Annotated in this window: 99 protein-coding genes and 1 pseudogene (1 of these 100 only partly in view); 24 read left to right on the top strand and 76 right to left on the bottom strand. The window is 42.7% G+C overall.

From position 1 onward, the window contains the following. The 8 genes from A5868_RS14905 to A5868_RS14870 form a co-directional block, all read right to left on the bottom strand. Positions 1-12, bottom strand: the beginning of a protein-coding gene (locus A5868_RS14905; protein ID WP_086304504.1) for a PTS sugar transporter subunit IIA. It extends 456 nt beyond the left edge of the window; 12 of the gene's 468 nt are visible here — the first part of the coding sequence; the start codon lies at positions 10-12; the stop codon falls past the left edge of the window. Between the two features lie 151 nt (positions 13-163). Then, complete coding sequence (locus tag A5868_RS14900) at positions 164-1,273, bottom strand: ABC transporter ATP-binding protein (protein ID WP_086304503.1); 1,110 nt, start codon at positions 1,271-1,273, stop codon at positions 164-166. Between the two features lie 24 nt (positions 1,274-1,297). Then, a complete protein-coding gene (locus A5868_RS14895) occupies positions 1,298-2,167 on the bottom strand; it encodes an ROK family protein (protein WP_086304502.1) in 870 nt (289 codons plus the stop codon). A gap of 7 nt (positions 2,168-2,174) precedes the next feature. Further along, positions 2,175-3,623: a glycoside hydrolase family 32 protein gene (locus A5868_RS14890; RefSeq protein WP_086304501.1), complete on the bottom strand. Its 1,449-nt coding sequence runs from the start codon at positions 3,621-3,623 to the stop codon at positions 2,175-2,177. A 3-nt stretch (positions 3,624-3,626) separates the two neighbouring features. Continuing rightward, positions 3,627-4,454, bottom strand: a complete 828-nt coding sequence (locus tag A5868_RS14885) for a carbohydrate ABC transporter permease (protein ID WP_010778665.1) — start codon at positions 4,452-4,454, stop codon at positions 3,627-3,629. Then, positions 4,454-5,404: a carbohydrate ABC transporter permease gene (locus A5868_RS14880; RefSeq protein WP_010778666.1), complete on the bottom strand. Its 951-nt coding sequence runs from the start codon at positions 5,402-5,404 to the stop codon at positions 4,454-4,456. The genes A5868_RS14885 and A5868_RS14880 overlap by 1 nt, the downstream gene beginning before the upstream one ends. Positions 5,405-5,417: 13 nt before the next feature. Next, positions 5,418-6,698, bottom strand: a complete 1,281-nt coding sequence (locus A5868_RS14875) for an ABC transporter substrate-binding protein (RefSeq protein ID WP_086304500.1) — start codon at positions 6,696-6,698, stop codon at positions 5,418-5,420. 14 nt (positions 6,699-6,712) lie between these two features. Further along, a complete protein-coding gene (locus A5868_RS14870; protein WP_086304499.1) occupies positions 6,713-8,149 on the bottom strand; it encodes a glycoside hydrolase family 32 protein in 1,437 nt (478 codons plus the stop codon). Positions 8,150-8,308: 159 nt separating this feature from the next. Between A5868_RS14870 and A5868_RS14865 the strand changes: the two genes are divergently transcribed. Then, a complete protein-coding gene (locus A5868_RS14865; protein ID WP_010778669.1) occupies positions 8,309-9,334 on the top strand; it encodes a LacI family DNA-binding transcriptional regulator in 1,026 nt (341 codons plus the stop codon). Positions 9,335-9,459: 125 nt separating this feature from the next. On the opposite strand, the gene A5868_RS14860 is transcribed toward A5868_RS14865, so the two are convergent. Then, the gene (locus A5868_RS14860; protein ID WP_086304498.1) at positions 9,460-12,474 is read right to left on the bottom strand and encodes a YhgE/Pip domain-containing protein; all 3,015 of its coding nucleotides are present in this window, start codon (positions 12,472-12,474) and stop codon (positions 9,460-9,462) included. A 126-nt stretch (positions 12,475-12,600) separates the two neighbouring features. Here A5868_RS14860 and A5868_RS14855 point away from each other — a divergent pair, with 126 nt between their 5' ends. Then, positions 12,601-13,218 carry a TetR/AcrR family transcriptional regulator gene (locus tag A5868_RS14855; RefSeq protein ID WP_086304497.1) on the top strand — a complete coding sequence of 206 codons (618 nt, stop codon included), beginning with the start codon at positions 12,601-12,603 and terminating at the stop codon, positions 13,216-13,218. A 123-nt stretch (positions 13,219-13,341) separates the two neighbouring features. Here the strand turns inward: A5868_RS14855 and A5868_RS14850 are convergent, their stop codons facing one another. The 5 genes from A5868_RS14850 to A5868_RS14830 are packed head-to-tail and all read right to left on the bottom strand — an operon-like array spanning position 13,342 to position 18,480. After that, a complete protein-coding gene (locus A5868_RS14850; protein WP_010778672.1) occupies positions 13,342-13,704 on the bottom strand; it encodes a cupin domain-containing protein in 363 nt (120 codons plus the stop codon). A 16-nt stretch (positions 13,705-13,720) separates the two neighbouring features. Continuing rightward, positions 13,721-14,875, bottom strand: a complete 1,155-nt coding sequence (locus A5868_RS14845; protein WP_086304496.1) for a glycerate kinase family protein — start codon at positions 14,873-14,875, stop codon at positions 13,721-13,723. Between the two features lie 23 nt (positions 14,876-14,898). Continuing rightward, entirely contained in the window at positions 14,899-15,852 is a 954-nt protein-coding gene (locus A5868_RS14840) for a D-2-hydroxyacid dehydrogenase (protein WP_086304495.1), read from the bottom strand. 18 nt (positions 15,853-15,870) lie between these two features. After that, the gene (locus A5868_RS14835; protein WP_086304494.1) at positions 15,871-16,773 is read right to left on the bottom strand and encodes a sugar phosphate isomerase/epimerase family protein; all 903 of its coding nucleotides are present in this window, start codon (positions 16,771-16,773) and stop codon (positions 15,871-15,873) included. 30 nt (positions 16,774-16,803) lie between these two features. Then, complete coding sequence (locus A5868_RS14830; protein ID WP_254908327.1) at positions 16,804-18,480, bottom strand: thiamine pyrophosphate-dependent enzyme; 1,677 nt, start codon at positions 18,478-18,480, stop codon at positions 16,804-16,806. A gap of 169 nt (positions 18,481-18,649) precedes the next feature. Between A5868_RS14830 and A5868_RS14825 the strand changes: the two genes are divergently transcribed. Next, positions 18,650-19,408, top strand: a complete 759-nt coding sequence (locus tag A5868_RS14825) for an IclR family transcriptional regulator (protein ID WP_086304492.1) — start codon at positions 18,650-18,652, stop codon at positions 19,406-19,408. Between the two features lie 40 nt (positions 19,409-19,448). After that, positions 19,449-21,068 carry a PucR family transcriptional regulator gene (locus A5868_RS14820; RefSeq protein WP_086304491.1) on the top strand — a complete coding sequence of 540 codons (1,620 nt, stop codon included), beginning with the start codon at positions 19,449-19,451 and terminating at the stop codon, positions 21,066-21,068. Between the two features lie 75 nt (positions 21,069-21,143). Here A5868_RS14820 and A5868_RS14815 read toward each other — a convergent pair whose 3' ends face one another. From A5868_RS14815 to A5868_RS14790, 6 genes are all read right to left on the bottom strand, one after another. Continuing rightward, the gene (locus tag A5868_RS14815; RefSeq protein WP_086304490.1) at positions 21,144-22,397 is read right to left on the bottom strand and encodes an MFS transporter; all 1,254 of its coding nucleotides are present in this window, start codon (positions 22,395-22,397) and stop codon (positions 21,144-21,146) included. 73 nt (positions 22,398-22,470) lie between these two features. Further along, positions 22,471-23,835 carry an allantoinase AllB gene (gene allB / locus A5868_RS14810; protein ID WP_086304489.1) on the bottom strand — a complete coding sequence of 455 codons (1,365 nt, stop codon included), beginning with the start codon at positions 23,833-23,835 and terminating at the stop codon, positions 22,471-22,473. A gap of 32 nt (positions 23,836-23,867) precedes the next feature. Further along, positions 23,868-25,349, bottom strand: coding sequence for an allantoin permease (gene allW / locus A5868_RS14805; protein WP_086304488.1), 1,482 nt, complete (start codon positions 25,347-25,349; stop codon positions 23,868-23,870). Between the two features lie 239 nt (positions 25,350-25,588). Beyond that, a complete protein-coding gene (locus A5868_RS14800; RefSeq protein ID WP_086304487.1) occupies positions 25,589-26,845 on the bottom strand; it encodes a dicarboxylate/amino acid:cation symporter in 1,257 nt (418 codons plus the stop codon). A 40-nt stretch (positions 26,846-26,885) separates the two neighbouring features. Then, positions 26,886-28,121: an MFS transporter gene (locus A5868_RS14795; protein ID WP_010778683.1), complete on the bottom strand. Its 1,236-nt coding sequence runs from the start codon at positions 28,119-28,121 to the stop codon at positions 26,886-26,888. 181 nt (positions 28,122-28,302) lie between these two features. Next, positions 28,303-29,514 (bottom strand): pyridoxal-phosphate-dependent aminotransferase family protein, encoded by a 1,212-nt coding sequence (locus A5868_RS14790; protein WP_086304486.1) that lies wholly within the window; start codon positions 29,512-29,514, stop codon positions 28,303-28,305. Positions 29,515-29,654: 140 nt separating this feature from the next. Here A5868_RS14790 and A5868_RS14785 point away from each other — a divergent pair, with 140 nt between their 5' ends. Beyond that, positions 29,655-31,289: a PucR family transcriptional regulator gene (locus tag A5868_RS14785; RefSeq protein ID WP_086304485.1), complete on the top strand. Its 1,635-nt coding sequence runs from the start codon at positions 29,655-29,657 to the stop codon at positions 31,287-31,289. A gap of 31 nt (positions 31,290-31,320) precedes the next feature. Here the strand turns inward: A5868_RS14785 and arcC are convergent, their stop codons facing one another. From arcC to allC, 7 genes are read right to left on the bottom strand one after another with little or no spacing between them, the layout of a single operon-like run. Next, on the bottom strand, positions 31,321-32,259 hold the full coding sequence (gene arcC / locus A5868_RS14780; protein ID WP_010778686.1) for a carbamate kinase: 939 nt from the start codon (positions 32,257-32,259) through the stop codon (positions 31,321-31,323). After that, complete coding sequence (locus tag A5868_RS14775; protein WP_086304484.1) at positions 32,244-33,173, bottom strand: DUF2877 domain-containing protein; 930 nt, start codon at positions 33,171-33,173, stop codon at positions 32,244-32,246. Before A5868_RS14775 ends, arcC begins: the two co-directional genes overlap by 16 nt. A 14-nt stretch (positions 33,174-33,187) precedes the next feature. Continuing rightward, positions 33,188-34,450 (bottom strand): DUF1116 domain-containing protein, encoded by a 1,263-nt coding sequence (locus A5868_RS14770; protein WP_010778688.1) that lies wholly within the window; start codon positions 34,448-34,450, stop codon positions 33,188-33,190. Positions 34,451-34,464: 14 nt separating this feature from the next. Beyond that, positions 34,465-36,222 carry an acyl-CoA synthetase FdrA gene (fdrA, locus tag A5868_RS14765; RefSeq protein ID WP_086304483.1) on the bottom strand — a complete coding sequence of 586 codons (1,758 nt, stop codon included), beginning with the start codon at positions 36,220-36,222 and terminating at the stop codon, positions 34,465-34,467. 19 nt (positions 36,223-36,241) lie between these two features. Continuing rightward, entirely contained in the window at positions 36,242-37,306 is a 1,065-nt protein-coding gene (allD, locus tag A5868_RS14760; RefSeq protein ID WP_086304482.1) for an ureidoglycolate dehydrogenase, read from the bottom strand. A gap of 21 nt (positions 37,307-37,327) precedes the next feature. Further along, complete coding sequence (allE, locus tag A5868_RS14755) at positions 37,328-38,113, bottom strand: (S)-ureidoglycine aminohydrolase (protein WP_086304481.1); 786 nt, start codon at positions 38,111-38,113, stop codon at positions 37,328-37,330. Between the two features lie 15 nt (positions 38,114-38,128). Continuing rightward, positions 38,129-39,358: an allantoate deiminase gene (gene allC, locus A5868_RS14750; RefSeq protein WP_086304480.1), complete on the bottom strand. Its 1,230-nt coding sequence runs from the start codon at positions 39,356-39,358 to the stop codon at positions 38,129-38,131. 154 nt (positions 39,359-39,512) lie between these two features. On the opposite strand from allC, the gene A5868_RS14745 reads away from it, so the two are divergent. Beyond that, entirely contained in the window at positions 39,513-40,352 is an 840-nt protein-coding gene (locus tag A5868_RS14745; RefSeq protein ID WP_176281325.1) for an alpha/beta hydrolase, read from the top strand. Between the two features lie 127 nt (positions 40,353-40,479). Here A5868_RS14745 and allD (A5868_RS14740) read toward each other — a convergent pair whose 3' ends face one another. From allD (A5868_RS14740) to A5868_RS14685, 13 genes and pseudogenes are all read right to left on the bottom strand, one after another. Next, a complete protein-coding gene (allD, locus tag A5868_RS14740) occupies positions 40,480-41,529 on the bottom strand; it encodes an ureidoglycolate dehydrogenase (RefSeq protein WP_086305393.1) in 1,050 nt (349 codons plus the stop codon). 288 nt (positions 41,530-41,817) lie between these two features. Then, positions 41,818-43,725, bottom strand: a complete 1,908-nt coding sequence (gene thrS, locus A5868_RS14735; RefSeq protein ID WP_086304478.1) for a threonine--tRNA ligase — start codon at positions 43,723-43,725, stop codon at positions 41,818-41,820. 414 nt (positions 43,726-44,139) lie between these two features. After that, a complete protein-coding gene (locus A5868_RS14730) occupies positions 44,140-45,174 on the bottom strand; it encodes an amidase family protein (RefSeq protein WP_087654174.1) in 1,035 nt (344 codons plus the stop codon). Between the two features lie 61 nt (positions 45,175-45,235). Continuing rightward, positions 45,236-46,450 carry a phosphopentomutase gene (locus tag A5868_RS14725; protein ID WP_086305391.1) on the bottom strand — a complete coding sequence of 405 codons (1,215 nt, stop codon included), beginning with the start codon at positions 46,448-46,450 and terminating at the stop codon, positions 45,236-45,238. Between the two features lie 4 nt (positions 46,451-46,454). Next, positions 46,455-47,609 carry a YhfX family PLP-dependent enzyme gene (locus A5868_RS14720; RefSeq protein ID WP_086305390.1) on the bottom strand — a complete coding sequence of 385 codons (1,155 nt, stop codon included), beginning with the start codon at positions 47,607-47,609 and terminating at the stop codon, positions 46,455-46,457. 1 nt (position 47,610) lies between these two features. After that, entirely contained in the window at positions 47,611-47,964 is a 354-nt protein-coding gene (locus A5868_RS14715; protein ID WP_086305389.1) for a hypothetical protein, read from the bottom strand. 113 nt (positions 47,965-48,077) lie between these two features. Next, positions 48,078-49,001: a GntR family transcriptional regulator YhfZ gene (gene yhfZ / locus A5868_RS14710; RefSeq protein ID WP_086304477.1), complete on the bottom strand. Its 924-nt coding sequence runs from the start codon at positions 48,999-49,001 to the stop codon at positions 48,078-48,080. 16 nt (positions 49,002-49,017) lie between these two features. Beyond that, positions 49,018-50,109 (bottom strand): aminotransferase class V-fold PLP-dependent enzyme, encoded by a 1,092-nt coding sequence (locus tag A5868_RS14705; RefSeq protein WP_086304476.1) that lies wholly within the window; start codon positions 50,107-50,109, stop codon positions 49,018-49,020. Between the two features lie 10 nt (positions 50,110-50,119). After that, a complete protein-coding gene (locus A5868_RS14700; protein WP_086304475.1) occupies positions 50,120-50,992 on the bottom strand; it encodes a phosphotriesterase family protein in 873 nt (290 codons plus the stop codon). Positions 50,993-51,007: 15 nt separating this feature from the next. Then, positions 51,008-52,323: pseudogene (locus A5868_RS14695) on the bottom strand (YhfT family protein). Positions 52,324-52,344: 21 nt separating this feature from the next. After that, the gene (locus A5868_RS14690) at positions 52,345-52,707 is read right to left on the bottom strand and encodes a DUF2620 domain-containing protein (protein ID WP_086304474.1); all 363 of its coding nucleotides are present in this window, start codon (positions 52,705-52,707) and stop codon (positions 52,345-52,347) included. 236 nt (positions 52,708-52,943) lie between these two features. After that, on the bottom strand, positions 52,944-53,108 hold the full coding sequence (locus A5868_RS19105) for a hypothetical protein (protein WP_176281357.1): 165 nt from the start codon (positions 53,106-53,108) through the stop codon (positions 52,944-52,946). A 280-nt stretch (positions 53,109-53,388) separates the two neighbouring features. After that, positions 53,389-55,968 carry a cation-translocating P-type ATPase gene (locus A5868_RS14685; protein ID WP_086305388.1) on the bottom strand — a complete coding sequence of 860 codons (2,580 nt, stop codon included), beginning with the start codon at positions 55,966-55,968 and terminating at the stop codon, positions 53,389-53,391. Positions 55,969-56,262: 294 nt separating this feature from the next. Here A5868_RS14685 and A5868_RS14680 point away from each other — a divergent pair, with 294 nt between their 5' ends. Then, the gene (locus A5868_RS14680; protein ID WP_086305387.1) at positions 56,263-57,006 is read left to right on the top strand and encodes a hypothetical protein; all 744 of its coding nucleotides are present in this window, start codon (positions 56,263-56,265) and stop codon (positions 57,004-57,006) included. A 72-nt stretch (positions 57,007-57,078) separates the two neighbouring features. On the opposite strand, the gene A5868_RS14675 is transcribed toward A5868_RS14680, so the two are convergent. The 10 genes from A5868_RS14675 to A5868_RS14630 all read right to left on the bottom strand — a co-directional run bounded on the left by A5868_RS14675 (position 57,079) and on the right by A5868_RS14630 (position 69,809). Continuing rightward, positions 57,079-57,321, bottom strand: coding sequence for a hypothetical protein (locus A5868_RS14675; RefSeq protein ID WP_086305386.1), 243 nt, complete (start codon positions 57,319-57,321; stop codon positions 57,079-57,081). Between the two features lie 10 nt (positions 57,322-57,331). Next, a complete protein-coding gene (locus A5868_RS14670; RefSeq protein WP_086305385.1) occupies positions 57,332-59,002 on the bottom strand; it encodes a hypothetical protein in 1,671 nt (556 codons plus the stop codon). Positions 59,003-59,058: 56 nt separating this feature from the next. Continuing rightward, positions 59,059-61,248 carry an adhesive domain-containing protein gene (locus tag A5868_RS14665; protein WP_176281356.1) on the bottom strand — a complete coding sequence of 730 codons (2,190 nt, stop codon included), beginning with the start codon at positions 61,246-61,248 and terminating at the stop codon, positions 59,059-59,061. A gap of 233 nt (positions 61,249-61,481) precedes the next feature. Continuing rightward, positions 61,482-62,207 carry a D-proline reductase (dithiol) protein PrdB gene (gene prdB / locus A5868_RS14660; protein WP_086305384.1) on the bottom strand — a complete coding sequence of 242 codons (726 nt, stop codon included), beginning with the start codon at positions 62,205-62,207 and terminating at the stop codon, positions 61,482-61,484. A gap of 13 nt (positions 62,208-62,220) precedes the next feature. Continuing rightward, positions 62,221-62,637, bottom strand: coding sequence for a CBO2463/CBO2479 domain-containing protein (locus tag A5868_RS14655; RefSeq protein ID WP_254908354.1), 417 nt, complete (start codon positions 62,635-62,637; stop codon positions 62,221-62,223). A gap of 22 nt (positions 62,638-62,659) precedes the next feature. After that, positions 62,660-64,417 carry a D-proline reductase (dithiol) proprotein PrdA gene (prdA, locus tag A5868_RS14650; RefSeq protein ID WP_086305382.1) on the bottom strand — a complete coding sequence of 586 codons (1,758 nt, stop codon included), beginning with the start codon at positions 64,415-64,417 and terminating at the stop codon, positions 62,660-62,662. A gap of 44 nt (positions 64,418-64,461) precedes the next feature. After that, entirely contained in the window at positions 64,462-65,760 is a 1,299-nt protein-coding gene (prdC, locus tag A5868_RS14645; RefSeq protein WP_086305381.1) for a proline reductase-associated electron transfer protein PrdC, read from the bottom strand. A 50-nt stretch (positions 65,761-65,810) separates the two neighbouring features. Next, the gene (locus tag A5868_RS14640) at positions 65,811-67,046 is read right to left on the bottom strand and encodes a glycine/sarcosine/betaine reductase component B subunit (protein ID WP_086305380.1); all 1,236 of its coding nucleotides are present in this window, start codon (positions 67,044-67,046) and stop codon (positions 65,811-65,813) included. A gap of 838 nt (positions 67,047-67,884) precedes the next feature. After that, positions 67,885-68,349: a PTS sugar transporter subunit IIA gene (locus A5868_RS14635; RefSeq protein ID WP_086305379.1), complete on the bottom strand. Its 465-nt coding sequence runs from the start codon at positions 68,347-68,349 to the stop codon at positions 67,885-67,887. Beyond that, positions 68,349-69,809, bottom strand: a complete 1,461-nt coding sequence (locus A5868_RS14630) for a sialate O-acetylesterase (protein ID WP_086305378.1) — start codon at positions 69,807-69,809, stop codon at positions 68,349-68,351. Before A5868_RS14630 ends, A5868_RS14635 begins: the two co-directional genes overlap by 1 nt. Before the next feature lie 259 nt (positions 69,810-70,068). On the opposite strand from A5868_RS14630, the gene A5868_RS14625 reads away from it, so the two are divergent. After that, complete coding sequence (locus A5868_RS14625; protein ID WP_086305377.1) at positions 70,069-70,869, top strand: MurR/RpiR family transcriptional regulator; 801 nt, start codon at positions 70,069-70,071, stop codon at positions 70,867-70,869. 93 nt (positions 70,870-70,962) lie between these two features. Here the strand turns inward: A5868_RS14625 and A5868_RS14620 are convergent, their stop codons facing one another. The 4 genes from A5868_RS14620 to A5868_RS14605 form a co-directional block, all read right to left on the bottom strand. Beyond that, complete coding sequence (locus A5868_RS14620) at positions 70,963-71,808, bottom strand: histidine phosphatase family protein (protein ID WP_086305376.1); 846 nt, start codon at positions 71,806-71,808, stop codon at positions 70,963-70,965. Between the two features lie 45 nt (positions 71,809-71,853). Next, positions 71,854-73,281 (bottom strand): glycoside hydrolase family 1 protein, encoded by a 1,428-nt coding sequence (locus A5868_RS14615; protein ID WP_086305375.1) that lies wholly within the window; start codon positions 73,279-73,281, stop codon positions 71,854-71,856. Positions 73,282-73,328: 47 nt separating this feature from the next. Continuing rightward, positions 73,329-74,738, bottom strand: coding sequence for a PTS transporter subunit EIIC (locus A5868_RS14610; RefSeq protein ID WP_086305374.1), 1,410 nt, complete (start codon positions 74,736-74,738; stop codon positions 73,329-73,331). A 325-nt stretch (positions 74,739-75,063) separates the two neighbouring features. Further along, a complete protein-coding gene (locus A5868_RS14605; protein ID WP_086305373.1) occupies positions 75,064-76,128 on the bottom strand; it encodes a saccharopine dehydrogenase NADP-binding domain-containing protein in 1,065 nt (354 codons plus the stop codon). A 216-nt stretch (positions 76,129-76,344) separates the two neighbouring features. Here A5868_RS14605 and A5868_RS14600 point away from each other — a divergent pair, with 216 nt between their 5' ends. After that, complete coding sequence (locus A5868_RS14600; RefSeq protein ID WP_139843623.1) at positions 76,345-76,908, top strand: TetR/AcrR family transcriptional regulator; 564 nt, start codon at positions 76,345-76,347, stop codon at positions 76,906-76,908. A 100-nt stretch (positions 76,909-77,008) separates the two neighbouring features. Here the strand turns inward: A5868_RS14600 and A5868_RS14595 are convergent, their stop codons facing one another. Further along, complete coding sequence (locus A5868_RS14595; protein WP_086305371.1) at positions 77,009-77,857, bottom strand: SDR family oxidoreductase; 849 nt, start codon at positions 77,855-77,857, stop codon at positions 77,009-77,011. 116 nt (positions 77,858-77,973) lie between these two features. On the opposite strand from A5868_RS14595, the gene A5868_RS14590 reads away from it, so the two are divergent. Further along, entirely contained in the window at positions 77,974-78,441 is a 468-nt protein-coding gene (locus A5868_RS14590) for an Rrf2 family transcriptional regulator (protein WP_086305370.1), read from the top strand. 278 nt (positions 78,442-78,719) lie between these two features. On the opposite strand, the gene A5868_RS14585 is transcribed toward A5868_RS14590, so the two are convergent. The 6 genes from A5868_RS14585 to A5868_RS14560 all read right to left on the bottom strand — a co-directional run bounded on the left by A5868_RS14585 (position 78,720) and on the right by A5868_RS14560 (position 86,527). Further along, entirely contained in the window at positions 78,720-79,961 is a 1,242-nt protein-coding gene (locus tag A5868_RS14585; protein WP_086305369.1) for a dihydrolipoamide acetyltransferase family protein, read from the bottom strand. 16 nt (positions 79,962-79,977) lie between these two features. Continuing rightward, the gene (locus tag A5868_RS14580) at positions 79,978-81,009 is read right to left on the bottom strand and encodes an alpha-ketoacid dehydrogenase subunit beta (RefSeq protein ID WP_010778720.1); all 1,032 of its coding nucleotides are present in this window, start codon (positions 81,007-81,009) and stop codon (positions 79,978-79,980) included. A gap of 22 nt (positions 81,010-81,031) precedes the next feature. Then, positions 81,032-82,003 (bottom strand): thiamine pyrophosphate-dependent dehydrogenase E1 component subunit alpha, encoded by a 972-nt coding sequence (locus tag A5868_RS14575; RefSeq protein WP_010778721.1) that lies wholly within the window; start codon positions 82,001-82,003, stop codon positions 81,032-81,034. 18 nt (positions 82,004-82,021) lie between these two features. Further along, positions 82,022-83,371, bottom strand: a complete 1,350-nt coding sequence (gene lpdA, locus A5868_RS14570) for a dihydrolipoyl dehydrogenase (RefSeq protein ID WP_086305368.1) — start codon at positions 83,369-83,371, stop codon at positions 82,022-82,024. 417 nt (positions 83,372-83,788) lie between these two features. After that, entirely contained in the window at positions 83,789-85,549 is a 1,761-nt protein-coding gene (locus A5868_RS14565; protein WP_086305367.1) for a sigma-54-dependent Fis family transcriptional regulator, read from the bottom strand. Between the two features lie 315 nt (positions 85,550-85,864). Next, on the bottom strand, positions 85,865-86,527 hold the full coding sequence (locus A5868_RS14560; RefSeq protein WP_049944366.1) for a helix-turn-helix domain-containing protein: 663 nt from the start codon (positions 86,525-86,527) through the stop codon (positions 85,865-85,867). Between the two features lie 404 nt (positions 86,528-86,931). On the opposite strand from A5868_RS14560, the gene A5868_RS14555 reads away from it, so the two are divergent. After that, positions 86,932-88,488, top strand: coding sequence for a helix-turn-helix domain-containing protein (locus A5868_RS14555; protein WP_086305366.1), 1,557 nt, complete (start codon positions 86,932-86,934; stop codon positions 88,486-88,488). A gap of 193 nt (positions 88,489-88,681) precedes the next feature. On the opposite strand, the gene A5868_RS14550 is transcribed toward A5868_RS14555, so the two are convergent. From A5868_RS14550 to A5868_RS14540, 3 genes are all read right to left on the bottom strand, one after another. After that, positions 88,682-88,966 carry a Txe/YoeB family addiction module toxin gene (locus tag A5868_RS14550; protein WP_086305365.1) on the bottom strand — a complete coding sequence of 95 codons (285 nt, stop codon included), beginning with the start codon at positions 88,964-88,966 and terminating at the stop codon, positions 88,682-88,684. Beyond that, positions 88,967-89,215 (bottom strand): type II toxin-antitoxin system Phd/YefM family antitoxin, encoded by a 249-nt coding sequence (locus A5868_RS14545; RefSeq protein ID WP_086305364.1) that lies wholly within the window; start codon positions 89,213-89,215, stop codon positions 88,967-88,969. Between the two features lie 285 nt (positions 89,216-89,500). Continuing rightward, complete coding sequence (locus tag A5868_RS14540; protein ID WP_254908353.1) at positions 89,501-90,175, bottom strand: winged helix-turn-helix domain-containing protein; 675 nt, start codon at positions 90,173-90,175, stop codon at positions 89,501-89,503. Positions 90,176-90,863: 688 nt separating this feature from the next. Between A5868_RS14540 and A5868_RS14535 the strand changes: the two genes are divergently transcribed. Then, complete coding sequence (locus A5868_RS14535; protein ID WP_086305362.1) at positions 90,864-91,124, top strand: DUF5316 family protein; 261 nt, start codon at positions 90,864-90,866, stop codon at positions 91,122-91,124. A 79-nt stretch (positions 91,125-91,203) separates the two neighbouring features. Then, positions 91,204-91,614 carry a YybH family protein gene (locus tag A5868_RS14530; protein ID WP_086305361.1) on the top strand — a complete coding sequence of 137 codons (411 nt, stop codon included), beginning with the start codon at positions 91,204-91,206 and terminating at the stop codon, positions 91,612-91,614. Positions 91,615-91,960: 346 nt separating this feature from the next. Here A5868_RS14530 and A5868_RS14525 read toward each other — a convergent pair whose 3' ends face one another. Further along, complete coding sequence (locus A5868_RS14525; protein ID WP_086305360.1) at positions 91,961-92,251, bottom strand: hypothetical protein; 291 nt, start codon at positions 92,249-92,251, stop codon at positions 91,961-91,963. Continuing rightward, the gene (locus A5868_RS14520) at positions 92,248-92,820 is read right to left on the bottom strand and encodes an NADPH-dependent FMN reductase (RefSeq protein ID WP_086305359.1); all 573 of its coding nucleotides are present in this window, start codon (positions 92,818-92,820) and stop codon (positions 92,248-92,250) included. The genes A5868_RS14525 and A5868_RS14520 overlap by 4 nt, the downstream gene beginning before the upstream one ends. 146 nt (positions 92,821-92,966) lie before the next feature. Here A5868_RS14520 and A5868_RS14515 point away from each other — a divergent pair, with 146 nt between their 5' ends. The 5 genes from A5868_RS14515 (at position 92,967) to A5868_RS14505 (ending at position 96,026) form a co-directional block, all read left to right on the top strand. Then, complete coding sequence (locus tag A5868_RS14515; protein ID WP_254908352.1) at positions 92,967-93,341, top strand: MarR family winged helix-turn-helix transcriptional regulator; 375 nt, start codon at positions 92,967-92,969, stop codon at positions 93,339-93,341. A 387-nt stretch (positions 93,342-93,728) separates the two neighbouring features. Then, entirely contained in the window at positions 93,729-93,881 is a 153-nt protein-coding gene (locus A5868_RS19100) for a hypothetical protein (protein ID WP_176281354.1), read from the top strand. 771 nt (positions 93,882-94,652) lie between these two features. Then, positions 94,653-94,805, top strand: a complete 153-nt coding sequence (locus tag A5868_RS19095; protein ID WP_010778737.1) for a hypothetical protein — start codon at positions 94,653-94,655, stop codon at positions 94,803-94,805. Between the two features lie 777 nt (positions 94,806-95,582). Next, positions 95,583-95,717 carry a hypothetical protein gene (locus A5868_RS19400; RefSeq protein WP_254908351.1) on the top strand — a complete coding sequence of 45 codons (135 nt, stop codon included), beginning with the start codon at positions 95,583-95,585 and terminating at the stop codon, positions 95,715-95,717. 93 nt (positions 95,718-95,810) lie between these two features. After that, positions 95,811-96,026, top strand: a complete 216-nt coding sequence (locus A5868_RS14505) for a hypothetical protein (RefSeq protein ID WP_086305356.1) — start codon at positions 95,811-95,813, stop codon at positions 96,024-96,026. A gap of 73 nt (positions 96,027-96,099) precedes the next feature. Here A5868_RS14505 and A5868_RS14500 read toward each other — a convergent pair whose 3' ends face one another. Further along, positions 96,100-96,717, bottom strand: a complete 618-nt coding sequence (locus A5868_RS14500; RefSeq protein ID WP_176281353.1) for a CPBP family glutamic-type intramembrane protease — start codon at positions 96,715-96,717, stop codon at positions 96,100-96,102. 240 nt (positions 96,718-96,957) lie between these two features. Further along, positions 96,958-97,335, bottom strand: coding sequence for a nuclear transport factor 2 family protein (locus A5868_RS14495; RefSeq protein WP_010778742.1), 378 nt, complete (start codon positions 97,333-97,335; stop codon positions 96,958-96,960). A gap of 223 nt (positions 97,336-97,558) precedes the next feature. Here A5868_RS14495 and A5868_RS14490 point away from each other — a divergent pair, with 223 nt between their 5' ends. From A5868_RS14490 to A5868_RS14480, 3 genes are all read left to right on the top strand, one after another. After that, positions 97,559-98,101, top strand: coding sequence for a hypothetical protein (locus A5868_RS14490; protein ID WP_010778743.1), 543 nt, complete (start codon positions 97,559-97,561; stop codon positions 98,099-98,101). 301 nt (positions 98,102-98,402) lie between these two features. Continuing rightward, complete coding sequence (locus A5868_RS14485) at positions 98,403-99,317, top strand: hypothetical protein (protein WP_086305354.1); 915 nt, start codon at positions 98,403-98,405, stop codon at positions 99,315-99,317. Between the two features lie 588 nt (positions 99,318-99,905). Beyond that, complete coding sequence (locus A5868_RS14480; RefSeq protein ID WP_086305353.1) at positions 99,906-100,490, top strand: LysM peptidoglycan-binding domain-containing protein; 585 nt, start codon at positions 99,906-99,908, stop codon at positions 100,488-100,490. A gap of 319 nt (positions 100,491-100,809) precedes the next feature. Here A5868_RS14480 and A5868_RS14475 read toward each other — a convergent pair whose 3' ends face one another. Further along, on the bottom strand, positions 100,810-101,211 hold the full coding sequence (locus A5868_RS14475; RefSeq protein ID WP_086305352.1) for a transcriptional regulator: 402 nt from the start codon (positions 101,209-101,211) through the stop codon (positions 100,810-100,812). 95 nt (positions 101,212-101,306) lie between these two features. On the opposite strand from A5868_RS14475, the gene A5868_RS14470 reads away from it, so the two are divergent. Continuing rightward, on the top strand, positions 101,307-102,212 hold the full coding sequence (locus A5868_RS14470; RefSeq protein WP_086305351.1) for a helix-turn-helix transcriptional regulator: 906 nt from the start codon (positions 101,307-101,309) through the stop codon (positions 102,210-102,212). Between the two features lie 514 nt (positions 102,213-102,726). Then, the gene (locus A5868_RS14465) at positions 102,727-103,209 is read left to right on the top strand and encodes a hypothetical protein (protein WP_086305350.1); all 483 of its coding nucleotides are present in this window, start codon (positions 102,727-102,729) and stop codon (positions 103,207-103,209) included. A 185-nt stretch (positions 103,210-103,394) separates the two neighbouring features. Here A5868_RS14465 and A5868_RS14460 read toward each other — a convergent pair whose 3' ends face one another. From A5868_RS14460 to A5868_RS19390, 3 genes are all read right to left on the bottom strand, one after another. Continuing rightward, on the bottom strand, positions 103,395-104,162 hold the full coding sequence (locus tag A5868_RS14460; protein ID WP_086305349.1) for a helix-turn-helix domain-containing protein: 768 nt from the start codon (positions 104,160-104,162) through the stop codon (positions 103,395-103,397). A gap of 271 nt (positions 104,163-104,433) precedes the next feature. Next, positions 104,434-105,342, bottom strand: a complete 909-nt coding sequence (locus A5868_RS19395) for a DUF2142 domain-containing protein (protein WP_254908361.1) — start codon at positions 105,340-105,342, stop codon at positions 104,434-104,436. A gap of 2 nt (positions 105,343-105,344) precedes the next feature. Continuing rightward, on the bottom strand, positions 105,345-105,878 hold the full coding sequence (locus A5868_RS19390; RefSeq protein WP_254908349.1) for a DUF2142 domain-containing protein: 534 nt from the start codon (positions 105,876-105,878) through the stop codon (positions 105,345-105,347). A gap of 333 nt (positions 105,879-106,211) precedes the next feature. On the opposite strand from A5868_RS19390, the gene A5868_RS14450 reads away from it, so the two are divergent. Beyond that, positions 106,212-106,991, top strand: a complete 780-nt coding sequence (locus A5868_RS14450; protein WP_176281352.1) for a C39 family peptidase — start codon at positions 106,212-106,214, stop codon at positions 106,989-106,991. Between the two features lie 167 nt (positions 106,992-107,158). Here A5868_RS14450 and A5868_RS14445 read toward each other — a convergent pair whose 3' ends face one another. From A5868_RS14445 to A5868_RS14430, 4 genes are all read right to left on the bottom strand, one after another. Then, positions 107,159-108,085, bottom strand: a complete 927-nt coding sequence (locus A5868_RS14445; protein WP_086305347.1) for a carbon-nitrogen hydrolase family protein — start codon at positions 108,083-108,085, stop codon at positions 107,159-107,161. Between the two features lie 338 nt (positions 108,086-108,423). Beyond that, positions 108,424-108,894 (bottom strand): IS200/IS605 family transposase, encoded by a 471-nt coding sequence (gene tnpA, locus A5868_RS14440; RefSeq protein WP_086305346.1) that lies wholly within the window; start codon positions 108,892-108,894, stop codon positions 108,424-108,426. A 67-nt stretch (positions 108,895-108,961) separates the two neighbouring features. Next, positions 108,962-109,636 (bottom strand): helix-turn-helix domain-containing protein, encoded by a 675-nt coding sequence (locus A5868_RS14435; RefSeq protein ID WP_086305345.1) that lies wholly within the window; start codon positions 109,634-109,636, stop codon positions 108,962-108,964. Between the two features lie 152 nt (positions 109,637-109,788). Further along, the gene (locus A5868_RS14430; RefSeq protein WP_176281351.1) at positions 109,789-115,260 is read right to left on the bottom strand and encodes a Cna B-type domain-containing protein; all 5,472 of its coding nucleotides are present in this window, start codon (positions 115,258-115,260) and stop codon (positions 109,789-109,791) included. Positions 115,261-115,343 lie beyond the last annotated feature (83 nt).

The following is a 115,343-nucleotide window of genomic DNA, read 5'->3' as shown; positions in this document are numbered from 1 at the left end:
TTTCCAAAACATGAACTTCCTCCTTTCAGTCTTTGTTCTAACTGTAATAGGTTACTACGAACGATTCAATAGTAGCCACTCCTTATGGACCTAAGTCCAGAATCAGGGACAAAAAAACAGCGTTTCCTCTCATTTTTCAGAGATAAAACGCTGGATTTCATTATTATGGCAGTTTGATGACTGCTTCGGTTTCTTTATCGAAGAAATTTCCTTTGTTTAGATCAAAGGCTAAATCGACAGAGGTTCCCGGTTCATGGAAATTTCTCGCATCCACTTTTGCCACAAACTCGGTGTCACCGATGACGGAGTAAAGCATCGTTTCTGCCCCTAGCAGCTCTGAAACGACCACTTGCGCACGGACGGTTGATTGAGGGGCAGTATCAAGAGCGATTTGTTCGCCATGGATGTCTTCTGGACGAATCCCAAATATCACTTCTTTTCCTTCATAGCCTTTTTCTTTTAATACTTTATTCTTCCCTTCAGGTATCCGCAGCTTTAAGCCATGATGATTCGTCAGCACCCCATCTTTCAATGTTACATGAAAGAAATTCATTGCTGGCGAACCAATAAATCCTGCCACGAAAACATTCACGGGCGTGTTATAGACTTCTTGCGGCGAGCCGACTTGCTGAATCACGCCGTCTTTCATGATGACGATTCGGTCGGCCATGGTCATTGCTTCGGTCTGGTCATGGGTCACGTAAATCGTTGTCGTCTCTAACCGTTGATGCAATTTGGCGATCTCAGCACGCATCGATACTCTCAACTTAGCATCCAAATTCGATAATGGCTCATCCATCAAAAAGACTCGTGCGTCACGGACGATCGCTCTTCCAAGAGCAACACGCTGTCTTTGTCCACCAGATAGCGCCGCTGGTTTTCGATACAAATAGTCTGAAAGCCCTAATATTTCGGCGGCGTTTTCGACTCGTTTCGCGATTTCACTTTTATCGTATTTACGAAGCTTTAAGCCAAACGCCATGTTATCAAAAACAGTCATATGAGGGTACAGCGCATAATTCTGAAAGACCATGGCGATGTCTCGGTCTTTGGGAGCTACATCATTCATCCGCTGACCATCAATCGTAAAATCTCCCTCAGAGATATCTTCTAACCCGGCGATCATGCGCAAGGTCGTGGATTTCCCGCAGCCTGATGGCCCAACAAACACAATAAATTCTTTGTCCTTGATCTCTAAATCAAAATCAGTCACTGAATACGTTTCTGCATTGTCGTATTTCTTATGAATATGTTTTAAACTTAGTTCTGTCATATGTGTTCACCCTTTTCTTTCCTATTAAGAATGCAGCTGCTGTTCTTTTGCTAATGCCAGACACCCGTACGTTCCCGCGTTATCTCCTAATTTCGGAAGCACAAGGTATTGATTGAGTTCTGGTACCTCCACATAATCCTTCAACAATTCTTTGAAGGCTGCCTTCATTTTCTCTAACACTTGGCGTTGCTTCATGACACCTCCACCAAAAATAATGACATCAGGTGAAAGCATTAGTGTCGTATTGTAGGCACATTGAGCAAGGTAATAGGCTTCCAGCTCCCATTGCGCATCTTCTTCACTCAAGTCTTGCCCCTTTTTCCCAGCTCTTTTTTCGATCGCTGGACCGGAAGCCATACCCTCTAAGCAATTTTTATGGAACGGACAATTTCCCTCGTATGTGTCCGCTGGATGTCGATTCACCAGCATATGCCCCATTTCTGGATGGCTAAATCCTTCGATAAAGCGTCCGTATTGCAGTGCGCCGCCCCCGATGCCGGTTCCGATCGTATAATAAACGATGCTCGACCGTCCCTTGCCATTCCCAAAAACAGATTCTCCATAGGCGGCTGCATTCACGTCCGTGGTCCAAGCAACTGGTATAGGAAAAGCCTTCTTCACTTTTCCCACAAAGTCAAACTGCTGCCAGTCCAATTTTGGTGTAGAAGTGATGTAGCCATAGGTTGGCGATTCGTGCTGAATATCAATGGGACCGAATGAACCGATGCCTATTCCTTTCAGCGTTTCTCTATATGGCGAAAAAAATTCGAGGACAGCTTTCATGGTTTCTTCAGGCTTCGTGGTGGGGAAGCTGTCCCGCTTCACGATCTCTAAGTCATCCGTTGCTACCGCACAGACAAATTTCGTTCCTCCTGCTTCGATACTTCCAAACATCTTTCATCTACCCCTTCACAGATCTCTTGATCATTTGTTTTCCATTCAGTTCTGTTACTACCACCTGTTTGAGCCGCCCTTTTTCGCTGCAGCTGAAGGAAAAATCGCGAGCGAGCGTGCCTTTGAAAAAGCTATTCACGCTTAATACCGTTCCTTCGTCCTCATCAAAGACTTCTATAGCATATAGATCCAGCAGAATCTTGAGGGTCTTACTTCTACTGGAAAGCGGCAGCGTGATATCCTTTCTTCCCAAAGGATTACCCTCAGAATGGTAACCTAGGTGTTTCTTAATGGTGAACGTGTCTGTCTGTCCTGTTCGTTTATCCTTAAACATCAGCGTGATCGGTGTTTCTCCTGTTTCCAGCGACAATTCGATGAGCGTAGGCTTTTGAATCATGGGAACGGACTTTTGGTATCCATCGGTTTGTGTATCATAAATGACCGTCTCTGCCGCTTTCAATTGCGCGATTTCCTTTGGTAATAAAGCGTGCAGCCGATCGTCTTTTCGTATGACTTTTCTTGGTATGCTCATCGCACCACACCAGCTATTTTCTGTTAATTCACCGAAGCCGTTCCACTCATCCATCCATTCCCAACCGTTTTGCCAGCCGATAACATACCGTTCCCCCTCTGGTGTTAGAAAGGTCTGAGGCGCATAAAAATCAACGCCATAATCAAGAATGCCCCTCGATTCTACTTGGAATCGCCCCTTCTCGTAATCCAGGCGACCAATCAAATAACTCGAATATTCGCCTTTTATTCCTACTGGTGAAAAGGTCAATACGTCCTTGCCATCTAATTCGTAAAAATCTGGACATTCCAGCATCCACGCATTGGGTTCTTCAAAGGCGACCCCCATCAGTGTCCACTCTAAAAGATTCTCTGATCGGTAGAGAACCAACTTCCCAACGTTGTCTTGACTAACACCGACAAGCATGTAGAAGGTATGATCTTTTTGCCACACTTTAGGATCTCTAAAATGAGGATTCTCCTTTCCGAGAGAATCGTTTTGAAGGATGGGGTTGTTTTTGTATTTTGAAAAATGCCGGCCGTCCTCGCTCATTGCGACGCATTGCTTTTGGACCAGTTGCCCTGCCGCATTTTTCGCGACGGCTGTATAGAATAGATAAAGCGTGCCTTCGTGTTCTATCGCTGTTCCCGAAAAGCACCCGCCTTCCGGGCTATCTTCGTATACCTCAGAGGGTGCCAAAGCAATCGGCAGCTCCTGCCAAGTGATTAGATCGTGGCTTACCGCGTGGCCCCAATACATTTGATGCCATTTTGTTTGGTAGGGGTGGTATTGATAAAACAGATGATATTCTCCTTTGAAGAAGATCAATCCATTTGGATCATTCATCCATCCTAACGACGGTGTAAAGTGAAGGATAGGCTGTTGGGAGCTTCTTACGGCCAACGCTCTATTTGTTTCGATATATTGATTTGCTTTGTTCTCCATAAGCTATCCTTTCGTCGCGCCAGCAGTCATACCCGAAGTCACCCATTTATTCAGCGAGAAGTAAATCAAGATTGGTGGCAAAATGGCGATCGATATCGCCGCGTAGGTCGCGCCCCAATCCACATTTCCAAACGCGCCCACGTAATCCTTTAAGCCCATGGTGATGGTTTTGGCAGAAGAATCGCTGATAAATGTATTGGCAAATATGAAGTCGTTCCAGATCAAAATACTGTACATTGAAGCGATCGTGATCATCGTATTTCTCGCCAACGGTGCGACGATTTGTAAAAAGACCCGATACGGTGAACAGCCGTCTACGATCCCGGCCTCAATCAGTTCATCAGGAACAAAACTGTAGAAATTGACAAACATCATGACAGAGAGCGGCAATGCAAATCCGACTTGCGGCAGGACCATCGCCATACTGGTATTTAAGATCCCGATTTTGCTATAAAAAATGAACAATGGAATCAGTGTGATTTGGACAGGCACCATGATGCCGAACATGAAAAATGAATAGATCTTTTTGCTGTGTTTATAGCGAAATTTTGATAACGCGAAGCCGATCGTTGCACTTAATACGAGGATCAGCACCAGCGAGATCATGGTGATCTTCAAACTGTTCCACATATAACCACCTATGACACCGTCTCCCAGAACATTTTTATAATTCTCAAATGTCACAGCTTTCGGCAATGAGAATGGCGTCGTCGATAGTTCTACGGAGTCTTTCAAACTTGCAATGAACAGCCAGATCACAGGGTAGATCTGTATGATCAAAAAGACGATCAATAAAAGGATAAACAAGTACTTTATTGCCTTCTCTTTCATTACGCCACACGCCCTTCTTTGTTATTTTTGCGTTTACTTAATGCCAGTGCCTGCTTCGCTGCCTTTTTCTGCGCCTTCACATCGTAATTTTCAAATATTTTTCTTAGAATAAAGATGATCAAGACACTTTCTATAATGATAAAGACGGCCAAGGCGCTCCCATATCCATACTGGTTATTGGTAAAGGCCTGTTTGTACATATATGTGGACATTAATTCGCTTGCATTCCCTGGACCGCCGTTTGTCAGCAAGTAAGGAATATCAAACCCTCTCAGAGCACCTGTCAAGCACATCGTAAAGGTGAGCAGCAGAATGTCTTTGATCATGGGAATCTTGATTTTGAAGAGGATTTGCAGTTCTGTAGCGCCATCGATTTTCGCTGCTTCATACACTGATTCATCTAATGAGACGAGGGCTGCATAAAAGATGACCATATACATTCCGATGAAGCGCCAGCCTTCGGGAATCGAGACGGCACCTAGCACCGTATTCAAATTCGTCAACCAAGAAGTCGCCAGTCCTCCTAACCCTACTGCCGATAACATCTGATTCAGCAAGCCTTCTGGCTGTGTTGAATAAATACTTCTGAAGAGTTGCGCGATGGCGACTGTCGTAACGATACATGGAACATAATAGAGCGTCTTGACTAAATTCGCCCGTTTTTTTAAGTACGTCAGCAATACCGCAAATAGTAACCCAATCGACAATTGAATAATGACAACGATCACTAAATAAATTAAATTATTGATTAATGCTTTATAAAACACCGGGTCTTGAAAAAGCCGCTTGTAATTATCCAACCCAACAAATTGTTGCGGAGTGATGCCGTTCCATTTAATAAAACTTAAACGAAGCGACTCCGTGATTGGATAAAAAACAGAGAGCAGATAGAACAGCAAGCCAGGCATCAGAAAAACGAAAAATGCTTTCTTATCACGTAAAACACCCATATTTTCCCCTCCATTATTGATCTGTGACGTTCACTTTGATTGAATCATCGATCATTTTGACAAAATCTTGAATTTTCATGTCTCCCGATCCTACAAGCAGCAAGTTGTCCTGAACGATCGTATTCGTTGAAGAATCCAGATAGGTATCCCATGGCTTCATAAATTGCTCCCCGGTATTGTCCATATCTTTTCGGATTCTCAAATACAAACTTGAATAATCGACATCTTTTGGCAACTCCGTTTTAATTGGAGACATCTGCATTTTTTTCGTGTAGATATCTGCATAATGATCCAGCACATAGAGGAGGAAATCCTTCGTCTTTTCATCGAAAGTTTCTGCGTTGAAGGCCATACCGATTCCAGAGTTTACACAAAATTCATTGGCTGCTGTCACACTGTCCTTCGTTGTCGGCATATAGAAATAATCAATTTCGCCCGCGTCGTATTTCTCCTGCATGGCGCCAATCTCCCAGTCACCGATATAATACATCGCTGATTTTCCATCTAAAAACATGGATTGTGCTGTCGCGTAATCGGTGGCAGAAAACCCTTCATTGAAGTATTGCCCGATCTCTTTTACAAACTTGACTGAATCAACACCCGTTTGACTAGACATTTTTTCTTTTCCTTGACTCAGATTCTCAATAAACTGATTTCCTGTTTGTCTGAAGGCAGGCATCGCCAAATAGCGTTGAACTGGCCAGCGATCGATCCCATCTACAGAGATTGGCGTCACCCCTGCTTCTTTCAGTTTTTTACATGCCGCTAACCATTGATCGAAGGTTTTCGGAACACTGATTCCGTGTTGAGAAAACAATTTTTTGTTGTACCAGATCATTTCGACATGGTATTCCAGTGGGAGCGTGTACATCGAACCATCCGAAAATTCTTGGTATTTTAATGCTGTCGGGTAAAAGTTCTGATAGTAGTCGTTCTTTTGCAGAAATTTTTTCATATCTACGAGCTTCCCTGCTTTGACAAGCTCTTTTGCGTAAAGGTCTGGATCGGTGTCAATGATATCCGGCATGTTGTTGCCGGCAACCAATGTTTTTAATTTCTGTAAATACGAAGGTCTGTCTGCCGTGGTTTCAAAATCAATTTTCCACTTCCCGCCTTTCTCCTTGCTGTACTGATCGGCGATTTCCCGCATGGTCTCGTCGATTGCCCCGCCGACTGGTCGAGAAGTCAGCCATTTGACCGTCGTAGTGGAGGCATCTTCTTTTTCCCCTCCACAGGCTGTTACCATAAAAAGAACGCCTAAAAGACTAACCAAAACTCCAACTTTTCTTATCATGGAAGAAACAACTCCTATTCTTTTATCTCGATCTCATGCAACACTACTTCCCCTTGAACCACGTAAACCCCTACTTTTTTTCCGCTGTGATTGTATAATCTCGTCGATAACGCAATCTCGTCGTTCACATAGACGACACACATACTTCCTTCTCGCAACACGCGGACACGATAGCGTGACGCTTTCGGCAGAAGCCGGCTTGTCTCCACTTGATAGGGAATATCTCCTTTGATCTGCCACTGATACTCGCCCTTTTCAGCTCGCGGCCACAGATCCCACGCGATCAGATGTTGTTCCGGTAGCATCCGTAGGAAATAGCCCGTTTCCATCCCTTCATCCACATGAAGGGCAATTCCAAACTCTTTTGCCTTCAAAACATCAAAATCCACTGTCACTGAAAAAGTGTCGGATGGACTATCGAACAGCATGGCTCCTAACGTGTCGCTTGCGACCTTGTTTTTATCATTACTATGATCATTATAAAAGACTGGTGCGGATATCTCCGATTTTTCTTCAAAGAATTCGCCAACCGAATCAATCATCACAGCCTTCAGTTCACCAGTCTTAGGATTTTGGATCAATTCGTGGAAAATCATCGTTCCTCCCCAGTCCCAGGGACCAAAGTCCGTCTCTCCTTCTTTTGTCGCGACCCAGCCAAAGGCAATTCTTCTTTCTCCATCTGAAGCTGTTTTGATCGCATAGTTGGCGCGTGTATCAAACACGTCGTCTGCTGGTATGATCCACGGCCCCTCTAAGCTTTTTGCGTAACGATAATGTGTCGTAAAGCGGTCTGAAAATGTTGAAAATACTAAATACCAGTACTCCTCCATCTTAAAGACCTCTGGACACTCCATCGTGATGTACATCTTCGGATCATAGAATGGTTCGCAATATTCCCAAGTCTCCAAATCCTTTGACTTCGACAAAGAGATGCAGCCGCCTCTCAGATCTCCCGCCCCTTGACGTCTAGATGCCAGCAACATGAAGTAGCATTGCTCCTCCTCTACCCAAAAAACGAAAGGATCGCGCCAGTCAAACTCTTCATAGATTTTCCCGTCAGACGGAAATAGAAAATTCGGGTCTGTCTCGAGCTCGTACAAGCTTTCGCCGACCGCTTTCATGACTAGCTGGACGCTCTTTCCATTTACAAAAGGCTTGTTCTCATTAAAAGCAGTATAAAAAGCATGGTACTTGCCTTGAGCGTCTTTAATGATTGAACCTGTGTAATTATTGAGGTTGTAAGATTCCTTCGTTCCCCGTTTGATTGCTTCTCCTTGATAATCCACCTGGACAAAGTCTTTGGTTGTCGCCAAATGCCACGTGGTTTCTTCTGCATATTTCCCCTCGATGATTCTTGGATCATGCAGATAATACGCATAAAATGTTCCATCTTCATAATACGGGATCAAGTCCCCCACCCACGCATTCTCCGGTCGATAAAATAAACTCATTCAGCATCTCTCCTAAACTTAATTGATCATTTAACACCCTTAGAATAATTTTGGTAGCGCTTAATCACAAGCATTTTTCACTTTTTTATGCATTTTCGTGCAAATAAATATTGCTTTTATGTGCATACGGTGGGTATACTGCCTGTGGGAGGGTGAAAAATGAAATGTACGATCAATGATATTGCTAAAGAAACCGGGTATTCAAGAAATACTGTTTCAAAGGCGCTCAAGAACGATCCTCAGGTATCTCAACGAACAACGGAGAGCATTATAAGAAAAGCCGAATCCATGGGGTATTTTACGAAGGAAGAACGGACAGAATACAAGATCGATCAGGGAAATATCTTGTTCCTGAATATCAATCATGCAAACGATTCTCAATTTTGGAGCAATGTCTTGACGGGGATCGAAATGGTCCTTTCCGAGACGAATTACCAGTTGACGATCGCAACGTTATCGAAAGAGGATATCGAGGAGGGGCGTTTGCCCGAGGCGGTCTACAGTTCGAATACGAAAGGCATCATTGTGGTTGAAATGAATTTCCGACCGGTTTGGGACAAGTTATTGGAGACCCATCTTCCGATCGTCACGGTGGATGCGCCAAAAAATCCTAATTATTTGATTGGAAAGTGTGACATTGTTATGATGGAAAATCATTCCAATGTTGAACGGATCACTGAATTACTCATTCAAAAGGGCTACTCGGATTTTGCCTTTATTGGCGATTTGTATTCACCTAATACAGGACTTGGTTTTATGGAGCGTTATTATGCCTTTTTCAATACGCTGAAAAAGCATGAACTGGAAATCAACAGTCACGCTTCGATTCTCAAGGACACAGACACGATTTTCGAGAATTTTGAGAAAATCAAAGAATTGCTCAATTCCATGAAAAAAGTGCCGGATGTCTTCTTGTGCGGAAATGACTGGCTAGCGATCCAATTGATCTACGCCCTGCAAGCGCTGGGTCATAGGATACCGGACGATGTCAACGTGATCGGATTTGATAATATCCCGAACTCCGAGCGGATTTTGCCGGGCTTGACTACCATTGACACGCCGAAAATCTATTTGGGTAGAAAAGCCGCGCACCTCATTATGGACCGCTTGATCGAACCTGACATTCCCTATTCGATCTCAAAATACTCCACAAAACTGATCCTTAGAGAATCTACAGCTATCTAGAAAGCAAAATAAGCAGCAAAAAGGCCCAATCGTAAAGATTGAGCCTTTTTCTGATTCATAAAATAGATAGCACTTCTCCTGTCCTATTCATTCCACAATGAAGGAACTCGGATTATTTATTATATTTAAGACCATTCTTCTTCAAAGGTCACAGGATTCTTCCGTTTTTTCGTAAAGAACAGGATCATCATGGCATTGCTGATAAGCAACAAGGCTATAAACAGCAAGGTTTCTGACAGCATGGACCCGCCGATAGAGATGCCTTCACGCAATGCTCGGATCGAATATGTCATCGGCAAGAAGGGATTTACGGCTTGGTAAAAATGTCCGCTCAATTCGATCGGGTACGTGCCGCCGGATGCGGCAAGTTGCAGGATCATGAACAGCAACATGACGAAGGAACCGACTTTTCCTAAAAGCAAATTGAACAGTGTAACGATCGACATAAAGGTCATGGAAACTAAGATACTGAAGGCGACGACTTTGACGGGATGCAGGACATCCATCCCAAGCAATCCCATTAACGCGGCGTCCACAAGCAAGGCTTGTGCGATGCTGACTACTGCCAGGATGGATGCTTTACTTGCCCACCAGGCCAGACCTGTCGTTGGTTTTTTCTTCGGTTTGAAGGCATCAAAGAGCAGGTTGAAGGTGACGGTTCCGATAAATAATGCCACTGACATCATGTAAGGCGCCATACCTGTCCCATTGTTTGCCAGTTTGTCTGGGTCATTATGAGTGGTACGGATCGGCTGAGTGATTGCGTTTGCTCCCGTCTTCCCTGTGTTGAGCTGACCGATTTCCTTTGAGCCAGACGCGAGTTGATTGGTCAAGGTGCCTAGTCCTGTCCCCACGGTCCCTAAGGAATGGGTCACTTGATTTTCACCTGCCGCTAGTTTTCCGCTGCCCTCTGCGATTTTTTGTGAACCGTTTTGTAGCTGTTGCGCACCCGCTACGAGTTGTCCGCCATTGGCAGCCAATTGTCCGGTGCCTTGGGTCAATTGCTGCGAGCCGGCATGCAGGGTGGAAATCCCTGTGTTCAACGCTGGAATGTTTTGGTTCAACTGGTTCAATCCAGTGGTGACTTGTTGAGCGCCGTTGACTAGACTTGAGGATTTTCCGGCCAACTGCTTAGCCCCGCTGGTCACTTTTTTCGATCCGCCCGCGAGTTGTTGGACGCCACCGGTCACTGCTGGAACATTTTCTTTCAATCCAGCTGTTCCTTGTGCGAGTTGATTTGCCCCCTTCGACAGTGGTTGTCCTTTTTCAACTAACTGCTGAGTGCCTTGAGAAACACGGTTGCTTCCTTCAGCCAAGTGTTGAATACCGGCTGTAAGTGCGGGAATGTTGGCGTCTAATTGTCCGACACCGTTATTGATCGCCTGTGCGCCAGGGGTGAGCTGGTTGCCAATGGTATACATGCCATTAATCATGTTTTTTAATCCAGGGGTCGCTTTTCCGCCAGCTTGAGCGAGTTGATCCGCCCCTTGTTTCAACTGACTGATTTGATCGACAGGTATCCCTTGGAGTGCTGCCAACGCCGTGCTCAGTTTCGTCAACGATTGTTGCTGCGCAGCGAGTTGTGCCGTTAATTGGCTCGTATCGATGGACAACTGATCGATCGCGGTCAGCGTTTGGCTATTTTGCGCCTGCATCGTCGAAAGGACGGAGGCTTTTTGTTCGTCAGTCAATGGCACCCCGCTGCTAGTCAACTGTGCAACGACCGCATTGGCGTTGGTTGTCAAATCGGTCTGATAGCTTTGCTTCAGCGTTTGCTTCGTTTCCTCCATCTTTTGCGTCATACTTGAGGTACTGGGGGACAATGCTGCAAGCTGATCCGACAGTTCCTTGACTACGCCTGTTAGCTGACCAACATTGGCCAATCCTGAAAGATCCATTGCTCCGAACGCCTGTGACACTTGAGAAATATAGCTGTTCACACTGTCCGTGTACGTGAGTAATTGGTTCTTTTCTTCTTCGGATAGTTGAACATGTTGCAGCCCGGCGACGATTTTTTCAGTTCCCTCATAGAGAGCTTTAACTTGTTGGGGCAATTGTTCTGTTTGTGCAGCGAGTTGCTGTGCGCCATCGGAGACTTTTTTTGCCCCCGTGTTTGCAGCGACAACCCCCGCCACATACTGATTGATGCCTCCATTCAAACTGGCTGATCCTTGCGCCAACTGCTCTGCACCTTGTGATAAAGCTGGAAGCTTTCCATTTAACTGTCCAATTCCTGAATCTAGTGCTTGGGAGCCTGTCGCAACAGACCCGACCCCGGAAGTGTATTGACTGATTCCATCCCTCAGTGACGTTGATCCCGCTGACAAACGGCTGACGCCATTCGCTAATTCAGGTTCTTTTTCAGCAAGCGTGCCGATTCCTTGATCCAGTTTACCAGCACCTTCATTCACTTGCATCGCACCTGCGACATACTGCTGCAGCCCCTTCGTCAGCGTCTGGCTGCCATCGGAAAAGGTCAACGAACTGTTAGATAACGTCGCTAAATTCGTAGAAATCGTCTGGGTAGCCTCCTTCAGCTTCTTCGTACCCTCGGATAATTTCTCTCCGCCAGTAGCCGCTTTTGCCATGCCTTGACCCGCATTTCCGAAATTGCTCAAGACGGCCTCCGTATACATTTCCGTCACTTGACTGGAGACTTGATCCTTCAATGCCGTGATCGCTGAAGCGGACATTTTTGACGCGGTCAGATTCGACCCTTGAGATGTCTGATAGTCAATCACCATTTGCTTAGGATGTTGACTCAAAAGTGACGTCGCATCCTTCGAAAATGCTTCAGGAATCGTCACGATCATATAATACTTTCCTTTTGAAATTCCTTTTTCGGCCTCCTCGCTGGAAACCCGATGAAAGTCTAAAGGTTTTTTCTTTAACAGATTGTCTGTCACCTCTTTGCCAAGATCAAGATCCTTCCCTTGATAAGAAACGTGCTTGTCTTGATTCACGATCGCCACCGGCAATTGATCCACCTTGCCATAGGGGTCCCACAACGCACCCAAAAAAATCAAATTGTACAGTGCAGGAATCAACGCGATCGCACCTAATACGATCAAGAGAAATTTATTTTTTAACAGCGAACGCCATTCTGCTCGAATCATTTTTTCTTCCTTCTTTCCTTCCATCCATTTTCAATCCTAAAAAAGAAATAGACAACGTGTTGATTTGTTGATTGGAAAATTATATAATCGTCGTGAAAGCAAGTCAACCAACAGTTGTTTGAAAGGTGTTGATTTGAAAGGAGAATATTTATGGCGGAGCTAAATACGAAAAAAGCCAAAACCAAACAAAAGATTTATCAAGCCCTTATCCAATTGTCCAAGCACAAGCCCGTGAGAGAAGTCACCGTCTCTGAGATTTGCCGCACCGCGTCCATCAATCGCTCGACCTTCTATTTGCATTACCAAGACATCTCTAACCTTATCTCAGAATTTCGTCAGACAAATATTTATGATTTTATCGACAGCGTCAAAGAAAAAAAGCTGCACCCGCGGACGATCGATCTCTCCGACAGCCCGACGACCTTTATTGATTACGAAGACCTAGTCAAGACCATTCAGCACGCCCAAACAGAAAAGGATATCGTGTCGATGCTCTTAGGAAAAAACGGCGACCCCGACTTTGTCAATGAATTAAAAAGTGCGATCCGCAACCTGATCGCCTACCTGCTAAAAGACCATTATCCGCAGTTGCAGGCAAACTTCCCCGATGTCCCAGAAGATTATTTAGAGATCATTCTCTTCGATCCCTCGGCTGAGATCATCATGCACTGGATGGAAAAAGGTATGGAAGAATCCCCAGAAACAATCAGTGCCATTATCTCCTCTGCCCGAATCGTTGGACCGTTGACCCTGCTGCAAGATAAATAGTATCTCACCCGAAACACGCCACAAAAAAATGGACGATCCCTCTCTGAGAAGGATCGTCCTATTATCGATCAATGGATGGTTATTTTTCTGTTTCTTTTATGAAGGATCTGCTCTTCAACTTCCTCACTCATGCACGATCAGATCCATAGGGTGCGGTCCTGCCACACCGACAAAAATGAAGCGTTCTTCTCCAGTGTTCTTCATGCCATGCTGTTCGCCTGGTCGTGAGATGATCAGGTCGCCTTTCGTGATCGGGATTTCTTCGCCGTAGCCTGGATAGAAGGTGCCTTTTCCTTGAATACAGATCCACAGGTCGTCTGAGGTCGTATGCGAGTGATTGAAGACGGTTTGCCCAGGTTCGAGACACCACAGCGCGCCGGCGGTTTTTTCTGTTTCATAGAAAAAGCTCTTTTTTCCTTCCTTTGGATCAAAACATGCGACGTTTTCTACTTTAAATAGTCGTTCTTCAATGTTTGATTTTGACATACTGTTTCTTCCTTTCTTAAAGCGCCTTCATTTTTTGATAAAAGCGAAAGAGCTGTTCGGCTGTTTGTTGGATGCTTTTTAGAGTATTTTCAGGGTGCAGCAGCTCTTCTTCTGTTCCTAACGAGTGGAGGATCGAGAAGTAGGCGTCGATCCCATGATCGTTGCATTGGTAAGCATCTTCGGAGGTGCTGCCGGCGATGGCGATGAGAGGCTTGTCGTATTTTCGAGTGATTTTCGCTAATGCCGAGGGAACTTTTCCCATCACAGACTGTGCATCGAGTCTGCCTTCTCCTGTTATCACAAGATCTGAAGCTTTGATTCGCTCGTCAAAGTGTTTTTCCTCGGCCAATCGTTGAAATCCAGGAAGGATCTCCCCGTTTAAATAGGCAAGGAATGCAAAACCCAACCCTCCAGCGGCGCCAGCACCTGCTTTTCGAGAAAAATCTTTATTCAAAAACGTTTTGGTCTGCTGGGCGAATTGCTGGAGCAGCCCATCGAAGCTCTCAACCTCCGCTGGCTGAACACCTTTTTGCGGCCCAAAGATTGCCGTTGCCCCCTGTTCCCCTAACAACGGATTCGTCACATCGCTAGCAACAATAAACTGACAGTCTTTTAATTCGATCGGAACGTGGGAGTCCTCGATCTTCGCAATGTGTGCCATTTCACAAATCTGATGAGACAGTGCTTGACCGTCTTTGTCTAGAAAACGGTAGCCTAACGCTTGCAGCATCCCAAAACCGCCATCATTGGTGGCACTGCCCCCTAGCCCAATCAGAAACTCTCGTTGTCCTTCTTGGACTAGGCGCCGAATCAATTCTCCTAAGCCATAGGTCGTTGCTCGCCATGGGTCTTGTTCTGTCTTTTCGACTAGGGTGATTCCCGATGTCTCAGCGACTTCGAGAATCGCTCGTTCCCCCAACCGACCGTAGCGTGCTTCGATCGGCTTTCCCTGCGGTCCTGTCACGATCGCTGTCTTGATCGAGCCTGACGTTCCCGCCACGAAGGCTTCTACGGTCCCTTCCCCACCATCGGCTACAGGTAAAATGTCGATGACGAGCGTCTCTTCATGCAGGGATTTCATTCCAGCTTGGATTCCTTTTTTTACAGCTTCGCCAGCTTCCAATGAACTGACGCTCCCTTTAAAAGAATCCATCGCGACGAGTATGTTCATAGTAGGACTCCTTTCGCTGCCTGCTAATTGACGACATTCACAGGTGTTCCTGCTTGGAATTTTTCAACATTTTCTACGGCGATCGCCATCAGTCGTGCGCGTGCTTCCCGAGAAGCCCACGCCATGTGAGGCGTAATGATCATGTTTTTCGCTTCTAATAGTGGGTTGTCCTGTTTGATTGGCTCGGTGGACACGACATCCACGGCTGCCCCGCCAACTTTTCCGCTGTTCAAAGCATCCCGCAGATCGGCTTCGTTGATCAATTGCCCGCGAGAATCGTTGACGATATAGACACCGTCCTTCATCTTCGCGATCGTTTCCTTGTTGATCAATCCTTCTGTTTCAGGAAACAGCGGACAATGCAACGAGATTACGTCGGATTCACTGAACAATTGGTCCAAGTCCACCATTTTCGCGCCCGCAACGATCTCTTCCGTGTGACTTCTGTCATTGGCGATGACGGTCATTCCTAGTGCGGCTGCGATCGCACCGACTTTTTGACCGATGCGACCGTAGCCGATGATCCCGATTGTTTTGCCAGCCAGCTCCATTTGCGGCGAATTCCAGTAGCACCAATCCGCATTGGTGGTCCAATCCCCCGCGAAAACGGTCGTAGAATGCTCTCCGATACGGTGGCAAAGTTCTAAAAGCAGGGCGATGGCGTATTGTGCCACGCCGTCGGTTCCGTAGGTCGGAATATTGGTCACGGTGATTCCTTTTGCCTTCGCCGCCTCTACATCCACCACGTTGTAGCCGGTAGCCAAGACACCGATATATTTGAGATTCGTTGTGTGCGCCATGATTTCCTTTGTCAATTGGACCTTGTTCACTAAGACGATCTCTGCGTTGCCGATTCGCTCCACGACCTGATCCTGCGAGGACCGATCGTACACGGTCAAATCCCCTAGTTGTTCCAGTCCTTCCCAGCTCAGATCACCGGGATTTTCTGTGTAGCCGTCTAGTACGACGATTTTCATAAGAATCTTCCTCTCCTTTTAGTCTTCCAGTAATGCCCACGCACGCTCAATGACCCGTTTCGTATTCGCGACGATGATGTCACCATCTTCATCTGGTCTTGGCTGCACTTCAAAGGACAGTACCATCGGGGATTTTTCATCTAGAAACCCTTCCTGTTTCAATACTTGGAAGAAGTCCAGTAATTCTGGAACATCATTCGCACTGTTTGGATAGCCGAAGCGCGGGTGCAGATCGCCATAAGCCTCGCAGCCCTCTGTCACTACGTTGTTACCGATATGCAGATGGGTAATATAGGGTTTGGTACACTGAATGACAAACTTGCTGGTTTCATAGGTCGTTGGAAAATGGGACAGATCCACGATCAGCCCAAAGTTGTTGTGGGTCAAGCAGACATCTGCGGCAAATTGAGCAGCAAGAGGGGCTGGGCCGATCAGCGCACATTTGTCCATGTCATAATCAAAGATTTCCAGCTCCACCATCATGTCCTTTTTCGCGGCATAGGTACACAAATTGCGCGTCGTTTTCAGCAATTGCTGATAGGCCTCTTCCTTCGTTCCTGCCTCCCATTTTCCCGAAAGAAAAGCGATCCCTCTCGCACCTAGATATTCTGCTTCATCGATGGCTTCCAGCAAGGTTTTCTCTGCTTTTAGCCGCTCTTCCTCATTAATCGCATTCGGATTTAAGCCGGGGCCCAATAGACGCGGCTGCGCTCCGTAGCATACACGAATGTGGCTTTGTGCCAAAATATCTCGAGCCTTCTTCCGCTCGTCATCGTCTACTACTTGAGTCATCTCGACCGCATTAAAATAAGGGTCTCTTGAAATTTTCGTCAAGGTCTCTAGTAGCGGATAGTCCTTCGGCGGATAGCTCATCCATTGAATCAAGCCCATATCGAAATATTTATGAATACTTTCTCTCATTCTTCTTCACTCGCTTTCTTTTGATTGGTGCTACACAAACGATTTCACATTGTCCAACGCCGTCCCCATGTCGCATAATTGTTCCGGTTTACAGATCGCATCGATCACATACGTTTTATTGGATTGCTTCGCCCGATCAATCGCGCCTCTTAGTTCATCTGGAGTAAATACCCGTTCGCCGACGCAGCCGAAGCCCTCAGCGACTTTTACATAATCCATCGTCCCGTCTTGGTTGTAGGGCATATCGACAGCGTATTCAAAGCCGTAGGCGCCTTTTTGATTTTGACGGATCAAGCCTAGATAGGCATTATTGACGATGATCACGATGATCGGTTTCTTGAAGGCCGCCGCAACGGCGATCTCCTCACCCATAAAGGTAAAGCCGAAATCCCCTAGCACGGTAACAGAGTATGCAGCTGGATCAGCCACCTTTGCCCCGAAAGCAGCAGGAACTTCATAACCCAAGGTGCCGGCGCCCCCAGATGGCAAATAGCGACGAGCGCGGTTGATCTTTTGCAATTGTCCGCTCCAGATTTGTGTAATGCCGCAGCCGGCAGTGAACATGGTGGCATCATCAAAGGCAGCATTCATCTCATGAAAGACCCGATGCGGCATCATTGGTTTGCTGTCAAAATCGGTTTTGCGAGCCAATTCTTTTCTTGCGGCAGGCAGATCCGCCGCTCGCTTAGAATTAATGGGTTTCACGTTGCGTGCCTTCGCTTCCGCGATCAAGGCGTTCAACGCTTCTTTGGCATCAGAAACGATCCCTAGCTCTGGCTCAAAAACTTTGCCGATTTGTCTTTTTTCGATATCGATATGGATAAATTGACGGCCTTCAAGGTAAACAGCCAAATTTCCTGTATGGCGATCCGTGAAGCGATTGCCAATGCCGATGACCACATCAGAATCCAAGAAATAGCGATTGCCGATCGGCTGTCCGACTTGAATTCCGGCATGTCCCGCGTTTAATGGGTGCTCTTCTGGTAATCCGCCTTTTGCCATATAAGTCGTGATTACAGGGATTTCTAACATCTCCGCAAATTCGATTAGCTCTTTTTCTGCATGAGACAGAATCACACCGCCGCCCATAACAATAATCGGTGCGTTAGCTTTTTGGATCATATCCATCGCTTGCTGGATCTTCGTCGTATCAGGTGTCACTGTCTCTTTGGCAGCCGGCTGATAGTCAGCGATGTCAAAGTCGATGTCCGTCTGTTGGATATCTAAAGGCAAGTCCAGCAGCACAGGCCCGGGCTTTCCATTGCGCATCAGATAAAACGCCTCCTGCATGATTTCTGGAATCTTCTCCGCCTCTAAGACACAAAAGACTTTCTTACAAACGGTTTTGGCAATGCTCTCCATATCGACACATTGAAACGCGTCCTGTTTCATCTGCCAGCTATTGGCTTGACCGGTGATGGCAAGAACTGGAATCGAATCAATCTGCGCCGTGTACAGTCCCGTAACAAAATTAGTCGCGCCTGGCCCTGACGTACAAAGTGCCGCGCTGATTTTGTGAGAGGCACGGTAATACCCATCCGCCGCATGCATACACGCTTCCTCATGCCGCATACAAAAATGTTCGATCGGCGCCTCCTCCAGATACTTATAGACTGGATTGATCCCTGCGCCTGGAATGCCGAAAGCATCTGTAATTCCTTCCTTAACCATAATCTGAACGATCGCATCTGCTGCTTTCATATCCATTCCTTCTTCCTTTTTAATTTCACTATGTGATATTGCGTTTCACTTTATTGCATGTTACCATGTGAGCAATAGCCAAACAATGTAACCGGTTTATTTTTGTCAGTCGAAAAATCGATTTGTTCAAGTTGGACAAAAATAAAGCGAAACCGAGTTTTAAAGGAGATAAAAAATGGAAGAAAAACAATTAAAAATCAACCATTCTGTACAAAAAGCCTTTACGATCATCGAGCTGATGGCGGCGGCGGAAGATCCACTCTCCCTCCGCAGCATCTCGACGCAGACGAACCTTCCAAAAGCCACGGCCTTGAGATTGCTCTATACGTTGATGACGATGGGGTATGTCCAGCAAAATCAAGGGAACGCAGACTATTCCCTCTCTTTGAAATTCAAGCTGCTGACCAATGACAGCGACATCAGCCAAGACATCGTCGCCTACGTTCGCCCTTATATGCAACAGATGTCTAAAGAGCTGGGCGAAGCAACCTGTCTTTCCATCTGCGACAATCAAGAACTGGTCTATGTCGAATCTATCGACAGCCAAGACAACCTGTTGACCGTCACCCAAAAAATCGGAAAGCGGGCGCCGCTGTATTGTACCGGTGCTGGAAAGCTGTATTTAGCAAATATGCCTGCGGATGAGCTGCAGCATTATTTGAACAACACGCCATTGATGCCTCTGACAACTCAGACGAAAGCCACCAAAAAAGAGCTCGCGGCTGAACTCGACTTAGTAAAAAAACAAGGCTATTCGATCGACGATGAAGAATGCGAGATTGGGGTAAAATGTGTCGCCGTTCCATTACTAGACAGTCAGCGATCGGTTCTTGCGACGATCAGCGTTTCGATGCCGACGATTCGTGCGACAGAGGAAATGCTTCAAGAAACGATCACTCTGCTCACCCACACAGTAGCAACCCTTGTAAAATGATTTTTTGACCCTGGCCCTCAGAAAATAATAGGAGATTACTATGACATCATTAAAAGAAATTTTGCAGACACCAAGATTCTCTGAACTGTCGCTCCTCAATCAAAAGGCTGACCTAGAACGGCCGCTGGATACGATCGAAATTTTTGAAACGCCTGATATTCTTTACTATATTCCGAAAAATGCCCTGCTCGTCACTACAGGCATGGCGTTTTGTGAGGACCCTGACGGACTGTGCACCCTTGTCAAATCACTGGCAGAGCTGCCTTCCGCTGGATTGGCGATCAAGCTTGGGCGTTATTTACCTCATGTGGACGCGCAGGTTTTAGCGTTAGCGGACGACTTGAACTTTCCTATTTTGCAAATCCCTGTCAGTATGCCGTTGGGAGATATCTCCCATAAGCTGTTGAGCTTTTTATGGCACGACCAAACCGAGCAGGTCTTTTTTGCTTTGGAGATCCAGCAAAAGTTTGTCAATTTGATGGTTCATGGCGCCTCTTTTGAGATTTTGATCAAAGAGCTCAGTTCCATGATCCAACAATCGGTCCTATTGATCGATCCTTTTGGGAAGATCGTCAGCTCTCACCTGCAATTTTCAAATTCAGCGGTATTGAAGGATAGAAAAGGAGCCTTCTTAGAAAAAATTCGTGAATGTCAGTTAAAGAAGCAGCGGGAGACGCTGTTATTTGATTTCGCCCATGAAAAGATGCTGATCAGCATTTTCCCTCTTAATTCAGATCGTTACTTGCCCTACATGCTTGTTATCTTCGAGCCCGACAAGCTGCCCTATCCCTTCTCTCAGTTTGTCATTCAGCAGTCCTTGACTGTTTTAACACTAGCCTTGTATAAAGAACAAACTCTGTTAAATGAAAAAAGAGCCGAACGCAGAAATCTTTTGACCTATTTATTAAGCCGCAAGACCTCATCGGAGGAAGACACGGATTGGCTCCACTACAAAAGACACTTTCCTAAGCTCAACTCCACTTATTACCGCGTGATTTTTATCCATTCTTTTATAAAAAAGGACCAGCATTATTATGTAAAAGAGATCGATGCACTGATTTATGACTATCTCTTTCAAGAAGTCGAGAAAAAGTCTGAGAATATTTTGCTTTTTCCAACAGAGAATCTCAATCAGATGGTACTAGTTCTTCAGAAGAAAGCGGAGATTTTACCGATTTTAGAAAAGCTCCACAAAGAGCTGTTGGCTCTCTTTGGTATTTATGCACGATTTGGTATTGGTGATCCTGTTAATAATATCGACCTGCTCCACTTCTCCTACAAAGAAAGCAAGCAAGCGCTGGAAGAATCCGAAGATCGTACGACGTTTGTCTCCTATAATAAGATCCAGGGAATCAAGCGCATCACCGAAAATGTATCCAATGAAGACATGCGCTATTTCTGCATATCGATTTTGAAAAATTTAGCCTATCCTGAGAATGAACAAGACCAAGAGATGAGAAAGACCTTGATGACCTATCTCGATCAGCAATGTGAAATCACTAAAACTGCCGAAATGTTATTTATCCATCGCAATACGGTCAAATACCGCATCAAAAAATGCGAAGAGCTTTTAAACAATAACATCGATCATCCTGAATTTTCTTTACAGCTGCGTGTCGCGTTGTTTCTCTCTGATCCCGAAGCGAAGGACATCGAATAGCCCACGCCGCTTACAACAAAAACAGACGACTGAGCCAGCATCACTGCCGCTTAGTCGTCTGTTTTTAGTTATCGGTTAATACGTCGTTTCCATCACCTCAGCCACTGCTTCTTTTTCTTGATAATATTTATTGATCCCATAAAAAACAAGCGTTCCTGCAACGATGATCCCGATGGCTAAATAAAAGGCGTACACCTTGGTGCCCGTCGCATCAGAGATCATTCCTGTAACAGACGGGACGATGACCGAGGCAGACATGCCGAAGAAATTGAAGACACCATAAGTAGTAGCGATACTTTTCTTTGGGGCAAATTGACCTAGCCATGAAATAATAATCGGTTCAACGGCAAGTTTTCCGAAGAATCCGTAGGCCATAATCCCAATGATCAATATCACCTGATTATTCGTAGTGATCGTCATAAAGAGGACACTTGCTGCTAAAATTTCCAACAGCATGATAATCGTTGTTTTTTTATGAGGTATCTTATCCGCGATCCGGCTGAAAAACAACGCCCCTGGTATTGCCGTAAAGAAGACTAAGGAAGACGCAATCCCAATGCCTGTCCCTTGGAAGCCGCGTTCAGTTTCTAAAAAATTGGGCAGCCACGTATCGATCAGATAGTACGTGTACAGCGTCGAAAAGTACAATACGTATGCAGCGATCATCGGCAATTTGAAAAGATCCTTTAGTGTGCCCTTTGGCTTTGCAGCTGTGTGTACCTGTGGGGCGGGCATCGGTTTTTCCTCACGTATCATTTTTTTAAAGACACCCAACATCACGACGATCAAGAGCGCCGTCATAAGTAATAACGATTGCCATGGCAACACCCCTTCTCCAACTAAAAAGCTGGAAGAAACTAATCCTAAGCCGCTGCCAATGGCCGTCCCGCTATTTACGATCGCGGTAGCCAAACTCTTCTTGTTCGATGGAACATATTCTGTCGTCAGTGAATACGCCACGCCATAATAAGTCCCACAGCCTAAGCCTGCCAGCACACTCCCGAGAAAGACGGTGGATAAGGCCGATGCCGACGCCACGATCAGTGTTCCAAGGCCAAATAGCAAGAATCCAGGAATCAAAATCTTCTTTTTCCCAAACCGATCCACTAACAGGCCCGATGGAATCTGCATGCTTACATACCCTAAAAAGTAGAAACTCGAAATATTGCCCAAGCTTGAATCCGTTGCTCCGCCAAAGTACGCGCTGATAATAGGATAGATCGGCGTCAGAATCATCCGATAGATCCAGATCACCACCCACCCGGCGGTCAGGATAAAAATGATTTGCTTCCAATAGGGAGCTCGCGTTGTTCTTGTTTGTTCTTCCATGTTTATACGTCCTCCCTTACATGACACCCTTGATGGCCCGCATGGTCACCGATGCAGGCCATCCGTTTCTCCCTTATTTTTTGATAAATTCCCCTGGGAAGTCTGCGGTCACGCCTGCTTCCTGACTGTAGATCGACTCGCCCCGTAAGATTGTTTGAACCACCTGTGCACCGATCTCGCGTCCAATATAAGGACTGATTTTGTTGCGGTATTCCAGGTCTTCCGCTTGCAGCGTATAGGCCGCCTTCGGTTTGATCAATACGAAATCCGCGTCTTTGCCGATACTAATCCGTCCTTTTGTATCCAGATCATAGCGATCTGCTGGATTGGTCGCGATCACATCCGCGAACATTTTCAAGCTCATTCCACGTTTTTGGACCCCTTCGTCAAACATCACATCAACATTGTTTTGAACGCCGGAGATACCGCCCCACGCTTCAAAGGCATTTTCTTTATCCTTTAAATCAGGGGTACATGGAGAATGATCCGATGTCACAAAAGCGATCTCTCCTGCCAATAATTTATCCCACATCGCTTTTCGTGTTTCCAGATCGCGAATTGGCGGAGAACATTTTACCACCGGTCCAATAGCATCCAATTCGTCCGTATGGAAATATAAATAATGAGTACACGTTTCACAGGTAACATCCACGCCCTCTGCACGAGCTTTCGTTACTTCCTCAACCCCTTCAGGACACGCAACGTGACAAATGTGGATGCGGCATCCCGTTTCTTTCGCCAAAAGAATCGCTCGACGAATCGGCTCAACTTCCGTAAAGACTGGGCGGCTTTCTACATAGGCCTTCAAAGTCGTTTCCCCATTGGCATAGGCGATCTCCCCTAATTTATCCGTGATCGCCGCATTCTCCGCATGGATCGCTAGAACCTTGCCTGTTTCTGCGATTTGCTTCATCCCTTCATATAAAGAATAGTCATCCACGTTCATGAAATCGCCATCGATCGTCCGGTCGCCGCAAGTCGCCATGAAACATTTATAAGCCGCGACACCACCGTCGTTTAATTCTTGAATACCACCCTTCAAATTTAGCGGCGTCAATCCGCCAAAAGAGCCAACATCGGAGCGTAATTTGTTTTTCCCAGCCGAATACTTGATTTCTAAGCTTTCAGCGTCGGTCGTAGCAGGAACTTGATTCAAAGGCATTTCCATAAAGGAGGTAACGCCACCTTTAGCACAAGAAGCAGTCCCGGTCATATAGCCTTCCCACTCATCCCGGTACCCGCCGCCAGGATCTGTGATGTGGACATGTGCGTCCACCATTCCCGGGCTGACCACTAAACCTGACGCGTCGATCACTTTATCGCCGTCTAACCCCTTGCCGATGGCGACAATGATGCCGTCCTTGACTGCGACATCCGTCTCAACTTCCCCGCTTTCTAAAATGACTAGACCGTTTTTAATAACTAAATCATGATTCATACTTTTCCATCCTCTCTTTTTTTAAAGTCAATTTAATCAAAAGCCTCTTCGGTCGTATCCTCCGAGCCTAATTTCCTCAAGACATAATAAATAGCAAACGCGCAGGAGAAGCCGACGAGCCAAGACACGTTTGAGATCGCCTGCAATGCGGGAATGAACTGACCGCTCAATGAAATCAGCAAGGCAATGATCGTCGCGATGTAGGCTTGACGATTTAATCCCCGATACACATTTTTTGTATTGTTTTCTTTTGGATCAATATAGAGTGCGTCCAAATTGATCGTTTGATCCTTGATAAAGAAATAATGAGCGATCATGACCCCTGCCACCGGCCCTAAAACTGCCCCGATCGAATTTAAGAAAATAAAGATGCTGTCGGCATTTTCCATCAATTTCCACGGCATGATCAGGTAGCTGATGACACTGGCGATGACTACGCCTTTTTTGTAATCGACTCTTTTAGGGAACAACGCCGACAATTGGTACGCCGCCGGGATAATATTCCCTGTCGCATTCGTAGAGATCGTGGTCAGTAAAAATACTGTCATCGCGATAATGACTGCCGGGAAATTGTCCCATCGATCAACAATGTTCAGCACGTTCCATTCCTGAATACCGTAGTGAATCGAGCCGCCGATCAAGATCGCCACACTGGAGAGTGCAAAGATCACGTAGGCAACTAACAGACTCGCCATCTGCCCCACCGTTTGATCTTTTGTCGATTTGGCGTTCTGAGTAAAGTCGGAGACGCTTGCCCCGGGCGCTGCCCATACAGCTAACACCGAATTAATGATCATAAAATACGCGAAGATCGGATTGATACTTTGAGTCGCACCGCTTGTATCGAAGGATAGAATCGCTCCGATCCCGCCTGCTGCACGAATCGCCCAGATCGCCATGCCGCCGAAGACGAGATAGATCAACGGACTTAGTATCGCCGTGAATTTGTTTAAGATGTTGCCGCCGCCGATTCCAATCAGCATATTGAGCGCCCAAAACAAGGTGAATGCCAGCAATCCCGGAATGCCGATCCCGAAGAAACTAGCTGAACCGCCGATCGCCAAGAAGCCAGGCCAAATTTTTCCAATCAATATTAAAAGTGCTAATGAACCCGTATAATTCTGTAGGCCAAACCAAGCGATCGCCGCGACACATCCGCGGAGAAAACCGGGAAGCTTGGCGCCGATATCACCGTACGTCGACCGCAAATGAAGTGCGAAAGGAATGCCGTATTTTGAGCCCGCCCGTCCATTCATGGTCATAAACAACGCAACAACAAGTGCACTGATGATCAACGCCATCATGACATTTATTGGTGACAAGCCTAAAAATAGAAACCCTCCAACCGCCGTATAATTAGGAATGTTATGCACAGAACCCATCCAGAGAGTAAAATAATTTTTCGCCCCCATGTTTCGCTTCTCCGGTGTTTTAGGCAGCATATCATCGTTGTAGCCCCGCTCTTTAAATCGAGCGACTTCTTCTTCTGAAACTTGATAATCTGTGTTTTCCACTGGTGCGCCTCCTTCTTCAATTAAAACGTGCTCCTTTTCTAACTGGCTTCATTGTAAGCGTTTTAAAACTAATGCACATTAGTCGAAAGAACAAAAACGATCGCCCCTTTTTGTTCACTATGAACAAGCACTTTTTTTGTTTTTAAGCGTATGATATGAGGTATATTCATGCGTTTAAAAAAGAGGCTACTTACTATCCAGTGACGATCACTAAATACGAAGTAGCCTCCTCTATCTGCTTATTCTTTTTGTTCCATCAACTCTGTATAACTTTTTGTTCCATTAAAAATATCAAGGTTAAGCTCGTTCTCATCACTCGCGATGATCATCGCGACCAGCACATCAACATCGACGTTTAACAATGTTCTGAATACGCCAGAAAACCAATCGATCCCAGCCAATAAAGCGATGCTCTCCGTCGGCAAGCCAAGCATCGGCATCACTGTCGCTAATGCTACCAAGCCGCCGCCGGGAACAACGACTGTTCCTAAACACGCCAGCGTTGAAAGCAAGACTGCTTGTGCCAATTGACCGATCCCAAGTTCGATGCTGAAAAACTGGGCAAAGGTGACGATCGACAAGGAAAGATACATCGACAAGCCATTGCTGTTCAGGCTCATTCCTAGAGGCATCACGAGCTTATTGATACGGTCGCCGATCCCTAATTTTTCTCGTCCATCTTCTATCTTGATTGGTAACGAAATAGCCGAAGACGTTGTTGTAACAGCGATCATAGTGATTCGCCAGATGTTTTTGATCAATCGTGGAAGACTGACTTTACAGTAGACAGCGGTTATCACAAACCAAATGAGCAAATACAAGACCGCCGCGACACCAAAGGTCAGCAGAAACTTCATGAGCGTTCCTAACACACCGATTCCGATATCGCCGACAACTGCCGCGATCAAACTGAAAATACCGATGGGTGCTAATTTCATGATCATCGTGACCATTCTCAAAACAACGTTGTTGAAGCTAGAGATCCAATCTAAAATGTGCGTGCTGTTCTCGTCGCTTTTGATCACACTTAAAGCCAACCCAAACATCAGGGAAAAGACGATGACTTGGATCATATTCGCTTCCGCCATTGCGGAGACGATATTTTGCGGGATAAAGCCTAAGACAACTTCCTGCAGCCCACCCTCATTGACAGCTAGATCACTCACCCCGGAGAGGGTATTTTCCAAGCCAACACCGGGTTTAAAGACGAGTCCGAAGACGATCCCGATCGCTGCGGCTACGACGGTCGACCCCATAAACCACAGGACCAGTCTTACGCCTATTTTTCGCAGCTCTTTGATTTCCAATCCGCCGACTGCTTCTATCACTGATCCCATGATCAAGACAACTACAGACATTTGGATCAGGCGTAAAAACAAGTCACCGACGAGTTTGATGCCTACAATGTTCTTTTGAAAGACTGCGCCAAATAAAATCCCTAGGACCATCGCTATCATGATTTGATTGGTCAAGCTTATTTTTCGAAGTGCTCGCATGCTTTTACCTCGCTCTCTTATACAGAAAAAACGGCCGTGACTACTTGGCTTTCTTTAGATTGGATAATAGGAAGAGAATCGACCCAACGACCAGCAGAACGATCGCGATATAAAAGCCCATTACTTTTGATCCCGTTGCATCAGAAATCGAACCCGTCAATGTCGGCGCGATAACTGAGGACATCATTCCAAAGAAATTAAATACACCCAATGTTGTTCCAATACCCACTTGCGGCGCATTTTCACCAAGCCAAGAAATAATGATCGGCTCAACCGCTAATTTACCTAAAAATCCGTACATAATCAAGGCAATCATCAAGAAGGTCGATGTTGAAGAGCGAACCGTGATCAAAAGCATCACTGCCGCTAAAAGTTCAAGGATCACAATAAAACGAATTTTTTTATCCATATATTTGTCTGCTAATTTACTAAAGAACAGAGCGCCCGGAATTGAAGCAAAAGCCACCAATGAAGAAGAGAATCCGATCGCTGCGCCTTGGAATCCACGTTCCGTTCCCAAGAAATTTGGCAGCCATGTCACGGTCATGTAGTAGGCATAGCATGTCGCAAAATAGAGAATGTACGTAAACAGCATCGCCGGAGACAATAAGGTTTTCATTGATACGGCTTCTTTCGGCTTCTCTTCAACCACTTCTTTTGGCTGATTGAAGGCCACGTCGTCTTTATTGCTGCGGATCACTAAGCTGAAAGCTGCTAACATTACCAAAATAAGTGCCATCGAGATATACATCATGACTTGCCAAGGGAGACCCAATTGGACAACCAAGTAACTGGAGAGGATCATCCCGATCCCGGACCCTACAGCAGAACCGCTATTAACGATCGCTGTGGAGAAGCTTTTCTTTTCCGCCGGAATGTTTTGCGAAGTCAGTGAGTACGCCGAGCCATAAAAGGAGCCGCAGCCGATCCCTGCCATGAAACTTCCGATATAGATCATTGAGATCGTTGAAGCTTGAGAAATAATAAAAGCGGCTAATGCGAAGAAGATGAACCCTGGAATCAAGACTTTCTTCTTACCGATTTTATCTACTAAAAACCCTGCAGGTATCTGCATGATCACATACCCTAGGAAATAGAAACTTGAGATGGAGCCTAATGCCGTATCTGAGACGTTTCCTCCCAGTGACGCATTGATTTGCGGATACACAGGTGACAAGGCCGATCGGTAAATCCAAATCGACACCCATCCTGAGCAAAGTAAAACGATGATTTTCTTCCAATATTCCATACCGATTCGTTCGTTGTTCATTTCCATCTTTCTTCCCCCGTCTACATCTAGTTAGTTGTATCTTTTCAACACTACGTTCCTTAACCGTTTGTACCGTTCGCATCTTCTACTCTTATTGTAAAGTGAGTCCTCTCCAGATACATTTAACAGTACGAACAAATGTGAAATTCTTTTTGTGCGATTTAACTAATCACCTACTGATAAGTCCTTACACTTCGTACACCTGCAAGGCTGCTTTTGTCGCCTCCCCTTTAGTGATTTCCGCTCCGTAATAGATCAAGGCTGCCTCTAACGCACCTAAAACGTGCAGGACATTTTCGCGTCGACTGCTGTAGCCCATGTTCCCGATCCGCCACACTTTTCCTTTTAAATCGCCAAACGAAGAGGCAATCTCGACTCCAAATACTTCCAGAAGCATGCTGCGGATCGCTTCACCGTCATCGGCTCCTTCTGGAATTAAAATAGGGGTCACAGTAGGCATTTTAGTTTCCATATTTCCGAAGAAACCAAGCCCCATCGCTTGAATCCCTGCCACGATCGCGTCATCGTTTAATTGATGACGTGCCCACACATTCTCGATGCCTTCGTTGATCATCGCGCGCAGCCCTTCATGCAAGGCATAAATCATTGTTGTAGCCTCCGTGTGATGATTGATTCGTTCGGAGTTCCAATAACGCTGCAACTGGCTTAAATCTAAATAATTGCTGCTGATAGGATTGTCGTTGCGATCGACTTTGCTTAAGCCCAACTCTTTTTGGTAGCGGCTCGTCAACACCTTTTCAACGCGGTCATTATAGGTAATCAGAGACATGCCAGAAGGCACGCTCACACATTTTTGCGTTCCGCCGATCGCCATATCGACCTTCCATTCGTCGACATATATCGGCACACCGCCGTATGTTGCGACCATATCGACCACAAAGAAAATATCCCGTTCACGACAAGCCGCACCAATTTTATCCAACGCCTGCATCTGACCGTTGGCCGTTTCTCCGTGGACCATCGTGACAATCTTTGGTTGAAAATCATCGATGGCTTTAATGATGACTTCCTGATCAAAAGGCTCTGTCCATTCTTTCTCCAAATACTTTACGTCCGCTTTTGCTCGTTCACAGATTTCTCCCAAAAGGTATGCAAAACGACCATATACCGGAATCAGTACCTTATCTCCCGGTTCGATAAGTGCGATTAAAGCAGCTTCTAAGCCCGAGCGGGATGTCCCGTCAATCGCAAAAGCTTGTTCATTTTTCGTTCCAAAAGGGATCTTGATCATTTCTTTGACTGCATCCATAATCGTTAAAAAGGCTGGATCAAATTGGCCCAAGATCGTTGAGCTCATCACTCTCAATACATTGGGATGGGCTTCTACCGGCCCTGGGGTCATAATGGTACGACGCGGGATGACTAATTCTGAAAACATATAAATTCCTCTTTTCTCTTTTTGAGTTGCGACATTGTGGTTGTCTACTTCGCATAATCATTCATATTTTTTAGCCAAAACAACTAAAATAGTCTTGTTTCTCGAGACCCCCTTGCCTATAATTGGTCTAGGAGGTTGCCATGAGAACATTACTTGATGTATTACAAATTCCACGTTTTTCTGATTTGACGTTACTTACAGAGCCCTCGTTCGCTAAATTGCCGCTAGATAGTATCGAAATCAGCGAAACACCGGACATTTCTTTTTATATACCGGAGAATACGTTTCTTTTGACCACCGCGATGATTTACCGTGACGATCAAACGAAGCTATTTGAGCTGATCGATTCGCTGCAAGAAAAAAATGCGGCTGGTTTGGGGATCAAGATCGGGCGTTTTATCGATGCCATTGATCAGCGAGTGATCGATTATGCCAATAAGGTAAAATTTCCGATCGTTCAAATCCCGCTTTCCATTCCTCTGGGGAGTCTTCTCCACCAGATGCTCAACTTTTTATGGGATAAAAAAGCCGAACAGTTAAACTATGCACTGGATATCCAGCGTCGTTTTTCAAATATGCTGGTCAACGATGTCAGTATGGCGCGTTTTATCGCTGACTTTGCCCGTCTGATCAAGACGCCCGTCATTCTGGTCGATCCTTATAAACGGGTGCAGGCGTCGTCGAAGCATTTTTCGAATACATCGAAACCCGCCGAATATTACATTGATCAATTAGAGCAGCTAGATCCTGATTTTGTAAAAAAGAAAAATGATTCCGTTTTAATCAATGATCTCGATCAAAAAGCCTTTTTGGTTTCTTATTTTTCAGTAGAACCCAATCATTATTTTCCGCATTCTCTCGTTGTTCTGAATTCTGAAAAAATTCCGTATCCTGTCTCGAATTTTGCTTTGGAGCAGGCGACATTGGTTTTGTCTTTCATGCTTTATAAGAACCAGAAGATCCAAGAGTCCTTTGATGCACTGAAGACGGATTTTTTCAACCGGATGATCGAGATTCAACAGGAGCCGAATCAGGAACCCCGAGACTGGCTCGACCTTGGTAGAACTTACGGATTAGTCAAAGCACGCCATTACCGGGTGATCTACGCCGCTTGCCAACAAAGCGACCTGGATCATTCGCGAATCAAATTCCAAGAAGAACTGAGTGAATTAAGCTTCAATTGGCTAAATGACAAGCTTTCTCATCATATCCGCGATGTTTCCTTATTCAAAATGAAGGACCCTGCCCACTTTGCGATCGTTAGTCAGCATAAGGAAGAACAACTCGCGGACATTTTAGAAAATGTCGCGACAGATCTATCCCAGCGATTGAATATCCAACTGCAATTCGGCTTAGGAAATGTGTATGCCTCCATCGAGGACATTGGAAAATCCTTCATCGAAGCCAAAACGGCATTTGAAGAAATGCATCTGCTCTCGAAAGTACCGATGATCTACCAATACCAGCAAAAAGGGATGCGCAGCCTCTTTGAAAAAATGGGCCATTCAGACATCACGTATTTTTGCGAAATTTCTTTGAAGGAACTTGCCTATCCAAAAGAACCTGCAATGATCGAATTACGTAAAACATTGAAATATTATTTAGATTATCAATGCGAGATTGCTCGGACAGCAAAAGCACTGTTCGTTCACCGAAATACGATCAAATATCGAATTGAACAATGTAGCTCGATCATTGGAAAAAATGTCCACGATCCCGGTGTCAGTCTCGATCTACGCCTGGCTCTTGAGCTTTCGGAAGAAAATAATACATGAAACAGCGTAAGGTACAAGAATTGCCGGATGATTATCCCACAATTCTTGTACCTGCTTTACCCAATAACGCTTGGTCCGCTTCTTCCAGAGCACAAATAATCGCGGTTTTCCCTTGACGCGCAAAATTAATGGCTGCTTCGATTTTTGGTCCCATGCTGCCATCAGCAAAGTGACCGTCCTGAAAATGTTTCTGAGCGGTTTCTGGCGTAATGGTCTCTAATTTTTCTTGATTTGGTTTTCCATAGTTAATGTAGACATTGCTGACATCGGTGAGCATCATAAATACATCTGCGTTCACCTGTTCTGAGAGCTTCTTGCCCGTGTGGTCTTTGTCGATCACCGCTTCGATCCCGCTTAAAAGACCATTTTCTTTTCGTGATACAGGGATACCTCCGCCGCCACCGGCTACGACGATCGTGTTTTGGTTCAACAGATTGACGATCGAATTCACTCCATGAATCGCTAAAGGCTTAGGCGATGGCACGACACGACGGTACCCGCGGCCCGCATCTTCCGCCATCTTCCAATTCCGTTCCTTCGACATTTTCTCCGCCTCTTCTTTTGAATAAAAGACACCGATCGGTTTCGTCGGCTTTTGGAAGGCTTCATCTTCAGCAGAAACTTCTACTTGTGTCAACAAGGTGACCACGTCACTGGTCAAGCCTTCTTCTTCGATCTTATTTTTGATGGTTTGCTCCATTAAATAGCCGATAAATCCCTGAGACTGTGCATTACACACGTCCAAAGGAAACGGTGGGACCACATCTTTCGCTTCTTCATTTTGTCGCAAAATATTTCCCACCTGCGGTCCATTTCCATGAGTTACCAAGATTTGATAATCCAGCTTTTCAACCTTTGCGATCATTTCAGCGCTCGTTTCGATGTTTTTCAACTGCGCTTCCACGGTTTCTTCTTGACCTGGTTTCAATATTGCGTTGCCGCCAAGGGCCATAACTACCCGATTTGCCATTTTTTTCCTCCTTCATATCCCGTTTCTTTTTCGTTATCGCCCGTCTCATCCGACGCGATTTGCGTTGCCTCACGGCGTTCGTTTCTAAAATAATTAAGCGTTCTGGAAAATCCTGCCAAAAAATCAGCCCCCGATGTATGTCCCGTCTGCAATACCAATTGAATTGCCGGTTCTAGTTCGTCGGTGGTTTCGCTGACTGTCTTCAGCAACTGTAGGATGGACTGGTTGAAACGCTGGTCCAATCCGCATAAAAGATAATGCTTGCTTACGTCCGTTGTCAGATCAGCTACAGAGAGCAGCTTCGTTCTCAAGTAGGTCTCTAATTTCGTGTCCCTATTGTCTAAAATTAGTCGAGCAGCCAAATATCCAATGAGCATATCGTCTCCTGAAGGCGTCAGCCCCGGCCCCCGACCAATCAAAAAGTGAAGGGCTTTGCGCTGATGAGGCAAGGAATCTGAACAAAGAGCATCGATTGCCTTGGTAAAGTCATTTCCACTGTCAAACACCGTCGATAAGGGTTCCTGATACCCGGTCGGCTTCTTCACTTTTTTCAAAGAGAAACTATATTCTTTCCAACCTTCAGCAGTCAGTCCGCCAGTCGACAGGTAATGAGAGGTATATTCCCGTGTCGGTGATACGACCAGTTGTCTTCCGGCGATTCGTAAGATCCTGTTTTGCATGATCAGCGGATCGCCGACGCGGACTTCCGAGAGCAATTGTTCAAAATCAGATGCCTTTAGATAAATTCCATTGGGGACCGCCGCCGTTTGTTCAGTCGAAATGACCGCCAATCGTTGACTGGTTTCATCCTGAATATTGAAGCTATGGTTAAATTTGCTGTGGACGTGCCACCGGCTTTTTAAAATCGATTGCTCAAGGATTTCCCGATCCGAGCAGCAGGCCTCTATCAGCATCGCATTTCTCTCCTTTATTCGTTGAATCCTAGTTTCTTTGCATAGGCTAGAACGGCTTTTTCAAAACAATCAATCGGCGGTGTCACTGTTCCCGCACCGATTTGTCCCTTTCCAGCCTTCTTATTCGCGATTCCCGTATTGATGACTGGCAAGATGCCCGTTTCAACAACTTTTCTCGCATCGATACCCAAGCAGATCCCTTTGAAATCCCACGTAGGAACAGGGAAATTCGGATTGCTGTCGATACAGATTTCCGTCATCTCGTTGCTGGTGTTCAAGGCATCATAAAAGCCGCCTGAACCGACGAATCGCGTCACTGCCGGAGCAGCGATCATCGCCATGCCGCCAACACCAAAGGTTTCTGTAATCGCGCTATCTCCCATGTCTGGTGAGGCATCGGCTTCGCTGAATCCTGAGAAGTACAGACCTTTCGGCGTGTTCACAGGACCGGTGAACCATTCATCCCCCATCCCTGCGATTCGAATACCAAATTCATGCCCGTTCCGGCACATGGCTGTCACGATGGTCCCTTCTTGAATTTTCCGAGCCCCATCCATGACTGCTTTGGCTGAAGCCATCATAATGTTCAAGAAGAATTGATCCGTATCCGCCAAGAACTGAATGACCTCTTGTTTCTCTTCCTCGAACTCTTTTAATGAGACGATCGCAGGCGCAACTTCCTTCAAGAAAGCCAATGATGCCGCGATGTTCCGTTGGTGGAACTCATCCCCCATCGAAATCGCTTTGGCAACTAAGACATTGACATTCAAGCCGTTATCCATCGTTTTTAATGCTGCGCTTAGAACTGGTCCCAGCGTATTTTTCATCCAATGCAGACGGTTGACGACTTCTTCAGAATAAGCACCAAAACGTAAGACTGCTCCAATGCCTTCATTCATTGTGCAATAGGCACGATTGCCGTCCGTTTTATTTTCGACGACCAATACAGCCATATTGGCAGAGGTGATGCCCCCCATCGGCCCTACTGCATCCACATGGTGGCAAGGGATCAGAGTGACTTCGCCAGACTCTAACTGCTGCCGAACCTCTTCCTCTGTTTCGCCCCATCCTTCAAACAGCGCGGCGCCGACGCAGGCCCCTTGAATCGGGTCGATCATTTGGTCGTAACGAATCGGTGGTCCAGCATGTAACAAGACCTTGCCTTCATTTAATTCAGAGATCACGGTTTTCGCAGGTACTACATCTAATAAGAAAGGAGAACCGGCTACGATTTTTGCGGCGACCGCTTGGTTTGCTTCATCAATTGTTTTGTACACTTTTCATTCTCCTCCTAATTCAATTCCGCTTTATTCAAAAACTGCAATGCTTTTTGCAAGGTTGGATTTCCGCCAGCAACTGGCTGCCAGTCAAATTGAACGGCTTTGCCATGATGACTGATGATCGCGTCAGAAAAACTCCGCAGACCAATGTTGATAAATGCCTCATTCGTAAGCAAACGCATCATTTCTTTAGAAGGTGCGATTTGCGGGTTGCTACTGGCTTTTTTCGGTAAAACAGTTCTTTCTGGAAGCGTCAATGGGTGTCCTAACATAACTAATGCCAGCTTGACCGCTTGCGCATTGCTCGTGCATAAAATCGTTCCAGCTTCTTCTAAAATCGCCTTTTGTTCTTCCATATTTTGCGGATCTTCATCCGTCCCGACGATCGTTGCTATAACTGCCAATTCACGCCCTTCGGAGACGGCTTTTTTCTTGATTTCTTTGATTGTTGGAGCCAATTCTTTTGCCATATTTTCATGGGAACCATAGCCTAGAACATCATCCAGCAAGATGACGGCAGTCGTCGCTTCGTCTGCGGCTTGGGCCAGCATTTCTTGTCGCTTGCTTGGATCGATCATCGGGTGCGGTTTTCCTTGTGTGTAGATGTCGTCCCCCAAATCAATGATCTCGTGGACACCATCCTTTAAGATAAAGCCAGCCTCTGTTTCCTGATCTTCCTTCAGCCCTAGCGCTCGTTTCATTAGCATCGCTGCTTCATAGGCCAAAGTTCCGCCAGAATAAAGCCCTTTGATCCCTGTTTGTCCTGAGACAAATGAATACACTGGATTTTCCAGTTCATCCGACTTCACTGTGACTTGCTCCTCTTCCATCAGTTGAACGGCAATTTCAGCAGCTTCTTCTAATGTATAGGCTCTATAAAGATTCTCTTCATGATCGGTCGGTTCTTCGCCTAAGAAAATCGTAACAACTGGTTTTGAAGCACTTCTCAATAGATCAAGCACCTCATCCCGTACGCTTGGTGCAGGTGGTTTGGAAATAACGACGATCACTTTTGTCTCTGGATCTTTTTCCAATGTTGCGACACTGTCCTTCAGCGTGATACCGCCAACTTCAGCTTTTAAATCGCGCCCGCCGGTTCCGATCGCGTTGGTCACGCCGCCGCCTAATTTATGAATCAAGGTCGTTACTTCTTGAATCCCTGTTCCAGAGGCCCCGACAACGCCGATACTCCCTTTGCGAACTGCGTTGGTAAAGGCTACAGGAATGCCATTGATTATTCCCGTTCCACAGTCTGGACCCATTAATAGCAGGCCTTTTTCATGAGCCAGTTTTTTTAAACGAACTTCATCTTCCAGTGCAACGTTGTCACTAAAACAGAAGACATGCTTGCCTTCGTCCAACGCGTGCTCGATCTCGCCTGCCGCATGTGTTCCTGGAATTGAGAAAACGGCCACATGAGCATCTTCGCCAAGCGCTATCGCTTTGTCCCATGTTTTTACTGTTTCTGTCCCTTTTTCATTGCCGCCCTTGCTTTGCTCCGCTAAGAATTCATCAATTGTGCTCAACACATTTTGGATCAATTGTTCCTCTGTTTTCTGAATGTCTAAAACGATCGCCATGTCATTTGAGGACGCCTCTTCAAGTTCGGATGTATATAAGCCGCCTGTTTTGAAAATATCTTTATTGGCTGGTGTTCCCATCATAACGGACGCCTTGTTCACGCCATCTAGCGTATTTAATCGATTCGTTAACAACATTAATACGATCGAATCTTGATAACTGTTTTTTTGAATAATCGTGTGTAACACGTGATTCCCTCACTCTCTGTTAGTTGGTTGCAAAACTCCCAGTTTCTCCATATTGATCAAAATGGATCGTATCACTTTCCAAATAGTCTACTACCTTCTTCGCCACAGGAATGCCTTCAGAGGAGTATTCCTCATACTTGATCTGATTGGTTTCTCCTGGGTAATAGACTTGCTTAAAGCCAGCAGCTGGAGCGATGCTATGCAATTCTTCAATCATGGTTTCAATACTGTGCTTAAAACTTGCCAAATCAGTAAAGCGTCGTGGATCAATCAAAATAAATAATTGTCCGAGGTTGCGTTTTTCCGTTAGGTCACTATACATAGAAGAAACGTTTTTTCCGAAAGGCAGACCTAGCAGCATGCCAGATAATACATCCACCATCATCATCAAACCAAACCCTTTTGGTCCAGCCATTGGCAGTAAGCCGTTGACCTCATGAGGATTCGTTGTTGGTTTCCCGTCCGCATCCACTGCCCAAGTATCAGGAATATCTTGGTCTTTTGAACGCGCGTCTAAAATTTTCCCCCATGCTTGAACCGTTGTAGCCATATCAAAAACAACCGGTGCGCCGTGTTCCCTAGGTGCTGCAAAAGCGATCGGATTGGTTCCAAAATAGTTTTCCGAACCGCCAAAAGGAACGACCATAGGATCTGATTGGCACATTGAAATAGCGATGAGGTTTTCTTCTGCGGCTCGCTTTACATAATACGAAAGTGCGCCGCAATGACTGATCCGCTTCACACCAACGATTGCTGCACCAGACTCTTTTGCCTGATCGATCGCATATTCTAACGCCTGAAGCGCCACGAATTGCCCGACACCATTGTCTCCATGAACGATTCCTGTACTTGCGCCAGTCCTTTCAAAGGTGATTTTAGGATCAAGCGTCACGCCGCCTTTCGCGATTCGTTCGGCATAATAATCCACGCGAACAGCTCCGTGGGAGTGGATACCGCAAGCATCCGCAAATACCAAATGCTCCGCCACAGTATCGGCATGGCCTTCTCTTAATCCGGCACGCATTAATTTATTTTGAATCAACTCATGTAATCTTGCTGGTTGAACGATCATTGTTTCTTCCATAATAAAAACGACTTCCTTTATTTAAATTTCAGGATCACGATTGCAGTCCTTCGAATAGACATATTTTAAAGGCTCTTTCCGCCCAACAGCATACGCTGCCTGATGAACATAAGCACTCATGAAAATGTAGTCGCCTTTTTCAACAGGCAGCCAGTCATTATCCAAGTTGTACATTCCTTTTCCAGAGAGCAGGTACGCTCCATGTTCTTGATAATGGGTCTCGATATACCCATGACTAGCTCCTGGTTCAAACGACAGGATATGGAAATTCATATCGAAGCCAAGATCCTTCGGCAGAAAATCCCAAAGTAACACATCTTTCATGCCTTCATATTCTATCGGTTCCATTTCATTCACGTTCCCGACGACTTTATGAGCGCTGTAGCCCTCTAATGGTTGATAGCGTTTCTTATATAGGAAGAACTCGGTGTCTTCCTCTTGTGCATTTGCTAAAAACATTTTTTCTCCTGCGGGTAAATACACATAACCGCCCGAAGCGACCGTATGACTTTCCTTGCTGTCGCTGACTGTCAGCTTGCCGTCAATCACGTAGACCAACGTTTCGATGCCTTCTCCGCCAAAGCCGCGTTCATTTTTTCCTTCTTTATGGAATGTCATGATGTAATCAACAAAGCTTGCACCAAGTTTTGTTGACCCCAATATAGAACAATCGCAATTCTCAAATCCCGGGATCACATTGTTTACCAATCCGTCGTGAGGAAGAACTGCATAATTATTTTTCTTGATCACTGCTCTTGATTCTAATAACCCTTCGATATAGCCAGTATTGTTATTCTTGTACCCCATCTTTTTTCCTCTTCCCTACTCTTTGTATGCCAATTCATATAATGCTTGCGCCAGTACTTCAACTCCGGCAAGCAAGTCTGCCAAATCTGTCGCTTCTGCTGGATTATGGCTGATTCCTTTGATGCTTGGCACAAAAATCATTGCTGTCGGATAATGCGGCGCAATCACTTGAGAATCATGGCCTGCACCACTGTGCATCACTTTATAGCTCTTTTCTTTCGCTTTTGCTGCTTCTTCGACAACGGCAACAACTGCTTCATCCATTGGAACTGGCGTTTCATCCATCCAAAGGTCGATATCTAATTCCAAGTCCAGCTCTTTTGCGACTTCTTTCATGTACGCTTCTGCCTCTTTCGTGAATTTGCTTAACGCATCCACGTCCGTATGACGGCAATCCATCGTAAATAGGACTTCGCCTGGCACGACATTTACTGTATTTGGTTTAGGCTCGACCTTGCCGAAAGTAACCACGAGAGGATCCCCTTCTGCAAAGGCACGATCGATAATTTCTGAACAAATTTTTGAGAATCCGTACACAGCGTCACGACGATAGCCCATCGGTGTTGTTCCAGCATGGTTGGCCTCACCCTTTAAAACAAAGGTATAACGCTTCTGGCCCGCGATATTGTTCACGACACCGATTTGCAGTTTTTCATTTTCTAAAACATTTCCTTGTTCAATGTGGATCTCAACAAACGCTTTGATATCCTCCCGCCGTTTCTTCGCGTCATCCGCAAAGTCAAACCCTTGACGACGCATTTCATCTATAAATTTCAATCCTTCAGAATCGGCGATGGCTTCCACCTGTTCTCTGGAGGCTTCACCTACAAAGTTTTTACTTCCCCAAAAGACTGTAGGAAAACGACTGCCCTCTTCTTCTGCCATAGAAATGACCTCTAAGGAACGCAGAGGCTGACCATAAGTTTCCAATAAATGCTGAACAGCAAGATAAGCGGCCATTACGCCAAATTGCCCATCTAACGTACCGCCATTGACAACGGTATCAATATGGGAGCCAGAAAGAATCGTTTCCTCTGGGTATTTTGTACCATCAACACGTCCAAATAAATTTCCGATCGCGTCGTAGGACGTTTCTAGTCCAATTTCCTGCATTTTTCCTTCAACAAACTTCTGCGCCTCTAACCACGAATCTGAATAGAGCAACCGTGTCATACCGCCTGTTGGATCACTACCTATTTGTGACAATTCGTGGATATTCTTATCTAAACGCTTTTCTAAAGTCATTTCATGAACCTCCTTCAGTTGTTAATTCAATTGTAAACGCTAATACTGCTAACATCATTGTTCAAAAGTTACAAAAATCTGTATCATTTTGTGCTAAAGTGCTGTTAAATCTTTTAAAATGTTTTCTATAATTGATACAGAAAGAAGGGATTTTATGCCTACTCAACCACTCATTTACACCATTGAGGCTTCGCTTTCCTTGAAGGCGTCCTTTTATCAAACAAAGAATCCTCATCCGAAGAATGCGACACTTCTGTATTTGCATGGCGGGGGGTTTCTTTTTGGCAGTCGTGACGATCTGCCCCAAACGTATCTGGATCTTTTTCTGGAAAATGGCTTCAATGTCTTGGCCTTTGATTATCCTCTTGCACCGGAAACACCGTTGAGGGAAATTATTCATTGCTTAGAAGACGCGGTCACATGGTTTTTAGCACATTTCCAAACGACACTTGATTTATCGGAACCGGATTTTTTCCTATTTGGACGCTCTGCAGGCGGTTACTTAGCTTCTATTTTAACTGCCAACAATTATGAACACCAACTGGGCCTGATCCGTTTTTACGGATACCATCATTTTGAACATCCAGCATTTACTTTACCCAATACGTACTATCACCGTTTTCCAAAAGTTTCCCCATTAGAAGCGCAGCAATTGATTCAGGACCATCCCGTAGCGGATCAGCCGCTAGAAAAAAGATTTCCTCTCTACCTTTCCGCGCGACAATATGGGAATTGGCTGAGTTATCTGGGACCACTTACCGAAGAGCTGTCCCTCAGCACGACGCAATTGACACACTTTCCTCCAACTTTTATCGTCCATTGCACGGATGATCCTGATGTCCCGATTGCTTCATCCCGTGAATTGTCGAAGGCTGTGTCCAACAGTGAATTTCTGGAACTACACGTGGCAGAACATGATTTTGATCGGGAAAAAAATCCGATTGCTGACGATGTGTACCAAAAATTGAGAGCATGGCTATTTAAAACTACTTAGTCAGATAAAAAAACGTTCCAATTCTACTACCTATATAATAGTAGAATTGGAACGTTTTGGTTTCATTCCTGATAAAGTGACTCTCCCTCAATCCGCAAAGAAATCGCTGGAAATTTGAGGCAATCTCTTATTCAGCGAACTTGTTTTTGTGATCGTACCGATCGTAATGAATCGCGTCACTCGTTAAGTATTCATAAATGTCATCAACGATTTCAATACCGTTTTCCTCGTAATTTTTCTCCCGCATTCTTCCACGTTCCCCAGGATAATTTACTTCTTTGAAGCCTGCGCTGGGCGCGACAGTTTTCAGCTCATCCAGCATCGTAGAAATCGTCTGCTTAAATGGTTCCAACCCAACAAAAAATTCTGGATTTATGACAATATGCAACTGCCCTAGTTCTCTTCCTTTTGAAAGATCATGATACATCGAGGACACATGTTTCCCAAACGGAACGCCTAATAGCACCCCGGATAAGACATCCACCATCATCATCAACCCATAGCCCTTTGCTCCTGCAATCGGGACTAAAGCATTGACCTTCGTCGAATCTGTCGTCGGATTCCCTTGTTCATCCACCGCCCACGTATCCGGGATCGATTCTTTACGAGAACGCGCGTGTAAAATTTTCCCCCACGCCTGAACCGTCGTTGCCATATCAAAAGTAATGATTCGTTCGTCGTTGCTTGGTGCCGCAAACGCGATCGGATTGGTTCCAAAGAAAGGCTCGCTCCCGCCGAAAGGCACCACCATAGGATCGGATTGGCAAACCGATACCGCAACCATATCATTTTCCGCGGCCCGTTCGACATAATACGCCAAAGCGCCACTATGAGAAATATTTCTAATACCGATCACAGCAATCCCTGTTTCCTTAGCAATCTCGATTGCTTGATCCATTGCTTTTTCCGCTGCTACAAAACCCGAACCATTATCACCTTCAAAAATCCCGCAGCTTGGACCCGTTTTTGAAAAATGAAACGCCGGATTTTGTGTGATTCCCCCTTTGGCGATTCGTTCTGAATAATATTCGACACGCATCGCTCCGTGCGAGTGAATTCCCCTTGCGTCAGCAAAAGTCAGTACGTCGCTAACGATCTCCGCCTGCTCCTCCGGTAATCCCGCTTGATGAATCTTATCTTTGATTAATTGATGCAGCTCCGTCTTTATTACTTTCATCTCTTTCACCTTTTTCTCTTTTATTTTGATTGTCTGGACACACGCTTTCATTCCTATCGTAAGGGTTTTCCAGACACTATACACTGTTCAAAGTGCACAAAAAACAAAACGAATTTAGTGGTTTTAAATGCCCAAAGATACTTAACCTTTTCAAAAAATCAAGAGTGATTCAAACACACAAAAAAGTTGACGCGAACTCAAAGAGCGTTCCCGTCAACTTTTTCATGTTTTAGTTATTTTTTAAAAAATAATCACTTTCTGACCCAGCATTACCAAAGGTCAAATACTTTAAAAGCTATGATTTTTCTCAGCGATTTGTTTTTTTACCATTTCAACGAAGGCTTGCTTATCCATTTTTTGGATTTCTTGAGATCCGCGTTTTCGAACAGCAAATTCGGCGCCATTCATTTCGTGATCCCCGATAACTAAACTATACGGTGCTTTTCTTAATTCGGCTTCGCGGATCTTTTTGCCTAATTTTTCATTGCGGACATCCTTCGACACGCGAATGCCGTTTTCTTGGAACTCTTGATAAAGAACATCCACATAGTCGTTATGCTTCTCTGCGACTGAGAGCAATTCTACTTGCTTCGGTGCCAACCAAACAGGGAACGCACCGGCATAATGTTCGATCAAAATACCAAAGAAACGATCTAACGACCCAAATACTGCACGATGAATCATCACAGGACGCTGTTTTTCATTGTTTTGATCAATAAAGCTTAGATCAAATTTTTCCGGCATTTGAAAATCCAGTTGAACAGTCGCGCATTGATGGCTGCGATTGAGGGCATCCTTGATATGAATGTCGATTTTAGGGCCATAAAACGCGCCGTCCCCTTCATTGATCGCGTAGTTATAACCGAGGCTGTCTAATACTTCTTTCAATGAATTTTCCGCCTTGTCCCACATCGCAATTTCGCCCATAAAATCATCTGGCCGCGTAGACAATTCCACCGAATATTCAAAGCCAAACACTTTGTACACCTCATCGATGATTTTTAATGCCAACGTAATTTCTGCCTCGATTTGATCGGGACTAACGAAAATATGCGCATCATCTTGGCAAAAAGTCCGAACCCGAAGCAGCCCGTTTAACGCGCCACTGAATTCATGCCGATGGACCTGACCAAATTCAGCCATTCGAATCGGTAAATCCCGGTACGAGCGAACATCATCTTTATAAATCATGCAGTGTCCCGGACAGTTCATGGGCTTCAACGCATAGTCCTGATCATCCACCTTTGTAAAGTACATGTTATCTTTATAATGATCCCAATGCCCTGAACGTCGCCACAACCGTTCATTCATGATCAAGGGCGTTTTTACTTCATCGTAGTCATATCTCGTTTGCAATTCCCGCAAGAATTTTTCTAGTTCGTTACGAACTGTTTGCCCGTTTGATAGGTAAAAAGGCATTCCCGGTGCTTCTTCAGAAAACATAAACAACTTCAATTCTTTGCCCAGTTTTTGATGACTGCGCTTTTCTGATTCCTCTAAGAAAGCCAGATACGCCGCCAGATCATCCTTTGAAGAAAAAACAACGCCATTCACCCGCTGAAGCATCTCATTGTCTGAATTTCCTTGCCAATACGCACCAGAAACCTTTAACAATTTGAAATTCTTAATAGGCTTCACATCCAAAGCAAACGGTTCTTTTGAAAAAGTGATCCCCTCGCCAAATTGATAAATACATCCGCGATCCTCTTCAGGAAGCGCCTCTAGCAGCTCTAATTGTAGATCGTTGTCTTTGAAAATCGCTTTCGCTTCCTTGACCGAAACAATTTCCTTACTGATCTGATTGTTATTTTTTTGAAGAGCCTTCATGTCTTGCTCGATTTCTTTAAATGTTAAAATACTCAATGACTGATCCAAACGCATATCGACAAAAAAGCCGTGCTCATCTAGCTTTATTTCGGAAATAACCGCTTTTTTATAACGTTTCTTTATCGCTCCGCTAAAAACCAAACCGATACTTCTGCGCATTGCAGCTAGGCCCTCTTGACTGTCTTTTCCATAAAACGAAACATGGCTGGGATGGTCAATGGGTGAAAACAAGTCCAACAACGTACCGTCGATACTCCCAATCACTGCCTCTGCATTCATTTCTTTCGCTACTTCGTGCAATGTAGTGCCTGCCACCACCATTTTCTTGCTTCCATTTGGAAATACGACTTCAACTTCATTGTTTGACATACTTGTTCAACTCCATTCTCTCTTTTATAAAAAACTATATAAAAAAACACGTCCCCTAAAAAAGGGACGTGTTCGATTAACGTGTTACCACCCATGTTCCCAAGAAAATTTCACAGAAATATTTTCTCAGCTCATTGCGATATTATAACGTATATCACGCGACCAGTCTTTTGCTGATTTCTCTAAGGGAGTAACGCCAAAATTTCTACTAGAAGCTCACAGCCAAGGCTTCATTCTCTGAAAGTATCTCCTGATGGAATCCTATCCTTATCATTGCGTTTTGTTATTCAATTGATTGTTGCTAGAGTACTCCCATAAAATTTGAAAGTCAAGGGAAAATAAAAAATTATTTTTTGCGCCACAGTTTGATGGGTGATCAGAGAAAGTGAAACTACGACATATTACTAGAATCCTTTATGGATTATATCCACCTTCAAAAAATGAACTATGATCTAAAAAATAATTTTTCAATAATAAATCTTCTTTGGCTATTAATAGTTCAGCTATCTCAAACATTGCTCTTTCGACTTTACTATTTATTCTCCCTATAATTAAATAACCGGTTGAAAGTTCTGTACTAGGAACAATCAATCCAATAGCGTTACACATGTTCACCACCCGAACAAAGCCTTTTTTACCTTGAATTTGAATTTCCTTGCTGTGTTCATCGAAATGTCCAAAAATTGTCTCACCAATTCCATAAACATCAATCGGACCCTCTTTCGAAATAACTAAATCTGCATCAGAAAAGAGATTTTCTAAAGATAAAACTAAATCTTCTCTAGAATATTGATACTTATATTCTAGATTTACCGGTTCTATATTTTTATATTTTTCCCAGTGTTTCCATTTGTTATCATCAATCTCGTCATCAACAACAATCGTTAACTCTTTATCATAAAACTCTTCGTCAATAAATAACGAAAAAATTTTTTTTATCAGATCGATTTCCCTACTGATAAAGCCAATAGATGGTGTAAACGAAATATTGTCTGTTGATTTTTTTACATAACTTTTAAAATCAATTTGTCCTTCACCTATTTTGGGATGGATAAATCCAATTAAATTTAAAGCGGAGGCAGGTGATAAAACAGAGCCTCCACCATCTGTGCCAATACCAATATCATTGATACCTAAAAAAACGTTTATAGCAGTACCACTAGAAGAACCAGTCATCACATTTCCTGTAATCGGGTTTTTAAGATCTATATCAATGCCTCGCCCTTTATGACTCGCCTTATCCACTGTATGTAAATGAAATCCATTTTGTTCTAAAAATGATATGAACGGTTCTGAAACTACTGAGGTTTGTTTCACACCGACAAAGTAATCGTTCTCAGAATTTATTTTAGTAATACAATTTGGATAAGCCGTGATAACAGAGTGATAAAAATTCCCCATAGCCATACTGGTCATCCTTGAATATTGTTGCAGTCTTTTTACGACCATCTCTATTCCTCCAAAAAAAACTCGGTCTAGAAGATCTTCCTCATCAGACCGAGTCCTTAAACTAATTAAGTATCAATTTCTTTAAAAATGAGGTACCATTTTGGGGTTTGTTCACATGGAAATATTCTGCCACTGAAGCTCCCACATCAGCTAGAGTTTCTCGTTCACCAATATATCTTCCCTTAATTCCAGGACTATATATCAATAAAGGTACTTTCTCTCTCGTATGATTGCTATGGCCAATCGTCGGGTCATTTCCATGATCTGCCATTACAATCAGAATGTCACCCTCACTCAAGTATGGAAGTAACTCTTTGATTCGCCGATCACTTAACTCAAGTCTATCTGAATATCTTTTTACATCTTCAGCATGTCCTGCTAAATCCGTCTCTTGGATATTCAACGCGATAAAACCATTCTCAATTGCTTTGACTTCTTGTATAAGATCGTCAAAGAGTTTGTCTGAATCCACCCCTGGAAACAATCTTTTGCTTTCAGTTTGAATAATGTCAGCGACTTTTCCAAGAAAAGAAACTTGAATTTCCGCTTTATCTAAAATTGTTGGTGTTTGTACATTTTTGTCTATACCATAACCCAGATGGACAACTTGATATCCGTGATTATAAACACCCGATTCAGGTGCATCTACCCCAGCAATTTCATTATTTTTTATTTTAATTGCTTTTAACAGGTCTGCCAAAGTAACTTGCTGGCCTCCGAAAGTAATAACTCTTGATACCTGAACAACTTCGCGAACAACATGACCCAATTGTGCCAGTTTTTCAAAACTAATAAGGTCTAGGCAAGCGGAAACGTTGTATACTTGTCCATAATCCGTCTCCAAATTATCTCCTACAGTTGCCAATTCATTGACCACTAAAATCTGTGTTCCTTTTTCTCCTACCCTTCTTACTCTGTATCCATGCCTTACAAGATTTTCTTCAACTTCATCAATCTTCTGGTTGAAAGGTTGAATTAATGGAACTTTCGGCGTAGTTCCCATAATTTCTTGGTGCCCTAAAAAGGAATCTGCTCCATAATGAGCCAAATCACTTGTGCCATAATTCGCTTCTTTTGAAAATTTATGCCTTCCAATTTCATATCCAAGAGCATTCATTAATCCTAATTTTTCAAGAGTCGGAAGATGTATCGCTTCATTCTCCTGTATAATATGACCCGCTGTGCTACTTCCGACATCTCTAGGACGAACTTCACTTACATCTCCCATCGCCCCAACGCCAAAACTATCTAATACAATTACGACAAATCTTCCCATTGTTTCACCTTCTAATCAAATTTCCTAGACTGTCATAAATTCCTTCTATTTTAGGAGTACCTTTTTGAATACCGGATACAACCGCCACATCACTTCTCGTAACAAATATTTGAGTCCGAAAAGCTGCTATTACCGTCGATCCTACTGTATGTTCATTCGAAGTTGAAAGATAGTAATCAATATTATCATTACTAAATGGTTCCACTGAATCTGTAACTAAAGAATCACCACAATCTATCATTGCAGAACCAAAATGTCCTCTTCGATAGTAGCCACCACCATAAAAATAAGCTCGTCCATCCAAATTATGCGAGATTTCACTCACATAAACCATCGCAGGTAGTTCAGGTAAATCCATTTTTGCATGCAATGGTGTTGTTCCTGTTAATGCATGCCCTGGTTCACCTTGCGTCCCGCCAATTTCTTTTATTAGCGGGATCGTTTCATGGCAAGTGGCTGAAGGAATATTTATTTCCGAAAGCTCAATACTACATTCTTTAAATATTTGTTTTGCCTTTTTGATTGTCTCTACATTTTTTGTAGGTATTAATTTCGATTCCCCATCAAATAGGAAACATGGAAAAGAAGTCACACCAGCGATTTCAATCAAATCAGTTTGGTTCGATAATTGAGCAATTCTAGGTAACTCATTTAAATGAAAGCCACCAAATTGACCATCATATATTTGATCGTTCTTTTCAATTACCTTTACTAAAACCTTCTGCTTTATATTCTGCTCTTTCGCAATATTGATAATTTGTTGTAATGATTCAAGAGAATAGATCGTAATGTACTCAGTTCCATATAGCATAATTCTTTTCAGAAGATGCTGCGGGATTTGTACTAAATGTCCTACATTTCCAAGTGGCAGCCCTTGTTCCATCATGATTAACGCTTCCTTGAAGTCGACAACAACAGCCTTTTCTATGCCTGCATCATGGATTTTTTGTGCAATATATGGATTTCGCCCAAATTGTTTGGTCATATAAAACAACTGAATTCCATGTTTCTCCGCATCACGAACTAGACTTAATGTATTACTTTCAATCATATCTATATCTAATATATAGGTATCAGGAAGAACGAGCCCTTTTCGATGGAGTTCAACTGCAGCTTTAATCAATTTTGGATTTCGTCGGGCAGTGACATCTAAAAACATCTTATTCCTCCCTTAACATATTGATTATATGGAGATAAAAATAATCTAATTCCGCGTCATCAAACTTCTTATCAGATGTCATTTTTTGAAGGTCTTGCCATAATTCTTTTGAGTGAAGAAATTTTGCATCCGCTTCAATTTCTGAACGGATAAAAGATTCTAAATCGTTTATAGACTCACTTTTTTTTCTGCGCATATCCGCCATCGCAAGATGAGTCAAAAAGACATCAGCCTTTTTTTCTTCTTCGATAATGTCATTTTGAAGTAGATAATTTAAAACACTCAAGACGTAATCATGTGTTTCTTGATCGATAATGTCTGAGGTCAGTAATATAGTTAATTTTTCATGAATCATGATGTTCCCCCTGATTACTAATAGAGTATTCTATAAATTTTTAAAGGTTGACTGTAATGTTTTATAAATTAAACTGGTTTGTTCATTATATGGGTGAAATTTAAATTAAAAAATTAGTATTGAGGAATCAATTTTCCGTCACACACATTCTTTTGGATAGATAGGATTTTTTCTTTGTCTACACTTTTTTGAAAGAACGCTCTCATTGAAGTATCTTCTTTATGAGTAATTATGACTGATGTACTCATATTCTGTTCCATTTCACTCTCAGTTAGCGGAACATGATAGAGCCCTTGATGATTTTTATCTCGTATCTCATCAAAGTTCCAAATACCAGCATCTATTTGTCCATTTTGAAGAGAAGAAATAATCTGGTGTCCTTGCATCTCTACGTATTTTACTTGTTCATCCTTGATGATTGTTTTTGTCAGCATTTGCTGGTCAATTGAGCTATAATCAATGGCGATTTTCATGTCCTTCTCGATTTTCTTTTGATCCTTATCTCGAAAAAGCAAGACGTGCTCACTTAAGTAAGAATGTTTTCCAAAATTTAAAGTCACATCTATTGGCTCTCCATTAGAAATTGCTTGCTCTGCTGCGAATTTAGACACAACTGCAAATCGGTAAGTTTTATTTGCGATTGATCGTACGCGCTCTTTAGATCCTCGAATATACGCCAGATTCAGTTTAATGTTATTTTCTTTAAATACTTCATAAATGCCAGTAGCTAGACCTTCATAAAGTCTCGAATAAGGCAATGTCATCGTTCCGAGAATTGTGTCTGATAACGCATATTCTTGTAAAATACTGTAATCAATCTCCTCAATAAACGTTCCCAAATGTCCATGACTTTTTACTTTAATTGCTTCTATTTCTTTTAAAAAAGTCCAAGCATTTTGTACGGTTCCTCGCGCAACTTCAAATTTTCTTTGATATTCCGAAACACTCAAAACCCTGTCTCCCTTTTTTTTCTGTAGTAAATCGGAGGCTAGGTAGTTTACAACAATTCCTTTTTTCTTTAAAAATTCTTCTCCCATATAAACTCCTCATTCTTTAAATACTAGTCATTGCCTTTTTCAAAATATTGATAATTGTATCTGCTCCCGCTCTATTGGGATTGATACGAATCATTGTATCTTCTGCAGTAGGATCCGCTTTTCTAAACGTTCCAGAAACCCTGTAAACTAACGGTGCAAATTCATATTTTGATTCAGCACCCACAGGATTCGGTAATGCGCCAAATTTGGTTGCTGCTTCAATTACTTTCTTCGCATTTGGCTTAGTCAGCTTCACTACAACAACTTTGGATTGTGCGTTTACAATGAATGCCTCTTCCAGTCCATTAACTTCACGGTTATTAATTCTGTCACTAATTTCTTCACTAACTGTTGCTGAAATTGCAAGAGATACGGGTGCATAAATCATTCCTCTTAATACATCGATAGATTCATGGCCTTGAACTTGTCCACCACCTGAATAATTCTCTATTTTCAAGCGTTCAATTGGTTTTTTTTCACCAATTATGCAGCCTATTCCTTCTGGACCCAATAATTTAAAGGTTGAAAAGCAGGCTAACGTCGCACCAAATTGTGACCCGATTCCTTCTGTTTTTAAAGCAGAATAATTGTCATCTGTCACAATTGAAATGTTTTCATCAATAGAATGAATATGAGAGATCAAAGTATTTAGATCATAAGAGTCACTAATTTTTTGTCGGGTTACCTGAATCAATACACCATCAATTTTATTTTCTTTTAAAACTTTAGAAATACTGTCAAGCTCATTAAAATCTGCATATACTGTATTTATTCCCAGCATATCAATAGAAACTTGGGTTGTTGGATATACAGGAGCATCGTGAACCAATAATGTCCTCCCAGTTCCAACAACTGCATGCAAAGCCAATCTAATGGCATTTGTTCCTGAACCTCTTACGAGCATCGCAGCTTCAGCACTAAAGAACTCTGCTAATACTTTTTCCACTTTATTAGTGGTTCTTGGCTGATTTAACTCTTTCACAACTCCGAGATCTCCTCGGGTCAAAATTTCATCCCCAGAAAAATGATTCGTTATGGCTTCTACTAATTTAAATTGCAGTTTCATTGCTTCGTCGATGGATAAACTTTTCAAGGGAAATGCTTCCATAATATCACTCCTAATTCATAAATATTTGTGGATTATGACGTAGCATCTTTTGAATGAACTGCTCCGAGACACCGTTTTCAAGTGCTAATGGTACAAATTTATCTAACAGATAGGAGTAACCTATTCCACCCTTATACTCTAAGTTAGATTTTCGTGTAATATCCATTGAAAGAAAAACCTTATCGTCGTATCCTCTTTTTTCAATTTCTTTTAACATTTTTGCTCTTAATAAATCAGGTTGATAATTCTCCTTACCAACTGTATCAAATTCAACATACACTCCTTGGTCTAACATATGCAAGATGTAATCAACATTTCCTGTCAAGTCAACATGTCCTATGACGATTTTTTCTAAATTTGCATTCTGCTTTTTAAAAAAATCGACTTGTTCGTGTCCATAAGTTCCCAAAGTAGTGTGTGTCGTGATTGGCACTCCAGTTTGACTTTGAGCGATAACAGAAGCCGTGAAGACTTTGCTCTCACGCTCTGTCATTATATTTTTACTTGTTCCTATCTCTCCGATAATTTGAGCTTTAATTGACGTTTCAGCAATTCCATTCTCGATTTCATTAACCATGAACTCTGCTAATTCATCAATGGTTGCATTTGTTACAAATTCTGGAAGAAATTTGTCTTGATAAAACCCAGTAGCTTGAACCACATTTATGCCTGATAAATCAGCAACTTTTTGAACATATTCTGGATTTCTCCTCATATCCATATTAGTCACATCAAGAATATTACGGACACCTTTAATATACAATTTTTTGTATTCTGAAACAGTTTCATCAAAACAATTCAAGTTTGTATCATCTATATTTTTTAAACGAGAAAGATCAATCGTTGTATGCTCATGCATGTAAGTAATTCCATCAAGTAACATTTATCTTACTTCCTCCTATTTTGCGACAACTGGAACAAATAATCCAACTAAATAAAGGAGATTTACAATTACCCCTAAGCTAATTGCTGCAATTGGTCCAACCGCTAATTCAACAACAGGTTTCTTTGCTTTTCTATTTAACAGCATCAAACCAATGACCCAAAAGTAGCCAATTCCTGGTGCAATTTGTTCTGAGGCCATTGCTCCACCAATTAACAACGCAACCTCTAAAACCTTATTCATCGCTGTGCGAATGTGCTCACCCATCTCACGAATCCCAGGGAATTTGTCTAAAGCTTTTGCCATTAAGCTCAAAAGCTGTACTTCAACAAACATCAATACTGCACCTACGATGAATGCTACGATAGGATTTCCGTGTAATAATATACCCGCGACAAAAACAAACGTTGTTCCAGCAGGACTATAAACACCTGTTACAATTGCTGTCGAGAACACTAATGGAATGAATCCGATTCCTCTAGCAAAAGCTGCCAATGCTGCTTCACTCATTTTCCCTTCTGATAATAAACTAAGAGAAATTGGATCTCCAGCAATAATCATTAAGCTTGTAGATGCTGCTACTAGCCCCCAGTGATTGATAACCAAATCCAGTTTTTCTTAATACGGTTCACACGTTCTAAAAACACACTGACAAGACTTTCATTTGAATTACTGCCATCACTTTTTACTTGAATCGCGTAGACGATCATAAAGATCATTCCTACAAGTAATGACATTCCCTCAGCACTCAATGTCAATGTCGCACCATTTCCCAAATCAAATGTACCAAACCTCTTTACGATAAACAATGTTAAGAGTGTCGCACTAAATGAAATTGCTCCTTTTTTGAAACCATGTTGGCTAGCAATCGCAATCGCAGGAAAAATACTAAAACCAATAACAACTGGTGAACCTACTTGCGAAAGTGAATCCATGAAGTTTATTGGCATCATAGCGAATAGGTCAACTACGGCTTGAAGTCCCAATACTAAGCCGACCCCGTATAAAGCCCCCACACATGCTGCTATAATCATACCAGTTTTTCCTTCTGGCGCCCACGAACCAATAATATCAGTCATTAATAAAACACTATGAACTAAAAGAATTGAGGCCCCAATTGAAACTGGTATTCCAAATCCAATAACTAAACCAAAACTTAATGCAAAACTAGTCGCTGCAATTTCTTTCTTTCCAATTTTACCCTCTAAAAATTCAGGTACAATCGGACGAAGCCCATCATTGAAAACAGCAATTCCTTTATTCGCTAATACCGCACATAGACCACCCAGTAATGCTATAGCAATTAATTCTATAATTTTTGACGAATCCATCTTCTTTCCTCCAATGTCTTTCTATAGTTTCTTCAATTCATCCATAATAATTGGAACTACAGTTTCTTTATGCTGTGCTGTAAATCCAAAAGCTTTTTTTCCTGAACGAACATTTTCGCGGATTTCTTCTTCTGGCATTACTTTTCCTGGCATCGAAACAGTTACACAGTTATCATGCCCCAATAAAGCTAACGCCATAGCTAATGCCCCACCGCCACCAGTATTGCATGCTCCAACATAAAAATCTGCTTGACCATTTTTTACTGCCATCGCCGCTTCCAAATCACTTTTAACATCAATTTCATACTGCCCATCTCCAAATTTTTCAACCAGTTCTTTTACTTCTGGCTTATCAATTTGTCCACCTACTACAATTTTTTTCATAATAAATCCTCCTAATTGAATATACATTTTTTTGTATATTGATGAGTAATTAATAATTACAAAATGATTGTAACCGCAGTCAGAATTAATTGCAACCCCTTTCTTTAAATATATAATTTTCATCTAATTCATAAATCCTGTATATTCGTTATTGAAGAAATTTTAAAATATAAAAGCCCCGTCCTACTCAAAGGCACGAGGCTAAAAAATATCTATACAAACCAAAAAAGGTATCTTCAATCATACTTTCCGTTATTACTAAAAACAAAATATAACAACAATCCTGCTCCGATCAATGCACAGGCCGCGCCTAGAAAAGGCACGATCCGTCCCATTTCCGTTACAATCATTAATATAGCACCGCCAACAAATAGAAATCCTGCTGCAATGAGATTTTTCATAACGACCTCCTATTAAAAAACATATGGGAGACACTTTATTTTTTCCTGACAGTCATTCTGGACTCTTCTTACATTGTACCTTGCAAACCTCATGGAAGACAACAAAGGTGCTTTGTGTTTGATACGATAACATGCTATCAATAAAGGAAGCTCTAACTAAGTCACTTCCCTTAAGAAACTCTTGATTCTTCCTTCACCTCATCCTCAATACCCAAATGACTATTGTCCTCACTTTTATTACATAACGATAGAATCGATTTGTAAAGTATCACAATTGTTTTTACGCGCGGCGTTTCACTCGATAGTCAAACAGATTCAACGTCTTCTTTAATTCAACATACACTAGCGGGATAAACGACAGTCCTAAAACAAAGAGCCATTGAATGGGCTGCAGTGCGGTCAAGCCAAGAATGTTCGCTGTTTGCGGAAGGGTCGCTGCTAAAATAAGCACAGCTCCACCGAGTAAGGTCGTTCCTACTAACAATTTATTTCCTGCTAAGTCCAGCTTGAAGATCGATTCATGGCTGCGGCAATTGTACATGTGTACGATTGTGGTCAAGCCCATCACGAGAAAGGTCATCGTGGTCGCTTGTTCACCATTCGGCAGCCCGTGATTGAAGGCCGCGGTGTGTCCAACGAAAATCGTCAGCAGGGTCACCGCGGTAAAGACGATTGAGATTTCTATGATTTTGCTCAATAACCCATTGTTGAAAATGCTGGCATTTCGGTCGACTGGCTGCTGGCGCATCACATCTTTTTCTGCTGGCTCCACTGATAAACTGAAACCGGGGATGCCATCCGCGACAACTTTTATAATCAATAATTGAATCGCTGTAACAGGAGCTCCTAGACCCATTATCAACGAGATCAACACGATCGTCAGGGCAGAAATATTGCAGCCAAGCATGGCATACAATGATTTCCGAATATTGGCATACACGCGTCGGCCTTCTTTTACCGCCTCAACGATCGTCGCAAAATTATCGTCTAGCAGCACCATATCAGATGCTTCCTTGGCAACTTCTGTTCCGCCGCCCATTGCGATCCCGACATCGGCCGCCTTCAACGCGGGAGCGTCATTGACCCCGTCACCTGTCATGGCGACCGTCTCGCCATTCGCCTGCAAGGCCTTCACGATGCGGATCTTATCTTCTGGCGAGGTTCGGGCAAACACCCGGTACTCTCCGATCACTTCTGCCAAATCCTCCTCGGATAGTTTTCCTAATTCGGCACCTGTCATCGCTTTTTTTCCCGATTCCAAAATCCCGACATCGGCGGCGATTTTTTTCGCTGTAAGCAAGTGATCCCCCGTGATCATAATGGGGCGAATCCCAGCTTTTTTCGCAATTTGAACCGCTTGGTAGCTTTCTTTTCGTGCAGGGTCGATGATTCCAATAAAGCCTAAAAAGTGCAGCTCTGTTTCCAATTCTTCACTGGTAACTTGAGTCGGCAATTCCTCGTATTCCTTCACCGCAACGCCTAAGACACGGTACGCTTGCGCGGCGAGGTCATCGTGACACTCTTGAAAATCTGCGCGCGCCTCTTGAATAGGCAAACGGTCAAACGCCCCTTTTGTAATGGACAGATAAGAGTCTCCTTTTTTATAAAGGACCGTCATTTTCTTTCGTTTTGAATCAAAAGGAAGTTCGTCGATCCTTTCGTATTGCCTCAACAATGTGTTCAGCTTTTCTCCGCCAAAGTGTGTTTCGGCTGCTTGTTTAATGGCTTGCTCTGTTGGGTTTCCGTGGCTTCCCTGTTCTTCGGAGAGGTTGCTGGCTAAATAAAAGTGCAGCAGCAGCGCCTCTTTAGCTCCCGAGGTCTGTTCTGTTAAAACTGGAACCACCTTTTTGACCGTCATCTGATTTTCCGTGATGGTCCCAGTCTTATCCGAACAAATCACCGAGACGTTCCCAATCGTTTCCACCGCTGCTGGCGTTCGTATGATCGTGTTCTTTTTCGCCATGTTTCGAATACCAAAAGACAGCGAGATCGTGACCACGACCGGCAGCACTTCAGGAATCGCCGCCACCGCCATCGAGATCGCTGTCATGATGGCAATCTCAAGCGAATAGCCTCTGATCAAGCCAATCAGGATCGCAAGCACTGCCGCACCGATCGCGACCCCGCCTAGCACTTTGCCGAGTTTTTGCATTTTCACCTGTAAAGGCGCCTGCATCGGCTGATCTTCTGTCAGTAAATCCGAGATTTTCCCGATCTCCGTCGCCAATCCTGTCGCCTCAACGATGGCTTCGCCTCGACCACTTACCACCAACGCCCCGGAAAAAACGTTATTTTTTAGATCTCCGATAGTATCTGCCGCATCCGGTTGATAGTCTGCCTCTTTCTCACTCGGTTCACTTTCACCGGTTAAAAAAGATTCATCGATCAATAAATTTTTACTAGTGATCAAGGTGGCATCCGCCGAAACACGATCCCCCAGCTCAAGCAGCAGGCGATCCCCCGGTACCACTTCTGTACTTTGAATGACTGTCAATTGCCCATCGCGATAGACTTTTGTTTGAGGAATGCTGAAGCGTTTCAATTCATCCATCGATTTTTCTGCTTTCTTTTGTTGGCGAATAGACAAGAACAGATTCAAGAGAACGATCCCGAAAATCACGATGGGTTCAGAAAAATTGTCAGGATGATTTTTCAACGCGACATAGATCGAAAGTACCGTCGCAATCACTAAAATAATAATCGTGATATCCTTCAGCGCAGACAACAAATAGGTCCAAAACCCGTTCTTTTTTCCCTGTTCGATCGTGTTAGGTCCATATCTTTCCAACCGCTCCGCAGCTTCTTGTTGTGTGAGTCCTTTTCCCTGTTGCTTCTCTGTTTCAATCAGTTTCTTTTGCATGCCTAATCCCTCCCAAATAAACAAAAAAAGTCAGTCAAACGAACCATTAAAGCCTACGGTTCGTTTGGCTGACTTTTTATCCTACTGTTCCGGCGAACAATAGCGTCGTCAAATATTTTAATAATTTGTATTCTGTCACACTTTTCAAAAGAAGGCAAGGGGTGCCCTTCAGAAAATAAAAAATCCTCGTGGCTATTCCTCTGTCTAAAGGCCTTTATTGAGTGTCAAAATTGCGGTTCCGCGCGGTTTTCCCGTATACTTAAGAGACGTACACTAAAAAGGAGAACTTGATCCATGCCGATTCTACAAGAAAATATCGCTAATTTTGCGGTTATTATAGGTTTTATCACGATTCATCTGGCATCACGCTTTTTCTTACTGGAAAAAGTCAACGTAGAAGTGATGATGTCTGTTGCTGCAGGGGTGGGCGTGTCTTACGCCATTCTGCATTTACTGCCGCAGCTCGCGTACTCACAAGGCGTGCTGATCGATTCTTTCGGCTGGGAAGACGGTGTTCATGCGACCCACGCCATTTATGGCATCGTTCTTCTTGGACTGGTCGTTGCCCATGTCATGGATAAGCTGGACGAACGAAACTTTCACATCGTGGAGAAAAAGGATCTCACCAGCGCTGAAGTGGCCTATTTCTGGTCTGACGTTTCATTTTATGCGGTGTACAATGTGATGATCGGGTACCTTGTTATCGCAAATACCTTTTCCGAGCGCTTTTACGTCCTGACGTATTTCATCGCCTTTGGCCTGCATTTTCTAATGAACGATTGGTCCTTGGCGCATCATCATGGAAAAATTTATCAGAAAAAAGGGCGTCTTATGTTATCTCTTAGCATTTTACTTGGCGCCTTGCTCTCTATCCTGCTGCCGCTCCCCTATTTCCTGTTGGTTTCCATCGAGGCCTTTATCACTGGAGCGATGCTAATGAACATCATCAAATTCGAGCTGCCGGATGGTGACGAAGGAAGTATCAAAGCCTTTTTAGCGGCAACGATCGTTTCAGGGGTACTTTTTGTGTTTATCTAAAAAATAATCATTATTTCCCATAAAAAAACAGCTCGACTTTTATCGAACTGTTTTTTTATTATTCCAATGCTGTTACCATCTTCCGCGTTTGAGTCGCGCCTTGTTGATATATCGCTTGGCATCATCAGGGATTCGCGCGGGGGAATCATCGATGTCTTCTTCCCAAGGGTACAGACCCTCTTCGTTCTTTTTGTAATTTTTAAGCTCGTGGTCAGCTTGGTGCGCTTGTTTGTGCGTTTTCTTTCTTCGACTATGTGTGACCGCATAAGTCACACCGATCATTACTAACGCGATAAATCGAATAAACCCTACCATATGATCCCTCCTAATTCGTGTGCAGACGGTAGTTTATCAAACCAGATAAGAAATGCTCCGCGTCGTCGATCCGCATTCGAAAGCGGTCATGTCGGGCAAAAAAGCCATAATTGATCGTCGCTGGTTCTTTGAAAAATTGAGCGAATTCAGGGAACATGACGCCTGTTGTCAATTCGTGTCGAACGCGTTTTACCATGACTCCATTGATCCGATCCTTTACGTCGATAACGTCTTCTTCCTCTTGAAAAAGCGTATGTTTCATGTCGCTTTCGGCTAACTTATCCATCATTTTCGAAGCAGCCACTAGCAACTCTAGCATCGTTGGATAAGCGGTGTCACGCCTGTCGATGAAGCGAAGGTTGCCAAGTGCATTATCCAAGCCAAATTGATAATACTCTTTCTTTTCCTTGAATCGCAACAACTCATTCGTTGCGTAACTCAGCCAATGATCGTGATATTTTTGATAGTCATTCGCGATAAAGGCAGCCATCAGATCCTCACAAATATGCATGATCCTCGCTTCTTTAAAAATCCCATACGCCCGCAGCAGTGCAAAAAGAATCTCCCCGTCATAATACACGATGCGAAACGCTTCTTTAATTTCCAATGCTTCATCCAGCACATGGATCGTCCGATTTTGGGAGGTAATGAATTTTTCTTTAACAGAAACGATCAATTTTTGTAAAAAGGAATGAAACTGCGAATCGCCCGTCACCTCTGTGTATTTAGCAATTGCCAAAATCGCCGTCGCTTGAGCGCCAAGCTTGTATTCGACGGTTTTACTCAAGGGCTCCATGACCAGAGTATAGCCGTCAACGGTAGAAGTCAGATGGGTGATGCCCCAATGGATTCCCTGTTCTATTTTTGCACATAATGCTTGATCCGATTTGTACTCAGCGGCTTCAGCCAATGCATAAAGGGAGGAGAAATGCCGCACCGAATTATAGCCTTTGATTCGTTGATCATAGCAAGGATAATACCCGTAAATAAATTGTCCTGTAGTCATCAGTTGCTTTTCCAAATACTCGGAGCCTTTTTCAATGACTGAATCTGTTATTTTATCTAAATTTGAAGCCGTCACCTCACGCACCCGATTGCCATTGCCATAATCCGTCAGCGGGTAAAGGCTTCCCTCTTCGAAATAGAAAGCCTTCGTTTTGAAGAGGAAAATAGCTGCTCGCTCCATTTCCTTTGTTTTGGCATTTGATCGCTTGTATTTTCGTTTCATGTACCCGCGGAAATTATGTTCATTGATCGTTAACTCAGGCAGATTATAGCCGACTCTATGTTCTTTACTCGGTTTCAAAAGTGCATTTCCAACCATCTCTTCCATTAAAAAGCTATAATGACCCGCCTGTTCCCAACGAAAGTTGAAATCACCATAATTGTTTCTTTTTATAGAAGAAATTCGTTCGTTTAATTGCGAATACGCGATCGGTTCCTCTTCTGTAACGATGTCGATCCGAAAATAGCTCGCTGAATCTAACCTGTTTTTACTATAGTGTGATAGAAAGCTTGTCCAAGCGGCTTCATACGTATCGCCATAGAATTCACTCACCTGTCCCCGTTCCGTAAAATTTCCGACACTAAGAATTATGGTCGGTTGCAGGTTCTCTGACCGTAAACCAGCAAGATAATCCTCGACTTCCTTTAATTGATATTGACTCGTTTGAACAGCCATCCTATCACCCCACAAAGGATCGATGAAGAGACCTGCTCTTCATCAATCCGTATTTTCTACTCTTCTTTTTTTGTTCTTTTTAATTTCCAAATGCCCAACCCTGAAATAAAGGCGGCAATGGAACCTAAAATCGTTAACCCGCCGCTCAATTCGTCTCCGGTCGCCGGGTATTGTTTGGCACTGCCCGTATAGCCGGAACCTGCACTTCCAGTATAGCCAGAGCCACCAGAATGTCCGCTGCTGATCGCACTTCCGCTACCTATTGGATCAAGACCACTTCCAAGATTCGATGATGGTGTTCCATCGGATTCCCCAATTGGTAGAGCTCCATCGTCCTGATCATCATCCTCATCTAATTCCAAATCAGAATCGGCATCGGCGTCCGCGTCAGCGTCGGCGTCTGCATCGGCGTCAGAATCGGCATCGGCATCCGCATCCGAATCTGCATCAGCATCAGCATCAGCGTCTGAATCTGCGTCGGCATCGGCATCGGCATCCGAATCGGCATCCGCGTCTGCATCAGCATCAGCATCAGCGTCCGAATCTGCATCAGCATCCGAATCTGCATCCGCGTCTGAATCAGCATCGGCATCGGCATCGGCATCGGCGTCAGAATCAGCATCTGCGTCAGCGTCAGCATCAGCATCGGCATCGGCATCCGCATCAGCGTCTGAATCTGCGTCTGAATCGGCATCTGCGTCGGCGTCAGCATCAGCGTCAGCATCGGCATCGGCATCTGAATCCGCATCGGCGTCAGCGTCGGCATCGGCATCGGCGTCGGCATCGGCATCGGCATCGGCGTCGGCATCCGCATCAGCATCCGCATCCGCATCGGCATCGGCATCCGCATCGGCATCGGCATCCGCATCCGCATCCGCATCCGCATCCGCATCCGCGTCGGAATCGGCATCCGCGTCAGCATCGGCATCTGATTCATCGTCATCTGGGATGATTGCTGGCGTTGGCAGACTAGGGATATTGTTTTGATCGTAAGCGATCAGTTCGATTTCATCGAGTGCATCAACATCGTCTGCTGAAACAGAAATCGTGAATTTTCCTGTGGTATCTGTTTGACCCTCACCGATCTGCACATTGTCTTTAAAAATTCGTACGGTCGAATTAGGATCTGCAAACCCTGTGACTTCATAACCTGTAGTAGAACTTCCTGTTACCGCCACATCATAGGGCGCGGTAACGGCAGCCGCTTGATAAAATACTGGCGAATACCCATCATTTCCAGAAGCAATGTTGATCGCGATCGCATTTGATTTCACGATTGTCGCTAAGAAACCGGCTTCATAGGGGTTCGCCATGTTTACGCCTTGTGAAACAAGGTCTTGGTACGAAGGATCTGTGATCGTTGTAGGTAAGGTAACGGTCGTCTCACCTAACACACTCGCGTCCGCCAAGTCTCCAATCAGAGCTGATCCCACATTCAAGAGCGCCCGCGCCGTCCCAAATGTCACATTGAATGCTGGCTTGATGACCGTATTCAATGTGACATTTAAGGCAGTTGAGCCTAACCCAGTGATACTCAACGCCTGTACCGCATTGTTTAAATCATCTAAAATCTGGATCAGATTTTGGCGAATGATGGTTTCCAACACGCCATCCAAATCTGCGTAGATGTATTGATCCCCTTGTGCCTGAAGCTGAAGCGCTACGTCGGCAGAATTGATCGTGCTTAAGTTTCTCAATAAGTTCAGCTGTTCATTGACTTCGGCTAAATTAATATTCAGTACCGGATTCGCATTGATCAATGCGTCGACTGCGTTGATCAGAGTCGTCGTTGCGCCATCCACGATCGAGATCAACGGCACCAAGCCATTTTCAGGAAGTAAAATACTTGTCGAAAAGGTTCCAGCCCCATTGGGAGTAACGCGTCCTCTCAAGCCTTCAGGAATCGCAAGAACCGCTCTTTTCGTCCCTGGCAAGACACTCACATCAATACCGCTGTTTCCCGAAATCGTGAAATTGACATTTCTATTCGCATTCGCCAACGGAAAGGGTGCTGCACTGGTGGTCCCACTTGAATTTGATGAAGTTAAATTACTAAATAATTGCCCGTCGATCACTGCAGCTTGCACTTCGCCTGATTGGACAGTAAAAAAAGGTGTCGCAACTGCAATCGGAGTCAAGCCTAACAATAACCCTGTCGCCACGGTGGTCCCTGCGTAAATATATTTCCTCGATCTGCTCTTCGCTCGCGCTTTTTGATCCATTAATTTCCGATAATCTCTTTTCATTTCTCAATCTCCCTTCGTATAAAAAACTAAAGTTATAAATATATTAAAAAAATAATAAGCGTTTCCATTTCATTAATATGTATTAAACACACTCTCTTCTTCGTATATTCTGTTTTTAAAAATAAGCGGCCTATTCACGAAGAAAGAATTTAAAATAAAAAAAGCTGAAATACAAAAATCAGTGACTGACTTTTGTATTCCAACTTCTTTTGATTAATGGCTAATTGTTATTTTTAAACGTTGTGGCGATATTCATATGGTAAAACTTTGGTGTTATTGTAGCTTGGGCAATCACGAACCCATTCTAGAGATTCTTTTAAGATTGCTAGTTGTTGTTCCACGTTGTTTGGTTCGCCGGCATTCGATCCGATCGGTACATGTGGTGCGGTAATCCGCGGAGCCCCTTGTTGGCGAGCGATTGGCGGTAACGCTGCGATGACCACACAGCTCATGCCTTGCTCTTCGCAGCAACGAGTAACGATCGTCGCAGAACGGTGACACGTTCCACAACCTCCTGTACAAAGAACGATGTCTACGCCTTGTTCTTTTAATTTTTTAGCGATATCTGGTCCAGTCTCATTTTGGAATTTTTCCACATTTCCGCCGCCGCCCATAAAGGTGTAGGTTTCTTTCGACAAGGAACCGATGAAGCCTTCATCGACCAGCTCGTGCAGCCGATCGATCGGGAACATCGCATTGACATCTTTGTTAATGTCCGAATTATCAAAACCGCCATGTGTAACCATCAATTCAGAAGATGGTGTATCGAAAGGAATCGTCCGATAGCCGAAATCTCCCGACGTATTAAACGGTTTGTCGCTTTTCTTATGGATTCCGCCTGCTGTGATAAACGCCACTTTACATTCATTCAAAGGTTTCTTTAATTCTGTAAACACAGGTTTTGGTGTGATGGGAACAAAAATCTCAGATCTCATCCCTTCAACTGTTGTCAAACTCATTATGATAGCCTCCTTAAGCTTCTTTCTTTTTCTGAATACTCATTTTACTGAAATAAAACTCGACATCTAATCCCTCGGTCAATTCGATTGAAGTAAACACCCATCTTCTCGGCACATAGATCGTTCCGCCGCCTTGATTCATCGCTACCCGTACGGCCGTATCATCGACATGGATGATTTTTCCGCCCACTAAGCACGGAAACAGCTCTTCTTGCTGGCTGAGTTCGGTCGTGTCATAGTCTAGCGGGCGCAAAACGGTCTGAATATAGCTAAAATAGAACGCCAGCTTACTCCCCGTTTCCACGCCCTCTTTCGACAAAATCAGCGCTGTGGGAACAGTGATCAGCCCTAGACGTCCACGCAGATTGAGGATCAATTGCTCCTCATCCACGGACTTGACCGTTCCCATCATCAACGTAGGGTTGATCATGTACTTTTCTTCTGCTGCCATCTTAATGAAGGGTGCCGCTTTCGATCAATTTGCTGTCGCCTAGATTCAGTAGATGATTGTTGTCGTTGATAACGTCGTTGCTCCATTTCTTCGGCGCCGCTTGGATCGCTACCCCCGACATTTTATTTTTAAGCATTTGGACCGAGCGTTCCGCAGCTTCTTTTGTCACACAAGAGGTGCCGGCGATATCATTTTCAAATCCGCCTTCATCCATGTTCAATTCAACCATCGCATCTGCGTACTTATTCCCAACAACTAATTGTCCTTGGTACGCACAGAAGGAGACGCCGACTACTGGAATATCGCGCATTCCGGCTTGACCGATATGTTCGATGAAGTCGATATGGTTGTTCCCGAAGCCTTCCGTTGTGATGATACAGCCATCAATATCTAATCCTTCGAATAATGAGCCTAACCGTTCAGACACCCAGATTTTTTCGTCATTTACTTGTGGCGATCCCACGAAGATTACGCCGACAAGATCCAATTCTTCGTCTTCGGCTAAACGTTCTACTAGTGGTTCGCGAATATAATGACGCGTCATTTCTTTCGTTGCAGGCCCGATACACGTCAAAGCATGGATCGATCCATCTCTTACTTGGTTCGGTGTCAAGATGATCGGCACATTTCCGCAATCGACGTTCATACGCCCGCCTGCGATTCCGCAAGGTTCTGATGGACAGATAACGTTGTCATGCATCGCTCCTTGTCCCATGATCTCCTTGACTAAGACGATCCGCGGATTTCCTTTACGGCGAATGTCTTCACAAATTTCTTCGTGAACGATTTCTCCGTCATAGCCTTTGAGTTCTTCACGCACTGCTTGAATGATATAATCCTGTGCTTTGTGTGCAGCCAACGGTCCAGGTCTAGACATCCCAGAAAGTTTTTCGATCACCGCTTCACAGCGAATGATGATGTCCTTCTCATCGGCACAGCCAGGATGTCCAAAGAACATTTTTTCATCTAAATAACCATCAGATGACCCAAATTCATGGACCTGTGTGCCTTCTTCATCGACCCCTGTCAGCATGAAGACGACGCCGTCACAGATCTTAGTCACGCCGCGGCCAAGCTCTCCATCCACCTTCGTCGCGATTGGACATACATCCATGATCGTATCAGTGTAAATGTGTCGTTCATCCGGCTTGATCACGTCGAGTTTGATTTTTTTCACCAAATGATCTTCTTTGATTGCGCCTTCAATCAAGTTGCGATCAATCGTGATCTTGCCCTTTTCGATGCTGGTTTTGTCCCCAATTTCCGCATCCGTGATTTTTATATGTTGTTTTTTTAATTGGCGAATCACTTTTTTCTCTCCGCGAGGAGTTTCTGCCGGCGGTCCGGCTGGTACAGGGGCATTCGCGATCCCTAAGTTTGCAGGTAATTTTAATTTCAGACCTTCCAGTTTAGCGATCTCCACTTCGATCATTCCATGATTCACTGGCGGTGCTGGTGGCGTATGCTCCGGCTTCGGTGCAGGTTTCGGTGCTTCTGCTTCTGCCTTTTTCACACCCTCTAGCAGATCCGAAGTCAACTGGATCAGCGCTTCGCTATCCTTTGCTAAAGTCGCCCCCACTACTTCTTCAATCGTCAATCCGTCGTCACTCAATGTGACCAATCCTGCATCGACCATATCATCGAATAATGATGGGTCTTCCAAATCTTGCGCACTGATGACGGTCCCTTTCTCTCTGCGGCAGCATAACACTGCAGGATCTTTCAGATGTTGCTTCAATGTTTCTTCGGTGATTGACATGATACTCTCTCCTTTATCTATAAAAAATTTTTTTATACCCGTGTTTAAGTGGTGCTTTTCATTCTTCGAACTAGCTTCAAATTACACGCGCGCATTGAGCCATCTGTCGCGTGGTAAACAGGCAATTTCATTTTTGGTGCACAAGACATGACCGTGTTGGAGCAATCTGTACAGTTGCTGATCAGTACGGCCTCTGCGCCTGCCTTCTTCAATGCCATAACTTTTTGCACCTGCCCCGGACAGATCCCAGGATTGGTACATTTCAATGTTCCTTTGACTTCGATCGCTTGTTTGCAGTATTCGACTCCCGCAATTTCAGAGCCCATACTGTCAGCGATCTGAGACAAACGTTCTTTGTGCGCCCCACAGGCACAGACTAAAAGTCCGATTTTGCTTGGCCCATTCCAGAACACTTCGGAAGCAATCAAGCCGCCAGTCGTTTTTTGAAGGTAATGGTCTAAGCTCGCACGTTTCCCCATGAAAGGACCGCCTTCGATGATTTCGCCATATTCTTTGCCAATGCCTCCAGCAAGATCAAACATTTCTGAAAATTTCATTCCTAAAGGCCTATCCATATACGTTTTGATCGCTCCTGAATCGATCAGCTTCCCAGCAACCGTCAAATCCTTATCGATCAATGGTTTTCTCAACTCCACTGCCTCATAAACCCGATAAGCTGTTTCTACATTAACCACGATAGCATCCGCAGCCAAAGGCAGTTGATCGACCTCCAATAAGATGTTCATACATTCACGAACCACCGCGCGCTCATCCCCCACTGGGTAGATATTTGGCAGCTTATGAATGGTGATCGTATCCGGCAATACCGCCGTCAAAGCCGCGATCGCCGCTTCGTGATGGCCTTTGATCGCAATCACCGCTTTTTCTGCGTTAGTAGCTTCTCGAATGATTTCGATCCCGCGAATGATTTCCGTGGGGCATTCTTCCATCCGTTCGATATTGTGGCTCAATACCGGCTCACATTCGGAGGCATTGATCAAGATCGTCCCTCCGCCTTCAAAGCGATGGTTCAATTTAACTGCTGTAGGAAATCCCGCCCCCCCAAGACCGATAAGTCCAGCTTCTCGTATGCGCTCCAGGGGCGTCTCCGAAGTAAGCTTCACATACTCCTTAGATTGTTCTTCCTCTGGTTCGATCAGGATGTGGGTGTCGGTGATTTCTTTGACCACTCCAGAAACACTACTGTGAATCACGTTTCCCAGGTTGGCTTCTGGACAGCATGCGATCACTTGACCTCTGTCGATCGAGTCTGCTTCCTTGACGACAGGTTCACTCGCCACACCGATCCCTTGTTTTAATGCAAATCCATACAATTCCCTCATGCTCCTATCTCCTTAAACGTAGTTATATCTGTATATCTTAATTGCCGTGTTTACAGCAATGAGTGGATCACGCCATCCAGTACTTGATTGCCAGAGACCACTACCGGCATATTCATAAAATCCATTGTCGAATACGTTCCGACATACCCCGCAGGCTGATTCGGAAACATCGCTGTTTCATACATATTTCCTAATCCAGACACACTTTTGACTACCACGACCTCCTTACTCGGGGTGTCATCCTTTTGCCTGAATGTTTCGGTCATCACCGGTTCAACATCCAGCTCACGCAATTCCTGCCGAATCTGTTCAACGATCTGATCTGTGATCTTATGAGCCGCTCGTATGCCTTCTTTCGTCCTGCCATGTCCCTCTTTGAACAAAAAATCGAAATGAAGGAGCGTATCCTTTTCCTCTGGTGTTCCGGGTGTATCAAACAAAACCTGCTCTGTAAGGCGTCCTTCTGAAGAACCGATATTGGCCGGCTCAAAGCAACTGCCTTGCTCTACCCCCGTCACCATCACTGTGACTCCTTGAAGAATATGTGTGACACCTTCTCCCAGCACCCCGATTTTTTTACAGGCAATTGGGGAAAAATCCAAATTTGAATGAATGCGTCGCTCACGGGCTGTTGGCGGAATCAATGAAATCTCGACCTTCTCGACCCATTCGCTAAACGCCCCGATTGATGGAGATTGCTTTTTCACCCACAATGTCTCCCCCTCAATCTTCGTCTCCTCGCCAAAGACGACTTTTTGAAGCGAGAAGTAATTACGCGTTAGCTCAGTTTGATGGGAATAAACAGATGACGTGCCGTTTTTTTCCTTTTCCCTTAGTTTATTTTTCAGAATAGCCACCGCCTTGTAGGCATCCAACTGAGAAAGATGATTTTCTCCAACAACGCAGGATTCGTAGCCTGTCGTGCCTTTGTTCAGATCAATCAGTGTCTCTAAATAGTCACTGGTGTAGACCAGCCGACCTTGCAGTCCAAAGAAGCTCATTCCTACCGACGGAATCCCTCGTTTCCCCGCCTCTTCGATCACTTGAACAAAATCGAGGTGATGATTGCCCCACGCATCGGTGATAACGATCACCCCATCAGGTTTCAGCGCATCGAAAAGGTCCCCCACGCGGTGCGCTGTAAACATTTTTTCTAAATAATTTTCCGACACCCCTGCTACGATCACTCCTGATAGATCAACATCGGGATCTCTTACTACTTCCTTCACGACTGGACAATTGAAATGAAACAATGACGTCATTTTTGTGCTCGGTCCAAGTCCCATACCCTTCTCCTTTACCAATGACTCAAGAAAATGTGCACAACAAAAAAACATACCTTTGATACACAGTATGCCTTCCTCATCCCTATTCAATTCTACACACTCGTCCCTTGGTGCATGACCAAACAAGCTTCACTTTTGACCATCTTAAATAAAGCGGCTGCTATTAAAAAAACACACACTTATCCCTGATCAAAAAAGCTCGCAAAAAAATCGAGCGTCTCTATGAATGTAGAATACGGTGAGAAAATGACGGATCACATACTGTCTTAGAACACGCTAAGATTGGTGTGCGTACTCAGGAATTAAGAACTGTGCGGTTGTACTCGTTTACCAAAGCCATTTTCTCACCCCATTCCTATGTAAAATATATCACAAATATCAGTAATCGCTTACAAACGAAGAGTACCACCCAGCATTCTTAATGTCAACCCAATATGTTGAAGAAAAATAAATGATAAAATAAAGAGATATAAATGAGATTAATACTAATTTCACAAATTTTCTTTTGCTCCAAACCCCGTCAAAAAAAGACCGAATCGTTCATCTCAACGAACGATTCGGTCTAATTAAATTGAAAATAAAGTTACTCCTCATTGTTTATCAAAAATTATAAATAGAAAATGAGCTTACTATTTATATATTTTTTTTTATCTCTTTACGAATTGCTGCACCCGTCTCCTGACGAAATTCTCATTATTCTTAATAGAATAACAAGAGTGAACGAAATCCGCTGTGCGCCGAAAAAAATATTTTACAATACAAGAAGAAATATGAAAGGTAAAAACATCTCTTTTGAAGAAAAAACCGCGCTCGCTTTTTTAACGAGTACGGTTTCTCTTTATTCTATTTTTCCAACTACTGTTTGTGCAGTGACATTCCCAGGTGTGATTATAATATTGTTCTCCTCTAAATTCGGAAAGACGATCATCGTTGTCGCTTCTTTGCCTTTTTCCGCCAGATAGTCCAAATCAACTTTGACGAGTGGGGTACTTGGTTTTACTTTCGCACCTTCCGCCACTAGGAGTTCAAATCCTTCCCCTGCTAACTCTACGGTGTCGATCCCAATATGGATCAATACTTCAAGTCCATCCTTATCAACTAAACCAATCGCATGCTTTGTCGGAAAAATCGAAGTGACCGTTCCTTTGATCGGTGAAAAAATATTTCCATTGGATGGGTCGATCGCGAAGCCCTCACCCATTGCTTTTGTTGAAAATACAGGGTCATTTACCTGATTGATCTCAATGAGTTCCCCGTCCACTGGGGCATAAATTTCTTTTTCTTTTTTTCCAAAACCAAACATTATTCTTCTCCTTTTTGCTTCTCAAATTTGAATGGTGCGACCGGATAACCAACCTCATTAAATAACGAGACAGCAGGTACATTTTTCCATCCATATTGGATGGTTCGACTGCTTTTTGTGGTCTCAATGATAAGTCTATTTTCTTCGATCGTTTGACAAATTATCGGGACATCTACTTCAATGGTTTGAACATCCAGCAACTTCAAAGAGGCCGCTTCCTCCACTTCGATCACAAGTGTGTCTCTCGTCCAACTGGCTATTTTTGCTACAGGGGCGCTGGGATAATGAATGGCGTCCAAGATTTCCCCAACACGCTGTCCAAGGATCGACTTCTCCGTTGGATGGATGTCCTCTACTTCGCCGCAATCCAGACTTGTGACTAAGAACGTTGCCTTATATTTTTGTCTCGCTTGTGCTTGAGCTGCGCGGACACTTGCCCAATCATGTTGCGGGTCATCCGCATAAAGGGGCAATTGAAGGATATAAAATGGCACAGGTGTCTGTAAATCTTTTCGCCAACGAGCAATCAACTGATCCAATAATTCCTCATAAAGTGGGGCGAGTGCCGTATCCTCTTCCCCTTGATACCAGATGACCGCAGAAAAAGTGAACGGAACGATTCGTTTGAACATTTTCTGATACAATCCTCCAGGACGATTGAACAAATACGGATTTGCAGGGGGCGGCCAAGGCGAGTGACCTATCTGTTCTTTGATCTGACCTAATGTCAGCTCAGGATGCTCCTCTGCCCACAGCGTTCTCTTTTCAATATATTGCTGGTACGTCGATAAATACTCCGCGAACTCCGCATCAAATGCTGCTTTTTCTTTTCCTTTTGTTTCTTCTATAAAGGGAACTAAAATCTCCTCATTCAGGGTGGGGCTTTTCGCCAAATCCTCCTCGCTGATCCAACAGCTAGCGCTGGTGCCGCCCTTGCTGCAAATCACGGCGCCAATAATACGATTGGGATGATTGTTTTGGTGCTCCTTCATGGCATAGTAGGCAACAGCCGATAAGCCTCCAAGAGTGTCCGCCGTTAACCGCGTCCAATCTGCCTCTGTCTCTTCTACAATCTTTAACTCAAATTCTGGCATAGGAACCACGTAGAAAAAAATCGACTTTTCATCGGTGAGAGCCTGCTGCTCCTCGATAAAGTGGTCTTCCTGAGCCATCGGGTATTCCATATTGGATTGACCCGCAAAGAGAAAAACATCGCCGTATTGAAGGACTAGTTCTCTAGTTTCGCCATCCGAAGCAATGCGCAGGTTCTCAGTGACCCCGTAGGATTGCGGTGGAACAAGAAAGACAAATTCCCCATCTGAGTCACTCCGCACCTCTAACGTCAATTCTCCCATTTTGAGCTCCACAGAAGTATTTGGTGTGGTTTTCCCATTAATCAAATGACTTTTTTCTGCCTGAAAAACCACTTGATCTTTCAGTAATGGATTAAGTTGTAACATGTGATCAAATCCTTTTTCTTCATATTAAGACAGCTCGCGACTATTTGGTGATAGAAAATAGGCACACGTTCACGTCTTCGCAGAGTAATTAATTACCTTGCTTAAAATTATGATGTAATATGTTACACAAATGGTATCGCTTTCTCAAATGTTTGTCAAGCAGTTTTTGAAATATATTTCTATCATTTATATAAAATTGAAATTTGTTACGTTTTTTGGTAGAATAGAGACAGAAAGCTACTGAAAGGATGTTGACCGGATGCAAAATATTGAAGAAGCCATTACGATCCATTACACAAAAATGTTTAAAACGGATAAAAAAATTTTTGAACAAATCATGGCAGACCCTGCGCAATATGTCGGACTATCGATCCACGACATGGCAGATCGGTTTGATGTGAGTTCTCCGACGATCCTGCGGGCAATCAAAAAAATCGGCTATAGCGGATACCCAGAGTTCAAACTGGCGTTAGAGTCCTTTGTGACAGATAAAAACCAAGAAAAGCCTGTTATTAAAAACTCTCTGTTTCATGAAGTGATCAATACGTATGAACGCTCGTTTTCAAAATTAAGAGAATTAGACTTTGAAAAGGACATCATCGAGGTTGTTGAATGGATGCACGATTCACAAGACGTGAAGTGTGTTGGCTTTGACAATACAGGACTTGCGGCACAGCAGCTCGTATATTCCCTGTACTCTCAAGGCGTCTTTTATGAGGCGATCTCGACAGAAACACAGATGCATTATCTAAGTCAGACGGCCAGAAAAGACTGGGTCTACATTATTTTCTCTGTAACCGGTATGGACATCTACAGCGAATTGGTGGATGCCGTCACCGAAGTAGGAGCAAAAACCGTGCTGATCACTATGAACAAAGATGCCGAGATCGCAAAAAAAGTCTCCAAAACTTTTGTTTTGCCCGCGGCGTCGACCTTTTTACGAGACGACGGTTCTTTACGACAATTGGATGTTCGTTTTGAACTGTTTCTGTTTTCAGAAGTTATTTCCTACTATTTTAATTGGGTGGGAGACCAGCGCGAACAAGCCGATCCCTCTTAACTCCAACAGAAGCCGATACCTCATCAATGAGATGGATCGGCTTTTTCTACGTCAAAAAAGAACGCTGATCATTCAGCGTCCTCTGATAACTGATTATTTTTCTGCCCCTTTTTCTGCGTAGCTCATATCGTTGACGGTCTCGACCTTCCATTTCCCGTCTTTATACGTAGCCTTCGAGATACTCGCATTTTCCAAGCCCGACATCGGAATATCCGCAGACACGCTAGAATCCAATTCGTTCAACAGCGTCGCTAAGGTCATCCCATGAGAAACGACCAAAATAGAATCATCCCCGTTTTCACTTGCTTCATCTACAATATCATCCAATGCTTCTTTTGAACGTTTTGCGACAGCCGCGTAATTTTCTGCCGGCCAGTTCTCGTTTTCTTTGACATTTTCTTTGTCGATCTCAGCTAAATCATCTGACAGTTCCTTGATGAATCCATTATAGCCGCCGCCCTCTTTTGCTGCTTTTTCTGTGTATTCATCCGCCGTCAGTTCTTTTCTTTTGGCGATCGCTTCGACCGATTCCGCGCCGGGTGTAGCCTCAAAGGTCCCGAAATTGAATTCACGCAAGCGTTTGTCTTTATTGATTTTTGATTTTTGACCAGATTTGTCTAAGATGATCTCAGCAGTCTCGATCGCCCGTCCGCTGTCACTGCTGTACACTTTGTCGAATGTGATACTCTTACCGATCCCTGTACCGACATCCTCTGCCACCTCGATTCCTGCCGGAGTCAAAGGTGCGTCGCTCCATCCTTGAGATTTCCCTGTGGTATTCAGCATCGTCTTCCCATGACGAGTGAAATAGACAGTCACCCCGTCTGCCTTTTTATCCGCAGAGGTATCAGTGGCATCCGTCGCCGCTCCTCCTCCTGAACAGCCTGCTAACAGTCCGATCGACAGCATTCCAACAACGACCTTTTTCAATCGATTCATTTGTTTTCCCTTCCTTTTCGTCCATTTTTTGATTTGATGTATTTGCTATTCCTTAGATGATTGGTTCATCAGCGGCGTTGCCTTCTCCCAAAGGTCGTCACCGTTGCTTGTGATTACCTGCTTGAACCAATAAAAGCTTTTTTTCTTATAACGTTTCAAATCCTTCAGGTCCGTTTCGTCACGGTTCACGTAAATGAAACCATAGCGCTTCTTCATTTCTCCCTGTGAGCTTAAGATGTCGATGGGGCCCCACGTAAGAAAGCCCATCAGATCCACGCCATCCTCTGTCACCGCTAAACGCAGCTGCTCAACGTGATCTCGCAGATAGTCGATGCGATAATCATCCTCCACCGTTCCTTCAGCATTCAGCGTTTCCTTCACACCGATGCCGCACTCTACGGTGAATACGGGTAATTTGTAGCGGTCGAATAATTCTTTTGCTGCCAGCCGTAAGCCTTTCGGATCGATGATCCAGCCCCACTCGCTCACCGCTAAAAAGTCATTTTTCGGCTGTGTCCCATCTAGGAAAGAATCTAAAAAAGAATCCACTGTAATGTCCGCACCCTTTTTCGCCATCGCACTTTGATAGTAACTAAAAGGAAGAAAGTCCACTGTTCCTTCTTTTAAATACTGCTTGTCTCCCGCGGTAATTTCTGGCATGATTCCTTGCTTTTCCCAGTCATGCAGCAGATCCTGTGGGTATTCGCCGTTTACGAAGACATCCGTTGTTTGATAGGTCAATCTTCTGTTTGCGATCTGTGCACTTAGAATCGCATCTGGATGACTCGATTCAGGATAAAAAGGTGAGAATGCGACCATTCCGCCGACTTGTGCATGAGGTGCAAAGGCGTTGACTAGGTGCTTGACCGAGGCAGAAGCCAAGAACGAATGGTGCTGTGCCTGCGCCTCATACCGCGCCAATTCTTTCGGTTCGATGTTCTCTGGCAGTAAATCACTGGTCAGTGTATACGCCACGTTTTGCTCATTGATTGGAATATAATAACGTACTCTTTTACCGAAATGCTTGATCATAAGTTCCGCGTATTGCTGATAAGCCTCTAAGACCTTTCTCGACTGCCAGCCGCCATATTTCTCCGCCAAGGCATCCGGCAAATCAAAATGATACAAACAGACAATGGGTTCGATGTTTTGCGCGATCAATTCATTGACGACCCGATCATAAAAATCAAGTCCTGCTTGATTTACCTCGCCCTCGCCATCTGGAAGCACACGCGCCCAACTCAATGAAAAACGGTACGTATTGAACCCCATTTCCGCAAAAAGCGCAATGTCTTCCTTGTAATGATGGTAAAAATCAATGCCATTCTCCCAATCGGAAGATGTCTGAGCATAAGTTCTCTTTTTCTTCGTATCGTATACTGTGAGCCCTTTGCCGTCCGTGTTCCAGGCACCTTCTGCCTGCATACTCGACACTGAGCCGCCCCACATAAAATTCTCTTTAAATGACTTCATAATCAATCTCCTTACTTCCTATTTCTTGACGTAGGCTCATCCAAACGTTATGCCGCTGGTTCTTCATCTTTCCAGAAGAACGAAACCAATAGAAACGAAAGCACTAACGTGACAATGATCCCGATTACCAGACCGTAAAAGCCTTGATCGATCCCATTCGGCCCGATCACACTTGGCAACAAGAAGATCCCTGCGATCAGAGAGTACCCCTTTGTTCCCATCAATCCAACAATCAGGCCTCCTACGACTGCACTGACACACCCGAGGATAAATGGTTTTCTTCTAGGCAACGTGATCCCATAGATCGCTGGTTCAGTGACTCCGAAGATCCCTGAGATAAATGCGGGATACGTCAATGCCTTCAATTTTTTATCCTTTGTTTTCACCATAACAGCCAAAACTGCACCAACTTGACCAAAGATCCCGATCGTGGTGGCTGGAATCGTCATATCATAGCCTAAGACCGCCAAATTATTCAGTGTGATCGGCACAATGCCCCAGTGAATCCCAAAAATTGTACAAATCTGCATCACACCAGCTAAAACAGCGGATGTAATCACTGGACTCAAGTTATACAACGCCTGTGTTCCCGCGCCGAATAATTGCGAAGCCCATGTGGCGATCGGCCCAATGACGATGAAGGTCAATGGAATGACAATTAACAAAGTACCCGCAGGAACAAAGAAGGACTTCACCACATCGGGAACAATCTTCTTCAACTGCATCTCTACTTTTGACGCGATCCAAGTCGCGATAATAATCGGGATCACGCTAGAAGCGTAGCTCATTAAAATAACGGGAATCCCCAAAAAGGTCAAATGCACTGGAGATTCAATGATCGTACCTGCAAATAACGTGTACAACGGTTTTTCCGCCATGATTCCCGCCAGCGTCGGATATACCATCGCTGTCCCGATCGCCATGCCGATAAAGACATTTCCTTTAAACTTCTGGGCTGCCGTATACCCCAAGAATACAGGGAAGAAATAGAAGAAACAGTCACCAATAATATTTAAGATCTGATAGGTACCAGAATTCATATCCAATACCCCCAACGCGATGACGACCATAGTCAAGCCTTTGATCATCCCTGTCGCGGCTAAAATTCCAAGTGTCGGTGTAAAGACTCCTGAAACCAGATCAATGAACCGATCAAAAAGCGAGAGCTTCTTCTCTTCTTTCTGATCCTCTACGACATTGTCCCCTTCATTGATGTTATAGATACTATTGATATCGTTATAAACATCCCCGACCGCATTCCCGATCACGACCTGGTACTGTCCACCGCTTTGAACCACGGAGACCACACCGTCCGTATTCTTTAGAACCTCTGTTTTTGCCTTGCTCTCATCCTTCAGTTTGAAACGCAAACGTGTCATACAATGACCGAGATCGTTTACATTTTCTTTTCCTCCAACATTTTGCACGATCGTGCGTGCTAACTCTTCATATTTCATTTGTCATTTTCCTTTCCTGTTTACTCGAACAAGCCCATCAAATAAGTGCATGATTTCTTAAATAACCATTCCTACTGAACCCACGATCTTCTCTATCACCAAGAAAACTAAAAGCTTTTTACCAACAAAACAGTAATTTATTACTAAATTATAAAAATAAATGAAACATATTACACTTAGAATGATAACGGTTCCGAAATTGGAAGTCAATAGATTTTTGGAATATTTTTTACAATAAATAAAACCTATGTAATTAGTTACAAAAATGCAGCAAAAAAAGAGACACCCACGATCCCTTCTAGAATCAAATGGTGTATCCCGCGTTTTATTTGCGACGCTCTTTTTCATAATACTCTGAGAATTCCTGTAAAGTAAACAACTCATTCAAATAATAAACACCCGCCTTATTCGTCTTCCGCAACACTTTAGAAGCTGTGTAGGCAGCGATTTTTCCCGTGTCTTCTGAGCTGTTTTTCCCATGGAGAACCTTTTCTAGCAGGACTGTTTTATTTCCCTTTTTTCCCTTCATTTTTACATGGATCGAAAAAGCACTTGAGGTATTTTTTGAAGAAAGCGCGCTGCTGCCGGCTATTTTCAACACAAAGTCGTACAATTTGCGATGCTTCAGAAGCTTAAAGAATCGGATGGTCGCCAAAAAGTGCAACGCAGAAAGCATAAATGAATCGTCTAAACTGAGAAATGCTGCGACATTTGGTTGATGCATCGTATCTGTGACGATCTGCTGATCGGCTAAATTAAACGCGTACGCCGATTGGGCTTTTCCCTCTTTTTTAAAAGGAATAGTCCGCCTTTCAATAAACGGCGCTTGTTTTTTTAAAGTTCCATTGATTGTCCAATAAAAAGGATGTACCAAATTATCCACTAACCATTCTAGCGCATCCCTGCCATACGCGTCCCCCATCCCCAACAAAAGAGAAATGTCTGTTTGCGTCACTTCGTCCATCGTCGCCCCGAGTTCCTTTACTAACAAAGTCGACAAGCCCGGGCAGATCCCAACCCCCAAAACGCCCGTGCCGAGAACCTTCGCAGAAGGCAAATCTCCGAGGGCTCTCATGATCTGATGGGAAGCAGAAATATCCACATAATGAATCCCTGTTTCCAAACAATACGCCGCAAAATCAATAGTTTTCGGTCCCAAACACATTACCGCAAGTGAAATGTGGGCTAATGTATCTACATAGGAGCTTTCATCATAAATATCAATTTTTTGAAAAGTGACGCGGGGATTTTTTATCTTGCTAAGAAACGCGGCCCCTTTTTTCTCACTTCGCCCACCGATAACGATGGGATTTTTCGTTATTTTTAGAAGCTCTTCAACCGCCCCTTTTCCCACATCACCATAACCACCAATAACAAGAATTGCATCCATATCTATACCTCCAAGTGAATCTTTTTTTTATTTCTCCGGCTAAATGGTCATTCTTCTTTGCATGAACAAACCAAACATCCACATCGTTCCTAATGAAGAGATTGCTTTTTTGAACAAGCGTTGATTAATTGACATATGTATATTATACTAATTTAAAATAACGGAACAATCGGCAATTACTGTGGAATTGTCCACTATTGGACAAAGGAGGAGTCATTGTTCATAAAATGGAGGATGAATCGGGTGGATCGCAGAACGATAAAAACACGAACAGCGATAAAGGGTGCGTTTTTAGCTATTCTGAAAGAGAAAAGCATCAATAAAATTACGATATCAGAATTATCGGAAAAGGCGAACATCGGACGCGGCACTTTTTATCTGCATTATCATGATCTTTACGACCTGTACGAGAGCATTGAACAAGACCTCTACGCCGAACTCGTGGAAATCTTCGATGAGTTCTCTCCCTACATATTGTCAGAAAACTTAGTGGCATTGACAAATGAAATAACAGCTTACATTGATAAAAAAAGAGAATTGTTTCTATTATTAATGGGCGTCAATGGAAATGTGTTGCATAAAATCAAGGAGATTTTTAACGAGAAGGTTTTACAAGATGAATGCTACGCAGAAATTTCAGCGTATGAACAGCTAGAAGCGCTCTTTATCGTATCGGGGACTATTGGTATTTTAGAAGAATGGTTGCAGTCAGGTTTAGATATGCCAGTGGCGCAGCTCTCTAGCACATTGCACGAATTGTTGATGAAATTCAATTCATGATAAAAGAACAAAAATAGCCGCTCACTTCAAAGTGAACGACTATTTTTTTGTTTTTTAACGAAAGGATCTAAGAGTGGTTTCTCCTACAACCGTTCGTTTTTTACACGTTCAATAATTCTTTTATCGCCGCTACTCGATCCGTCAAAGGCTTGCCTAATACGTCTTCGAAATCATTAGACACCACGTCTAATTGGCTGGCTTCGATGTCTTTTTGAATGGCGACGAACACTTCAGCGACAGATTCAGGAAATCCGGCTTCTACGAGGTTGTCAACGAACCCTTCCTCATCCGCCGCGACCACGTCAAAGGATTGTCCACTGGCTTCTTTTAGCGCTTCGGCTAATTCAGCATACGTAATCGGTGCGTGAGACAATTCCAGAATCTCAGGAAAGTCGTTTCCTACCAGCACATTCACTGCGGCCTCCGCATATTCACGCTTCAGCGCCCAGCCCGTTTTGCCATTTGCAGCCATGTAGACAAATTTCCCTGACTTCAACGCGCCTTCGATCAACGGCAATTCATTTTCTAAATACCAATTGTTTCTGACAAACGTATGTTGAATGCCTGAATTTTTAAGTGCCTTTTCTGTAAAGAGATGGTCTGGAGACAAGAAACTCGTTGAATGATCCGCGTCAGGAAAACTAGTGTAGACGATAAATGAAACCCCCGCCTGTTTTACTGCGTTGACTACATTTTCATGCTCCTCTTGCCTGTTCCCAGGTTCTCCTGAAACAAACAATACCCGATCAATTCCTTGCAAGGCATCATTCATTGATTGTTCGTTGGCATAATCCCCGATACGAACGTTGTAGCCCGCGTCCCGCAACGCTTTTCCTTTTTCCTCGCTGCGTACTAGAGCATAAATATTCTCTTTCGCAACTGCCTGACTTAAGTAATCCAACGCATAACCACCGAAACCGCCTGTTGCTCCTGTTACTAAATAATTCATCGTCATCTACTCCTCAAAAGTTAAATTTTTCTAGCTGTATAAATACAATTTACACCTTTATCATAAAAGGTGTGGTACTATTAGTCAAGAAATACAGTCAAAGGAGCTGGAAAAAAATGAAATACTCGATCCAGATGAGTGATACCATCCATATTCTTGCGTACATCGAGATTTTTAAAGATACAAACTTTCTTTCTAGTGAAATGATCGCAAAAAGTGTAGAGACCAACGCTGCGAACGTAAGAAAAATTATGAGTAGCTTAAAAAAAGCGGGGCTGATCCATACGCAAGTTGGAAAACCCAACCCGACACTCGCCAAAGAGCCTAGCAGCATAACCTTTCTTGAAATCTATCGGAGCATTGAAGGAAATACAAATTTGATCCAAGTAGACGAAAAAACAAATCCCAACTGTGTCGTCGGTGCCAATATCCAAACGGCACTTTCGAAAGAATACGACCTCTTACAAAAAAAAGTCGAGGAGCAAATGGACCAAATCTCATTAGATACCGTCATTCATGATATTTCCGCGCTGGAGATGGCAAAACGGCCTGAGAACAAGGCGATTGTTGAGAGGTATTTGTAGGGTGAAGAAAAAACGTATTATTTAAGCAGAGCAAGTATGCGGCCTTCATTTGCATATCGGAATTTTGACAAATATGACTTAACAACTGAATGCCTTTCCTTGGATAAATTCTATTTGTTTGACAACGACAAAAAGTAATCCGTCAATTCCTTTACTTGGAAGACGAATTACCTTTTGTTTACTAATGATTCCATGGTCCGCATCCTTGAAGACAGATGGGATGCTTTCTTTCTTGTATCGTACTTTATTTAATAGTGATTTCTATGTTGTCACCCAATTTATAATACAAGGCTGTAGGGATGTTCCAAATAATAGATGATTTTGCTTAGAAACTCTGCTGCAGGCGAACCATCAATGATTTGATGATCAAAAGTTAGGCTTAACGGAAGTTTCTTCTGTTCGATTATTTTCCCTTCTTCCGATAATGCCAACTCTTTTATTAATGTACCTACACCCAATATTCCCACTTCCGGCTGATTCAATATTGGTGTAAAGTACTCTACACCACTTTTTCCTAAGTTGCTGATCGTAAATGTTGAACCACTGTAATGACTTCCATCAAGTGATCCTGCCCGAACATCATGAATACGACTATTCATGGTTTTTCCTAAATCTGTCAACGTCCTATAATCTGCATTTTCAATAACTGGAACAACCAGCCCTTCAGGTAAAGCAACCGCGATCCCTAAGTGTATCTCAGAAACTTCCTTATAGATTTCTCCATCATACCAAGCATTCATTTTTGGCGATTCTTTTAAAGCTAAAACAACAGCTCTCGCCAATAAAGTTGTGATACTTGTTTGTCCATCAACAAGGGGTATATCTGCTTTCATTTTCAACTCAGTGATAAAATCAAGCAAATGTGTAATATCCGCTTTTTGTTGAATCGTTACTTGAGCAGTTGTGTGAAGACTTGTCATCATTCGCTGCGCAATTGTTTTACGCATACCAGACAATCCCTTTGCTACTTCTGTCTGTGGTTGCGTCGTGGACATTGTTGGTGTTTCTAGAACAGGTACGTACATTTCGACATCTCTTCGAGTAATCCGTCCGTTTCCTCCAGTCCCATTGATTTGCGTATAGTCAACCCCTTTTTCTTTAGCAATTTTTCTTGCTAATGGCGTGATAAAGAAACGAGCGCCTTCTTTCTTTACAGCATCTGTCTGGAGGGATGTATCTTTTTGGCGTTCTTTTTCCGCCGACGATTGTTCATTTATTTGGTCGTTTTTTCCTTCTTTGTCTTGAGTATCCAATTTTTCTTCTGTATCAGTCACATCTTCTCCTTCAGCTCCGATTAATCCGATCGGCGCCTGACAAGGCGCATCTTCACCAGCCTGTACAAGTATCTGAATCAGTTTGCCTGATTCTGTTGCTTCCACATCATGCGTCAGCTTTTCAGAACTGATCGTACAGACAACTTCTCCCTTAGTGATAGCATCTCCTTCATTTTTTAGCCACGTATCAACTGTTCCTTCAGTCATCGTTAACCCTAATTTAGGCATAATAATTTCTGCTGCCATTGAATAAGCACCTCCCTTATTTTTTCAAGTCATCAATAATTTCTGCTGCAGAGTTTAAAACCTTCTCGGCATTTGGTAAATATAATTTTTCTAAATTCGCTGCAAAAGGAACCGGCGTATTCGGCGCACAAATACATTTAACTGGTCCATCGAGATAATCAAAAGCTTTGTCTGCTACAACAGAAGAAATATCAGTCGCCGTATTGTTATGGGGACTCGCTTCATCAATAACAATTAAACGCCCGGTTTTTTTCACAGAAGTTAAGACTGTTTCTTGATCCCACGGTGCAACTGTAATTAGATCAATCACTTCTGTTTCGATTCCTTGTTTTTCTAATTTATCCGCCACTTCCAATGCTACATAGAGCATTTTTCCAATTGTGACGATGGTTAGGTCTTTTCCTTCTCTTTTTACTTTTGCTTTGCCAATCTCAACTTTAAAATAGTCTTCTGGAACCTCCCCTTTTAAACCATACAAGGTTTTATCTTCCGAAAAAATAACAATGTTGTCATCTTCTATAGCCGATAATAGTAACCCTTTGGCATCGTATGGATTTGAAGGGACCACAACTTTTACGCCTGGGATTGATCCCAGCATTCCATAATAAGACCCAGAGTGTTGCGCAGCCGCACTGGCACCAGCACCATGACAGGTTCTCACAGTCATTGGGATTTTCGCCTTCCCACCAAACATGTAACGCATTTTTGATCCTTGCGCTAAAATTGTATCCAAACAAAAGCCGATAAAATCATTAAACATCAGCTCTGGAACGGGGCGTAAACCAGTTGCTGCAGCTCCGACCGCAGCTCCCATATAGCCCATTTCCGAAATGGGTGTGTCGATGACTCTTTCTCGTCCAAATTTAGGCATCAGTCCTTTAGTTACACCAAACACGCCACCCCAAGCATCTTCGTTTTTATCTTCTAAATGCTTAACTTCAGCTCCTCCTGCGATATCTTCACCAAGTAAAATAACCCGATCGTCTTTTTCCATCGCTTGTTCTAAGCCTTCATTGATAGCCTTCATAAAAGTTACTCGTCTTGTCATGATTCTTTCTCCTCCTTTTTATTTATGCGTATACGTCTTCAAACAGCGCTTCCGGTCTCGGAACTGAACTTTCCTGAGCAAAAGTGATTGCTGCTTGGATGTCTTCAGTTGAAGCTTTAGCGATTTCATTGACTTCCTTTTCAGTCAATACCTTTTGTTTTAAGGCATAGTCTTTAAAAGCAGTAATGCAATCCACGTCAGCAATCTTTTTCTCTTTCCCTGCATCATTTTTATACTTTTGTTCGTCCCCTTCAAAGTGTCCGTAATTTCTATATGTGACACACTCTAACAATGTCGGTCCTTTTCCAGAACGCGCCCGCTCGATGGCTCTCCCTGCTGCTTCATAAACTGCGATTAAATCTTTCCCATCTACCGTTTCCCCTGGTATGCCATATGCCGCAGCACGTTCTCCAATCGTTTTAGAACCAGATGAGTACCACTGTGGAGTCGCCTCCGCGAAAGAATTGTTTTCATTTACAAATACAACGGGTAGATTCCAAATTGCCGCCATATTTATTCCTTCATGGAACGTTCCTTCATTCGCTGCCCCGTCCCCAAAGAAACAAATCGCAACATCTTTCGTTTTTAAGTATTTGTTCCGTAACCCGGCTCCAACTGCGATAGGGAATCCTCCGCCAACCATGCCATTCGCCCCCAACATTCCTTTATCAATGTCAGCGATATGCATAGAACCGCCCTTACCTTTACATAACCCAGTTTCTTTTCCATAAATTTCTGCCATCATGCCATTAAGATCGCACCCTTTGGCAATACAGTGTCCATGACCTCTGTGGGTACTCGTAATGTAATCATCATCTGTCAAATGTGCGCATACACCAGTTGCGATAGCCTCTTCCCCTGCGTATAGATGAACGAATCCTGGAATTTCACCTGTTGTAAAAATGCGATGAACCTCATCTTCAAAATTTCGAATATCGTACATTGTTTTTAAAATCCATTGTGCTTTTTCTGTTGATACGTTTTCTTTTGCCATGCTTAATTCCTCCTTTTTTTATCCATGAATTGCTTTTCCAAGCAAACCGTTGGCTGTTTCTCCAATTACTTCTGACAAAGTTGGGTGTGCAAATACCATATTTGCTATCTCTTCTACCGTTCCTTCTGACACCTTAACTGCTAACAATGTGTGAATCATCTCAGTGGCATGACTTCCAACTAACACAACTCCAAGTATCTGATGATATTTTTTATCACTAATGATTTTCACAAATCCTTCTGTTTCTCCTGCGGCGATCCCCTTTCCGTTCCCCGAGAATAGAACTTTTTTTACATCGACTTCATATAATTCCCTTGCTTCTTCTTCGCTCAACCCAAAACTTGCTACTTCTGGATCGGTGTACAAACAGCGTGGAATGTTTGACATGTCTACTGGTGATGATGGGTCGCCACAAATTGCATCAATTGCTTTTAAGCCTTCAGCACTTGCTGCATGAGCCAATTGATATCCGCCAATCAAGTCACCCACAGCATACACATGAGGCACACTTGTTTGATAATACGTATCTACTTGTACAAAACGTTTCGCCGGATCTAATTGAACACCAAGTTTCTCCGCCAAAGCCAAGTTGGGCTTTCTTCCTGCAGCAATCAACAAGCGATCATAAGTTATTTTTACATCGGATAATTCTATTTCATTCTCCTTAATTCGTTTGATTTTAGCTTGAGTAACTATGTCTATACCTAAGCTTTTTAGCTTCTTCTTAATCACGCTTCTTGCGTCATTTTCTTCGGTCAGCAATATATCTGATGCAACTTCTATTAATGCCACTTCCACTCCTAAAGGTCTAATAGCAAAAGCCAATTCAACGGCGATCACTCCTCCACCAATAATAGCCAGCTTTTTTGGTAACTCTTTCATAGAGAAAAAAGTGTCCGTTGTTAAGTACTCACAAGTATCTAATCCATCAATTGGCGGTATAAATGGCTGTCCGCCTGTGGCCAGTAAAATATCTTTCCCAGTAACCGTTTGGCCATCTACTTTGACAGTTGACCCGCCTATCTCTGTTACTTCTCCTTCGAGGTACGTAACTTGGTTAGCTTGAAAGAGGTGCTTAATGCCACCTTGTAATGTATGAACTACCTGATCCTTTCTCTGAACCATTTTTTTAAAATCAACACTGCCAGTTTTTTTTACAAATCCATAATGACTTGCTTCTTCAGCAGCCAGAAGCCAATGTGCGTGTTGCAAATAACTTTTTGATGGAATGCATCCCACATTCAAACAGGTACCTCCCACCGCTTTTTTTTCAATCACAATAACTTTTTTCCCTCTTTGTGCCGCTCGGATTGCTGCAACATATCCACCTGGACCTGCTCCGATCACAATGAGATCATAAATAGTCATAAAAGATCTCCCTCCCTTAATTTCCGTTTCATCCTAATTAACGCAAAAACTATGCCAACTTTTTTATTTTGTGAATATTTTTTCAATTGATCAGCCCTTAAATCAATTTTCTTAAGTCGAAGAGAGCCATTTTGATTTATTTATATACACTTCCTCAACTATCAATGCCTCTGTTTTCAAATGAAAGCGTTCACAATTTTGACGATAGCACGATGACTACCCGCTTTCGATTCTCTTTTTCTCTTTCTTAATGACTCACTTATGAGACGGTTTGTCTCAAAGTGTATCAATCTATATTCACAATAAAAAAGACAAGCTAAACGATGGAGCCCGTTTGGCTTGTCTTCTCTTATCTATTTATGAGGTACATTTACTTCCTATCCCTTTCTAAATCTGACAAGAATCAAAAGGTACCGATTATTTTTCTATATTGTATTGCTTCATTTTTCGATACAACGTTGCTCGGGAAATCCCCAAATTTTTAGCTGTATTTGTGGCATGATAATTTGTTTGCTCCAAAGCTAATTGTATTTCACGTTTTTCTTCAGGCACTTCTTCTGCTAGATTAGTGACGTTCAACAGACTCCCGGAAAGGATTAATTCATTTAGTTGATCAAGTGTAGGTTCTTGGTCAAAATAAAACACATAAAGACGTTGTAAAAAGTTATTAAACTCCCGTATATTTCCAGGCCAGGAAAAGGTGCGTGCTGCTGTTTCAATTTTTTGTTGCCAAGTGATAGACCAGTTATTCTCTTGACAAAATTTTTCAATTAAAGGAACGATGTCTTCAAGCCGCTCGCGTAACGGTGGCAAAGAAAGTTGGCCCACATAAATTCGATAGAACAGATCCTCACGAAATTCATGCTGAGATACTTGTTGCTGTAGTTTTTTATTACTTGCAGTAATTAAACGGAAAGAGACCTGTTTAGCAACGCCGCTGATCGGTGTTACTTGATGGTCTTCTAAAACTCTCAACAACGCTGTTTGCATTTTAGCGGGCATGCTGTCAATCTCATCTAGAAATAAACTACCACCATCTGCCTGCTCAATTTTTCCCTGGTATCCTTGAGCATTAGCCCCAGTGAATGCTCCCGGTGCGTACCCAAAAAGTTCACTTTCCAACAGATTTTCACTAACTGCCCCACAGTTAACGGAAATCAGCGGTCCATCTTGAACGTCACTATTATAATGAATCATTCGAGCAACCACTTCTTTTCCACTGCCTGACTCGCCATAAATATGAATCGGCAGGCTACTTTCAGCTAAAAGCAATGCTTTTTTTAAAAAGGCATTGTAGCGTGCACTTCTACTAAGAACCCCTTCAGAATAATAAGGCTTCGTTGCCGTAGACGAATAAATCATGTATCGATAACCAATCACACGTTGATCCATTAAGATAGGATTTTCGTTATACAGTAGCGCACTTGTTAAGTATGCACGGATATCTTTACCTACCTCAAACAGTTGCTGATGTGCAGGCGGTGCATACATGATTCGATGTTGCGTGTTACATAAGATTTCTTGCTCAGAGTAGTTGGTCACGTAATGCAGTAATTCTCTTTCTCCTTCTAAATAATCACGCATTAGATAATTAGATACTTTTTGGGCAATAGCAGTAAGCAGAAGAAGATATTCCTTCGCTGATTCATTCTTATAGGTCGAAATATCTAAGATACCTACCAATTTATCTTCTCCGTCGAAAATAGGCGCCGCCGCGCAACTCCAGTCACGAGAAGCAATGGAGTAATGTTCTTCTAAAGAAATCGATTCAGTTGATTTTGATTCAAGTGCCAGACCGATGGCATTTGTTCCAACATCTATTTCTGTCCAACGGCTTCCCTCTCTGAAAAACATCAAATTAGCAAAATCTTTTGCCTCATGGTTCCCATCTCGCCAAAGAATCCGCCCTTTTTCATCCGTTAATATAAATAGTGGCTTTTTTAATTGTAGTTTTTTCTTCACTTTTCTAATTTCTCGTTCTACATGACGAATCATGTCTTGATTCTTCCGCTGTTGACCTTTTAATTCCTGCAAAGATAATATTTTTTGAGGTTTATAAACATAAGGATCAATTCCTTGTTGATAGCACGTTCCCCAAGATGTCGCTATTTTTTTCGGTAATTCATCAAGAACCGCTTTTTCTCCGTTTATAAAACGCTTCCAAATACTTGCTCGCATTCTGTCCTCTCCTTTCTAGTTTCCAAAGTAAAGAGTTTTTAAATAAGTAAGAACCCACTTTATAATTTGCTATTTTGTCTATATTCTTCTTCTATTTTAACACTATCTAGATAAATCTCCCAATTTGACCACGTACGTGCATTATTTTAGGAGTTATCTTATTCGAACCCCATCTCGTGGTTTGCTTCCATAAAAGAAGGACTAGACTATGATATCAGGCAATAATTCCACTCAACTAAATAGAGCGTCGGCACTCCTCTCGTGACAACGCTCTATTTGTCTCTCTGAAATCAGAAGGGCTTCTTCCCTTCGTTTTTAATACTGGATGTCTCTATAAATAGCATAAAAATCTTTTGTCAGGTGATAGCCTTTTCGCCAGACAGTCTCTACCGTATTTGGTGGAAACCCTTTTTGAATGAGCTTTCTTCGGATGGAATTTACTAACACTGAAAGGTGGGCAAGCTTTGAATTCGTTGGGTGCGTGTCCCAAATATGCCAGCACAGATCTTCTCGCGACACAAAGGTAGCGTCGGATTTGTACAAGTATTTAAAAAGACTCGTCTCAGTTTTGGTGAAATCCATCAATAGATGATCCAATGAGTCGATGATGAATTTCTGCTGCTGCTCGGTGGACGCACCGCCTTTACTGATCACTTCCCGCAGTAAATTCGAAGGGATGTCTTCACTGAGCCATGTATCCATCTCTAAATACGCCAGTTCTTCCTCTTCTTCTGGATGGACCTCGTCTAAATACTTTCTAAACACGGTTTTCTTTTTTTCCTTCAATTTAGGAACGATCCCCTCTAACTCTTTGTTCGTGATCGTTTCACTCAGAATGATGACCTGATAAAATTCAGGCCCCCACGTATAGTCGTTTCGCAGGATCATCTCAAAAATCGAGGTAGAACAGAGGACCTCAAAATTTAGTTTCTGCAATTTTTCCTGCATTGCCAACTCGTTCATAATATTTTTTGTCACGATTACCACTCTAATTTTAACGCACCCCGTCCTCTTAGCATTTATCAACTATTTGTTATCGTAATACTATAGTGACAATTTTCACTAGTTATTGTTTATTTTTCCCAGTCCTTCTTTTTTGAAACAGAAAAACTGTACCCTGTAGTCGATGAATAGGAATACCCCACCGTTTTCCAAACGCATTCACTTCTCGTTAAACCTTTAAAAACAGCCTTCCATATGATTATTCTGACTCTCTATTTTTGGGGGTCTCCTTATTAATAGTAACAAGAATGGGATAAAGGAGATGCTCATTTGTTGTAAAAATTCCGTGGAAATTGAGCGCGTGTCAATTATTTTTGCTATTGCTATTTTTTCATGGTATGTTTTTTATATAGAGAAAATCTTTTCGAGGGGGAAGGACAATGGACGTATTAGTTGATAAAGCAGATCGGAAAAAAGTGCGTCTTTTAAGAACCGTGTTCGAAGCGGAGCGGCAAACGTGTCCCTTGGATTCTTTGGCTGCCTCTTTAGGTGTCAGTAACCAAACCGTGCTGAAGCTCGTGGAGGCGATAAAGGAAGACATCGTCCTTTTTGACTTCGCTGAGTTGGTCGTCTTTGATTATTCGTCGACAAACCTCCTTTTCACCTTGCAGTTTTCTGAATCGGTCAATTTGCAGATGTTTTTAAATGCCTATATTCGCAAATCCATCAAATTCCGGCTACTCGAAGCGCTGTTTCATCACTCCTTTGACACCCTGCAGCAGCTAGCAGACTTTCTTGATATTCCTTACATTCAAGTCCGAAGAAAAATCCAAGAGATCAATTCCTTTTTGGACCGAACCTCCCTGGGTATTTCCGCCAAAGGAAAGGTGTCTCTTCACGGAAATGAGATCGATATTCGTTTTTTCTACACCGTTTTATTTGTCACAGGTTACGGCGCAGAGAAGTGGCCTTTTCGAGCGTATCGTTTTTTAGACATGTCTGAAGCGTTAGACGCTTGTCCAAAGGAAGTCTATGCGCTCCCCTCCTTGGATAAATTCTTTTTAGTTCACTACTTCTTAGGCGTACACCTGTTTCGTGAACGTCAAGGGCGGCTCGTTAAAAATGAAGAGGTTCGCATCTCCTTGTATACCCCTTACTCCGCCGCCAACCGTCTGTCCTTCAGCCGCTTGTCAAAGGAAATGAAACGTTTTTTACCTCGTCATTCAGACGAACATTTAAAGCGTTTCTCCCAACTGTTGTGCAGCGCACTCGTCGCGATGGGCGGGTATCATTCGATCAAAACAGCGCCTGATTTTTTAATGCGCGACAGTCAGATCAAAGAAATGGGTGTCCCTGGTCTCGCCTCCCACCTGCTAGACAGGCTTGACCATCACCTGTACAACCCGCTGTCCTCCGAGGAACGGAGCACGATCCATTACGCGCTTTTGTGCCTCCATTATCGGATTTTCTTTGTGGGAACGATCGTGACCCATCTAAAAGATATTTTTACCGATTATTTGAACGTGGACAAAGACCGACGAAAGCGTCATAAAATAAAACAAATCAAGCGAATCATCGCCCTTGAGATGCAGACCGCGGAATTCAAGTCATTTGAGAACTATAAAGAGTATTTAGCGACCGAATATTGTTTGATTTACGATCGCCATATTCACTTGGAAAAATACACGGCCCCGATCAACATTTCCTTTTTGACGGCCCTGTCGAAGCAGACGATCCAAGAAGAAGTCCTGCATTATTTCTCGACCTATTACAATCTGCATGTGGTCAATACCCTTTCAACGGAGGTTGATTTAATCATTAGCGATATTCCGCTGTCCTCTTCGGTCATCCCCTCGTTACGATTGAACAAACCCATCGTCTACTGCCATATGCAACTGATCGATTCCGATTACGACAAGATCGCTGCCGCCTTATCTGCGATCGCAAAAAAGAAATTCAAGCTTTCCACCGCTTATGAGGAAGATGAAGCAAAATAAAAAACGGAATGATCCCTGCTACTCCTGAGAGTAGTAAGGATCATTCCGCACTTCGTGTAGAATCTCTTGTGTACCGCTTGAAAGACAGTGATTGAAAAAGAAACGCTAAACGTTGAGCTGTTTCTTTAAAAAAATTGCAGTCAAATCAAGCCTCAACGATTCCCCTCCACTTACAGCTTCTGTTCACGTTCATCTATTTGGGTAGATTATTTTCATAATGTGACCACGCTGAATATACTTTTACTACCTTGTTTACCTTATCAATCGTATAGACGACTCGGTGTTTCCCATTGATTCTCATAGAGTATAACAACTTTTTTTTGGGACGCAACTGCTCGAAATTTCTAACTTGCGTGTAGGGATTCTTTTTTAGCGTCTCGATGATTTCATCATAGTCAGATAGCAAATGGATTTTTTCTAACAAAGGTAGATGCTTTTTTTTAACTTCCTTATGAACCAATACCTTCCACTCGCTCAATTATGCTTCCTCAAAATCATCATCAGATTCGCTTTCCATAAGACTCAATACATTATCGAGAGTACCTGTTCTATACAAATATAATTCTTCTTGAATTGCACGCCACTCACGCTTGGAAAGCATCACTACACCATCATTTACCCCGTCTTTATTCGCCAATGTAACTTCAATCTCGCTGTTATCAGTTGCTACACCTTTCAACGTTTCAAACAAGCTTTTTCTTAAATTCGTTGGTGTCATTACTTCCATGACAACCCCTTCTTTCTATGCGTACGCTTTTGCGTACATTATAACGTACAAGAGAAGAATTTACAAGCTGCTATTCTCTTTTTTATATACAGCGAGATAGTAAATTCTTAAAAAATACTGATTACCGATACGTCTACTACTTCAACTCGGTGCACGTTATTTCAAAAAATCGTCATGTGCGTCCACATCTCCGAATACTCGGCTAAAAAAGTCCTTGATCGCCCCTTTGTTGATCAATGAAAAATAAATAGCGCGTTGTCACAAGACGAGTGACAACGCGCTATTTTATGTATCTTTATGGCTCGCACAAAAGGCTTTTGATAGGTGATACCCTTTTCCCCATTCGGTCTCTACCGTATTTGGCGAAAAGCCTTTTTTAAGTAATTTTTTTCGGATCGAATTTACTAAAACGGAAACTTGAGCAAGTCTTGAATCCGTTGGCTGCACACTCCAAATTTGCATGCACAGATCCTCTCGCGTCACAAAAGAGTCCTCAGATTTGTACAATAGTTTGAAAAGGGTTCTCTCTGATTTTGTAAAGTTCGTTAAAATGTAATCCAAGGTCTTTCTGACGGGTTTCTGCTCCTCTTCAGTTGGAGTCGAAGCAACGGCCGACGTACGCTCATTGCTGACCAACTCCCGTAAGTCATTAGCCGCCGTATCTTCACTTAACCACTGATCAATCGCTAAAAAGGCCAATTTTTTCTGTTCCCCTGATGGCAAGTCGTCTAGATACTTTCTAAACACGGGCTTCCCTTTTTCCTTCAATTTCGGAACGATTTCCTCTAACTCTTTGTTTGTGATCGTCTCACTCAAAATGACGACCTGATAAAATTCCGGACTCCAACTATAGTCATCCTTCAAGATCATTTCAAAGATCGACGTAGAGCAAAGGACCTCATAATTTAATTTCTGCAACTTCTGCTGCATCGCCAACTCGTTCATGATATTTTTTGTCACGATTACCACTCTAATTTTAATGCACCCCCGCATGATAAGCTCTATGTATTTTATGTTATTGTAACATTCTAATTTCCAATTTCAATAGTTATTCTTTATTTTTTTATCCGTTAGACATTTTTTAAATAAAAAAACAATCGTTTTAGTTTCTGGTTAGAGACCCAACATCGCTTACCAAAGCTAAAAATCCGTAAAAACACTAACATTACAGAGATTTATAAAAACACATCAACTCTCTTCATTCATAAAAAAACTTATTCAAGGTAACGATAATCCGACAAATAAAATACCCAATTCTTTAAAAAATTTCGTAAAAATTGAATACATTTCATTATTTTTACTATTACCATTTCTTTAAATAGTGTTTTTTATACAAAAAAAAGAACGATCCCTGCTACTCCTGAGAATAGCAACGATCATTCAGTTCTTCGTGTAAATCTCTTGTTCGCTGCCGCTTTTGATCGTAACTCAAATAAATCGGCCTCTATTTTTTGATCCGCACCATTTTCGCTATGAAAAAAACAGTCGATCTGCATCAAGCCGACTACACGTTTCTTTTCCCTTTTTCAACATTAAATTACTTCATTCGTAAAGCTGCTCGTTTAAATTTTTTCAAAAATCGTTTTCTCTTCTATGGTACTATTTAATCAAAAACAGTTTGAATAACCAACCTACGAGGAGTGGGCCCATGAAAAAATATGCGGCAACGTTCATAATCAGTTCCCTATCTGCTGCGTTGCTTTATGCCATGAACTTTCATTCAGCAATCAAATTTTTAGGTTTTGGCTCTTTGGTATTGAGTTTAATTCTTTCAGGAACATTAATTTCTGGGGATCGAATGCGCGCAAATAGTCAACATGAGCACACCTATTCTAAAACGAAGTACCTTTATGTCCTTGCTTTCGCACTGCCTTTTTTAATACTCTTGTTTCTTACTAAGAACCTTTAGATAGAATCTTTTACGAGTTGACATTCTTATTCTAATCATTATACTTTCCATTAACACTATAAGGAGGTGCTCGTTGAATATGAGTGAAAATGAAGCCATCGAAAGAGAAATTAAAGCAATAATTGATATTTGTGATCGTTTGATTCACGAAGAACGTTTCGATGAATTGATCAATTACTATACGGAGGATGCAATACTTGTAATCAAACCAGGCATCGTTGCTCATGGACGTGAAAAAATTAAATCAGCCTTTATCAAAATTGCTGAATACTTCAATAATTCAATGAAGCCTGTCGAAGGAAAGATGCTTTACTTAGTAGCAGGTGACACGGTTTTAGTTCTCGCACAAACCTTTTTAGAAGCTAGCGAGAGCGCGAAAGAAAAATCAGAATTTTCAATGGAACGTCGGGCAACGTATGTCTTTAGAAATATTCGTGGTCAGTGGCTTTGCGCGATCGATAACTCTTACGGAACTGATCTAGTCAATTAACTCAAAAAAATCGCTATGCGTATGAGGACTTTCCATACTAATCTTTCCCCGCTATACCTTGTATACAAAATTTTTTCTAATTCATTTTGTACTTTCTACCGTTCGCGGTTGCGTTTTTTAGTATCTTTGGTACTATTTCATGGTCTAGCTAAAATAAATCGCTGGATCAATGTTGAGGCAGTCAGAAATGGCTGCCTTTTTATCTGCTTTATCCAGCTAAATCTGGTGCCTTTTGGAGGTATCAGCCTTGATCAAAAATTATGAATCTTTTTTCAACGTTTCAATTGCTCGTTGACACGTTTTGCAAATAATTCATTTCTAGAATTTGATAAAGGCTTTTGACACCTCAAACACACCCACTGCTCCTTCGTGCTGGCAGAACAACTAACCCCAGTGCAGCGCTGCTGGTACCCACAAGGATCAGCACGACTTTTCTTATTGTTCTATTTCTTTCATTATCTTCCTGAGTCTTATGGACGATATCCGAAACAACCGTATCCCCTGCTTTTTCTTGGACAAAGGCTTCGTGTCTTTTTTCGTCCGTTCGTTCGTGCTTCTCAAAAACAACATTGAACATAGAAAGCCCTAAACAAATGGCGGCGATAATTAAGCACACGACTGAAATCATTTTTCTCATGAAGCACCGCCTTTTTTTACAGAAAAGAGTTGGACAAATTCCTCAGAGACCATCGCAACTTGCGGCTTGATAGTTTCAAAAGAACGATCGATGTCAATAAACTGGTTGTTTTCATCGAACATTTCTTTGGTGATCGTCAACGGAGGATTGACTGACATATTGTACATATTTAAGCCCTGAGTCACTAATTTCATGGAAATCAATCCTTGGAATCCGCCGTGCCCGCCATAGACCATAATGCTCACCGGTTTGTGGCTCCACTCAGTATAAAGATAATCCAACGCATTTTTTATTACCGCCGGATAGCCCCAATTATATTGCGGAAACAGTAAAACGAAACCGTCATACTGCTGAATCTCTTCGCTCCAGGCCTTCGTATGCTCGTTCTGATAATTTCTCATAGCTGGAATAGTTGGTTCATCTAAAAATGGAAGGTTCACTTCTGCTAAATCAATAATATCAATCTCCAAGTCAGCGTGTTCCATCGCCTTTTTGACCCAGTTCGCTACATCTCCGCCAATTCTATTCGGTCGATTGCTGCCTAAAATAATTCCAATTTTATTTTTCATTTGTATCATCTTTCCTAAATCTAGATAAATGTGCAACTTGCACACGTTTATTATAAACAGATTATGCTATAATTACCAGCATGGAGAATGAAATTTTTAAATCCCTTTTTCAAATAGTCACTTTTTTCAACGACCCCAAACACGATATGGACCTATTACGAAAGGCAGGAATAAAAGGAGATCAAAATTTATTACCGATCATTGTTCGTGTGGGTATCGCTAAGACTATAAATATCGGGGATCTAGCGAAGCAAGTGGGGAAAAACCACTCTTCGACAAGCAGACAAATTGATAAATTTGAAAAACAAGGGCTCTTAACGACCACTTATAATAGTGCCGATCGACGAATCCGTGAAATATCACTTACGGACAAAGGGCGTGCCCTATTCCAGCAGATAAATGACGCACGGTATGAGCTATTTAAAAAAATACTAGACGAAACTGATCCTTCTGACGCTTCAAAAATAGACGAAGGACTTTCGCTGCTTGCGGAGATTTTACAAAAAATAGAGGTGGATTGACCCAATTAACAAAAAGAACAACCTCTTCCTGACCCTGGGTTTCTTCGGCTTATGGTCTAATTGGTCCTTTCTAAAAAGAACCCGTCCCTCGTAAAAGGACTGGTTCTTTTTGTTGCTCCCAAACGACGTTAGTTGAGACTGGAAGATCCTTGTTTCTTGATACCGGGACTTTTTCAAAAAATAGAGCGATCGTTTTCGATGTAACCGACGCCCTACCTGAAGATATGCTCCGTATTTGCATTTCCCGATAAAGCAGCTTTCTATTTTTCGTGATCGTATTGATAGGAATATCCGCGGTTGCTTGACTATCTTGATACGTTTTTTACATTTCCTTAACGGTTCATTAACATTCATTTAGTATTATAAAAATAGAAAGAAGGTGAAAAGATGAACAGTATCAAAACAGATAATCGTCGCCTCTGTGTAGTGTTAAATACTAAACTGAATAGATTCCTTGCTTACGATAAAAATACCCCTCAAAAGTTTGCGATTGGCGTCACCATCGAACAAGCGATTAAAAAACTGAACATTGCTTCTTAGTATAACTACTGATTTCAGTAGCTTTTTTTTTTGCTTTTTTTCTATTATTCCTCCCTTTAACAGCTATCACGATCCTAACTATGCTGCTAAAATACTTTTGATTCTCAGAAGTCTTCTTCAGCTTCTCGTTGATAGATTATTCCGACATCGCATTTGGATAACTTTTAAACCTAGCTTCCATTAAAAAACTAATTCCTCGGTAACTTCATTTCCAATCTAGTAATTTTCAATTAGCCAATATATACTTTAGCTACTAGCTACTAAGCAAGCGAAAGGATGTCTCGTTATGAAAAACAAAACCTCCCTTTTAAAAAAAACGTACTATGGATCGCCTGTCTGATCATAGGGTATCTAGCAGCAATAGTTATATCTACCGTGCTTCCATAGATGATTGGTGCTCATCTTCCATTAATTATCTCGTGCGCTTATGGGGTGATTTTTATTATTCAAAAGTCATTGATGCTTAAAAATAGCACCTTCTCGGATGCTGTTTCTTCCAGTAACTGACTTTTTTAAAATTATGAATAGGATAAAATTTTGTAGAAGTGATTGTTTGAAGTTAAATAATAAAGTTCAGTCAAAGGGGCTTTTTGGGATCACTACAGAGCTATCACTTTTGATGGCACTTTTATTTACTTAATGCCTCCAAACACCACGCTTTTCTGACGCTAGTTTCTCCACTTACAGAATTATTTAAAAATCCACATTGCTCTTTTTCTTCATATACATTAAAATTTATTTTATATTTTGAACAAGAAAGAGGTGAGCTACATGCAGTTTGATCATATTGTTCTTTATTCCCTTAAAGAGTTTAACAGCAATAAAGAAAAAGAAGGGTACTTTCCAAAAGACGGGCACGTGATTAATGTTTTTCTTAGTTCTAACACAGGTACAAATCGTGTTGCTGTAGGTTTTAAAAAATAGGATTTGGGAACTGAATAATAAGTGAGCAGGCAATTTTTGACTGTTTACTTATTATTCAAAACTCTGCTATAGCCCCAAATACCGCACCTTCCCTGGCACTAGTTTCTCCGGTTACTAACTAACGTGATTATTGTTACTTTTTCACTCTCTAATTCCATTGCTTAAGCCTTATTTCATTTGATATACTAAAAAGAAAAGGAGTTGTTGATTTGATTAAAAACTATCACGCTTTTTTTAAATTTTCTATTGCTCTAACAGTGCTGTGCTTTTTTCTAGGCAACATTCAGGACAACTCATTTCTAGAATTTGCAAAAGGCTTTTCTACATCTTTATTAATTGTGAGCGCTATATTTAAAATTAAGAAAGATCGTTCACCTGAAACGAGCTAGTTTATCTAGTTCATTTTTTTACTTGATACCCCCAAATACCGCACCTTCCCTGATACTGTTTCCTTCAAATATATGATTCCCTTAAAAAGAAAGGTCGAACAAATGACTCTTTATAAATTTTTCAGTGAATATATCAGCTTGGTAGCACTAACCTTTCTCTTTTTTGTGAGCGTTCAACGGATTACCACTCATTCGTTCCAATTGCTTTGATCGAACTACCGATTCCGTTAGCCGTTTTCCTTTTCAGAAAGATCAAACGAAATATTCAGTGACTTTTTTCTCTACAGTTCTCTCCATCACACACTTCCTACTTCCCAATTATTCTGTCTCAAAGGCTTAATCCCCCTTGTCCATCCCCGCTTAATACGGCATACTGAAATGAGGGGTGATGAACTTGAAAATACGGCGTGTATTGCCTATTGTAGCCATTTGGTGGATTGCGATGGCTGCTTGTGGAATGATTACAGGAATCACCATTTCCAACAACTTGAAAGATAGAGACCAGCTTCGGAAAGACTCCTGATTGTGAGTCTTTTTCTGCACCTCATGTACTACCGACTATTACCGCCTCGATAACCGTTGATTTTCGCCATTCTCACAAAAAAGGAGCGCTCTCATGCAAACGACCACTATTTCAATCACTTTGGATCACTCACGGATCATTCTCTTTTCTTACCTGATCCCGTTTTTAATCAGCTATTATTTACTGAAAAAAACAACGCGAAAGCACCCTCTTCTCTATGCGTTGCTCCTTGCGGCAATAACAGGAACGCTCTTGGCCTTCGCCACCATTCGACTCTCCTCTGCCTTCATGCGGGAGTTCACGTTTTAGATTCATGGACCAGAGAAGTTTAAAAAAGCTCAAACGGCAGGACCGTTTGAGCCTTTTTGTGTATTCTTGATTTTTACTTAAACGCCATCGGCAACAAGCTGATCATGTCGTAAAGAAAATGACAGATCCAAGATACCCACACGGAGCTGGACCGTTTCCATAAAAAGTTCAGGACCAGACGAAGCGGCGCCAGTGTCAGCAGTAATTGCAGCGGATGGAAGCCATAGGCCGTGACGTGCCAGAAGGCAAACAGCAGTGCGACGAGTACTGACGAAACAGCAAATGACAGGCCCTTCTTTTCAAACGCGATCAGCAAGTTCGTCGAGATCAGCTCTTCCCCCATCAGCATGAATGGAATCTGCGTCAAAATGAAGACGAGGGAGATTGATGAATCGATACTATTGGTCGTTGGTTTTCCTGCGATCGTATGGAAAAGCAGTCCGAACGCAATGCCTGTAAGGATCGTCAGCGGAATGCCGTATAAGAGCGTCTTGAATTTGAAGTGCTTAAATTGCTGAATAAAATCATCCTTTAAAAAGAAATAACCAATAAGTCCTGCGAAAAGTGCATTGAATAAAAAGCCGATAGCCTTCATAACACTTGCAAGCGGCGTCATGGGCAACACTAGAAATAATACCGCAACAAGGATCGTTAACCCGATGGCTGCGTTGGCTCGTTTTTGAATCGTCATATTTTCCTCCTTTTGATGAAGAAGAGGGTGACAAGAGCCGCCAATATCCCCCGATGATCCCTTCCTTAATGGTAAGGAATTCTCTGAGGCACAGCCCTTTTTCGTTCTTCAACATCCGTTCGTGTGATGCCCACTAATAATAGCAAAAAACACAAAATGAAGGAAATAAAACACTGTTGGAAAGCGATTGCTTTTCTAGTGACTCCTATGGGACAAAAAGTTCCTGGGCGTTATGGGGAATCACTCTTTTCCAGTGATTTTGCAGGGTCTAAACGTTTCATGCGTCGCTTCATACTCTTCTATTTCTTGGATAGTGTTTCCATCAAACCGAATCATTGATACGCCATCAAAGGAATAAAGTTGTTCCTCTCTTGCCTCAAAATACCATCTTACAAAGAAGCGGTCTTCACTTACTTGAAAAATATCCTTTATCTCCCACTTTAAAACAACCTGCTTCTGTACCATTTCATTGATCCATAGATGGATTTCTTCTATACCCGCATAGACTGCTCCATAACATTCACGGTAAATGATATCCTTAGAAAAATACGAATCTAGAGATGTAAAATCTCTCGTGACCCACATAGAGAAATAGTGCCTAATCCTTTCTTCCTTCATGAGTGAGTCCTCCTTTCTTGCTATCTTTTTCTTCTATTATAACAAGGGAACAACAAGAAATATCCTCGCGTCCATCTTTCCGAACCTAAGTCAGTATCATTCTTACCTAATACATGTGAAAAACTATAGTCATTCTTTCAAAAAATTTATATACTATTAGTGTAGATAAATTTTCGGATGCTTGAATTCACAAAAAATTAAAAAAATGGTTAGGACAATGGCTATGGAAGTGAACGATAACTTTTTAAAACTTCAAATCACTACACTGGATATGTTTAAAATGTTGCTATTTGGCTCATCCATAATGGGTGGCATTATCGCTGGTGTCAGTTACGGCATTTATTTACTTTATGGCCTATTCAAGAAGGATACTTTAGCAAGTATTCTCTTGATTTTTAATACAATAACCCTTTGGAATTTTATACCGATTTTACTATTAATAGTTGTGGCATTCCGAATTTCCAGTATTTTTTTCTTTCAAGGTCTTAGCGACTTACTTTTTTTAATGAAACATCAAGGAATTATTTTCTATATGGATATTAAAGGAATGCAATTTTATAATTTTAATACGAAAGAATTTAAAACAAAAACCTGGGCTGAATTTGAAGACGTGGGCTGCTATAAACAAGAATCCGAAAAATTATCCTATAAAAATCAAATTAAGTTTACTGATGGAGATGTTTACAACTTTGATTTACGAGGAACCATTTCTACAAAAGAATTTCAAGAAAAAATCGAAGACTTTTATCTAAAGTATTGTGATTAGTACTTGTCCAGCAAATTTTATAAACAAAAACAACAAAACTGAAAATTTAGAATTATTAGCTGCATTATTTCGTTGGCTTACAGAACAAATCAGACTTCTTTTTGTTCACTTTCTCCAAGAGAATACTCGATGTTCTGTAGCGCGCTGTGGTTTTTAGTTTCTTCTTTCCCTTCGCAGATTTCCCCACACTCTTCTACCCTTTTATTCCGATAAAACCTTAGATCAATTTCCGTTATTTATTCGTTCGTTGCAAGCTGTTGCAGTATAATAATTATAAAGTTTTTTTAGGGTGGGGTTAATTATGCAAAGAAATCAAAATCAAATGATAAAGAAAAACACACGATTAAAATGGACGGTCCTGCTATTGAGTTTAATAATCCTAATGTTAGTCGGTGCTTTTTTTCTTAGCATTCTGGGAAATGCTCCTTCTTCTTCCGGCCAAAACGGGGGTGTGAACACTTCTAGTACAGATCGGTCTAGTGATAGTTCCATAGATACTACGGACTCATCAACTTCTGTTAAGAACGAACAACAAACTAATGAGACGTCCTATAGCGTTACTTTTAATGGGTATCCTGAAGCTAGCGGCACTTACGGAACTATAAAATTTCATCTGGTTACAGGTAAATCAAATGATGGCATTGAACTAACTTATAATTCTCCAAACTTTCAGCAAACACAATCTGCGTTACTTGTTCCCATTACGATACCTACCAAATCATTGAAAGTAAACGAACATTCTTCTGTGAAAATCGTTAAAGTGAATACTGAACTAAAACTGGATACTGTCGCTGATGCGGCAACTAAAGAATTTTTTTATCCTTTTAATGAAAACGATACAAGAGTATACGCGTATTACATGAACAACGGGCATATAGCACTTGCATTTCAGCCTCATTCAAACGTAGACCAATATCAAGTAATCGAATTTGATCCATCACTCACTTCAAATACTACTGACGCTCCAACCTATGAAGAAGCTAAGAAAATTATGCAAGAAAAATACCAAACGGATGATAGTGTATATGCTGATCTTGGATCTTCATCCGATAGAAATGGTGCGTATAGAAAAATCAAAGCCACTAGCGTTAGCATGAAGGAAGATGGTGGTTCTGGCACTCTCGGGTTTTTGAAAGTTTATTCTGACGGTATTGTGGTGGAAACAAGCGATGGAAACTTTGAGCATTCAAACGAAAATCACTACAATGTAAATTGAGAATACGCTCTTATACTCTTTTGCTACACCATGTCGTTTATAGACTACACGATTCCTGTAGTTTCTTCTTTCAAAACAGACCTCAAATACCCTTTACAACTCCCCCTGCTTCGCTTACGATCATTGAAAGGAGTTGGGGAAATGAACGTTCTCATGATTGCTATCTTTTTACTTTTTATCATACTTTGTAGTTATGGCTTTTCTTTGAATCAATACCACACGTCAAAAATAAAAAATAGACTCCTCCGAGCTTTCATTTCGGGATTTCTAGGCGTATTGGAATTAATTACTACTGCATTTATCTGACGAAATAAACAGCCGGTCACTCATAAAAGTGTCCGGCTGTTTTTAATTTCTTCTACGATATTCCGATAGGTTGCATTAACCGAATAATTCGATAGGTTGCTAGACTCTGACGTTCATATTGATAAAAAAGAGAAAATTTGATTTTTACTCATATTATCTAATTAATACTTATTATAATGACCGTTATCGCGATAAAATCTGATAAACTTAACCTATGGGATATGTACGATTCGTTTCATAAGCTGCATGGTTTTAATTAAATCAACGTAATGGAGGTAGAGTATGAAAAAGTATAAAACGTTTTTATTGGGTATTTCACTTTTAGGTTCACTCACTTTAGGGGTTCTTTATGGCACTGATGTAGCCGATGCTTCCGCTTGGCAACCACGTTCAGTTGAACAAATCAAAAATGATATTGACGATTCTGGTCAATACACGGTTCAGTCAGGAGACACATTGTCCGCCATCGCTGAAGCCTTGAATCTAGACCTCACAGTATTCGCTTCGGCAAATAACATTAATCACATCGACCAGATCAACGTGGGAGATATTTTGATTACTAAGATCAGCACCTCGATAACTCAAGCGCCAACTTTAATTCCACCGAGTGCAAGTATTCCAACAGAGAGCGCCTATCAAGAGTTTTATTACGAGGAGCCACAGGCTGACACTACCACGTATTTTGAAACTCCTGCTGTCGAAGGTTCTGGGGAAACTTCAGATGAAGAAATCGTGCCTCCTTCTGATTTCGAGCCGGTTCCACTACTAGAGCCGCAAGTAGAAGATGATGAAGACGACGAGTCGTTGGAAAATCCACACGATTCTGTGGAGCCTGAATTGCCAGCAGTAGATAATACAGAACAATAACACCTATTACTCTGATTAGTGCCTATTTTTCGATAGGTACTTTTTTTATTCTAAGATTGTCAAATCGAGTGTAATACTTTATCAAAGAAGACTTTATAAGGTGTCCTCAAATCTATACAGTTTCTAGATCTGCTATTCAGTTTTTCAAGCAAAAGCTCGATCAATGGGCGTGATCCATGACGAGACGCCAATGATCCCCCTGCGTATACGCAGGGGGATTCTCGTGCTGGGATGATTTCAAGGGCTGTCCGCCTGTGACTTTCCTTGGCGGCTGGATTTTCGTTGCCTGAGTGATCTGAGCGGGGTACTGAGTCGGAAACTAGAGAATTCCTATGAAAATCGCCTGTTCCCCAGTGGGTGCGTAGGCTTCATAATCGAACCCATATGCGCGGTGGAGTGTCTGGGCGTCTTCTTCTGCCCATATTTGCTTCCATGTATTTAGGATGCCAAATTCGTCCGAGGCATCCACGGCATATTCCTTCCAGCGATAGTTCGATGTATCGAAAACAGGCGCTGTCTCCGTCTCTGTGCCGATCGAGACAGAATAATCGCCCTTATAATCACTTTCGTACTCATGGTACACCGCCACGATTGTTTTGCCTTGTTCCTTCGCCTGAGCAATAGCAGACGCATTTCGCTGCCAAAGACCGATAATTTTTTCCTGAATCGCTGCATCCTTGAAATTGTTCGTGCGTACCGTATCAAAAATCGAAAACTTCATGTCAATTCCTCCTCACGACTATGGTTAAATAGTACTATAGATACTATGACACCTTTTGTCATCATTTAGCGAAAACTTTTGGAGGAGAATCGGAAATGACGAACGAGCGCCTATTTGGAATTATTTATCACCTTTTAAATACAAAACGAACGACCTCAAAAGAGCTGGCGGCTCTGTTTGAAGTGTCGACGCGGACTATTTTTAGAGACATCGATACCCTCAGCGCTCTCGGCATCCCCATCTGTGCAGATACTGGCAGAAATGGCGGGATTTACCTGATGGATCACTTTGTATTGGACAATGTGTTACTGTCAAAAAAGGAACAGGAGCATTTGCTGCTGGCACTGACAAGCATAAAAACGATTGTCCCAGAGGAAAGCGACAGCTCCTATTTAAAATTGCAGTCCCTGTTCAATCTCTCCTATGAGAGTTGGTTAGACATCGACTTTTCCCCGTGGTATCAAGAGAAAAAGGAAGACACCTTCGACAGTCTCAAATCAAGTATCTTAAATAGAAGGAAAATCACCTTCGATTATCTAAATTCCTACAATCAACACACGAAAAGAGTCTGCAAGCCCTTAAAATTGCTCTTCAAATCACAAACCTGGTACTTGCAAGCCTTTTGCCTGAACAAAAATGAATTTCGGATGTTCAAAATCAGCCGCATGCACTCATTGCAGCTTCTCGATGAGACCTTCGACCCGATGGTGCCGCCTGAAATCCCTGCCCTCAGTCGGAAAGAAGAGACTATTTCTTTGACCCTGTTGTTTTCTAAAGACATCTTGTATCGCGTGTTCGATGAATTTGATCATGCAGACATCGCCTTGCAAAAAGAGGGCACGGCGGTCGTCTCCACCCAACTACCCGACCAAGAATGGCTGATCAGATACCTGCTGTCCTTTGGCAAGCACCTGAAAATCATCCAGCCCATCCGCATCCAAGACCTCGTCCGAAAAGAACTGACAGACACGCTCTCACAGTACCTTTCTTTGGAGAAATAGCGACTCTGAAGGGCTGTTAGAATGTGTTTTTTCCGCATTTTCATGGAATAAAATCACTGAAATTAAGGAGCTCGATGATTCCATCCTCTGTTCGGTAACTGTCTCAAAATGACCTACAATTCTTTTTACAAATTTCCTCGTAATGTTTGTACTGAATGTCATACTTTCGTGAAATTGCCAGTATGTTTATACTCAATGTCAAACTTTCGTGATATTGCCAGTATGTTTGTACTCAATGTCAAACTTCCGTGAAATCACTAGAATGTTTGCACTCAATGTCAAACTTCCGTGAAATCACTAGAATGTTTGCACTCAATGTCAAACTTCCGTGAAATCACTAGAATGTTTGCACTCAATGTCAAACATATGCTTAAAATGCATAACTGATTTCGATGCTCTGGGTGGGCTGACAAGTGAGACTCCAAGGGCATTTGACAGCTTATTCGTCTATCCATGATTTGGCGTTTATACTATACTGAAACTAAAGGATACTTTACGGCGAAGGGAGCTTTTTATGGGCACGTATAGAAAGAAACGTTTAATAGGATTATTTCTGTTGGTTTTGATCGCCCTCTTGCTGCTCCCGCCACAAAAAGAATCAGCCGATAAAACGACAACAGAAACGATCCTTTCGAGTGTCGCTTCCTCTGTCATCCCTCCAGAAGATCCCGGTGATCCCACCGTATTTTTGGCACAATTTTCAGGAAAATGGCGGTCAGAAGAGATCGCTCAAACCATTGAATTCAAGCAGATCGAGGGCGTCCCTGTGGTTGTGAAAACAAACGAGAAGGCCCCCAACGAGGATGGAACCGTTGAACTGAAAGGGGCAGACTATGTCTCCTCACACGATCATTGGATACTAACCCCTCTAAAAATCGCTGATTTCCGCTATAATCTCAAGCAGTTGTCTCAGAATGAGATACAGTTCTATTCCTTTACGACGAAGGAAAACTCAGAAGGTGTTTCAAAACCGTTGATTTATTCTAAGGTGGATTAGAGAGTCAGCGAGTGTGTTCTTTGCTGTTCCCCCTTATCAAGAGATATTTTAAAGCTAAAATGTTTTTCTGAACATCAAAATCTGCTGAAAAAATGGACAGCTCCCACATGAATAGGGCGCTGTCCATTTTTATTTTCCTTAAACCCTGAGCAAAACCTCGTCAAACGCTCGACTCCCTGCTCTGATTAAAGGCTTCTTGTTTTGTCAAAATAACTTCCTAGAACGTAAAACAATGCGGATAAAATAACGCACGGGATGGCACTGGTGAGCGTGCTGAACCACAGCGGCTCACTGTGGACGAAAAGGTTCGTCAGAAATCCTACCACGATCCCGAGTAAGAAAAAGAGCGAGAAGGAATAGTAAAGAGACCATTTCATTCTCTTTTGAATAAAAACCACACTCCAAATCAGCACCAGCCAAAGAAGGCTTACGGGAAATGCTATCCCCACGAAAAAGGACCCTTGGATATAGTCGGATTGCTGCAACGTGACATCTAGCAAGCCTAAAAAAGCGAGCAGTAGCAGACTACCGCCGCCCATCAATAGATAAGGATGCCAACGGTTCCTCTTGGCAAAAAAATACACCAAGGCATCTGCGGTCACTAATGAAAGTACGACGATCAACGACCACGTAAGCGCGCGATTCAAAAGCACATTCACCAGCACACAAATCCCCATGCTCAGTAGCGTCACTAAATAAAAGGCCATGCCCAAAAATTTTCTATTCATTGTTTTCTTGACTCCCTTCACCACGTGTTGATCTTCTTTTAACAAAATATCTAAAGAAATCTGGTAAAGCTCGCTGATCGCGACGATCGTCTCCAAGTCTGGGTAATTCTTCCCCAGCTCCCAATTCGATACCGCCTGCCGTGACACATACAGTTTTTCAGCCACTTCCCCCTGTGTTAAATCGAGTTCCTTCCGTTTACTTTGAAGCTTTTCCCCGATGGTCATTTACTTGCCTCCTTGAATTTACCCTATCAAATTCCTGTAAAAAAGCCTATCAAGCATCTCTTGCATCCTTGATATAAAGGGATTTACAACTATTATATCGTTTCATTAAGGGGTTGTGATTACTTTTCTTTTTTAGGGAAATTTGTTACTCGTAATTTCCGAAGCTTTCGAATGCTAGAAACACGAAAGCCCCACTCGGTGAAGAGTAGGGCTTCTTTTCGCTCCATGGCGAGGTTCTTAAAGAGTGCTGCGGCAATTTAATGACTTTAATTTACATAGCCGCTGGATAACGACCGGTCAGCGTGACGATTGCAGCGATCAAAACGAGGACCAAAAATAGAGAGACAGCAATGTTCATCTTCATTGGTTTGATAGTCAACACCGCCTCTTTGCTTGAAAACAAAGGGACAACTACCAAACTGATTGGGATAAAGTATCTTCCTTGCAGGCCTTCAATTGAGGCTGTTCTTCCCACTTTGTTCCAAATTTGATACAAGGCGAAGAATGTGAGCAGCGTGTAAAGAGCCATCAGCACACATAAAAGGACTCGCTGGTAAACGATCAAGGATTGCCCGTCTTTCTCTTGGACTAAAGAACCTAAAATGAGGCTTGAAAAATACAGTACGATCCAATGCAGCCCCATCGGCGCATCTAATAGTCCAAATTTCCCAACAAAGGAATAGACAATACTGTCTCCCTTCACCCCAAATAAATAGTTTTTTCGTACGTTCTCAAAGAAAATCGATGGGTCTTTTAGAAATTGCGCCAATTGCTTGTCTGGATTCCCGAAATCTCGGTAAAGAAGCTGTTGATCGATCATCATTTTATTCCAGATAACATAACACAAAATACACGCTGCAAAAATGATGATTCCCCACACGGCCTTCCTTTTAATACTGAAGGACCTATTGGGAATCAAAAAGAAAAGCATTCCTAAGACAATCAACGTAGGCTTCAGCAGAACGAGCGTGATCATTAATAACGCGCTGATCAAAAGCTGCATATTCGATAGTCGTTCTTTTCCGATCAGACCCGTCAGCCAAGAGATGAACAGGAAGCTCATTGAAATGATCATCGCATCTCCTGATGTTGACGATGCTAGAAAAAGCGCCATTGGGTTTAACGCCAGGACGGCAGCCCCCAGCTTAGAAAAGCGAAATTTCCAGATGACAAAAAACATAATCAAGATATAGCCGAATAAATTTGCGTACCGTGCGGGGCATAGTATTGCCAAATCATCGGCTTGTCTAACGCTTTTCCGACGGCTATTCCCATTATTTGAGGAATATAATTGACGAAATAGTAATTTGGGATCCCGCCAGTCCCAATAAAGGCTTTCTCACCCTTTTCAATCTTGTCCTTGTCCACACCTTCGTAAAAATAGGGGAATTTTTCTTTTTTCCCATTCATATCTACTGCATAGGAGTTCATACTTTTTATTGTGTAAGGCACTTCGAAACCAAAATTCCCCCACGTACTCTCCTCTTTTCCCAGCTTCTCCTTGAAGGCTTCTGGACGTACCTTGAATTCTGAAAATGAATACGCCTTAATGAAATGCCCCACCTCATCCGGTGCCTGTAACGGCGGAACGATGTTTACCATCATCAGCCCAAAAATCAATGACAGCAAGAAAAACAATCGGTTGGGAAAGGGCACCTTCTTCAATGACTCTAGTATACCCAAAACAACATCCGCTACCTTCTCGATTAAAATCACCCCTACTTTATAAAAATCCCCTCTAATTATACCTAGTATATATTAGAAATAATAGCGGATTTTAAAAGGAAAGTAGATTGATTGGTCATATATTCATCAATTGCCTATTGAAAATAAGAAAATTATCAACGCGAGAGCGCATAATGAGGAAATGATGCCATGAAGCGGACTTTTCCTATAGTTGTAATAAAATTCAAGACATTCCTCTTCCCTTGATCAATTGCTAGAAGAAAAATTCTTCGAATAGAATATTTTTTATATTGCTAAAAGATTTCTCAAATGTTACAATTGCGTTACGAATTCGTAACAAAACTTTGTGAAGGAAGTTTTTTAATGATCAAGGAGAAAATGAACGTCCTCAGTACGCTTTTCAAAAAGAGGCGTCGCTTAAAGAAACCGGTAAAAGTCATTTTGATCCTCTTTTTACTGAATGTCTTTCTTTTTTCTTTAGCACTCATGGAGCATCAAAAGAAGAACACTCTTGAAGCCCATGCACGTAGCGCGAAGAAGGAAAATGCCCTTCTTAAAAAGGATTTAGCTGAAAAAGACGAGCTGATGTTGCAGCCTCAACGGGCCTATTCCTTAAAGGTCAGAGAGCTGTTAAAAAAAGAAAAATTGACGCACTGGCTTTTGCTGCAAACGGATGAGCGCTGGGCGAATGTATCTTATGGCTGGGGAGACGAAGCCCCGACCGTTGCGATGAACGGCTGCACGCTTGACGCGTTGGCCATCATTGATTCGCGGATAAAGAACAAGGAAATTTCTCCTGAGACCATTCTAAACTGGAGTAAAAATAACTACTTCACGGATCAAGGCACCTCATGGTCGATCTATAAGGATTTTGCGGAAAAAAATAAGTATACCTATAAGGATTTGGGCACAGATATTCAAAACGCGCGCCCGTATTTAGAGAAGGACATCCCGGTTCTTGCTGCAGCGAAGCCCGGCATGTTCACAACGATTGGTCATACCCTCGTCTTGACCCATGTCAGTGATCGCGGCTTTCGACTGCTAGATCCCAGTGATAATTCCCTGAAGAACCATTCGTTGACCACCTATTCCGAGGAGCAATTATCCCCCGAACTCGTTCATTATTGGGTGATTTATGACTGAGTGTCTATCCTCCAGAAAAGGCATAAAGAATCCACTACACCCTCTGTAAATAGCCAAACTATTTGTCAGAAACTCGCTGTTTCTGTCATTAGTTCATCTAAAAACGTCTGGTTGCTTCTATTAATAGAGCAATCAGACGTTTATTTATACTTTTAAAAAAAAAATCGTTAGTTTTCTTTGACTTCCAAGTGAAAGATATCAGGACGTGAATAGTGCCCCGTCGAATCGAAGTCCATTCTGCTAAGTGGAACTTGTTCCATATCCAATTCTTGGTAGAGAATGGTTTCTTGAGACCACACAGGGTCCACGAGATACTTCCCAAAAGGACTGACAATACAACTTCCTCCAGGACACAAATCTTCAGGCAAATGGTCTAATTCACTCCGATAATGCAGGCCTTCTGGGTAATGAGATTTTGTGACATACTGATTACACCCAATCACGAAACAACGCCCCTCCATTGCGATGTGCTGCATCGTATGCTGCCATTCTTCTCGATTGTCTGCCGTAGGTGCCAAGTAGATCGATACCCCTTTTTGATACAACGCAGCTCTAGCCAATGGCATATAGTTTTCCCAGCAAATCAGCCCGCCAATCGTTCCAAAGTCTGTATCGACAGTGGAAATAGCGCCCTCATTGCCATCTCCCCAAATGCAACGCTCCGTGCCAGTAGGTTTCATTTTTCGATGCTTAGAAACGATTTTCCCTTCTGGGCTAAAGATAAGAAAGCTACAATACAGCGTACAATTTTTAGGGTCTTTCTCATTGATGCCAATCGCAACATACGCATTGGCCTCCTTCGCGGCCTCGCCGATTCTTTCAGTATCTGCACTAGGAACGACTACAGAATGATCGTATAGGAGTTTCCAGTCCTCTCTGCCTTCCATCGTTCTGCTTCCGACAACGAACCCATACGAAAATCCTCTAGGATAACACGGAATAAATGCTTCAGGAAACACAATTAGATCTGCCTCTTTTTTCCCCGCTTCTTGTATCAATTGGATTGTTTTATCAATCGTTTTTTCTTTATCAAATAGCACTGGGGCAGCTTGTACCACCGCTACCTTGCATTTGCTTTTGGTGAACGCAATCATAATTTGACCTCCTAACAGAATAAGTGAATCAATTATAACATCTTTATCTTTTATTTTTAATCTTTTTTTCATTATATATACGACCGTACAGGTTAATTGCATTCGTTCGTTTCGTACATTTATCACTTCTGCTGTAAGAATCTTCTATAAACTCTACTTAATTCACGAAGCTCATACCCAGACTATATGATCGGTTGGCTATGCGTGTATTAGGTTCAGAATAACCCATCCAGCCGTGAGAATGGGTGAATTTTTAACACCTCTAGAAGAGGTCCTCGCTCACGTACTCCATAAATGGAGCTTTCTAAGAGACCGCCAACCGCTCAACTCTCGCTACTTTATTTCTTTTTCTTATCCTTGAATGGATCGACGTATTCTCTTTTGCTTTTACTATCTCGAATACGATCATCTGATTCTTGCTCTCTTATATATTTTGCGATTGTTTTTTGATTTAAACCCACTGTACTTACGTAATACCCTTTTGACCAAAAACTTTTATTTCCATATTTATAGACCAAGTTTCCATGCTGTTCATGAATCAGCGTTGCACTTCTTCCTTTTAAAAATCCCATGAAGTAGGAAATGCTTATTTTAGGTGGAATTCTTACTAACATGTAGATATGATCTGGCATTACGTGCGCTTCGATGATTTCTACTTCTTTCATCTCACAAAGCTTGCGTAAAATCCTTCCGATATCTTTTCTCAGTTCTCCATAAATTACTTTCCTTCTATATTTTGGAGTGAACACGATGTGGTACTTACAATTCCATCTTGTGTGTGATAAACTTTTGTCGTCATTTGATGGCATAGAAAAAAGTCGTATCTCGGAGATTTTGAGATACGACTTTTAAACCAAACGAAGCTCCTTCTATGACTTACATAATGGTCAAACGGCCTTCTTCTATGGCGGAATAGATTGTTTCGTCTAAATAATAGCCTTTCCGCCAAATGGTTCGGACGGCTTTTTCGTCTTCCAACGGATAGATTTGCTCAAATTTGTTATTTATACTATGGACACAATTTGACAGGCTGGACAATCTCGATTTTGTGGTCTCCTCGTCTCCCCAAAGCTGCAAAATCAAATACTCACGTGTGACCGTTTCAGGAAAGGTATCGTACAATTGACGGACAATTTTCTTTTCCAAAGTACTCAAAGATATTCTTGCCCCCTTGGCTTCATAATTCTGCTGCGAACGAGCTACGTACATTGTATCCAAGGTATCGCGCAGCTCTTCCAAACCAACCGAAACGGGAAGCTGATACACCCGTTCGTCGCTTGTTCTTTTTGGTACGTCTGACACATTATTTGTTATTCTAACGATAAACTGCGGGGCATCTCCCAGCAGCTTTATGACTTGCTCGACTTCACTTTCAAAAATTGTCTCGCTGAGAAAGAGAATGGGAAAAAAGTGGAGTATGTCTGTCTCTTTTTTTCTATTTAGTAGTGCACTCAATAAATGAGCCGAACAAAAGACATCATAGCCTAGCGTCTCCAATAGCGACTTGAGGGTCTCTTCCTTGTTTACATTTCTGGTTAACATTAAAATCATTTCTTTTCTCTCCTTAAAAAAGTCCCATTCATCAGTAATCTGTTGAATGGGACAGGGACCGACTTTGTTTTTTTAAAAGGATCATTCCTAGCTTTCACAACGCTTATATACGTTCTTGACCTCAATTTTTATTCTTAAAAAGAAACGTAGGATTAACTCTTTTTAGCTCGTATCCGGTAACGAAATATCCCTGCTGCTACAACGAGCACCAGACCCAGGATTAGAAGAGTACGCGATCCCTTTTCTCCTGTTCTAGGAAGACTTGTTTTATAGTTGGTTGCACTGTTGTCTCCTTTAAATGAATGGCCGCCTCCCCCGTGATTTTTAGGTGAGGAAGGAGCAGGAGGCACATGTGTATTTGTTAAAACATAGCCTTGATCCTGATTTCCAGTGATTGTTGCTTTATAGCTCTTGATGGAAACTTCTTTAATCGTATAGTGAATTGTTTTTCCCTGACTGCTTAACGGCAGGTCTGAAAAATCTCCCTGCCAGTTTGTCGCTTTGGTCAAAACCAATTCCTTGTCCATTTGTTTTCCGTCAGCGAACAATTGAACACGGATGCGCTCTGGTCGAAGCCCCTCCTGATCTCCAAAATCGTCCCACACTTTCAAAACATTGATACTTGTTCTTTTAGGTGTATAGCTATTTATTAGATCGAAGCCGTTGACCGTCGTGCTGTAATGAGAAACGCGATCTTCCTGAATGGCGTAGCTTATTTTCTTGCCATCCTGATACTTCGGAAGATCTGTAAATTGGTATGTCCAGCCCGTTTCAGCGCGAACCTCTTTTTCGGCAACTTCTTTTCCATCGGCTAATAATCGAATATGAATCGACGCAGGTCGAAGCCCGTCCTGATTGTTCTTATCTTTCCAAGTTTTTGTTCCAGTAACTTGTGTTGTTTCAGGAGTATGGGAATTGGTGAGGGCGAAAGTCCCTTTTGCTATTTCCTCTACGGTTCCTTTATACCCGTTGATCGTTCCAACTTCACCAACGGTATACTGAATTTCTTTGCCCTTCGATTTTACGGGTAAATCGTTCCAGGTAGTTGACCAGTCATTCTCTTGGCTCAGCGCCACTTCTTTCCCGACTTTCAATCCATCTCCATACAATTGGAGGTGAATTTTTTCTGGGCGCAGTCCATCTTGATTATCGGAATCGTCCCAGTGTTTGGTTGCAGAGACACTGGTTTTTCCTGGTACATACTTATTCGTAATCGTGAAATCCGTAATTGTCGTCGTATAATCTGTCACAGAGCTTTCCTTCACGCTATAATTGATTTCTTTGCCATCCTTGAATTTAGGCAAATTGATAAATTCATATGCCCAGTTGGTTTTTTCGGATACGTCCTTAGACTGTTCAAACTTACCATCTGCAAAAAGATTTACCGTGATTTTTTCTGGCCGCTTACCATCTTGGTTATCGGCATCGTCCCATACTTTTTTTCCTTGAACTGAGATTACTTCAGCTTTATGGGAATTGGTGACCTCAAACCCACCCTTTCCATCGGGAGAGATGCTGGTTAGTTCATAGTCTGGAACGTCCGATTCCTTGACCGAATATAGTATTTCTTTTTTTGCCTCATCGTACTTTTCTAAGTTTTCAAACGCTCCTGACCAGTTGGCGGAAGCAGTGACTGTCAGTGTTTTTTTGGTTGGCTTTCCATTGGCTACCAGCGTAACTGCAATCTTTTCTGGTCGTTTACCATCTTGGTTATTGGCATCATCCCAAATCTTTTTGATCGGCACATTGACGTACTGCGTTTTTTCATTGGCGATATCTTGAATGGGCTGCGTTAATTTTATGACCCCTTGATCGTTAATAAGTTCAAAAGACTGTTCCTGCGTCACTCGATCGTAGCCATGAGGTGCGGAAATTTCCTTTATTGAATAGGTTCCTTCCTTTAGGCCTGTAACGGTCACCGTTCCTGTTGCGTCAGAAGTTAGTGACTTCGCCACTTCTTCGGAGATCTTGTCTTCACTGCTGACCCATTGGACTTTGTTAGCGGCAGTGACTCCATTGTAATAGTCGCCCTTCGCATTCTTGATCGCGAAGACGGCTCCCGACAACCCCTTCTTAGTCTCTCCATCGACCTTCTTAAACGAAATTCTCGGAAGATCGTTTTCAACGAACATTTCCGCAAATTGTGCCGTCTCGGTGTCTGGATTAAATCTCACGACTTTTCCATCCCGCAGCTCTTGGCTGACTGTAAAACCATCTGGTGCCTGCGTCTCAATCAGCAAATAATCGTAGTTTGCACGCAAGTTTCCAAATTTCAGCTCTCCTTTTTCATCCGTGGTTCCTGAACGAACGAGTTGTGCCTTGTTTCCTTTCTCATCTCGGGTCCATAGTTCCAGTTTTGCTCCAGCTAGAGGTGCATTTTCGCCTTTGTTCTTGTCGATTTTGACGAGTGTAACAGAAGCCGCTGAGCCCTGTGCACTTCCACCAGAAACAATCACTTTTTGTTTAGTAGTCGTTTCCTGTTGAATCGTTTTTTCATTCATTCCCTTGATCGAAATCTTATTCGTGACTTCATCCGTCAAGAGACTTGAATTGATTAATGACCGGTATTCTAGCATATACGCCGTGTTGATCGTTTTCAGCAGTTTGATCGTCGCTACTTGTTTGCCGGTTTCATTGTCCGTCTGTACATCGACAGAATAGTCTTTTCCTTGTTCTAACGTTTTATTCGTATTTTTTGAAATATTGCCTGCCGCATCTATGACGGTTTCAAAAATCTTTATAGATGCTTGGTCGATCACTTGATTTACTGAAGGCTCATCCGTGATGACCACATCATCCAGGGTGGATTGCGAAGGGTTGATCACGACTGACCAGTTCACATAATTCATATTTCCGCTGTCTTGTTCCCCTGATTTTACAGCGTAGCTTCCCCCATTTGATGCCTTGACAGAGGCTTCCACTGTCTTGCTTTTGCCATCATTTTGAAAAGTTGCCTTATTCAAATATGGCTTGTCTGTGATCAATGACCCTTCAAGACTTGTCTCGAAGACCAGCGCATACGCTTTGGTTGAGCCATCTGGCAGATTCGCAGAGACGGTCTTCGCCGATTCCGCGGCTGCGTTTGCCACTTCTGTTCCAAGTTTTATGGAGCCATCAGGATTGATGGTAACTTCATATAATTTGGCGCTGTTCGGTACATAGGTTTGCTCTCCGAGGATCGGGTCGCTGATAGTCGCGTTTTTTAGCGTTTGTTGATTGTAATTAACGATCGTTGTCCACTTGATCCGCTTCGTTTGCGCATTGTATTCCCCGCCTTTTGAAGCGTCCACCACGTAATTTTTCGTAACTGTTTGATCTTTTTTCCCGGTATTTTGATGATCCTTGCCATCCGCATCCTTCCACTTTGAAACAGCCGTGTTGGTAAATTTCTCTTGTTCTCTGGCAAAATCGGTCGCGTAGCTGATCACATAGGTTTTATTGGTCCCGGGGTCAGCCAAAGCCCCGATGAATTGAACATTGAATTTTTTATCTGTGGGTTCTCCAACAAATTCATAATCAACGCCAAGGTGCAAGGGTGTCTTTGAGCCTTGTTCGAAAATCTTGAAGCTCTCTTTATTGAAGACCAGCCCCTCAGACATCGTGTCTTCTAACTTCCAGTTAAGCATGTCATAGTTGAAGCGATTGACCGTGATCTTCCAATTGATTTTTCGATTTTGATAATCCACAGAAGCGTCCTTAACGACACCATTTTTTTCAATCGTTCCACTACCAGATCCTTTATATCCGCCATCTGTGATGACCTCGTTTTTTAACGTGCTTCCATCAAAATTATCGTCAACGATAACGGTCAGTTTTGTTTTGTAGTCAATGGTGATGGCTGTAGAGACTTCTTTTAAGAAGGTGACTGTCATTGATTTTCCATCAAAAACAAGGGAATAATCGGTTCCTTCGACTAAAGTTGTCCCACTTACTGTTTTTACAACAACAGACCCTTTGACAAACTCTGCATAATCTCCTACAAGGGTGTCCTTCACATACGACCCCGCGGGAAGCTTTTTATATCCTTGATTGTACGCGATTTTCCATTTGTAAACCTGTCCGTTTTCGGTGGTATCTCTTACGCCATTCGATTTAGAAATGAGCTTTCCAAATTGGAGCTTCACTTGCGCATCTGCCGATTTTACATCTGTTCCGTTGGTTACTGTTGCTGTATTTTTGAAGGAAAGCTCCCCGCCTTCGTAGGGGATTTTATTCTCATCGACTGTCGTTTGATAGACCAGCTTGAAAGATTTTGCTGTCTCCGCATAGTTGCCGATGAACGTGACGACATTTCCTTCACGTGTGTAGTCGGTTCCTTCAACTAAAGGAGTGGTCCCTACATTTACGACCTCTCCCTTTAGATTTATTTCTTGAGGATAGATTTTTAAATCTGCTAAGTTCAACCCTTCCGGCAGAGGGTCCGTCACCGTGGCATTTTTTAATACATTCAAATTCGTATTAATGGAGACATCCCAGCGAATTGAGCGATTGTCTGACCCTTTGGTGCCTAATTTGCTTATTGAGTTGCCGCCATTTGGCCGAACGGTGACTTTGATCTCTTTAGTCCCTTCATCGAGAGGAACTTTGATCGTTGTTTCTCCCGCATTGTTTTCCTCTTTTAATTGTTCCGCATAAAACAGTGTTCCTGAGATGTCATTTTCCTGCTCGACTTTTTGGTTAAATGTCCAGCGCACCTTGCCGTCTGCACTAATGGTGTAATTCCCATAAACAACCCCGGAGCTGTTTTTTAATTCTCCGCTTTGAGCTCTCACCTTTAGATTATCTGGCAGCTTCGTCTCGTAATAATCCCCGCCTTTGATCAGCTTATCGTCGATCAGACGTTGCGGGATTTCCCAATTGTAAGAGAGTTTTATGGTGGCGTCAGAGGGAACGGTTTCGTGCTCGTAATCGATCGGAACATTGCCATTGAAAACCTCGATTTTTACATCAGACAAAAATTTTTCATCTGCTTCAAACAACGTTTTGATATCTACCGGTTCTCTTTCAGCTAACGTTGCTGCCTTCTTGCTAGCAACAGATTTCTCTTTCTCCTTGCTGCTCTCTTGAGTCGTGATGCTGGTCGTAGTTGTTTGTTCACTTGTGCTTGCGGACGTTACGGTCGTTGACTCTGACGATTCTTTCGTTGGTTCTTTTGAAGAGGACGTACTTTGAGCGCTCGTCAGTGGTGGAATCGTCACCTCTTGCTCTTGATCCGCAGAATGAACCTTAAATGAACGTTCGTTTTCCCCTTTGTTCACGCGAAGACGGATATTTCCTCCCACCGTCGTTTTCGGTTGTGCGTGAATCGTCACCTGTTTCTTATCCTCAGATAAGAGCGTTGAAAATTCTTTTTGAGCGTCGTTGATCAATTCAACCGGCTCGCTCAACGACAGGACGAAAGTTTTCTCTTGATCCGTCGGGTTATCGACAGCTGCTCCCACTTGAACCTCTGCGTACTGTTCCCCATCTGTTGCTGGGCTTATTTCTAATTTACGTATAGTTAATTTCTCTATCGGTTGTGCGGAAGATGTTTCTGCAATCGCAACGATAGGACCAACAAACGTATTTAAAAGTAAAACGATTAACAAAATAACAGACTTCTTTATCTTCACTTCCCTATCCACTATAACCACTCCTTCTAAAAATAATATTAATAAAATCCATATATTAAAAATATATATTAATATTATTTTATAATTTAAAGAAT

The organism is Enterococcus sp. 12F9_DIV0723, assembly GCF_002174375.1.
GTDB lineage: Bacteria > Bacillota > Bacilli > Lactobacillales > Enterococcaceae > Enterococcus_A > Enterococcus_A gilvus.
This window is presented reverse-complemented; position numbering and strand designations above follow the sequence as displayed.

What these genes read in the sequence shown, in the direction of transcription:
- A5868_RS14480 (WP_086305353.1), top strand. Translation starts at nt 99,906, where the DNA reads ATGAAAAAGTATAAAACGTTTTTATTGGGTATTTCACTTTTAGGTTCA.
- allB (WP_086304489.1), bottom strand. Translation starts at nt 23,835, where the DNA reads ATGAATCATGATTTAGTTATTAAAAACGGTCTAGTCATTTTAGAAAGC.
- allD (WP_086305393.1), bottom strand. Translation starts at nt 41,529, where the DNA reads ATGAAAGTAATAAAGACGGAGCTGCATCAATTAATCAAAGATAAGATT.
- A5868_RS14790 (WP_086304486.1), bottom strand. Translation starts at nt 29,514, where the DNA reads ATGTTTTCAGAATTAGTCATCCCGCGTCGTACCATTATGACCCCAGGG.
- A5868_RS14630 (WP_086305378.1), bottom strand. Translation starts at nt 69,809, where the DNA reads ATGTTACAACTTAATCCATTACTGAAAGATCAAGTGGTTTTTCAGGCA.
- A5868_RS14700 (WP_086304475.1), bottom strand. Translation starts at nt 50,992, where the DNA reads ATGTTACTTGATGGAATTACTTACATGCATGAGCATACAACGATTGAT.
- A5868_RS14800 (WP_086304487.1), bottom strand. Translation starts at nt 26,845, where the DNA reads ATGCGAGCACTTCGAAAAATAAGCTTGACCAATCAAATCATGATAGCG.
- A5868_RS14555 (WP_086305366.1), top strand. Translation starts at nt 86,932, where the DNA reads ATGGACGTATTAGTTGATAAAGCAGATCGGAAAAAAGTGCGTCTTTTA.
- A5868_RS14895 (WP_086304502.1), bottom strand. Translation starts at nt 2,167, where the DNA reads ATGTTTGGAAGTATCGAAGCAGGAGGAACGAAATTTGTCTGTGCGGTA.
- A5868_RS14610 (WP_086305374.1), bottom strand. Translation starts at nt 74,738, where the DNA reads ATGAAATATGAAGAGTTAGCACGCACGATCGTGCAAAATGTTGGAGGA.
- A5868_RS14785 (WP_086304485.1), top strand. Translation starts at nt 29,655, where the DNA reads ATGAGAACATTACTTGATGTATTACAAATTCCACGTTTTTCTGATTTG.
- A5868_RS14890 (WP_086304501.1), bottom strand. Translation starts at nt 3,623, where the DNA reads ATGGAGAACAAAGCAAATCAATATATCGAAACAAATAGAGCGTTGGCC.
- A5868_RS14705 (WP_086304476.1), bottom strand. Translation starts at nt 50,109, where the DNA reads ATGGAAGCATTTCCCTTGAAAAGTTTATCCATCGACGAAGCAATGAAA.
- A5868_RS14885 (WP_010778665.1), bottom strand. Translation starts at nt 4,454, where the DNA reads ATGAAAGAGAAGGCAATAAAGTACTTGTTTATCCTTTTATTGATCGTC.
- yhfZ (WP_086304477.1), bottom strand. Translation starts at nt 49,001, where the DNA reads ATGGGAGAAGAATTTTTAAAGAAAAAAGGAATTGTTGTAAACTACCTA.
- A5868_RS14840 (WP_086304495.1), bottom strand. Translation starts at nt 15,852, where the DNA reads ATGAAAATCGTCGTACTAGACGGCTACACAGAAAATCCCGGTGATCTG.
- thrS (WP_086304478.1), bottom strand. Translation starts at nt 43,725, where the DNA reads ATGTCAAACAATGAAGTTGAAGTCGTATTTCCAAATGGAAGCAAGAAA.
- A5868_RS14865 (WP_010778669.1), top strand. Translation starts at nt 8,309, where the DNA reads ATGAAATGTACGATCAATGATATTGCTAAAGAAACCGGGTATTCAAGA.
- arcC (WP_010778686.1), bottom strand. Translation starts at nt 32,259, where the DNA reads ATGGCAAATCGGGTAGTTATGGCCCTTGGCGGCAACGCAATATTGAAA.
- A5868_RS19400 (WP_254908351.1), top strand. Translation starts at nt 95,583, where the DNA reads ATGAACTTGAAAATACGGCGTGTATTGCCTATTGTAGCCATTTGGTGG.
- A5868_RS14860 (WP_086304498.1), bottom strand. Translation starts at nt 12,474, where the DNA reads ATGGAAGGAAAGAAGGAAGAAAAAATGATTCGAGCAGAATGGCGTTCG.
- A5868_RS19100 (WP_176281354.1), top strand. Translation starts at nt 93,729, where the DNA reads ATGAACAGTATCAAAACAGATAATCGTCGCCTCTGTGTAGTGTTAAAT.
- A5868_RS14590 (WP_086305370.1), top strand. Translation starts at nt 77,974, where the DNA reads ATGAAATACTCGATCCAGATGAGTGATACCATCCATATTCTTGCGTAC.
- A5868_RS14680 (WP_086305387.1), top strand. Translation starts at nt 56,263, where the DNA reads ATGCCGATTCTACAAGAAAATATCGCTAATTTTGCGGTTATTATAGGT.
- A5868_RS14615 (WP_086305375.1), bottom strand. Translation starts at nt 73,281, where the DNA reads ATGAAGTCATTTAAAGAGAATTTTATGTGGGGCGGCTCAGTGTCGAGT.
- A5868_RS19105 (WP_176281357.1), bottom strand. Translation starts at nt 53,108, where the DNA reads ATGAAAAATCTCATTGCAGCAGGATTTCTATTTGTTGGCGGTGCTATA.
- A5868_RS14685 (WP_086305388.1), bottom strand. Translation starts at nt 55,968, where the DNA reads ATGCAAAAGAAACTGATTGAAACAGAGAAGCAACAGGGAAAAGGACTC.
- A5868_RS14445 (WP_086305347.1), bottom strand. Translation starts at nt 108,085, where the DNA reads ATGATTGCGTTCACCAAAAGCAAATGCAAGGTAGCGGTGGTACAAGCT.
- A5868_RS14470 (WP_086305351.1), top strand. Translation starts at nt 101,307, where the DNA reads ATGACGAACGAGCGCCTATTTGGAATTATTTATCACCTTTTAAATACA.
- A5868_RS14820 (WP_086304491.1), top strand. Translation starts at nt 19,449, where the DNA reads ATGACATCATTAAAAGAAATTTTGCAGACACCAAGATTCTCTGAACTG.
- A5868_RS14475 (WP_086305352.1), bottom strand. Translation starts at nt 101,211, where the DNA reads ATGAAGTTTTCGATTTTTGATACGGTACGCACGAACAATTTCAAGGAT.
- A5868_RS14450 (WP_176281352.1), top strand. Translation starts at nt 106,212, where the DNA reads ATGATCAAGGAGAAAATGAACGTCCTCAGTACGCTTTTCAAAAAGAGG.
- A5868_RS14635 (WP_086305379.1), bottom strand. Translation starts at nt 68,349, where the DNA reads ATGTTTGGTTTTGGAAAAAAAGAAAAAGAAATTTATGCCCCAGTGGAC.
- A5868_RS14730 (WP_087654174.1), bottom strand. Translation starts at nt 45,174, where the DNA reads ATGGTCGTAAAAAGACTGCAACAATATTCAAGGATGACCAGTATGGCT.
- A5868_RS14505 (WP_086305356.1), top strand. Translation starts at nt 95,811, where the DNA reads ATGCAAACGACCACTATTTCAATCACTTTGGATCACTCACGGATCATT.
- A5868_RS14715 (WP_086305389.1), bottom strand. Translation starts at nt 47,964, where the DNA reads ATGATTCATGAAAAATTAACTATATTACTGACCTCAGACATTATCGAT.
- A5868_RS14745 (WP_176281325.1), top strand. Translation starts at nt 39,513, where the DNA reads ATGCCTACTCAACCACTCATTTACACCATTGAGGCTTCGCTTTCCTTG.
- A5868_RS14655 (WP_254908354.1), bottom strand. Translation starts at nt 62,637, where the DNA reads ATGATCAACCCTACGTTGATGATGGGAACGGTCAAGTCCGTGGATGAG.
- A5868_RS14725 (WP_086305391.1), bottom strand. Translation starts at nt 46,450, where the DNA reads ATGGGAAGATTTGTCGTAATTGTATTAGATAGTTTTGGCGTTGGGGCG.
- A5868_RS14585 (WP_086305369.1), bottom strand. Translation starts at nt 79,961, where the DNA reads ATGGCAGCAGAAATTATTATGCCTAAATTAGGGTTAACGATGACTGAA.
- A5868_RS19095 (WP_010778737.1), top strand. Translation starts at nt 94,653, where the DNA reads ATGCAGTTTGATCATATTGTTCTTTATTCCCTTAAAGAGTTTAACAGC.
- A5868_RS14545 (WP_086305364.1), bottom strand. Translation starts at nt 89,215, where the DNA reads ATGGAAGTAATGACACCAACGAATTTAAGAAAAAGCTTGTTTGAAACG.
- A5868_RS14670 (WP_086305385.1), bottom strand. Translation starts at nt 59,002, where the DNA reads ATGGCTGTTCAAACGAGTCAATATCAATTAAAGGAAGTCGAGGATTAT.
- A5868_RS14515 (WP_254908352.1), top strand. Translation starts at nt 92,967, where the DNA reads ATGGACCTATTACGAAAGGCAGGAATAAAAGGAGATCAAAATTTATTA.
- A5868_RS14495 (WP_010778742.1), bottom strand. Translation starts at nt 97,335, where the DNA reads ATGAAGGAAGAAAGGATTAGGCACTATTTCTCTATGTGGGTCACGAGA.
- A5868_RS14675 (WP_086305386.1), bottom strand. Translation starts at nt 57,321, where the DNA reads ATGGTAGGGTTTATTCGATTTATCGCGTTAGTAATGATCGGTGTGACT.
- A5868_RS14665 (WP_176281356.1), bottom strand. Translation starts at nt 61,248, where the DNA reads ATGAAAAGAGATTATCGGAAATTAATGGATCAAAAAGCGCGAGCGAAG.
- prdC (WP_086305381.1), bottom strand. Translation starts at nt 65,760, where the DNA reads ATGAGGGAATTGTATGGATTTGCATTAAAACAAGGGATCGGTGTGGCG.
- A5868_RS14855 (WP_086304497.1), top strand. Translation starts at nt 12,601, where the DNA reads ATGGCGGAGCTAAATACGAAAAAAGCCAAAACCAAACAAAAGATTTAT.
- prdB (WP_086305384.1), bottom strand. Translation starts at nt 62,207, where the DNA reads ATGAGTTTGACAACAGTTGAAGGGATGAGATCTGAGATTTTTGTTCCC.
- A5868_RS14620 (WP_086305376.1), bottom strand. Translation starts at nt 71,808, where the DNA reads ATGAATCGATTGAAAAAGGTCGTTGTTGGAATGCTGTCGATCGGACTG.
- A5868_RS19395 (WP_254908361.1), bottom strand. Translation starts at nt 105,342, where the DNA reads ATGTTTTTTGTCATCTGGAAATTTCGCTTTTCTAAGCTGGGGGCTGCC.
- A5868_RS14530 (WP_086305361.1), top strand. Translation starts at nt 91,204, where the DNA reads ATGAGTGAAAATGAAGCCATCGAAAGAGAAATTAAAGCAATAATTGAT.
- A5868_RS14500 (WP_176281353.1), bottom strand. Translation starts at nt 96,717, where the DNA reads ATGACGATTCAAAAACGAGCCAACGCAGCCATCGGGTTAACGATCCTT.
- A5868_RS14850 (WP_010778672.1), bottom strand. Translation starts at nt 13,704, where the DNA reads ATGTCAAAATCAAACATTGAAGAACGACTATTTAAAGTAGAAAACGTC.
- allC (WP_086304480.1), bottom strand. Translation starts at nt 39,358, where the DNA reads ATGACTTTAGAAAAGCGTTTAGATAAGAATATCCACGAATTGTCACAA.
- A5868_RS14815 (WP_086304490.1), bottom strand. Translation starts at nt 22,397, where the DNA reads ATGGAAGAACAAACAAGAACAACGCGAGCTCCCTATTGGAAGCAAATC.
- A5868_RS14535 (WP_086305362.1), top strand. Translation starts at nt 90,864, where the DNA reads ATGAAAAAATATGCGGCAACGTTCATAATCAGTTCCCTATCTGCTGCG.
- A5868_RS14625 (WP_086305377.1), top strand. Translation starts at nt 70,069, where the DNA reads ATGCAAAATATTGAAGAAGCCATTACGATCCATTACACAAAAATGTTT.
- A5868_RS14575 (WP_010778721.1), bottom strand. Translation starts at nt 82,003, where the DNA reads ATGGCAAAAGAAAACGTATCAACAGAAAAAGCACAATGGATTTTAAAA.
- A5868_RS14460 (WP_086305349.1), bottom strand. Translation starts at nt 104,162, where the DNA reads ATGACCATCGGGGAAAAGCTTCAAAGTAAACGGAAGGAACTCGATTTA.
- A5868_RS14605 (WP_086305373.1), bottom strand. Translation starts at nt 76,128, where the DNA reads ATGGATGCAATTCTTGTTATTGGTGGTTATGGTGATGTGGGAAAAGGG.
- A5868_RS14490 (WP_010778743.1), top strand. Translation starts at nt 97,559, where the DNA reads ATGGAAGTGAACGATAACTTTTTAAAACTTCAAATCACTACACTGGAT.
- allD (WP_086304482.1), bottom strand. Translation starts at nt 37,306, where the DNA reads ATGGAAGAAACAATGATCGTTCAACCAGCAAGATTACATGAGTTGATT.
- A5868_RS14870 (WP_086304499.1), bottom strand. Translation starts at nt 8,149, where the DNA reads ATGAGTTTATTTTATCGACCGGAGAATGCGTGGGTGGGGGACTTGATC.
- tnpA (WP_086305346.1), bottom strand. Translation starts at nt 108,894, where the DNA reads ATGCCATCAAATGACGACAAAAGTTTATCACACACAAGATGGAATTGT.
- A5868_RS14795 (WP_010778683.1), bottom strand. Translation starts at nt 28,121, where the DNA reads ATGGAAATGAACAACGAACGAATCGGTATGGAATATTGGAAGAAAATC.
- A5868_RS14880 (WP_010778666.1), bottom strand. Translation starts at nt 5,404, where the DNA reads ATGGGTGTTTTACGTGATAAGAAAGCATTTTTCGTTTTTCTGATGCCT.
- A5868_RS14690 (WP_086304474.1), bottom strand. Translation starts at nt 52,707, where the DNA reads ATGAAAAAAATTGTAGTAGGTGGACAAATTGATAAGCCAGAAGTAAAA.
- lpdA (WP_086305368.1), bottom strand. Translation starts at nt 83,371, where the DNA reads ATGACTATTTATGATCTCATTGTGATCGGAGCAGGTCCAGGTGGATAT.
- A5868_RS14640 (WP_086305380.1), bottom strand. Translation starts at nt 67,046, where the DNA reads ATGGGACTTGGACCGAGCACAAAAATGACGTCATTGTTTCATTTCAAT.
- A5868_RS14580 (WP_010778720.1), bottom strand. Translation starts at nt 81,009, where the DNA reads ATGACAAGACGAGTAACTTTTATGAAGGCTATCAATGAAGGCTTAGAA.
- A5868_RS14485 (WP_086305354.1), top strand. Translation starts at nt 98,403, where the DNA reads ATGCAAAGAAATCAAAATCAAATGATAAAGAAAAACACACGATTAAAA.
- A5868_RS14595 (WP_086305371.1), bottom strand. Translation starts at nt 77,857, where the DNA reads ATGAATTATTTAGTAACAGGAGCAACAGGCGGTTTCGGTGGTTATGCG.
- A5868_RS14900 (WP_086304503.1), bottom strand. Translation starts at nt 1,273, where the DNA reads ATGACAGAACTAAGTTTAAAACATATTCATAAGAAATACGACAATGCA.
- A5868_RS14520 (WP_086305359.1), bottom strand. Translation starts at nt 92,820, where the DNA reads ATGAAAAATAAAATTGGAATTATTTTAGGCAGCAATCGACCGAATAGA.
- A5868_RS14845 (WP_086304496.1), bottom strand. Translation starts at nt 14,875, where the DNA reads ATGAACATACTCGTCGCGATGGATTCTTTTAAAGGGAGCGTCAGTTCA.
- A5868_RS14825 (WP_086304492.1), top strand. Translation starts at nt 18,650, where the DNA reads ATGGAAGAAAAACAATTAAAAATCAACCATTCTGTACAAAAAGCCTTT.
- A5868_RS14835 (WP_086304494.1), bottom strand. Translation starts at nt 16,773, where the DNA reads ATGAGAGAAAGTATTCATAAATATTTCGATATGGGCTTGATTCAATGG.
- A5868_RS14775 (WP_086304484.1), bottom strand. Translation starts at nt 33,173, where the DNA reads ATGCTGATAGAGGCCTGCTGCTCGGATCGGGAAATCCTTGAGCAATCG.
- A5868_RS14830 (WP_254908327.1), bottom strand. Translation starts at nt 18,480, where the DNA reads ATGGATATGAAAGCAGCAGATGCGATCGTTCAGATTATGGTTAAGGAA.
- A5868_RS14465 (WP_086305350.1), top strand. Translation starts at nt 102,727, where the DNA reads ATGGGCACGTATAGAAAGAAACGTTTAATAGGATTATTTCTGTTGGTT.
- A5868_RS14720 (WP_086305390.1), bottom strand. Translation starts at nt 47,609, where the DNA reads ATGTTTTTAGATGTCACTGCCCGACGAAATCCAAAATTGATTAAAGCT.
- allE (WP_086304481.1), bottom strand. Translation starts at nt 38,113, where the DNA reads ATGGGGTACAAGAATAACAATACTGGCTATATCGAAGGGTTATTAGAA.
- A5868_RS14875 (WP_086304500.1), bottom strand. Translation starts at nt 6,698, where the DNA reads ATGATAAGAAAAGTTGGAGTTTTGGTTAGTCTTTTAGGCGTTCTTTTT.
- A5868_RS14565 (WP_086305367.1), bottom strand. Translation starts at nt 85,549, where the DNA reads ATGCGAGCAAGTATTTGGAAGCGTTTTATAAACGGAGAAAAAGCGGTT.
- A5868_RS14525 (WP_086305360.1), bottom strand. Translation starts at nt 92,251, where the DNA reads ATGAGAAAAATGATTTCAGTCGTGTGCTTAATTATCGCCGCCATTTGT.
- A5868_RS14435 (WP_086305345.1), bottom strand. Translation starts at nt 109,636, where the DNA reads ATGATTTTAATGTTAACCAGAAATGTAAACAAGGAAGAGACCCTCAAG.
- prdA (WP_086305382.1), bottom strand. Translation starts at nt 64,417, where the DNA reads ATGTCAATCACCGAAGAAACATTGAAGCAACATCTGAAAGATCCTGCA.